This window comes from Coleofasciculus sp. D1-CHI-01 (genome assembly GCF_040218875.1).
GTDB lineage: Bacteria > Cyanobacteriota > Cyanobacteriia > Cyanobacteriales > Coleofasciculaceae > Coleofasciculus.
Genome location: NZ_JAVJQP010000146.1, coordinates 1 through 110,413, shown reverse-complemented (window position 1 = coordinate 110,413; position 110,413 = coordinate 1). Strand labels below are relative to the sequence as shown.

The following is a 110,413-nucleotide window of genomic DNA, read 5'->3' as shown; positions in this document are numbered from 1 at the left end:
TCTGAGTCGTCGAAACCTTTACCTGGAGTAGGTTTCGAGCATTTTTGACCGACACTGAATTTTGACAGAGTGTTGAAAGCCTTATTCTACGGTTAATCCAGGGTGTATGAGCCTTTGGGCAATTGTGGTGAGAAATCCGGGTTTTAGTATAAGCGATTGTAACGGCTAATTTATACTCAGTTTAAAAGTCAAGTATAATCAAAGTAAATTAGTTTTACAATCAAATTATTTAAAAGCCATGACTCTAAGATTTATTAGCCCCAAGACTGACTTTGCTTTCAAAAAAATATTTGGCTCAAAAGACAGCAAAGATATCCTAATTAGCTTTTTAAATGCCTTAATTTATGAAGCCAACCCCGTGATTCAGGATTTAGAAATCATTGACCCCTATAATCCTAGGGAGGTGGTGGATCTCAAAGACAGCTATCTGGATGTCAAAGCCTTACTGGATAATGGCTCAACCGTCCTAATTGGGATGCAAGTCCTCAACGTAGCCTTCTTCGAGAAGCGGGTTATTTATAACCTGACCAAAACTTATGGAAATCAGCTCAAATATGGTGAAGGATATTCGTACCTGAAACCCGTAATTTCCTTAACAATTACCGATTTTCCTATGTTTGATCAGACACAACGGTATTTGACCCGGTTTAGCTTAAAGGAAAACCAGGAGTTGTTTGATTATCCTGATCCAGAAATCGAGTTGATTTTTGTAGAATTGCCGAAATTTATGAAAACGCTGGATGAACTAGAAAGTTTAACGGATAAATGGATTTATTTTATTAAAGAGGCTCCCAGCTTGGAGGTAATCCCCCCCACATTTAGCCAACTGCCAGAACTCGATAAAGCGATGAATATCGCCAATCAAGCGAATTTGAGTCCAGAAGAAGTGGAAAAATTGCGTAAGCAAGAAATGTTTCTGGAAGACCAACGGGGTTCGATTGTTAAGGCAAAGCAGGAAGCCTTACAAGAAGGTCGTCAACAAGAGCAAATCCGATGGATATTCCGTTTTATGGAGCGACAGTTTGGGTTGATTCCGCCAGAAATAAGTCAGCGAATTCAAAACTTATCGGTTGACCAGTTGGAACATCTAAGCAATGATATTTTTGATTTCAACAATGTAGAAGAGTTATCAAGTTGGTTACAGAAAAATGGATAATTTGGGGCTTGGAGTAACCCCGCATCATATTGATCGATTCCCTTAAATTCATCAAGATCAATTCCCCTGTTAGTTTAATCCCCTGAGTCTGGAATATTAAACGGTCAAACTTTACATTTTGTAGCACTTTCGGATAGCGATCGCTCCGTTTGTAGTGGGCGCTTTAGCGCCGTTCCGTTCGTCGTGAGTCCGTATCCTTTGCTACTCACATCTCCTTCCCCTGCTTCAATCTGGCTTAGGTGAAATTGGTATAAAATAAAGGAATTCCAGAACAGAAGCACTCGCGGTGGGGTGCAGATAAACCGTAGAGAGGGAGAAGGGGATCATGTCTGAGTATATGCACAGCCAACCAAAAGGATCGTCTCAATCTAATTCGACGCCAGTCCCGAATCCGTTACAGCCTAATCGGTTTAACGTTCCGCCCCCAGCCTCACCCCAACCCCAGGAACCCGTAGATATCCAAGCCCAACGGGAAAAAGCGGATCACCTCAAGTCCAATCTGCTGGAAATCCCTGTTAGTACGTCAGACGCCCCACCACCACCAAATCAGTCGCAGACGGGATTGGGAAATACTACCCAACGGCGGCTCAAACCTCTGGTTAATCCCCTGAACCGGCTAAATTCTCAGCCAGGGAATCCCTCTACATCTGAACCAACAGCCGAGGAGTCTGTGGTTCAACGTCAACCGGAAGACGGGGGTCAATTTCCACCCGGATTTGACCCCCATGAAAAAGCCCAAGCCTTGCATGATGCATTTGATGGCTGGGGAACCGATGAACGGAAAGTTCTGGATATTCTCTGGGCGGGGAACCGCGAACTGACTCAGGCAATTGAAGCGGCTTATAATCAACGGTATCATCCGCCACTTGAACAAGCGCTGCATGATGAACTCTCCGGTGATGACTTGCAAAAAGCGTTGCAGCTTTTGGGTCATGGCAAACTGACACTACGGGATAAAATTCGAGAAGCGGTTAAAGGCTGGGGAACAGATGAGGATAAGATATTTAATGCCTTAGATCGCGCCAGTGAAGCGGAACTGAATGAACTGTGGAATGATCCAGAGTTGGTTACCTGGCTACGGAATGAGTTGAGTGGCGAAGATTTAAGTTTAGTCAATGCCTATTTAGAGGGGAATGGGGTACTCGCGGCAAAACTGCGACAAGCGATCGCGGGTTGGGGAACCGATGAAGCGGCGATCTGGCGGGCGATTGAGAGTGCTACTCCCCAAGAGAAGCAGTTTATTTTATCTCAACCCAAGTTACTCAATGACTTGAAAGCCGATTTATCTGAGTCTGACTGGATTCGTTGCGATCGCACGCTTCGGGGTACGCTAACGAATGTAGACCGGATTGAAATGGCGATCGCGGGTTGGGGAACCGATGAAGCGGGATTGAAAGCGGCGCTATCTGGACTCACCGCCCAAGAGTTTAGCCAGCTTCCCGAAACGATTGATCAATTCCTGGGTGTCGAACTATCGGGAAGCGATTTAGTCGAAGCACAGGAAATCCTGCATCAGCAACGACTGAAGTATGACCCAGAGTATCAACAGGCATATTTGAACCAACAAGGTGAAGCATTAGGCGAAGACGCGATCGCAGATGCAGGGAATTCGGTTTTAATTGCCGGTGATGGACAAAGCCAGTCCGCCGTGGGACGACTCAAAGCCGCTTGTGCGGGTTTAGGTACCGATGAAAAACAAATCTGGCAAGTCCTCAATTCCCTGAGTGAGTCGGAACGACAGTTTATTCGAGAACGCAATCCCCAAGGGGTGCTGGATGTACTGCGAAGTGATTTATCTGAAGCGGACTACACTCGCGCCATGGAATTGCTCAGTGGGGGTGCGGGTTCAACCGTCGCCGCGATTAAACAAGCGGTAGAAGGGTTAGGTACCGATGAGCGGTTACTCTATGATGCCATTGACCGCATCCTCAACGAAGGCGTCGCCGCTGACATTTTAGCCGATCAGAACTTATTGCAACAGATTCGCAAAGATATTTCCGCCAAACAATATGACATCTTCTACGACGCCCTGCGGATTGGTCACTTCACGCCCCTGATGCGCCTGCAATGGGCAACCGCGATGGCAGGTACGGACGAGGAATTAGTGTTTGAACTGTGCCGAGAATATGGACAAGAATGGTATAGCCAGGGTCAAATAAAACCTGCGATCGCGGCTATCCTACAACGCGAACTGGATACCCGCGACTATTGGCAAGCCCTAGACTTAATCCGAGGCGAACCCCAAACCGAAGCCGAACGATTAGCCCGGGCGAAGGAACTCCTGGAACGAGAACGAGGGGGAATCAGCACAGGCATAATGGATGCTCTCTCCTCCACTGGGGAAAATGCCGATGATGCGTGGCGAGAATATCAAGCCACCTATAATAATGCCCTAGCCGATGGGGAACTTACGGAAACAGAACAGCAGTTACTGCGCCGGGATGAAGAATTCTCCAAACGGATGACAGCAGAGTATCGAGATGCCAAAGCCACCGTCGCTCAATGGGCGAGTACCATTGCCGTTGCCATTGTCGGTATTGCTGCTACCATTCTCACCGCTGGTGCGGCGGGTCCCTTTGTCGCTGGATTAGCCGCCAGTTTAGGTGGGAATGTTGCCGTTGCGGCTCAAGCCATGGTGCTGGCGGCGGCGTTAAAAGTGGGTTTGAATAAAGCGATTCAGGGTGAGGGATACGACGTAACCAGCACTCAGGCTCTAGTGGATGCCGTTTCTGCCAGTGTTGAGGTAGGTTTAACCATGGTAGGTGGTCATTTGGCAACCCAGTTTATGCAAGGCATGGGCAAGACAGCCCTGGCTCAATCCGTCGCACCCTCCGTGCAAAAAGTTTTTGGTCCAGCCGGCACCCGTATCTTCAACGCCGGTTTAGAAGGTAGCATTGATGCCACGATTGGCGGTATTGGTGAAGGCATTATTCAAGGCATGGCTCAGGATGAAACCTGGGCGGGTGGTGTTGAAGGCTTCTTCAAGAACATGGGAACCTCCGTTGGCGTGAATGCCGTCATGAGTGGAGTTATGGGTGGCATGGCTGGCGCTGGGTTCAAGAGTATTGGTGAAGTCTTTGGTCCTCGGTTAGGGAATCGAGCACCGCAGACACCACCAGCGAACTCAGATGCTCCCCCCTCGAACCTGCCAGATAGTCCCGAACGCACAACACCGACTTCGACAGGCGATTCCGTAGATGGAGAGATTAAGCCACCCGATAGCCAACCTGAGATAGAAAGTCCCAGTAGTACTCACCATGTAGAAACACCAACCCGTTCCGGTGCACAAGCAGATGAGCCAGGAGTCGTCGCTCAACAAACAACGCCAGGTGGACATACCCTCAAAGCCTTAGACGATGGGAATGTTGTCCTTTGCTCGGACTGCGAACTGATTGAGGTTCGCTATCAGACGCTCTTTGACAATAAAGACAACTATGATGCTAAATTACAAGGCGATTTAGATCTATTGGAAGCTGATCTCACAGAAATTAGACAGCTTCAGACGCGCAAGCAGACCCATCTAGATCTTAGTGACACTGAGGTACAACAACTCGATTTAGAAATTAAGCAAAAGCTAGCACGGGTTAAGGACGATCTCAATGACTTAGAAACCCAGCGATACAACGAGCTGAATAAAATTGAGAAAGAGCAACTGACTACTCAAGAAGAGCAAGAGTTAGTCGCCATTCAACAGCAACGTATCCAATCGCTAGATACTGAAGCAAATCTTAATCTGACGCCGGAACAAATTAATCACTTGGCTGGAAAATCGCCTGGGCAACCTCTCACTAAGGAACAACTCCAAAAACTGATGAGTCATGCTCAGCTCGATTGGAAGCAGGTCAAAGCCAACTACCTCAAGTATCCCAACTTAATGAAGCAAGTTGTGGACTACCGCACCAGCGAGGTACAAACAATAATTAATAAAATCAAGCAAGATTTAATTGAGGTAGAAGCTGTATTTCAGGATAAGTCTCGCATCAGCCAAATTGCTGCAGGCAGTACAGATCTCACCTCTGACTATGATATCGTGTTCTATAGTCCGAATAAAATTAAGGCAATTGAAGCGGTAGAACGGTTCAATGAAGAATTTAGAGAAAAGTTTGGCAGAGAATCCGGCTTTGTCTTCGATACTAATGTCTACACTCCCGGATTCTTACCCGATGCCGCTTATACGAAAGAAGCCGCGATCGTCGGCAAATTAAATCAGTTACAGGATGCCTGGAACAAAAAAATCAACAAAGAGGCAAAACTAGAAGAAATCGAAAAATCGCTTAAGTCTTTAGACGAGTCAGAATTATCCGGGCGCGGCGCGGCGGATATGGAAACAAACCGAACAGAACGACAAACGAAAAAAGAGCAACTTGAAGATGAGATAGCAGAGTTAGTTGAGGAAATTACCACCCTGAAACAAGAAACAAGATCATTGTGTAGAGAAGCTGGTAAAAAGCCGGGTTCGCTCAACACACCAAAGCAAGTTAGTGATAAATTAGACCAAATGACCGCGAAGCTGGATCAACAATATACGTTTGAAGCCCAGCGAAATGCACCAGCGGATCTAGAAACTGAAGCCAAGCTTGTTGCCGATCAAGATGTCATGGCTTTGACGCAGCAACGGCGGAATATGACGGATGAAGAATGGAAAGGATTTCAAAAAGATACACTTAATGGTTTGGACAGTGATCCGGAGGTTCAAGCCCAAACAACCGCTCGTTTCAAAGCGGCTGAGCAGGTTTACACTCAAGCCAGAAATGATCTAGATGCTGAAATTATCTTTCAAAATAAGGCGAAAAAACCTAATCATTCAGATCCAGCCCAAAGAAAAGTTTATCCTGAAGAGAACGTTGAAGCCATTAAGCTCCAGAACCCAAATGCAGAAATGGAAGCGAGTAATATTCTCTATGTCAAACGACTAGCAGAAGTTAAACGTATTTTGGCAGAACTTGAACCACTGAGAGAAAAAAGGCTAACCAAACAATTGAATAAGACAGAGAAAGCACGGCTCAATGAATTAACGATTGCGTGGAATAAGAAGCAAAGTGAGGCACTAATTTTTGCTAACGAAATTTACTATACCAGTGGTGCGGCTCAGCATGTGGTGGGTAATCAGCAGATGTTTTTAGGTCAAAAACTGACCCCTGAGGAGTACTTAAATGCCTTCAACGAACAAATCAGTTATGCACTCCAACACATTACACCGGAAGAAGGCTTGGGTGATGCTTTATGGACAAGTGGGAAATATACTGACCGGGCTGCCCGTGCGATTGATCAGTTAACCAAACTTGAGGGACTTCTCAAGGGTTCTCCAATTCCTCTTGATCAAAAACTTCAAGATAAGGTTAAAAAACTGGGGGAAATGGCAGAAACAATGGTAGATCTTAAGAAAGACAGAGGAAAGTATAAAAATAAAAATTTGTCTCCTGAACAGAAAGCAAAAGAAGCTCTAGAAATTGCTGAAAAATATCAAGGTGAATATAGATTTCAACTGGATAGCATCAATGGATTGCGCCAAGAACTGATTACCTTAAGCTTTCAAGTCAATCAGCAAGTCCGCAAACAAGGCTTAAGTTACAAAGGACAAAACTCCTTTAATCCAGTAACTAGCGGGCAATCAAACGCTGTAACTTCTGCTCAAACCGCTAGTGGTAGTCAAGCAAATCTTCCACATTCTCCTAACCACTCCAACACTCATCCAGCGAATCAAACTGTTGAATCTCCCAAAGATGTAGTCCCTGAATCATCTGCAAAAGTTGCTTATGCTGATATCAAAGAAAGACCTATCCTTGATGATCCCTATGCTCGAATTCGAGAATCCTCTCATGATATAGATGTTATTGCCAACTTAACGGGCTTGCCTAAAGAAGATGTGGCTTTAGCTAAAGAACACTTCATGGTAGACACACACGTCCTAGTAGATGATACCACTGGAGAACTTTACCGAGGAAGGTTCACTCCCGATCAACTCGATGTAATAGTCTGGGGGAAAGTCGTTGATGGTCAAGACCTTTCGCAGCTTGAGGTCAAGCACCTGCGTGACCTAATCCTCCATGAGAATGCAGAGGGACGCTACTTAAGGGCGGCTAAAAAAGAACTGGAGAAAGCTTTTAATGAAGGAAAACTTGAGGATATGCTTCGGAGCTTTTTAGCGGAGGAGAAGGGGATGAGTCCAGCCAAAATAAACCTGTTCCTAGAGAATGAACCTCACCCTATGACTCCCTATCGCTATGCCCATTGGAGAGCGCATTTTGGCGGAGGTCCTAATCCAAAGGTTTCAACGGATCTCGTCGATCAATTAATTCAAGAGAAATTGATAAACTATGAAGACTTGCTGTAACTTAGTGAGAAAGTCGGAGAATAACATCACTGGCTAATCGTTTCCTAAGGGGTAAAGAAATCTAATTATGTCTCCTACGGCTATCAGGCAACTTTTAGAGCAAGAGCGGTTTGTTGAAGTTCTCTATTTTGGTGCGCTTCAACTTGTGTCCTGTCCTACAGCAGAACTGCATCTCGACCTGGGTTTAGCATGCTGCGCTGCGATCAAACCAATTGCTCAACTTGAACGAGATTTAGCATCCGAAGATGAGACTAATCAATCGTATTTAGGACGATTAACCGTTGGTCGTGGTACAAGGCTAGTCAATGAGGGACTGCACCATTTGCTTCAAGCCACTCGTCTAGACCCCCAAATCCGATTTCCGCCCTCATTGGAGGCAATTACAATCAAGGTTTTGCGGGATCTGGAAGATTATTTAGGGCAAGAATTCAAGGGGTTTTCCGCTTCTGAACTGGATTACTCTCTGCGTTCAGCCGGATTGGCAGCTTTAGTATTACTGACTCGCTTACAAGGACTCGCTCCCGAACCATCAGGGGTATCATCAGATTTTAGGATTCAAGCCGCCGATGAAATTTTAGCAAAGGTATCTTCATCCTCACTCAAACAAGCCAGTTTCTACAACCTAAGTATAGATAATGCTTAAAAGTCAGGTTAACTCAGCAGACTGAATCAGCCTGTCCATCAATTCTTAGTTAAGGATGAATCGTTATGGAAGAAATAACTAAATGTGAAATCATTTCTACTCTCAGGGGTCATTCCGATTTTTTATACTGTCTTGCTATCAGCCCGGATGGACAAACATTATTCAGTGCCAGTCGAGATAAAACTATCAAAGTTTGGCATCTACAGAGTGGTGAAGAATTACGTACTCTTAGGGGCCACGAAAGCTTGGTTTTTGATTTAGTTATCAGCTCAAATGGTCAAATGTTAGTGAGTGGTAGTAGTGATGAAACGATAAAAGTATGGGACGTGCATAGGGGTGAAGAAATTATCACGATTAGAGGACATAAAGGACGAGTTAATGCTCTGGCTCTCAGTCCCGATGGACAGACTTTAGTGAGTACCAGTATGGATAAGACCATTAAGATTTGGCATCTCAAAACGGGTCAAGAGATTCGCACCTTCAGCCATAACTCTAGCTATGTTCATGATCTTACCATCAGTCCCGATGGACAGACGTTAGTCAGTGGAGGCAAAGCCAAAACCATCAAAATTTGGAATTTGCTCACGGGTCAAGAAATTCGTACTCTCATCGGTCATACTAACGATATTGATTCTGTTGCGATTAGTCCCGATGGACAAACTCTAGCCAGTGGCGGTTGGGACGAAACCATTAAATTGTGGCATCTCGCCAGTGGTCAAGAAATTCGTACCATACCTTGTGGATTTTTAGGGACAGTTCACTGTGCTACGTTTAGCCCAGATGGACAAACAATCGCTAGTGGTCATAAAGATGGAACGATTCGATTTTGGCAGGTAAAGACAGGTACACAGTTATTTGAGTTAGGGGAGCATTCTGATGGTGTTAATTGCGTGGTGTTCAGTCCTGATGGCAAAAGGTTAGCAAGTTGTGCATTATGGGATAAGACGATCAAGATATGGAAATTGCAATAAACTTTAGATTAGCCAACTATACGTGAGTAACAAGAGGTATTATCCCATGGTCAATCCCAATCATTTGGCACATCTTAAACAAGGCGCTGTGGCTTGGAATCAGTGGCGACAAGAAAATCATCCAGACATCTTGGGGGATTTTTCTAGGGCTGATTTGAGCAACATGGATTTGAGTGGGGTAAATCTGAGTAAGGCGAAATTGAATGATGCCAATCTCAGTGGCGCTAACCTCCGTGGAGCTAACCTGAATCAGGCTAAATTGTGGAGAGTTAACCTGCGAGAGGCTAACCTCACAGGTGCTACGTTGAGTGAGGCTTACCTTAATGATGTTGACCTGAGTGGTTTAAATTTGAGTGGAATTGATTTCAGCGAGGCATGGCTAGAAAAGGTGAATCTCCGTGGTGCAGATTTGTCTAATGCAAATTTGACCAATGCAACCCTGAATGGCGCTAATCTAGAAAATGCTAATTTAGACGGCGCTAATTTGTTTGGCATAAATCTCTACCAAGCTAATCTGCCAGGTGTCAATTTAGGGGGGCTAAATTTAGAAGAAGCGGATCTGAGTGAAGCTAACCTACAAGGTGTAACCTTAGAAGGAGCTAACCTAGAATATACCGCTATTGTAGAAACAAACCTACAAGGCGCTAACCTGAAGGGAGCCAACCTGAAAACGGCGAACCTAACTGATACTAACCTGGAAGATGCTAATCTTGAAGGCGCTAATCTTGAAGATGCTGTTTTATTTGGGGCGTTGCTCACTAATGCGAATCTCAATAACGCTAATTTGGAAGGCGTTGATTGGACGGGAGAGAGTATTTGACATTTTTAGGTTCTGATACTAGACAAAATGGTAGAAAACTACTCATTCCAATGTTTGCACACGTTGCAACAATATGCGGGGCAATCGGTTGTAATCTGTCCTGACGAACAACATTTTATAAGTGGCGGCGAAGATTATACGATTAAAATTGGGAATTTATTGACTAAGCAGGATATTAGCTACCTGAGAGGACATCAAGCACGAGTCACTTGTCTGGCGCTGAGTCCAGATGCGAAAACTCTAATTAGTGCTGACGATAGTCCTGATTATGTTATTAAAGTCTGGGACTTACAACTGAAACAGGAACGAATCACCCTTGAGCGTTTTCACACCAATCGAATTTCTTCCTTGGTGATTAGTCCAGACGGGACAACTCTTTTTAGTAGTGGTTGCGATCGCGAGGTGGGAATGTGGGATTTAACCACGGGTGAGCTAGTCCATACCTTTTGGCAAGATGACCGTGGTGTTTATTCCCTGGCAATTAGCCCAGATGGGAAATGTTTGGTCTGTGGCAATGGCAAGGGATATATTGATGTCTGGGATTTGACGACAAAACAAAAAGTAAAGTCTTTTCAAGGACATACTGAAGATATTCAGGCGTTGGCAATGAGTCCAGATGGGCAGATGCTAATTAGTGGTAGTGGTGAGTTTGAAGGTCGAGACTTTACTATCAAAGCCTGGGCGATGAAAACTGGGCAAGAACTTTATACCTGTCAGGGACATAGCAATGTGATCAAATCCCTGGCAATTAGTGCTGATGGACGGTACTTTGTCAGTGGGAGTGATGATACAACGATTAAGGTGTGGGATGTGCCAACCGGAGAATTAATCCGTACCCTGAGAGGACATCGCCATTATGTTAACGCTGTGGCGATTAGTCGCGATCGCGAAACCTTAATCAGCGCCAGTAACGATAAAACCCTGAGACAGTGGAATTTAGCCACAGGAGAACTTCTCCATACCTACGGCGGACATTCCAGCTATGTGAATTGTCTGGCGATGCATCCTCACGGTAACGTCTTTGCCAGTGGGAGTCACGACAATAGCATCAGAGTTTGGGATCTGCCCACGGGGAATGAACGAGTGATCCTGGCGGGGCAATCGCACTCAGGACTAACCGCGATTATTACCTCAAACGACGAGATTGTTGACATTATTCCGGCAGAAAATCCCCGCAGAAAAACTACAGGACATTCGGATTGGATTGAATGCCTAACATTTAGTCCAGATGGGCAAATTCTGGTTAGTGGGAGTGCCGATCACAGAATTAATTTGTGGAATTGGCAAACAGGCGCACTCCTGCACACACTTAAAGGTCATTCCGATAGAGTGCTAGCGGTTGCCGTAAGTCCAGATGGACAAACATTGGTGAGTGGTGCTAATGACAAAACGCTGAAACTGTGGAATTTGTCAACCGGAAAACTGATGCAGACGATTCCAGCATCAGCCCCCGTTCATAGCGTTGTGATTACTCCGTTGATTTCAAGGTTAAACCGTTCACTCCTGATTGCTGGTGTTGGTCAAACTATTCATATTTGGGATTGGGAAGCCAAGAATCAGCTTCAGACGTTGGTGGGACATGGTTTTGATGTAATAGCTTTGGCACTCACCGCTGAGAATCAAAGGTTAATTAGTGGTGCTATAGACGGCATCAAACTATGGGATTTGTGCCAAGGGGAGCAAATTTATACGATTAAAAAAAATGCCCATCAACTTGAATCAATGGCTATTCCTCCTGGGGGACAACCTCTGGTTAGCAGTCATGATGAAGAAGAAAAGACGATCAAGTTATGGAATTTGAAAGCCAGACAACCCCTTCAGACTCTGACTGGACATTCAAGTTTGATTACAAGTTGGATTAGAGGTGTCGCGATTACTCCGGATGGGAAAACGATTATCAGTGGCAGTTGGGATAAAACCATTAAAATTTGGGGCATAATTCAGTAGTTTTTCAGTCACGTAACCCAAAAAGTTTTAAAGGATACTGAAATCTAACTTTAACTCCAATTTAGTAAAGTATACTCATTACCCTTCTACTCTTGTAACCTTTTGCCCCCTTTCCCCTATACAAGAACGATACTACTGAACTTGATATGAGCTTGGATTATAACCCCCTCTTCCAAGGTGCTGCCCGTCTTGGACTTCTACTGGGCGCGATCGATTTACCCTGGAACCGCGTCACCCCCTACGTGGAAGCCTTTGCCAGCGAACTCAATGCTTACCAGGAACTATCTCTAGACAGCACCGCTACGACAGTCGGCTTAATGACCCGTGGAAGTGGCAAAGATTTCGCCTTTCGCATCGCTCGTTATCTGGAAAACCACGGCATTGATGAGTCAAGACTGCGACGTTTCTTAGTTCGAGCTAAATTCTTAGAGTACCAAAATCTTTTCTTTAAAGTCGAGATAAATTCAGCAGAACTTTTCGAGTTTTCCTACTATTTTCGTCAGCGTATTTCATTAGAGGTTGTTGGCGCTTGGTTACGGGATACGGGTGTTGATACTGAAGGACTTGCCTACGTTTATGCTTGTGCGAAAGAACTGCAAAAGCAAACGGTTCATTTCTTAGCAACGGCTGAACGTCCTCAAGGTGAAAGTCTGGAGAAAGTTTATTTTAGTCAACCCCAAGATTTAGAGGTTTGGGATAGAGCTAAAAATGCCAGTTACCTGGCTGGTTTAACCGAAAACTGTTGGCAACCCCTTGTCCCTTTCCAGACTAGGCTGAGAAATCAACCTCTCTTTTTGTCGTTGGCATTTTCGGGTGGACAATTTTGTCCTGGAATTAAACTGGATATTCAAGGAGTGACTCCCGATATCGTCGAGACGTTGATGCAGCAGGCGGGATGTTCCCCGGAGGTATGTAAGGGAACGCAACTGTTGCTCAACCTGTTTGAGAAGCAACAGTTTGACTATTTAGGAGTTCATCTCAACCCAAATACTTCTTTTGACACCAAAGTTTACGTTTATCACAGTTGTGATTAGTGATTGAGGAAGAAATAATTTGCCTATTTGATCTCAAAATTATTGGGGTATGACACTTTGAGGGCGGAATGTGGACTCGAAATCCGTGAAATCAGTGTTATTTCGCCTCCATCCAATTTTTACCCTCACTCACATCCACGACTAACGGGACAGCTAACTCAACGGCTGACTCCATTGTCTCTGGTATTTTTGCTTGCAATTCCTCCCATTCATGCGGCGGAACTTCAAAGACTAATTCATCATGGACTTGCAACAATAATCGCGCCTGGTAATTCTGTAACACCTGATGCATTTTGACCATGGCAATTTTGATAATATCCGCACTAGAACCTTGAATCGGAGCATTAGCAGCCGCTCGGAGTAACCCCGCGTCATATTGACCGATTCCCTTAAATTCATCCAGATTAATCTCTTTCGGATTTTTACCTTTAGCATCGCGCAATCGGTTACTATTAAATTCAAAGTAACGGCGACGTCCTAAAATCGTCTCCACATAACCCTTGGCGATCGCGTCCCGTTTCTTCTGCTCCAAATACCCAAAAACCTGGGCATAGCGCTGCTTCAATCGGTCAATAAATTCCTTTCCTTCTGCCACAGATACCCCCGCTTCCCTAGCAAATCGCTGAGGTCCCATACCGTAGATCACGCCAAAGTTAATTGTTTTTCCCAATCGTCGTTCGTCTGGCGTTACGGTTTCTTTTTCAAACAATAATTTAGCCGTTACTGCGTGAATATCCTGATTATTCCGGTAGGTTTCCACCAGTACGGGTTCTTGACTCAGATGTGCTAAAATACGTAACTCAATTTGGGAATAGTCTGCGGATACTAATAACCAACCGGGTTCAGGTAAAAATGCTTTGCGAATTTGGCGACTAAACGCCGTCCGAATCGGAATATTCTGTAAATTAGGATTCGATGAGGATAGACGCCCCGTGCTGGTTATGGTTTGATTAAAATCAGTATGTATGCGTTGGGTATCTTTATGAACCAGTTTCGGCAAAGCATCAACATAAGTGGATTTTAACTTAGAGAGGGTGCGGTGTTCGAGAATGGTATCAATAACCGGATGATCCCCTTGTAGCTTTTCCAATGTGGCATGATCCGTTGAGTACCCTGTTTTCATTTTGCGCGACTTGCGGCGGTCGAGATTCAGTTTTTCAAACAGTAATTCACTTAACTGTTTTGGAGATCCTAAATTAAATTCTTCTCCAGCTTGCTTGTAAGCGTTCTGTTCAATGTCTGCGAGTTTCTTTTCTAGAGATTCCGATAGTTCTTTGAGATAAGCCGTATCAATACGAATTCCCTGATATTCCATCTGGGCTAACACAGGTTCTAGCGGTTGCTCAACCTCAAGCAACAGCTTCTCTAGCGCCGGAATTGCTTTCAGTTCTTCCCTGAGTTTAGAAACCAGCTTAAACGTGGCATAGACTTGCATCCCGCAGTATTCTGCCACTGTTTTGCTACTCAATTCAGCAATGGTTTTTCCTTTGGGAATCTTTAAGTCTTTGTAGCTTTTTAGCTGAATTTGGGGGAAGTAGCGCTCCGTTAAGCTATTGAGGTTATGACTATTATCTGGATTGAGGACATAACTGGCTAGCATCGTATCCATGACTACCCCAGCTAGTTTAATCCCCTGAGTCCGTAAAACCAGACGGTCAAACTTTACATTTTGTAGCACTTTGGGATAGCGATCGCGCTCTAAAATAGGACGGAGTGCTTCGAGAACGGTCTGTTGGTCTAAATTCTGACCCTGGTTATGTGCGATCGGGATATAAGCAACATCTGTTGCTTCAAGTCCCCAACAGCAACCAATACCCACCAGTTCGGCGTTCCGTGGCTTCAAATCAGTGGTTTCTGTATCCCAAGCCACTGGAGTTTCTATGTTCGTGCAGTTTTCCAGAATATCGACCAGTTGGTCTAAATTATCTTTTGTATCAATAATTCTAGGTTGAATTGGACAACTGGCTGCCGCTTGTTTCTGATAGTCTTCTGTTTCATCGGCTGTCCAGAAAGATAGATCAGGACTACTGTCTTCAACCGAGGGTTCTGATTCTGTTCCTGCATCTTCCACCACGTTTCCACCAAAACGCTGCTGAATTTCGTCAATTTTCTTTAAGAAAAACTCGAATTCCAGTTTTTGCAAGAAAGGCTTAAGCACAGAGGTATCAAACCCTTCTAACTTACCCGCCTTTAATTCCACATCCACAGGTGCATCAAATGCCAATTGCGCTAAGTACTTAGAATGTTCAGCGTCTTGCTTTCCGGTTTCCAGTTTCGTTTTTACCGCACCTTTAATCTGATCGAGAGATGCATAAATCCCTTCTAGGGAACCAAAATCATTCAGTAACTTAACCGCCGTTTTTTCGCCAATTCCCCTCACTCCGGGAATATTATCGGATTTATCGCCACAAAGGGCTTTGTAATCCACCACCTGTTCGGGTGTAATACCCAGTTTATTTTTTACCCCTTGGGTGCTATATTCTTCCAGTCCAGTGGAACTGCCGCTTTTTAATGCCTTATGGCTGAGATAGAGAACTGTAATTGACTTTTGCGGATCGATGAGTTGAAATAGGTCGCGATCGCCGGTTAAAATTTTTACCTGATACCCTTCATCCGTCGCCCGATGTGCCAAGGTTGCTAAAACATCATCAGCTTCGTACCGTGGAACCGCCAATACCGGTAAATTCAACGCCCTCAGCAATTCTTTGAGATTCTGCAAATCTGGGATAAAGTCTTGGGGGGTTTCCGGTCTATCGGCTTTATAGGTATCATCCGCTTCATGACGAAATGTGGGCAATTCTAGGTCAAACGCCACCGCCATCGCCTGAGGTTGCTGGGAACTGATCACCTCTAGTAAGGATTTGAGAAAGCCAAAACACACACTGGTGGGTATCCCAGTCTTTGTTCGCAGTCCCCCATCTCGTCCTTTGGCAAAGGCGTAATAGGAACGGAACGCCAGAGAATGACCGTCAACCAGAATAAATAGTGGTTTTTCTGCTGTTGTTGAATCGGTAGAGGGAGAGGAGTTAGGCACAGGCATTGATTGAGACATAGCCTTATTTTAGCGAGTTACGTCTGCCTGTCAGGATGTGGTGTTGTTGAGAAACCATCAAACAAAAAGCAGTTGGCATTTCCATCCAACTACTTTCACGAGCTCAATTATTGAGTTTTTGACTCAAACAGCTAGCAATTACCGCTTAACAGCTTTGCGGCGACGGCTGATGAAGCCTAGCGCACCTACACCCAACAACGCTCCCACGGTACCCGGTTCAGGTACTGACTCATGTGTAACCTTAACCACCCAGTCTTGGTAGTCATAGTAGTAGTTGGTAGAATCCTTCTTGAACATTCCATCTTCCATACCAAGGAAGTAAGCACCTTCTTCTGCTACAGTCAAGAATTTGTCAGGGTTATTGGCAACATAATCTGGAGTCAGAGGATTGGGATATGACTGATCTGTTGCTGTATTGAACGTGTAACTATCTTTCTGAGCAACCCCAAAGCCAGAGAAGTTACTGGCTCCACCACCAAAGCCACGGTCTAATAATCCTAGCTGATATGTCACACCTTCTTCAAAGGTATATTGAACAGTACATTCCTCACCGATACTGATACCACAGGTTCCTAACCAATCATTGTCGTTACCGGAGCCAGGGTTGTATCGACCTAAGTCTTCTGTAAACAGCGAAGTGAATACTTCCCCAGACATAAAACCGAAGTCTGAGTAAGTCGCACCTCTAGAACCTAGCCCTTGTGGAACCACAACGCTAAATTCGTAAGTTTTACCATTCCCCTCAAATGTTCCTGTAGCGTGGGGAATAGGCATTGGACCGATACCCTTCATAAACGGGCTATTATCAATGACATCAACACCTAGAGTAATAGCGGCTGCAGGAGCAGCAAAACTTGCTAGTGTGGTAGCTGTGGCGGCAACAATACTTAATGTAGAAATAATTGGTAGTTTCATAATGGTAAGTCCTTCCCTTTAGCGGGTTATATTTGACCAGAGAAAAATCAGGATTAAGTTAATTAGTTTTCACTTCTGAAAGCCGATTTGCTTTTTCTCTCATAACTCTATATTAGAACACAACAAACTTTTGTCTAGAGATATTCCCCTTAAATGGGCATTTTTTATCAACTCTTTATCAATTTACTCATTTATATAAAGTTTTTGTGAAGCCAGACATCAATAAGTATAAATTCACAACGAGTCATAACTGTCTATCGCTGTTGCCTGTCAAATTAGATACATTCCCAGAAAAAAGGATGATGGACGACATGTTCACCTTGAGCAGTTTGCTTTGGTAACAAGCTGATACAACTTCCTCAATCCAAGAGCAGAAACTTTTCCGAAGGGTTCTCCATCTTGGACTTCCACAGGATTCGTCATTTGGAGGTATAGGCAATTTGTCAAATAATTGTTACAATTTTTAATATAGCTTGGGAACGGTTGACCCGTTCACAGAACATAGCCTTCGCCAAATGCAGGCTTGTGTCATCTGAATGTCCATTTTTTCTAACATTCAAGGAGATAACCATGTCCCAACCCATGCAACTTTCCCTCGAACAACAATTTAATATCCGCTCGTTTGAAACCCAGGTGCAGCAAATGAGCCGTGAGCAAGCTCAAGACTTTCTGGTTAAGCTCTACGAGCAAATGCTCATGCGTGAAAATATGTACAAGGAGTTTCTCAAACATGAATGGGGTCTAGAACCCAGTTAAAAGTACGAGCAGTGGTCCCTATGTAGTGGGCGACCTCCGTCTCTTGCTCGGTTCCTACGGCGGAAAGGAGCTGGGGATGCTGGGGCGTCAACTCTTATACAGCTGCAGTGAAAACACAATAAGTCATACAAAGTCATACACTAGAGAGCCAGTCCTGTTAAGGAATTTGACGAATTAACAGTTAGGCGGGTTAAGGACTATCGAAGAGTGTCCTGCTTCCTGGGATTTCTACAGGTGTACTACCAACCTCGGATTATTGGATGGGTTGCTAGAATACTTCACTCTCTGAAACCCAAAACGCCACACGAGTCAGAGGGGAGTGCAGCGAAGAGGCTAAAACGACTAGCTCAACCAAGATTCAGTAAAATTAAGCAAGAATGCTCTTGTTCTGATCTAAGAGTCATCAGAAGATCCTCTGTTTCCGTGACGGGAGTCTCCAGTAGGATTGGATGGCAAACTGATGTAGAGTTTGGATAGTTCAGACAAAGGGGCGTCCAATAATAACGTCGTCGATTTTCCTGGTGTTTTCGCAGAAAAAAAGCACACATTTACTATGCGAGGAACTATACCACTCCCCTGTTGATCCTGCGTCCCCAACTGGTTTCGACTTATACCTGTGAAGAACTCGACCTGCGCTGTCAACATTTATTCCGTTATTTTCTGATTCCTTATAACGGCGGTAAGGCGTCAGAGGATCTGTTGCAAAAGGTGAAAGCTTATGCTCAAAAGCGCCCGGATCACTCACTCTCTGAGTGCTTGTTAATGTGGGTGATTGAAGAAGTGGGACGTAAACCTGTTTCCAAGGAACAACAAGTCCAAGTCGCACAGGAAAAGCTGAAGCAGATTAAAGCTGACTTAGAAGCGCTGGGTTTGCAAGTTAAGACAGAAGTCCGAGTCGGTAATCCTTATCTGGAAGTTTTAGATGCGGCGACAGTGTTTGACATCCGCGCGATCGCGGTTTCCTCTGAAACAATCGGCCGTATTATTGAATTGCCTATCCGTAGCTTTGCTGGGGAATTAATGCGGCGTAGTTGGCATCCCGTTCTCTTCTTTCCACCACCGAGTTAAATTTATTGGTCAGGGAACTTCTGCTATACTAACTTGGCAAAGCCCTGCCGTAGCTGTTGCTCTCGCTGCCTGAGTTCAGCAATCAACTCATTTTCTCCCAAGACAACACCACCTCTGGTAATTTGTTGCTTCGCTTGAAGTTTGTGCGCCAGTTGATGGCAGAGCTGACATTTGCCTAAAATACCCATAATTGATGGAGAAAATTTCGCAAAAACGAATTCATCTTCTGAAGTAAACCCCTTTTTGTCAATTCGCTGCGATAAGTCTCCGTGAGGGTTTAAATGAGGTTTGAGCTTGTTGATAAATTGGGCAACAGCAACAACCTCTTTTTGGCGATTCAACAGGGGCCACGCCAGGATGGTATAAGTGCGGTACCCTGTTTTTTGATCCGTTTTCTTCGCTTGTTCTGAACGGGGGTCGTCGTAGACATCAAAGGGAATATTGATCATGTTGGACGAGTGGGCAGCTAAACCAACAATTCCCTTGTTCATGGGGATATCAATGATTAAAGACCCCCCTTTTCCATCCTCAGCGATTAAAGAACCCACTTCCTTCTTGTGCTGATCGATCAAAAAGATGCTGGCGCGATCAGCACTCAGCAAGTCTCCAGCTTTACGAGTGATACGACCTAACATTTCACAAAGAGTGCGTACCAAATCCTGTAACGCTTTATCTACCGTATCTTTTTCGACGGAAAAATAGGAGTTAATTTGATTCTCACCCGAATTAAAGGCTACAGAAGATACAGAGGTGAGCGATGATTCTTGTCCCTCCAAGCCAGCCACTTCTCGCCAATCCAGTCCTAATAGCTGACAAATTTGCAGAAAGTTCAGCCGATTAACTGGCTGACCTTTGAGAAAAAGATTATTAATTACAATAGGTAGCGATCGACCTAGCTGTTCAGCTAGCTCTTGCTCTTGTCCGTTACTCTTATATCTCCAAGCTTGTTCGACAGCTTGGATATATTTAGGATGCACACTCAATGTTTTTGACATCGACATCATACAGGAGTAGCGGAATTCTACTTTAAGGATACAATAACTTTCCCGGAGCTAGCATCAGCCAATTAACGTAATCTGAATACGATATTTGTCTTAGTACACCTTTATCATTCGTCAGGGAACAGGGAACAGGGAACAGGGTAAGGTAGAGTTGTGAGTTAACTCACAACTAACTCCCCCAGCTTCCCCAGATTCCCCAGCTTCCCCAGCCCTACCTACTTTTCCTTTGCCTCGTCCGGGGACTTGGCATCAAAGTAAGCTTCCAACACCTGCTTAACCATCGGTGCAGCTACGGAACCGCCACCACCACCGGAATGTTCAGCAAAAGCGACCACGACAATCTCGGGTTTATCGAATGGCGCAAAGGCACCAAACCAGGCGTGAGGCTTTCCAGGTGGCGCTTCGGCTGTGCCACTCTTTCCAGCTACCGGCGGTAGATGAGGCACATTTAACACTTGTCCCGTACCACCATCAACCACCGCTCGTAATCCCTTACGTAGTGTGTCTATCGTTGAAGGCTTCATTTCCATTGACACCCGCCAATTGTTTAACGCCTCATTGTCCTTATGTAAATGTGGTTTAACTCGATAGCCACCATTAGCCGGAACAGCAAACATGACTGCCACTTGCAGGGGTGTTGCCTGAGTAAATCCCTGACCAATGGACATATTCACGGTATCTCCCACTGTCCATTCCCAGTTGAAGCGCTCCCGCTTCCAGGTATCATCCGCAATCAAACCGGCAGCTTCTTCAGACAACTCAATTCCCGTGGGTTGACCAAATCCATAGTTCCTTGCCCATTTAATCAGAGTCGGTCCACCTACCCCTTTGCCAATTTGACCATGAAACGTATTACTACTCCACGCCATAGCTTGCTGGTATCCCAACGGGCCAAAACCGGCACGGTTCCATTCGCCAAAGGATGTACCCCCAACATTCAGGGCGGCAAAGGTGGGCAACACGGTACCTGGTCCAAATTTCCCTGACTCCATACCCGCGGTTTGGGTCACCACCTTAAACGTACTTGCCGGGGGAAATCCGCGCATCGCCCGATTGACAAAGGGATTTCCTTTCCCTTGCAATTGCTTCCACATATCTGGAGTAATCCGGCTTGAGAAAATGTTGGGATCGAATGTAGGGCGGCTAACCATGGCTAAAACCGCTCCATTTCTGGGATCAAGGGCGACAATCGCACCCTTTTGATTCCCCAATGCGGCTTCGGCTGCCTTCTGGGTCTTTAAATCAAGGGTAATTTGCAGGTCTTTGCCTGATTTTGCCTCTTTCTCACCCAGAATGCTCAGAACTCGACCTGCACCATCGACCTCCACTTGCTGACCGCCCCATTCTCCTCGCAGGCTTGGTTCAAAGGCTTCTTCAACCCCCATCTTCCCAGCAACATCGCCCATGCGATACCCTTGGGCGCGACGTTGTCCTAGTTCTTGATCATTCAGTTCCCCGGTATATCCCAAAACGTGAGCACCTACATCCCCATTGGGATAGTCCCTTACCGCTTCGATATCCACCTCGATGCCATCCAGTTGATGGCTATACTCCTGTAAAGCGGTGATTTGGGCAGGTGAAAGCCCCCGTTCAATTCGGATCAGCGAGGGTGAATCAAAGCCAGCCCGTTCGACTCGTTTTTGAATCTCATCTTCGGGAAGATCTAACAGTTGGGATAGACGTTGGCGCGTTTGGGGCCATTCATCTTTTTTCAGCGCCACGGGCCATAAGAACACTGAATGAGACAAGCGAGAGCTGGCAAGCACTTTGCCCTTACGGTCGAAAATATTGCCCCGCACTGGTTGCTTCGGTACCAGCCGAATCCGGTTATTTTCAGCCAGTTGTCGGTTACGTTCTCCCTGAACCAACTGTAAGTACGCCAAACGAGAACCCATTGCCCCGACTAGGAACAAACTGACAATCAGCATGACAATGACCGATTGGTAATTGCGTCCAACGGTACGGGGTGTCGTTTGGCGACCTCCGGAATAGGGCTGAATCACGGTCATAGTAAACGGCTTCTCAACTCTCTTTAGTAGTTTGTACTCAGTCTAGTGTTGATTGTGACGCTTTTTTCACAGAAGTGGCTTATCTGTGCCAAACTAGGTCGTTAACCCAGTCGCATCAAGGTGAAATAATAGCGCATCCTTTCCTCGAATGCATTTTTAGCGGGTCAATTCTTTGAAGCCACCCCGCCAGGTTAGTAGACAGATAAAATAGACCCAAGTATAAAAAAAAGGATTAACGAATTCACATTGGATCGGGTTTCATTGGTTAAATCAGGGCGACTTTGCGCTAGTGAATGAATTATTATGTTTCAACCTTCCGTTAAAGACCAACGCGCTCCGGATGCTACGGCTGAGCTTGATGTTGAACTCCGCAAGGTTTTCAAGGTTTTCAATGGCGAGACCGCGGTTCGGGGAATTGACTTGAAGATCCGACGGGGAGAATTTTTTAGCATTCTCGGTCCATCGGGTTGCGGTAAAACGACTACCCTGCGCTTAGTGGCAGGATTTGAGTCTCCGTCTGCAGGTGAGGTTTTGATTCAAGGGCAACCCATGAATCACATACCTCCTCACCGCCGACCTGTCAATACAGTATTTCAAAGTTATGCTTTATTCAATCACCTGACGGTTGCGGAAAATGTCGCCTTCGGGTTGCGACTGAAAAAACTCAAGGGGACAGACGTTGAGGAGCGAGTCAAACAAGCCCTCAAACAGGTGCAAATGGAAACTTATAGCAATCGATTTCCCGCTCAACTGTCTGGAGGACAACAACAACGGGTAGCATTAGCACGAGCCTTGGTGAATCGTCCTACTGTTCTATTGTTGGATGAACCCTTGGGGGCGTTAGATTTTAAGCTTCGCAAAGAAATGCAGGTGGAACTCTCCAACTTGCATCAGGATTTGGGGTTAACGTTTATTATGGTGACCCACGACCAAGAAGAAGCGCTGAGCCTGTCTGATCGGATTGCCGTGATGGAGGCGGGGAAAATTGAACAAGTGGGCAACCCCACTGAAATCTACGAACGTCCCCGTACCCCCTTTGTGGCTGATTTTATCGGTGATACGAATCTGTTTAAGGGTCGCCTGCACGCTGCCGATTCTTCTACGCTACAAATTATCACGTCCAGCGGTTTGGAAATGGTTGTGCAATCCCCTGACGCCAAAGAATGGATGAGTAACTCTAAGGAAATGGTGGTTAGCGTGCGTCCGGAGAAAATTCGCTTGAGTCTTTCACCACCCAACTCAACCGTGAATTGCTTTGAAGGTCGTCTCAAACATGTTATGTATCTGGGAACTCACGTTCACTTGGTCGTGGAACTCCTAACTGGCGATCGCCTGACGGTTATGCTGCCGAATAATGCTATGAACAAGCTACCCGAACCCCATACCTCAGTGTACGCCCGTTGGGCAACGACCGATTGTATCGCGTTAGAGGAGTAATTACTATGGCACAATCAGGAGTCAGGTTGTTTTTAGCTGAATTGGAGTCGCACTGTAACTCGAGTGCGATCGCGACGTTCCTCAATAGTGATGGAGAGTCGTTTGCCATTGACCTTAATCGTCAGGGACATAAGGTAACGTATGGAACGGATTTGGATATTAAGGAATTCTTTGTCGCCAAACTTTTGGGGGGGTGTCAACCTCATGGCTCGTTGATCCTGCGTTCGTTTACGCCGGATATTGACGAATTTACCCAGTTACCCATCAAAGAATTACGGGGCTATGTTCTGCAAGGGACAGGGAATGATCTCGAATTTGAGAAACTTCCTCCCAAGATCATGTTTGCCTGTCACAACACCGATGCTGAAACTGGGGAACCTTTGCCCCTAGAACAATCTGTCCGCTATTGCTAAAGTTGTTGTTCGTCCTTTGTCATTCGTCCTTCGTTCTTCGTTAGGGAACAGGGAACAGGGAACAGGGAATTCTTAGTTGTCCTTGGTTGTTGACCAATGACTATTAATGACTGGTTGCTAATAGCGTTAAAGCCATGACCAATGACTAATGACCAATGACCAATAACCAATGACTAATGACTAATGACTAATGACTAATCAGCCAACATCCCGAAAACGACCAACCCGCCGTCAGTTTTTACAAGCGGCGGCTTTAACCCTACCTTGGCTAACGCTGTCAGGGTGTGGCTGGAGACTGGCGAATGTGCGTCCGGCGGCGGGGAGTCAAGATGATGCCAATCTGTTATACATTTATACGTGGGCTGGCTATACTGACCAAGATTTGTTAGACCGCTTTGAAGAAGAAACCGGGATTAGAGCGATCGCGGATGTCTATGATTCTAATGAAGCGATGTTGGCTCGATTGCAAGCGGGTGGTGGGGGCGCTTATAGCATCATTTATCCTTCGGAGTACATGGTGCAAAAGATGATCAATATGGGGATGTTGCTAGAACTCGACCAACCCCGCATCGAGGGGATGTATCGGTTGTTTCCCCGTTTTCAGCAAGCCGACTATGATCCGGGGAATCGCCACTCTGTTCCTGTCAGTTGGGGAACCACAGGCTTGATTTACAATACCCAGCAAGTCCAACCCCCGCCAGAGGATTGGGATTATCTGTGGGTGTATCAGCAGCAGTTGGCAAAACGGATGACGTTGGTCAATGATGTGCGAGAAGTTATGGGTGCGGCGTTGAAAAAGTTGGGGTATTCTTACAATTCCACCAACGTGGAACATATTCAAGCCGCCTATCAAGCCCTGATGGACTTAAAACCTGCGATCGCGTCTTTTACATCTGATGCTTGGCGTCCCCAGATTCTCAGCGGAGATTTAAAGATTGCCATGTGTTATTCGTCCGATGCCACGGAAATCATGCCAGAAAATGAAGATTTACGCTATGCGCTTCCAGAAAGTGGCTCCTCTCTCTGGATTGATACCCTAGCCATTCCTAAAACCGCTCCCAATGTCGAGGGCGCTTATGCTTGGATTAATTTTATGTTGCAGCCGGATGTCGCCGCACGCATCGTGGAACGCCTAAGTTTTGCGACGCCCAATAAAGCTGCTTATAATCTCTTACCGCCTGACCTGAAAAATGATACCAGTCTATTTCCTCCAGAAGAAGCCCTGGAACGGTGCGAAAATTTGGAACCGTTAGGAGATGTTGAAGCCGTCTATGACCGCTATTGGACTAAATTGACCAGCGCCTAATTATAGCTGTCGTCCTAACGGTTAGGACTTTCTTTAACGCCTAAAATGACCCCAACTTTTGCCCTCTGTCTCCTTCTATAAATGCTGACTAATTCATAATCAATACTTATACTGTGTCTACCGACAAAAAAGTTTCCCCCACCTCCTTACCCAATCCCGCAGCCAAAGATCATCAGGCTGAACCATTTATCGAAGAACCCACCCGTTCTAGACGCCAGTGGTTAGAACCCTTGGCGTTATTAGGACCGGCTGGACTGTGGCTGTTTTTATTGTTGGTTTTACCCACTCTGATCATCTTCGAGTTGAGCTTGGTTCCTGATATTAAACCGGGGGATATTGTTAACCCGTCGGGACTGGAGAACTATCTGCGCGTCTTTGAACCAATCAATTTGCAGGTGATGGGGCGATCCGTGTTTTTTGCAGTAGGTACGATGGCGATTTGTCTGGTGTTGGGGTTCCCAGTAGCCTACTGGATTGCTCAGATGGCACCGAAGCGCTGGCAGAATTTACTCCTGTTAGGGTTTATCCTACCCAATTTTACCTCCTCCCTGTTGCGCTCTTATGCCTGGATTACGATTCTGCGACCCACCGGGGTACTCAATAGCATCTTAACCTCGATTGGCTTACCCGCGTTGGAACTCTTAAATACCAGTTCGGCGGTATTAATTGGTATGGCGTATAGTTATTTACCGTATATGGTATTAATTCTCTATGCGTCCTTAGAGAAATTAGATCGGCGTTTATTGGAAGCGGCGGCGGATTTGGGTGCTAATCCGGTGCAAACGTTCTGGAAAGTAACCATACCCCAAACCTTTTCCGGTATTGCGGCGGGTTCGATTCTGGTGTTTATTACCGCTTTGGGGGATTTCGTTGATCCGGAGTTGTTAGGGGGGGCTTCCAGCATGACGGTATCTCGTCTCATTTACAACCAGTTTCTGGGCGCAACCCAAAACTGGGGATTTGGTTCAGCGCTGAGTATGGTGTTAATCTTTGCCGTGAGTATTGCGATCGCGCTTTTAATTAAGTACGGGGATATGGAACCGCAACGCTAGTTCGTTCTTCGCTGGCTAATATTCAGCCAGTACGTTTTCGCTTTTCTCCCCCAGAAAATTGCTATTTGTAACAACTCCTAAACTTTGGTAAATACTGTTTGGCAGCCAGGGAGAACCATGTTACTTTGAATATGGAGATCGTCCTCCAGAGACAATAACTGGAGAAAAACCAACGAAGAGTCAGAGGTGATGACGATCATCCCCAATCTTTGGCTCTGCCACAGAAGTAACCAACCTAGCGTAGCCTTAAGGGGTTAGATTCGGTGAAAACCGAAACCCAACTCAAGTCCAGAAAGACACATTTATGCGGGTCAATAAGCGGTGAATCTGTGGATTTTGTAATCTGTGGATTTTGTAAACAGTAGTAAGCTCAGATTAAAACCTGAAAAATTAACGGCTTGAAAAGTCCTAATAGAACGATCACTTGGGTCTAATCTCTTTGGTTAGACCCATTTGATTATGCCATTTGATTATGATTGATATCATGTCCGGTTGAAGTCTGTCAATTGTAGGGGCGGGTTTAGCCGTTTAATTTGGTTATCTACCGATAACCTCAAAAGCAAAACCCGCCCTGTGTCATAAACAGGAGATATACGTTTAGCGAACACTAATCGGTTCAGTCGGCTGATTCAAACCCCGTTCTGCCAGCATCGTATTTTCCAGAACTGTAAGCGCTTGCTTATATTGGGGATCTTCGATTGTGGCACGTAACATCGGTTGGGTAACCAAACGCCGCTGTTGGGCGCGAGTTAAATCAATTTTCACATCAGGGTTAATTCCTTTGTGATTAATATCAATACCACTGGGAGGATAGTAGCGGGAAATCGTAACCGCTAAACCTGAACCATCCGACAAGGAATGAACCGACTGTACCACCGCCTTGCCAAACGTCGTCGAACCGACAACCCTCGCCCGTTTATTATCCTTCAGCGCACCCGCTAGGATTTCACTGGCGCTAGCTGAATTGCCATCAACTAAAACAACCAGGGGAAGCTGAGTTAGTGCGCTTTGATTCGCCGAAAACTTCTGTTCTCCACCTTTGCGATCAATGGTGTGGACAATCTCACCCTCATCGAGCCACATCCGGGCAATTTCAATACTGGCGTACAATAATCCACCAGGATTACCACGCAAATCTAAAACATAACCATTCACATCTTGGCTATTCAGATTGCGAATTGCCCGTTGCATTTGTTCAGGTGCGTGGGAACTAAATTCATCAATGCTGATATAACCCACCCGCATTTGACCTTCCTGCTTGAGGGTATAGTGTACAGACGGTAGCTCAATCTGAGCGCGGGTTAAAGTAACATCAAAGTGATTTTGCCCTTGACGAGATATTTTCAGAGTGACGGATGAGCCAACTTCTCCGCGAATTAACGCCGAGGCTTCTTCCGCACTCATCCCTTGAGTGGATTTGCCATCAATAGCGATAATTTTGTCTCCAGATTTAAGTTCGGCTTTGAATGCCGGTGAATTTTCAATCGGCTCAATAATAACCAGCTTCTGGGTTTTCTCATCCACACCCATGCGAATCCCTACCCCAGACAGTTCACCTGCTGTTTGATCCGTTAAGGCTTTGAATTGTTCGGGTTCTAAAAAGCGAGTGTAGGGATCACCGATGGGTTCTAGGGCGTCGCGAATGGCTTTGTAGGCTTGTTCTGGGGACGTATAATTGCGGTTGAGTAGCTGTTGACGGGTCGCTTGCCAATCCACTTGATTGAACGAGGGATCAACGTATTCCTGATTAACAATTTGCCAAACTTCATCAACAACCGTCTTGGGACTATCCTCAAGCGCCGCAAAGACAGAGCGATTGCTGCCAATTGGGGCTAACCATGATAATGTGGCTGTTGTTGCGATCGCACCCGTTACGAGGATGCTTTTCAGCCAAGGGAAGGTTTTAGAATATTGATTCATGGGAAATACGTCGAACAGACTATGGGTTGGTTTAAAGCGGACAGTCAAAGCGTACCCAGTCGTTGGCTGCAATAATTAGCATTCCCTGAGTAGGGATAGCATGGTTCTGGCGGCATCAAATCCGTCTATTGCTACTATACTCAACTTATCTGGCTAATTTCCAGAAATTTTGTGCCAGTTGACCTATTGTCCTGGTGATGAAGACAATGTCTTCGCCTCGGGCAGTAAGAGTGAATCAAGTGGTAAGCCTCAGTGAGACGATTGATAACACGCCATTGGCTAGGGGTTGCGCGTTGGCTACTGTCTAAGCAACGACTACGCTGGTTAGGCTTAGGGCTATTGAGCCTAGTCGTTATTCTTAGTATAGGGTTACTTTCTAGTATCTTCAGATTGTCGGCAGGAGCCGCTGCACCTGTAGATACGTTCTTTGTTTTGGGGGGAAGTATTCGCCGGGAGGTTTATGTGACTCAGTTAGTGAAGCAACATCCCCAAACTCCGGTTTTGATTTCTCAAGGCTCTGATGAACCCTGTATTTTGCTCATATTCCAAAAGTATAACGCGCCCATGGGTCAGGTTTGGTTAGAAAAATGTGCGGATTCCACGTTTGGTAATTTCTACTTCGGTATTCCGATTTTACGGCAGTGGGGGGTGCGTCATGTTCAGTTAATTACTTCTCCCACCCATCTACCACGAGCGGGGTGGATGGCGCAAATTCTTTTGGGAGCAAATGGGATTTGGGTGGATGTGGATACGGTGCAGGAGAAGGGAATTCCGGGGAATCAAGAATCATGGTGGAAAACGGGACTTGATGTGACGCGCAGTCTGGTTTGGGCGCTATTGAGTCAAGGAATTCAGCCTCACTGTTCCGAGGTTACGCCACTAACTGAGGTTGATTTAGACGCTTGGCAAAAGTCAGGCTTTGATTGTGAGTATCAATGGTGGTTGAAGCTGGATTATTGATTGGCGAAGCGCTGATGTCTAAAAAATAGTTGGCTATCACCGTAGTAAGATGCCACAAATTCCGAGGTGGTTTCCAGATGTCCGATAAGTTGGGCATTTTGGCGATAACTTGGCTCGTCTATGATATCAGCGTTCTGATCGGCGTTTTCGTCTCCTACGTTTTGGGGAACAACAGCATAGAGAGAAAATAAACAGGTTCCAGCCGGAATCGTGGCTAGGTCATCTCTGAAATCATGGGGTGGCTGTTCAGGAAACTGAAGATTGGGATTGGGAACCAGAAAAAGGCGATAGGGATAAAAGGGATCAGGTTCTAGATGACCCGTTTGGTCGATTTGGGCAAAGCCTTGCAAATAGAGTTTGCGGGGAAATTTGCTGACGCGGCGGAAGATTGAATTAATCAATTTAGAACCTAAATCATTTTCTGCGGGAACGATATTAGATAATTCATTGGCAAAGAAATTATAGTTATTACCTTGACCAGTGAGGGAAACCAACGCCGAGACATTTTCCGAGGGTTGGCCATCCACCAAAAGCTTTAGGGCTAACCCTGGGGCAAATCCGCGATCGCTGGGATCACCGGTGAGGGATAATCGAAGCAGACCGTAGTCAGCACCTTTAAATAAACCAGTAAATGGACTATTCTGGGTTGGGATCAACTTAACCTTAGCAACACTGGCGTGGGCGTGAATGGCTTTGTTCCATTTGCGAGGTGCTTCATCGGATAAGCGATCCATTTTGATGCTCAAAAAGGTAAAAAATAAACCGATAACGTCAATTTTTTTCAGTGGCGGTAGGGTATCGTAGCGGGATGCTAAAATTCTTTGCTGCCAAATCAAGTCCTGCTTTTTTGCAGCCGTCCAGGATTCATAGTCGGCAGGGAGAGGTTCTATATTGTGGGCATTATGCCAAAATTTTTGTAGATTTTTCATGGAGGTGACTGGGTAAAAAAGTATGTCGATTTATTGTTATTTTTGCTTAACACTTCATCCTTCATCTCTCAAATTTATGGGTTAAATCCATTAGTTTTTTCTGGTATTCCTAGAAACCGGGTTTCTCGTGAGGATGACCAATATCAACCTTTCACCCAAAGAAACCCGGTTTCTTGACCGATGTCCTAGCCACCCATACTCCCCATGGAACAAAAAGCGAAGCAACATCTGGTCTCCCCCATGGAACAAAAGCGAAGCATCCGCTAGCTTCCCCCTTTTTAAGGGGGACGGGAGGGGGATCTATAAGGGGCGTTGCGACCCCTCCACACCTCCGCCGCAACGCTTCGCTAGTTACGATTACCTATTGCCCATTGCCTATTCCCTATTCCCTATTGCCCAATCTCAACAATTAATACCCCGAAACACCGACTTTACGCCAAGGAGCAAAGGCATTTTGTACACCAAATAAAGCGGGGCTGACGGTGGGATAATGGCGGCGCAAGACAGTTAACATACTGTTGTTGTCAATCCAATCTAAACCCCATTGAGTATAGACTTCGGCGGTGTAGTCTTTGGTGAAGAATCGATCGCTCTTGAGTCGTCGGGATGCCATTAGGATAAAGATACGGAAGGCTGTGTCACTGAAGCCAAATCCGGCGGGTGGGTTTTCGGCAAACATACCCACCATTAAATCAACGCTGTCGATGTTGTTGTTGTAAACCTCCCGGAGTTCCTTTGCCCATTGCGGGTTCTCGGTGATGTCCTCAAAGGTTTTGACTCGTTCACGACCAATGAGTTCACGGAATTGATTATAACGGGGAACGCCGCGTTCGCGATCGCGTAATATATCCACAGCAGCTAAATCGAAAACTTCGCCGTTATCCCGGACTAATTGCTGTAGTAAACGCGGGTAGTTATGTAAGGTAATCGCCCCAGGATGAGTAATGCCAAAGGAGTAGAATAAATCGGGCATCCCTACTTTATCGACTAAATTACGACTGCGATTTCCTGATACTTCAAATAGATTTTCGGTAAATCGCAATTCCCCATTGTCGAGAGAGTAAAATTCAAACTCATCTGGCATTAAGGGATGCATCCGATAGACGGAGACAAATTCTTCGGTGAGATAGTAGGGGGCAGTATGATGATCTGTCGTTGAGCCGACAATCCCACTCAGGAGTTCCCCCTCTCCAATGCGCCCAAATAAGCGTTTGACATGTGAACCTAATAATCCCCACCAGTTAGCGTTCATAGCAATTTCTAAAGCTGGATGTCCTAGGATTGCAGGCGTCCATTCAACGGTGTGGATTTTAGCGAGTAAGGCGGCGTTAATCAGTCGGGCGTGGTTGAACAGATCATCGTCTGTCCAGTCGGGATATTCATTTTTGAGATGATCACATACGGTGTTATGTTCTTTGACAAATAGAGTATGTAACATACTCAAACCCACCCACCAGTTTTCATCAAAACCAACGAGATCAACGCCATTTTCAGGGTTAATGGGTAATAAGTCATCCTCGCCAATAATTAGCTTCCCATCACTATGAGTCCGCAGCTTATCAATGGTTTCTTGATCACTGCCATAAATTTGCGACGCATCCCACCAATGAGTAACTCGGTTCAGAAAGGTAGGCGGATTTTTGGTATCTTCGTCGGGGCGGGTTGAGTCGGGTAACGTTGTTCCTACTTCTAAAGGTCGATAGTCTTGGGGCCAGGGATCATCGGCTTCTAGAGGAATCTCAACTTTCTGGTCGAATGTACCCCCATGGGCGAACCAGTCATGGGTTTGAAATTGAATCCAAGAGGCGGCATGTAGGTTTAATGTGCTAGCGGGTACAAATTCATCCCGCGTCAGTAATTTGCGGCTAATTGTGCGCGGATTGGGTTCGAGTAAATTCTTTTGGTCAGGGTGAGTGTATTGGAGGGGAACATTGCGTCCAAAACGGGAACCCGCCCGACCCATTTCTGGCTGTTCCAGGTCATTAAAACTCCCGTCGGCTGTGCGAATCTTGAGATGGTCACCCTCTGGACTGGGTGTAGGTTGTGTCCCCTCACCTTGGGTCGGTAATTTTGCGGTATCATGTAGATTTTCTTCCCGCAGCCGGTTCCGGAACTGGAATAACTTGACTAATGCCAAGGGAACGGGGAATTGATGCCAAGGTTTTTGCTGACCTCGACCTGATTGGGATGATTTAGCCATGATGTTAATTCCTTTTATTTGGATACAATATTTAACAATTCTGTCGGAGCGTAATCGGGACGAAAACCAATAGTCTTTATAGTAAATCTCTATCTTGTTTCCGACAAGCCCTTTGAGTAAATTTCCTGAATTAATCTCAACTCTCCCCAATTTATACCAATTCAAGGGCTGCGAGTTCTCAGCCGTTAACTTTTATTGTCCCTACCTCCTGATCTTATGGTGCTAACACCCCTCAGCCCATTCGCCACAAAACCTGAATACTTTTAACAAAACTTAAAATACCTCCCCATTTTTTTCAGGATTTGCCATAATCAAAAAATTAGAATATTCTGGATTTTTGTCGCCACCTGACAAAAAGGCATACCTACGAATCAAGTCCGGAAATGCCAACATACCTTAAACCCTGTGTATCCACTGCATCTTCTATAAACATCCGCTGCTGGCAATAACGAATGACATGACCAATGACAACGATATCATTTTTCAACCGCTAACATTCCGAAACCTCACCGTCAGTAATCGCATCTTTCGGTCGAATATTTCCGGCAGATTCGATAATTATGACGGTTCCGGAAACCAAGCCCGAATCAATTGGGAACAAAAGTTTGCCCAGGGAGGCGTCGGCGCGATTATTTCATCGTTTACGCCAGTACAAATTCGCGGACGAATCCTGCCAAATTATGCCACGATTGACAGAGATGACCGTATTCCATTCTGGCGTAAACTTGGTGAGGTGGTGCATGAGTACGACTGTAAATTTATCATGCAACTGAGCCATTCTGGGCGTCAGCAGGATGTGAGTGGCGTAGAAAACCTTAATTTAAAAGCCCTCAGTTCAACCAGTATCACAGAATCGTTTCATGGTTTTGAATGCCAAGCCATGACCAAGGCTGAGATTCAAGAAACAGTTCAGGCGTTTGCGGCGGGGGCGAGACGGGCGCGAGAGGCGGGATTGGATGGGGTAGAACTACATAGTGCTAATGGTTATTTAATTACCCAATTTCTCAGTTCTGGGATTAATGACCGCCATGATGAATATGGGGGATCATTAGAAAATCGCGCTCGCTTTTTGTTAGAGATTATTAAAGCCATTCGTCAGGAAGTGGGTGATGACTTTCACCTTCAAGCCAAGATTAGTGCGGTGGAGTATAATAATGCTGTGATTCCCTGGGAAAAACCAGGGAATACGCTAGAGGATTCGATTCAAGTCTGTCAGTGGATGGAAGCGGCTGGAGTGGATGCAATTCATGTTTCTACGGGGAGTATATTTCCTCATCCCTTGAACCCTCCTGGTGAATTTCCCCGCATCGAGGCGATGCGCTGGTATGATTTGATGTTATCCAGTGGGATTCATACCTTTCGCAACTATTTATTATTTCGGTTTCCCCTGTTGCATCCGATTTTCTTATTCTTATGGAATCGGGTTCAGAAACAGACCCAAGACCAACCGATTCAGGGATTAGAGGTAAAGGCGCAAGCTTTGAACGAGTCGTTCCAGAGGTTTGTGAGTTCTGAACAGATGCAGGAACTTCTACAAAAGTATCAGGGGGTTAGTATTCGTCACGCGGCTGAGATTAAAAAGCAGGTGAATATTCCAGTGATATGTACTGGAGGCTTTCAACAGGCGTCCTATATTCGTCAGGCTATTCAGGAGAACTTCTGTGATGCGGTTAGTATTGCCCGCCCTTTGGTGGCGAATAATGACCTAGTGCATCAGTTTAAGGCAGGAAAAGACTTGCCTGAACGCCCTTGTACTTACTGCAACAAATGTTTACTTAATGCCTTAGAAAATCCCCTGGGTTGTTATGAGTTAAGTCGCTATAATAATTCCGATGAAATGATTGCAGAAATTATGACTGTGTTTGACCCTGCACCTTTTTAGGAAACGGCGAGTAGAGACGTAGCATGCTACGTCTCTACAGCTTGCCAAATCACTAATCACAAATCACCAATGAAAAATTATGGACAACTCAACGCCATTAAAGTCAACAGGGAAGGCGTTTAAGAAACTATTGATTGTGATTGCGGGGGTTATCCTCGTCGCCATTATTGGTTTGGTTTCTCCCCTAGTCTTAAATAATCCTGTCGATTATGATGATATTAATAATCACTTTAAATATGGTTCAATTGGCAGTGAACCAGAAAATGGAGTACCTTACTGGATTTGGAAAGTTTTACCCGCCGTATTTCCTGACCAATTACCCAGTGAAGGCTATCAATCGTTGGGCTTTCTTTACGAACCCGGAAAAGACCGTCCCATTGGATTTTCTCAGCGTCGCGTCTTGATTGACCGTGTTGGCTTAAATTGTGCGATTTGCCATGTGGGTTCACTGCGGGATACGCCTGAAAGTGAACCTCAAATTATCCCCACGATGCCCTCAAATACGGTAAATCTACAAGGGTATATTCAGTTTCTGGGCAAAACGGCTTTGGATGAACGATTCACTCCTAACCGAATCTTAGCCGAAATTGATGCCCAAGGGGGAAAATTTAATCCGATTCAGAAGCTGATTTATCGTTATCTGGTTATTCCCCAAACGAGAGATGCGTTGATTACTCAAGCAAGTCAACTGGCTTTTTTAAATGAACAACCGGATTGGGGACCAGGACGAGTGGATACATTTAATCCTTATAAATCAATTCAATTTAGCTTCCCGATGGACGAGTTAGAAGAGGATGAAAAAATTGGCACGGCGGATTTACCCTCTATCTGGAATCAAAAACCCCGTGAAGGATTACAACTGCATTGGGATGGGGATAATAAATCGGTTCATGAACGTAATTTAAGTGCGGCGTTGGGTGCAGGGGTGACACCAGTTACAGCGGATTTGGAACGGATTAAACGGATTGAGGATTGGTTGTGGGAACTTCCTTCTCCGGCTTATCCGTACCCGATTAATCAGGAATTAGCAGCTAAGGGTCAGCCCATTTATCAAAATAATTGTGCCAGTTGTCACGCCTTTGGCGGGGCGAAGGTGGGTAAAGTGACGCCGATTGGGGAAATTAGTACTGACCCGCATCGGTTGGATTCTTATACCTACACGTTACTGTCTAATCAAAATACCCTGTTTGTAGGGACGCCGGAACGGTTCAAGAATTTCCGTAAGACCGATGGTTATGCCAATATGCCATTAGATGGAATCTGGTTGCGATCGCCTTATTTGCACAATGGGTCTGTACCGACGCTACGAGACTTGTTAGAGGCTCCAGACACCCGTCCTCAAGTATTCTATCGCGGTTATGATGTGTTTGATCAAGAAAATGTCGGTTTTGTCTCAACCATTGCCCAAGAGAAGGGGAAGCAGTATTTTAAATTTGACACGACTGTACCGGGCAATAGTAACAGGGGTCATCTGTATGGCATCGAACTTTCGTCGGAGGATAAAGCCGCATTGGTTGAGTATCTGAAAACGCTTTAAGTTTTTTAGAATCAGGAGCAAAAATCATGAATGCTTATGCAAAATGGTTTAGTCGCATGGTCTGGTTAGGTATTGTGGTGAATATGTTTTTTGTGATTCCCCTCTGCTTTTTCCCAGACGTTCTGCTTTCGCTATTAAAGATGCAAATACCCGTGCCAATTATCTGGGTACGGGCGGCTGGACTCTTACTACTGGAACTAAGTATTTTGTATATTCCGGGAGCAATTGATCCTTATCGCTACAAAGCAACCGCTTGGATGTCAGTGGTCGTCACACGCGGCGCAGGCGCTACCTTTTTTCTGAGTGCTGTTTTGTTCTTTGGGCAAGATTTAGGATTTCTCACAATTGCTTTAGTCGATGTATTCTTCATAATTGTCCAAGGAACTCTGTTATTCTTGGCGATGAAGACTCAACAACCTGCGATGTCAGAAACCGCCCAAGAGTTTTCCTAAATCGGTCATTTTTGCGGAAGAATTTGAATAGGTAGGGGCGACCCGCTGGCATTGCTTAATAATTGGAGTTCACTCAATTATAGCTATCGCCATAAAAGTTAGGACATTTAAGGCTGAAACCAACCTGTATCAATAATAAATTGTCTCCTATCTGCCTTAGCATCTTCTTCCTTTTACTCTAGATAGGGTCGCCTTCTACTCTCTCAATTTGCCTAACTGGGATGCTTCCCCCTACAGGTTTTTGATGAAACAGACTACGAATTAATTCAAGTCAAGAAATAAAGGAGCAATTTTATGGAAAGTACACCATCAAAAATTGGACGAACCATTACCGCGATCGCAATCATTCTAATATTACTAATTGGTAGTGTGGGATATCTGGCGTGGTATAATCTTTTTCGCGAAGTAGATACCTATTACGAATCAGTCGAGGATCATTTTAAATACGGATCAATTGGCAGCGAAAATGCCGAAGGTGTTCCCTATTGGATTTGGTTAGTATTACCTCGAATTTTTCCCGATAAACTCCCAAAACCCGGTGGTTATACCTCTCTCGGCATTACCTGGGAAGAAGGACAAGAATTACCCGTTGGCTTTTCCAAAAAAATTATTGGCTTTCCCCGCCAAGGGATAACCTGTGCGCTGTGTCATAGTGCCACCTATCGCCAAACTCCGAAAGATAAACCAACGATTGTTCCCGGAGGACCTTCTAATAAATTTAATCTGCAAGGGTATATTCGCTTTCTCGGTGACTGTGCCACGGATACCCGATTTAATGCCGACTATATTTTAGATGAAATTAGCTATAATTATGACCTGTCTTTGTTTGACAAATTACTCTATCGGTTTATTATTATTCCCCGCACCCGGAAAGAGTTATTAGAGTTTAAAGAAACCTTTGCCTGGATGGAAGAACGACCCGACCAAGGACCTGGACGTATTGCCCCCTTTAATCCGGTGAAGTTTCGAGTTTTGGGGTTACCTCTAGATGACACAATCGGCAATTCCGATATGATGTCGATTTGGAATCGAAATCAACATGAAGGATTTGCCTTACATTGGGATGGGTTAGAAACATCACTCACAGAAACTGTGAACACTGGGGCGATTGGTGATGGGGCGACGAAGGAGTCAATTAATATTCAGGGATTAAAGCGGGTGGAGGATTATATTCGTCAATTACCGCCGCCGAAATATCCGTACACAATTGACCAAGGTTTAGCGGCAAAAGGGAGTCAAATTTTTGAGAGTAACTGCGCCACTTGTCATGCATTTGGTGGCGAACGAACCGGAACCGTTATTCCTATTGATGAGATTGGCACAGACCGCTATCGTTTAGATATGTGGACGCAAGAAGCGGCTGATGCGTATAATGAGTTTGCCGAGGGGTATGATTGGGATTTTGATCAGCTTCGCAAAACGAATGGATATGTGGCTGTAGCCTTAGATGGGTTGTGGTTAAGAGCGCCCTATTTGCATAATGGTTCTGTCCCCTATTTAACGGATTTATTGGAGATGCCGGAGAAGCGGACAATGGTGTTTTACAGAGGATATGATGTGTATAATCCGGAAAAAGTGGGCTTTGTTGCTGAAGGCGTAGCGGCGGAGAAAGAGGGATTTAAATATGATACCAGGGTGACGGCAAATAGTAATCAAGGTCATGTTTATGGCACCGAGTTGGCGGCTGAGGATAAGTTGGCGTTGATTGAGTATTTGAAGACGCTTTAATGTTGTCCTATGTCTTTTGTCATTTGTTCTTTGTCAACACATCCCCTAAAAAATGGTAAGATTTTGGCATAAGGGTAAAGCCGACAAACCTGCACTCCTGTACCCTTTATTTGTTAAGGGGTGATTATAAATCCCATGACTGACTCCAATAAAACACAACTAACGTTGCAAAAAATCCTGGATAGCCTGGATCATTTAAGGATGGAGGAACTGCGAACGCTGCAAAAGGCGACAACTGAGCGAATTCAACGTCGTGTTGATGCTTTGGGTAAGCCGCTACTGAGTGACTTAGTGGCAGGGTTGGAATGGACTGAAGAGTATAAAGAGAATCCACCTATCTCAGATGCCCGACTCCAGGAAATCAAAGATGGGGCAAGACCAACTGATACTGAATTAGAGTATATTGCTGAAGCGTTGGAAATGGATACTGAGGAACTTTTGCAGATGCTGCGTTTTCGTCAAATTTGAAAACACTAAGCCGGGAACTAAAGTTCCGGCTAAAAGCTAAAACCCGTTAAAACGGGTTCATATTATGCCCGGTCAAACACCCCTAATAACAACGCCTGAAACCCTTGTTATTACGGCATTACAATTCAAGGAAAAAAGGTCAAACCTTTTCATATCCTTGCACCACTATCAGGGCAAATGTACCATTGCTACCCCTGCTCCCTCTGCTCCCTCTGCTCCCTCTGCTCCCTCTGCTCCCTCTGCTCCCTCTGCTCCCCCAGCTTCCCCATCTCCCCCTCACCACAGCACTTTTTCAGCAGCCCCTATTTTTTGATAGCGCTAACATTCCATGAATGGTGGACAAGGGAACCTGATAAAAATACTGACGCAAAAATTGTTCTTCTTCGATAGCCGATAAAAAGAGTTGAATGCTTTCCTGTGTGGTTGGATCGATCGCGTCTCCATCCAACTCCCCAATCAACCCACTAATTTGGATTGACCCGCCTTGGTGTTTCACCTGAAACCCTAACCCAGAAAGGGCGGTGAGTCCCCGATGTAAGGTGCGATCGCTTAATTCTAACTTGTCTTGCAATTGCCCTAGGGTAGCGGATTTCCCGGTGCGACTGAGGAATTTAGCTAGTCCAACTAATGTCTCCCACACCGGGCGAGATGAGAGTTGAGGTGGTGGCGGATACGCGATCGCTAATTTCCGTTCACTTTGCATCGCCCGTCTAAACCAGAGTTGCAATTCATCCCAACTGATGGGACATTCGCGAACGGTTAACGGATCACTGGGTTCAGGGGTGAGATTTTTTCCTGGTTCGCCCACTAAGGCGGGTGGCGTCAAAGGATTGGATATCGACAGCAGGTTCTCGCTATCCTCCTGCATCCCATCGCGCCAATCTAAAATCCAATCCAGTTGACTGGGAAGATTAAACGAGGAAATCCTATCCCCCGATTGAACCGCCACTAAGCGCACTTCGGGACGTTTTTTAAAGTTATTATAATCCAGTTCTACAATCGCATTACATCGACCCTTGGGAACTTCATCTCGATAATGTCCCCACCAGATACCGGGAAATCCCATACTTGTAGAATCATCCCAGATTTCTAGTTCGGTTTTAATATATTGTACCTTTTTTCCCTTTAAGTCCTGGGTATTACGATTCCAAACTGATTCAAACCAACAGTTTTCAATTAGCAATTTTGGAACCGGATTTCCCATGCCACAAGGTTCTAAGAGTTTAAGTTCCTGGAATAACGCTTTGCCTAAAGCCGCAACAGTTACGACAATATCAGCGGTAACAACTGGGGTTAACAAGGCGTCTTGGGCGGCGAGTTGTTGGCGTAACTTTTGATTAATCCCTTCGCTAAATAAGGGAATATTCTCCACAGGTAAACTTAACCCAGCGGCAAAGGGATGTCCGCCGAATCGGTGTAAGAGATGGGCTTGGGATTGGACTAATTCATACAGGTCAATTCCATTCACTGAACGGGCAGAACCTCTGGCGATCGGCGAAGTGTTGAGTGTTGACCCTTCGCCACCCTCGTAGGGAACCTGGTTTTGAGGGTGTAGGGGCGGGTTTAGGGAATTTCGTTGCCCTATTGGTGATAACCTTTGTTCAAAACCCGCCCTAACGGAGTGTGGAGTTAACTCTCCTTTCTCCTTTGTCTCCTCTACGTCTATGCGTCCCTGCGCCTCTGCACCTTCGTCTCCCCACTCGTAACCTGTACTTAATAAAACCGTCGGGCGTCCATATTCTTGGGCAATTTGACCCGCAACTAAGCCTAAAACTCCCGCTGACCATTGGGGATCATCTAGAACAATAACACAGGTGGTTGATAGGTCAAGTTGTGCTAGTTTTTGTTTAACCTGTTCCGTAATATCTTTCTGTAAGGATTTGCGGCGACTATTAGCTAATTCGGTTTCTAACGCTAAGGTTTGAGTATAGGCTTCATCGCGACGGGTTAATAATTCCACACAAAAAGACGCATCCCCCTGAATCCGACTGACTGCATTAATTCTCGGACCTAAGCCAAAGGAAATATCCGTGGGGCGATCGCCACTGCGCTGACAGAGTTCTAAAAGTTTAGCTACACCGGGACGGGTGCGGGTTTTCAATTGTTGCTGTAACTTTTCAATTCCCCGTTGGGCTAAATAGCGACAATCACCACTCAGTTGGACTAAATCCGCAATTAAACCAATTGCTACTAAATCTAATAAGTCTTCTAGAGGTTGTTGGGGACTATCGGGTAATGTTTGATACAGTGCCTCAACTAATTTATACGCTACCGCCACACCAGAGAGATGAAACAGGGGATGGGTTTCGGCAAAGTAGCGGGGGTTAATAATCGAAACGACGTTTGGGCGATCCTCTGGCAAGGTATGATGATCGGTAATAATGATGTCTATTCCTAACTTAGAAGCATACTCAATTTCGCTGAGATTGGTGCTGCCTGTATCGCAGGTGACAATCAGTTGGGTTCCCGCTTCTGCTAGTTGCTCAATTCCCGAACAATTCAAGCCGTGAGATTCGGTGAGACGATTGGGAATGTAATAGGTAAGGTGTTGGTTCTGCAGTAAAAACTGCCCCAATCCGTCCCATAAAACGCTGGTTGCGGTAATCCCATCTGCGTCAAAGTCTCCCCAAATTGCTACTTTTTCTCCCTTATCCCGCGCTTGCTGCAATCGTTGCACCGCCCGTTTCATTTCCTGACCAAATTCAAAGGGACTCGCGGGTTGATATAAATCGGGATTAATAAATCCAGCTAATTGATTTAACTCCCGAATTCCGCGTTGCCATAATAATTGGGCGGCGTAATATCCTTCTGATGCCGGGGCGTAGGATTTAACCGCATCGAGGAACCATTGGGGAACATCTGGAGAGGGTTGAATGTGCCATTGGGGTTGAGGCATAAGTCGGAGGGGAGGAGAGTTAGGCAAGACGGTTGACGGTTCGACGGCGTGAGTTGAAACAACGCCCGTATGAAAATCTTAGCTTGTTTTATGCTGGAAATAAGCGGTCACGCCTTAAAATTGGGTAAGAAGGAATTGCTCATAGTAAATATCCTTTACTCAAGAAAAAGGAAAAACTTAATGAGAGCATACGAAGGATGGGCGAGGTCTTCTCGCCGAGTAGGATAAAGGTTTAAGGGTAACGAAACTTGCTCTGATTGAGACGCTTAAATTCAGGATGGGATCTATGGGATGGTTGGGAAGACGTGCGAGGAAACGACTACTATTTTTAGGATTAGCCTGGTTAACCGTTGTGGGGATAATCGCATCTCCTGTCGCCCTGGGAAATGCCTCGACTCTCCCCCAGCCAAACCAACCACAGGATTCTTATTTGGCTCAATCCCTTGATCCAGTAAGCCGATTAAGCCAAGGTAAAATTGACTATGATCGGGGACGCTTTGCTGATGCAGTGCTGGCGTGGCAAGCGGCGGAACAGGTTTACCAACAAGCAGGCGATCGCATTAACCAGGCAATCAGCTTAAATTATCTGTCCCTCGCCTATCAACATCTGGGACAATGGGAACAGGCAAAAGAATCGATTGAGGAAAGTCTGACTATCCTCCCTACTCCCACCGATCCTGCACTCTTAGCACAAGTATTAAATACCAAAGGCAGTCTGCAATTGGCAATCGGACAATCGGAAGCCGCGTTACAAACCTGGAAAGCCGCCGAGACAGCCTATTCCCAAGCCGATGATGCTATCGGTGTCTTAGGGTGTCAAATCAATCAGGCGCAAGCCTTGCAAAGCTTGGGAATGTTTAGGCGATCGCAACAAGTCTTAGAACGGGTACAACAAGCCCTCACCCTACAGCCAGATTCGCTAATTAAAGCCACCGGATTACGCAGCCTAGGGATGGTTTGGCAAGCGATTGGGGAATTAGACGAGGCTGAAAACGTCCTCAAGCAAAGTTTAGCGATCGCCCAAACTCTCAATTCCCCCGCCAATATCAGCGCCGCTTTCTTGAATCTGGGTAATACGGCACGAGTGTTAGGCGATAGGGATGCGGCTATCAATTATTACCATAAAGCGGCAAAAACGGCAACCAATCCCTTAAACCAACTCGAAGCCCAACTCAACCAATTTAAGTTACTGATTCGTCAACAGCAGTTTAATCAAGCACAAGCCTTATTTACGCCAATTCAGCACAATCTCTCCCAATTATCTTCCAGTCGATATGCTATCTATGCTCAGGTGAATTGGGCAGAAAGTTTAATCGAACTCCTAGACAATTCAGCGGGATATTCTCCAGAATCTATCACATCAGAAGACATCGCTCAACTCCTCGCCAAAACCATTACCCAAGCCAAAGCCTTAAACGATATCCGCGCTGAATCCTTAGCCCTAGGAACCCTAGGAAAACTCTATAAAATCAACCAGCAATGGTTAGAATCTGAACGCTTAATCCAAAAAGCTCTGCTTTTTTCCCAAACCATTAACGCCAGAGATATTTCCTATCAATGGCAATGGCAACTGACCCAACTTTATCAGCAAACTGGAGATCTAAACGCCGCGATTACTGCCAATCAAGACGCCTTTGAACTGCTACAATCGATTCGGGGAGATTTAGTGGCGATGAACCCCGATGTGCAGTTTTCGTTTCAAGAACAAATTGAACCCATCTACCGGAATTTAGTCCGTTTATTGTTAGAACGTCCCTCACCGGATAACCTAAACCGGGCGCGTAATGTGATTGAATCTCTCCAGTTAGCCGAACTAGAGAACTACTTTCGCACCTCCTGCTTAGATGCTAAATCCGAGCAAATTGATACAGTTATTGAGGATAGCGATACCCAAACGGCGGTGATTTATCCGATTATTTTACCAGACCGAATCGCGGTGATTCTTTCCTTACCTGGACAGCCTTTAGAAACCTATAGCACAGCGTTACCTCAAGCTGAGATTGAAGAGACGGTGAATCAACTGCGACAGTCAATGAATATTGCCTACTCGAACCGCAAACGCCTGACGATTTCTCAAACCATTTATAATTGGTTAATTCGACCTGTAGAGACTCAGTTTAACCAACAGAATATCAAAACCTTAGTCTTTGTTCTAGATGGTGTGTTGCGGAATGTGCCAATGGCTGCACTCCATGATGGTCAACAGTATTTAATCGAGAAGTATAGCATTGCCTTAACGCCAGGGTTACAATTACTAGAGCCGCGATCGCTAACTCAACTGCAACTGCGTTCCCTGACTGGCGGATTAAGTGAACCACGTCTAGGGTTTTCGGCGTTACCGGCTGTCGAAGATGAAATTGAACAAGTTAGTACAAATATTCCATCCAATGTTCTATTAAATCAAGCCTTTACCAGCACCGCCTTAGAGAACAAAATTAACACAGTTCCGGTGAGTGTGGTTCACCTGGCTACCCATGGTCAATTTAGTTCAAATCTGGAAGATACCTTTATCCTCACCTGGGATAAACGGTTTAATGCCAATACCCTTTCTCAACTCCTCAAAGGTAAAAACCAAGACAATTCTCCCCCGATTGAACTCCTGGTTCTCAGTGCGTGTCAAACCGCAAATGGTGATCAACGAGCGGCGTTAGGATTAGCGGGATTAGCGGTGCGATCTGGAACCCGCAGTACCATTGGCACGTTATGGTCAGTCAAAGATAAATCAACGGCTCAGGCGATGATTCAACTGTACAATAATTTAACTCAGCCTGATACTAATCGCGCTGAAGCCTTGCGTCAAGCTCAGTTATTTCTACTCCAGCAAAATCAATACCAGCATCCCTACTACTGGGCACCCTTTATTTTAGTTGGCAATTGGTTATAAGTTATTTTTCATTTTTCATTTTTCATTTTTCATTCGTCATTTGTGATAATTGAACGGTCAGGTCGGGGCGGGTTTAGTGATATCAGGGTGAAAACGAAACGTTAGTGGTAAAACCCGCCCCTACACAATCTCCCTCATCTCCCCCATCTTCCCCATCTTCCTCATCTTCCCCATCTTCCTCATCTTCCCCAGCTCCGCCAGTCCCTCTATCTTCTGCCTTTTGGTGGATGCTATTTTTGCTAAATGTTATAATACAATTTTTAGACAACTCCACAAATAGGGTAACAGCAATTTCGGAAGATCTTGCTGAAACAAACAATTAAATCTTCAGGTGGATAGACCGTCACTTAAACGAGTCTATCTCTAGAGTAACTGTATTAATTTTAGACCCCTGTATCAATTTTAGATCCATGAAACCCTTTCATTTTTTCAGTGTAAAGTGGCTTAGTTGGCGTTTCCCTTTAATTCTATTGTCCATCACACTACCTTTAGAATTGGCGATTGTTCCTAGTCTGGTCGCCCAAACTCAAGCTGTGACAGATCCGAATAATAATGAACCTTTTACACCTCCTGGAGATGACAGTCCAGATGATGATACAAAAGGAGCAGGAACTCGTGATGGTGGTTATTGTACCCAAGATGAGGTGGCTGAAGGTACACCAGGATTTTCGGTTTTGATGCCAGTTGAGAGTGAAACGATCGCCCAACGTCCTACATTCTCACTTTATATCCCAGAAACAGTAGCGCGGAAAGTGTTTTTTAGTTTAAAGGATGCTGAGGAAGAGTACGATTACCAGACAATCATCACATTACCAAAAACCGGGAGTGAGTTTAGCTTTCTATTACCAGAAGATGCGCCTGATCTAAAGACAAACACGCCATATCAATGGTCTATTAGTTTAATTTGTCAACAGTCGCTTGATCCCAATGACCCAACTGTAACGGGTGTAATTGAGCGCGTTGAATCTCAAGAAATTACAGGGAACAGGGAACAGGGAACAGGGAACAGGGAACAGGGAACAGGGAACAGGTAAGGTAGAATTTTGAGTTAACTTCCCCATCTCCCCCATCTCCCTCATCTCCCCCATCTCCCCCATCTCCCCCATCTCCCTCATCTCTCTATTCCCTGTTCGGGAGACATTCTTCAATCAAGGCGTGATTGCTTTCGCGTTCTGACTTTTTCAGATATTCTAGAGCAATCCGTACCGCCGCCGGAGATGTGGAGTAGTCTTGGGTGAGTAACTCTAGAATGCGACGGAGTTGGAGTTTTTCGATTTGCTTGCTGGTAAACCAAGACAGTGCGATCGCGGATAGAATTAATCCTAGGATTGGCGGAATCACTGGTATCCACCACCCCTGTAAGAAGGCGTTATAGGCAATGGCGACTAATACTAAACCTGCGATCGCAATTCCCAACGCCACCCGCTGAGGAGACTGCAACCGCCAACTTAATACTGTACCGATTAAAGACCACAGCAAAACCCACAACCCCTCTTGGAATTCACTCCATGTCCGGATTAGGGGACGATTATCTAGGGCTGCACTTAAAATCTGGCTGGTTAAATTAGCATGAACCACCACACCCGCCATCCCTTGTGGTGTGCGAGACAAACTCCCACTGTAGGGGGTATAGAAAAAGTCCTTCAGGCTGGTTGCGATCGCGCCAATTAATATAACCCGTCCGGTAAACCCATGATCACGCTTTAATTCTACAGGAATCTGATTCTCTAGTAAATCAGTAAGCGAGATGGTGTAAAAATCCTCTAAAGAGCCACGATAGTTTAATAGGATCTGATAGCCGCCAGTATCAACCCGCACATAGCCGCCATCATTTTTATCCAAGGGTAAAAATATCGCCTGACCCAATTGCCAACGATGCTGTTCTTGAGTTTGAGGTGTAATTCCTTGGGCTTCTAGATACTGCAATGCTAGTTTTAAGCTGAAACTCAGATGAAGTTGATCCGCCAATTGAACAGATATTAACCCTCGACGGACTTTGCCATCTGCATCCAATACCATATCCACAAAACCGACTTGTCCCAACTGATTTAAACTTGGAGGAGGATTCACGGAATTACCAACAACTTTCTCTGCACCAATCAGATTAGGAGTAGACTCAAATAGCTCAACTAATTCTTGATGTCCGGGTTCGACAGGCAAATCTCGATACACATCTAAACCAATGACACGCGGATTATCCGCATTTAATCGAGTAATTGCTTCTGCCAACACTGCATCCGGGAGGGGCCACTGTCCAACTTGAGTGATATCATTTTCATCAATGGTGACAATCACAATCCGTGGATCAGGGGGTTCTAAGGGGCGAACTCGAAAAAAATTGTCCCAAACATCCCATTCTAAACCTTGCAACAATCCTGTTAAACGTAACAGAATTACCAGAATAGTTGTGCTAAGGCTGATCACGCCAATCCATCCGCGCCACAGTCGATGTCTGATTGGTTCTGTTTTAGCTTTCTTGGTCGCCGATGACAGCAGAGAGTTGGCTTTTTCAATCGCTTTGAGGGCGTTCTGAATGTCTCGTCGATTTAATTCTTGACTCGCCGCTAAAAACTGATAATCTAGATCACTCAAACTCTTCCCTTGAGACCAGGTTAATGCCTCTCTTAATGCCTTTCCTTGCAGCAGGTGGGATTGATTCTGTTTTTTTGAGGTAATCCAGGCGTTGAATGCGTCAGCATAAGGACGCAGGGAAACTAATTTTTTGGTTACCCAGGTTTGATTAAATACTTCTGCATAAATTCTATTCTTTACCTGTAATATTCCCTGATTTTTAACCAACAAACCCGATAACAAAAGTTCGCTTATTTCTCGCGAGTCATCTACCTCAATCTCCACACCTTGTAACACCTGCTGATAAATACCCAGCATTCTACCCGTCCGTTGACCATTCCCTTGAATCCGATTCTGAATCGTTCTCAAATGTTCGGGATCATCCTGAGACGCCCAGTTATTAATGATGCGCGATCGCACCAGGTTTTCTACCCACTTGTATTCCTGACCTGGCGGGACAACTAGCCTCTCCGATTCTGTATTTTCTGCCGTTTTCCAGACTAAATTACACAACTTCTGGGTAAGAAATGGCTGACCCGATGTCCACGCCAAAATTGCTTGGACAATCGTCTCAGGCGTATTGACGTTTCTGTCTAAGCCTTGGATCAGGGGTTGTACTTCTGTGAGTTTAAACCCTTGTAGTTCTATGGCTTGACCAATATTAAAAGAAGTCCGGCTGCGATCGCGAATTAAGTCCGATGGTGCAGCGACGCCAAAGAAGACAAAGACAATCCGATTATAGTCAGGATTAATAGCGCGTTGATTATAGCAAAATCGAATTAAAGCCCAAAAATCATCAATGGGGAAATCAATGCTGAGGATTCGATCAATTTCATCCATTAAGATGACCAATCGTTCACTGGAGAATTGATCGAGCAAAGCTTCTTCAATAAAGTGACAGCATCGTTGCAAAAAAGAGATATCTTCTCGCTCTTTCCACCAAGATTTTAAATGAATCTTTCCCCGCAGATTGAACGCCAACCATAACTGCGTGACAACGCCCTTATACCACTGTACAGGCGTCGTATATTCACCACCGATTGTGGTCATATCCAGAACACCACAGCGGAATCCTTCGGCTTCCAGACGATACTTAGTTCTGACAAGGAGAGAAGATTTGCCCATTTGTCGAGGGCTAAGAACATGACAAAATTCACCCGCTTTTACCGCCTCATAGAGTTGGGCGTCTGCTTGTCGCACCACATAGGTAGGATCATCATGTCTGAGACTACCGCCAACTTGGTAATTTGTCATTGGTCATTGGTCATTGGTCATTTGTCATTGGTCATTGATAATTTGTCCTTTATCATTAAATAGTTATATTGTAGGGGCGATGTAGGGGCGGGTTTAGGGACTAAAGTCAGCTATTGCTGAAATAACGGAACAACAAAACCCGCCCTCCTCACCACCAACGGAACAACAAAACCCGCCCTCCTCACCACCAACGGAACAACAAAACCCGCCCTTCAACCTAGCTTGTCACCAACAACTGAGCCACCCAACCCGCCTTTATTCATAATTCAGCATAACCCGTTGAATATAAAAATTAAAATAGATAAAAAGTCATAAAATTTGAGGAATTTTGCGAAGTTAATTTTAAAAGCATCAATGAGACATTTTGTCAATTCATAAAAATTAGTCAGTTGACTAGAACCTGAGATGCATCACCATTTCGGCATAAATACCATTTTCTTGTCAGGTGGGTAGAATGCCAACTCCGCACGAGTAGATTCACAGATGTATGGATGCTGCCAACTCTGTCCGCTTGCCTCACAATAGGAATAGGATAGCAGCAATCACAACAGGGACTCTACTATGACTAGGGGTGCATGGATAAAGCAACGATGGAAGCAATTGCGCTCACATCGGCTACCTCAAAAACCTCGACTTTCTTATCTAGGCGCATTTATTTTAACACTATTCAGTTGCCTAGTCGTCTACACGGTATCTGGTTCAGCTCAATCTCCAGTTGCGCCAGTTTCATCCTCACTGGTAGAAATAACTCAGGGATGGCAATATCATTGGGGTGATTTTTATCACCAACAACCCAGGCTTTCAGAAGCGACGCAGAATCCGATATCTCGTGAACAATGGCAGTCATTTCAGTTTCCCGGAAAACTCCAAAAACCAAGCCATAAAAATGTTCAAGTTCTGTGGTTGCGTGTTCCTTTACCCGCTAAAAAATGGCACTCACCGACTCTCTATTTTGGCGCTGTACCTTATATATTAGATGTATATTTAGGAGAGCAACATCTCTATAATCAATGGTCACTCAATGCGGCTGGACAAGCCATACTAACAGACTATCAATTGCCACTCGTTCAACTTGAGCCAGGATTTCAGCATCAAACCCTCTTATTTCGGGTGTATGTCGGAGAAAATGCTTCAATTTATATCGGATTATTTGATCGCGTTGTCTTGGGTAATCACAATACTGTAATTAAACGTTTCTTTCAACAACAAAGCCATGCATTACTCGGTATTCTATTTTTTGCGTTAGGATTAATCATTCTGGGATTGTCTTTAAGCCGCCCCGAAAAAAAATCATACTTTTACTTTGGTGTTTTAACAACGATGATCGGTATATATACCCTATCGCGGTCTTTTTTTATCCCTGTATTTATTAATCATCTAGAAGCATTACGCTTCTGGGAATATACATCATTCTATCTGATACCTGTAAGTGGTTGTCTTTTCTTTCAAGAAATGTTTAAGATGAGATGCCAGTCTATTATTCGCCATCTCTGGAAAATTCATCTGGCTTATGCCGTAGCCGCGTTAACCTTAGTCACCACTCACACCTTTTCTTGGAGTCAAACCGTCACTTTGGCTCAATTCTTGTTTTTAGCCAGTGCGATAATGATTTTAACCAAGGCAGTGCAAATTTCTCGGACGGGTAACGTTGAAGCTAAACTCTTTACATTAGGATTTAGTCTGCTCACCCTATCCGCCATTAATGATATTTTGATTTATCGCCTAGAGTGGGTGAACTGGTATCAAAAACTTTATCCTTGGGGAACATTACTTTTTATTCTCATCTTGGGCATTCTGTTAGAGCGTCGATTTACCCAAGCTCATCACCTCCTGCAAGATTATGCCATAGAATTAGAAACAAAAAATACTGTCTTACAACGACTCGATCAGCTTAAGGATGAATTTTTAGCGAACACATCTCATGAACTTAAAACTCCCTTGAATGGAATTATTGGCATTGCCGAATCGTTGATTGATGGAGTAACAGGAAACCTATCGGATGCGACTCGGTTTAACTTGTCGCTCATTGTTTCCAGTGGCAGACGATTGCACCAGCTTGTTAATGATTTACTGGATTTCTCGCAACTCAAACACCATAACCTACAACTGAATATTAAACCTATCGGAATTCGAGAAGTAACTCATGTAGTGTTAACCATTTCTCAACCGCTGGTGGGTAAGAAACCGATCGAGTTAATCAATAGTATCAATCCAGAGACTCCCCCGGTTGATGCCGATGAAAACCGTGTTCAACAGATTTTATATAATTTAGTCAGTAATGGGATTAAGTTTACGGAACAGGGAACCATTGAAGTTTCCGCGACGCCAGTTAATGATATGCTGGAAATTCATGTAATAGACACCGGAATTGGCATTCCACTGGACAAAATTGATCGCATTTTTGAATCGTTTGAACAAGCCGATGGTTCCATTGCTCGCCACTATGGAGGAACGGGATTAGGTTTAGCTATTACCAAACAACTGGTTGAACTTCACGGCGGGATAATTAAGGTTGAGTCTACGGTGGGAGTGGGGTCACGCTTTACATTTACGCTGCCTTTATCTCAGGAAAAGGTTGATTATCAATCCTCCGTCGAAGTCTCCCAGGTGCAAGATTATACACCGCGAACTGTTAGCCCGGATCGCATTCTCATCGCTCAAGAGATGGCGGTTACTCCAGAGGGAACCTTCCACATTTTAATTGTGGATGATGAACCCACGAATCTCCAGGTAATTGTCAATCATCTATCGTTGCAAAATTATGCAATTACCCAAGCCTCTAGTGCCTTGGAAGCGTTAGAGTTGATTCGCTTAGGGTTCAAACCTGATCTAATTTTGCTGGATATAATGATGCCGCAAATGACGGGGTATGAACTGTGTAAAAAACTGCGGGAACAATTTCTCCCCAATGAACTACCGATTGTCTTGTTAACAGCGAAAAACCAGATTTCTGATTTAGTGGAGGGGTTTGCGGTTGGCGCGAATGATTATTTAACCAAGCCTGTGTTAAAGAATGAACTATTAGCCCGAATTAAAACCCATCTCCGCTTAGCTAAAATCAATGCCGCTTACGGAAGGTTTGTCCCTTATGAATTTCTGCAATTTTTGGAACGAGAAAGTATTGTGGATGTGCAATTAGGGGATCAGGTGCAAAAAGAAATGTCTATTTTATTTGCCGATATTCGTTCGTTTACCAGTTTGTCGGAACAATTGTCACCGAAAGCAAATTTTGATTTTCTGAATTCATATTTAGGTCGTGTGAGTCCCGTAATTCGCAATTATCGTGGATTTATTGATAAATATATTGGCGATGCGGTAATGGCATTATTTCCCCAGATGGCTGATGATGCAGTACAAGCGGCAATTGAGATGCAAAAGCAAGTCAGTTTGTATAATGATCACCGTCAAACCTGTGGGTATGAACCGATTGCAATTGGGATTGGTTTGCATACAGGGAGTTTAATGTTGGGAACGGTGGGAGAGTCTCAGCGAATGGATACAACAGTGATTTCGGATGCGGTGAATTTAGCCTCGCGTTTGGAGGGATTAACTAAGGTTTTTGGGGTGGAGATTTTAATTAGCGAAGAAACGTTAAATGGGTTGACAAATGCTCACCATTATAGTTATCGTTTCTTAGGTCGAGTGACGGTGAAAGGAAAACTCCAACCGATCGCGATATTTGAGGTGTTTGATGGTAACCCGCCGCCACTGATTGAATTGAAGCGACAAACTCGGACGGAGTTTGAACGGGGGGTGCATCTGTATGTGGAGAAAGAGTATACCAAAGCGCAGCAGATTTTCACTCAACTGTGGCAATGGGACGATCGCGATCGCGTGGTTCAATTTTACCAGCAGCGTTGTCAGCAAGCCGAGCGATCGGGTGTCTCGGAGGTGGATATTATTATTCCCTAAGTCGCGTCATGGCTAAACTACCTCATACTTCCGAAACCCGCGATGCGTTGACCACCACAGACGGAAGGGATTGTGATCTGCTCACCCTTAACCATTTCCGAGGAGCTGCGGTTTTCACTTCCCAACTCTTGACAATATAATTATAGTATATATAACTACATTTTTAGGGCGGGAAAAGTGCTTTAGCCACAAATCAGCCAGGGGTAAATCTATGAAGCGTTTGAACGTTATACAAGCTACAATCAATGTCTGTTCCACCATACACTGTCCCTTTTTTGATAGTCAATGTTCTGCGTCTGGGAGTTGTCCCAAGTATTATGAATCCTATCACTGTCATCTAGCCAGTGTGTTTGCCTTTCATTCGGATGGACATTGGTTGTTTGCCGCCAATGAACATGAACTGCGCCATATCCAACAAGTTAACGATAGCTGGATTACTCACTATAGTTATATTCCAGGGCAACACGGAGATGGAGATAGGCAAGACAATACACCTACAAGAAACCATGGATTTTCTCCCCAGTGCGACTATCCGCATATCGAGAATGATGTATTCTCAAATTCGCCGGAAATAGCTCAGAAAGTCTCACCAATCAGTATTAGCCTGCTCGATTCTATTGAATTTGAGGACTATTAACCTCAACTAACCTAGATTCGTTGTTGGTAAACCTTGTGCCAGAAGCATTGAAGTCCCGACTACCAGCTAGTTGTAGACATTCAGCTAAACCGCCAGGAGCCTCGCGCCGTTTAAGATTAACTTATTTATTCAGCACCCCTAATAGAGAAAACAGCACCAAAAAAGCCCCCCACAAGTGCAAGGGACTTTTGACTATCCAATTTCCCAGTAACTGATTACAGTTTCGTCCCACAAACCGGACAGAAATGATTTGTGGTTGGATTCTGAGTCCCACAGTTACTGCAATCGACCACCTCAGCCACCTGTTCTTGCTGGCGGCGTTCTGGCAATCCGATCATTTGGGCATTACTCTTACCCGGTGCAACCATCGGATAACAATTCTCATTCTTGGTGACGCGGACATCCAACAACACCGGACCATCATACGCTAACATTTCGGCGATCGCGTCCTTGAGTTCGTCGCGATGCTTCACCACCATGCCCTTGACCCCATAAGCTTGGCACAGAATAACAAAATCCGGCATTCCTATTTCCATATTCGAGGACGAATACCGCTGTCCAAAAAACGCCTCTTGCCACTGGCGCACCATTCCTTGCCAGCCATTGTTAATAATCACAGTCTTGACACTAATGCCATACTGTGCTATGGTTCCTAGCTCCTGAATATTCATTTGTACCGAAGCATCACCCGCCACACAAACCACTTGCTGATCCGGTAGGGCAACCTTCACACCCATAGCCGCAGGAACTCCGTATCCCATTGTGCCTAAACCAGCACTGGAAATCCAACGGCGCGGTCCCGTCTTCAGAAATTGCGCTGCCCACATCTGATGCTGACCCACATCCGTGGTGTAGTATGCATCTGGGGCTTGCCGATCCAACTCCACAATCACCTCTTGCGGCGAAATCGTATCGGGATACTGGGGCGCTTCTAAGGGATACTCTTGACGCCAACGCTGAATTCGCTTCAGCCATGCCTGAGTTTGGTTCGGATCAGCCGGAATTTCCTGTTCCTCGTAGCGCCGTAATAACTTAGCCAGCACCTGCTGCACATCGCCGACAATTGGCACTTGGGGGGCGCGGTTTTTACCCACTTCCGCCGGGTCAATATCGATATGAATCACCTTAGCATGGCAAGCAAACTGATCCAGCTTCCCAGTAACGCGATCATCAAACCGCGCACCGACGGCAATCAGTAAATCACATTCACTCACGGCAAAATTAGCATAAGCCGTGCCATGCATTCCCAACATTCCCACCGACAACGGATGAGATTCATCAAACGCCCCTTTCCCCATCAGCGTTGTCGTGACTGGAATTTGGAACGTTTCTGCCAATTGCTTGACTTGCTCATGGGCATTCGCTGTAATCGCACCGCCGCCGACATACAGTAACGGTTGCTGCGACTCTCGGATCAGATGCAACGCCTGATTAATTTGCCGGGGATTTCCCTTAACCGTAGGACGATACCCCGTCAGCTTAACCATACCCGGATCAACAGGGGTGTAGTCAAATTCTTCTAGCCCCACATCCTTGGGAACATCAATTAACACTGGACCCGGACGACCGGTACTAGCAATATGGAACGCTTCAGCCACAATCCACGCCATATCACGAGGATCACGCACCACATAAGAATGTTTGACAATCGGCAGCGTAATGCCGAAGATATCCGTTTCTTGGAACGCATCCGAACCAATCGCCGCCCGTGTCACCTGTCCGGTAATCACCACCAAGGGAATCGAATCCATGTGGGCGGTAGCAATCCCTGTAACTAAGTTTGTCGCCCCAGGACCCGATGTCGCAAAACAGACACCCACTTTTCCTGTCGCCCGGGCATATCCATCCGCCGCATGAGCCGCACCCTGTTCATGGCGAACCAAGAAATGTTGCATTTCCCCGCGCTCTTCCCACTGATACAGTTCATCATAGATCGGCAGGATTGCACCACCGGGATAGCCAAAAATATGCTCAACCCCATGACGCTTCAGACTATCCATCAGGGCGTAAGCACCCGTGCGACGGGTAACGGTTTTTTGTTGGACTTCTTTTTTAGAGATACTTTGGTAACGCACCAGATACCCTCACTAAATGATTAACGGTTTTTCTTAGAGTTTTGTATAACCTGACAATAGGTTCACCAAACCTATGGTAGATCTTTGAAATTGAGCAAGTAGCCTTTTAGTCTAAAACAAATATAGGATCACTGTCTAGTTGTCATTGGTCATTGGTCATTGGTCATTTATAATCCCTCTGCTCCCCCTGCTCCCCCTGCTTCCCCTGCTCCCTCTGCTCCCTCTGCTTCCCCTGCTCCCTCTGCTCCCCATCTCCCTCTGCTCCCCATCTCCCCCATCTCCCTGCTAATGGCTCGATTCAATCCCCCGCTGCTGTAACTGCTGCATGAAAAATTCCTCTAACGAGGAACGTGCTAGGGTAATCTCGATTAATTGCGCTCCCATCAGGCGCAGACTGGCAATAAATTCTTGGGGTTCGCCTTTGAGTTCACCGTACCAGCGATCTTCCTCGAATGCCAGTTCCTTAACCCAGCGCTGGAGAATGTCGAGGTTACCGCCTTTCCCACGAACTTGGTAATGAGTCGCTACACCCAAAAGTTCATCCAGTGTGCCAACACAAATTAACTCTCCCTGTGCCAGAATCGCAATGCGATCGCATATCTTCTCCACATCGGATAAAACGTGGCTATTGAAGAAAATGGTTTTACCTTGCTCCTTGAGTGAGAGAATAATTTCCCGGATCTGATAGCGTCCCATGGGATCGAGTCCCGACATCGGCTCATCCAGAAACACTAAATCAGGGTCATTGATCAGGGCTTGTGCCATACCGATGCGCTGAAGCATTCCCTTAGAATACTGTCGCAACTGCTTTTTTTTCGCCGCCGACTTCGATAACCCAACTAACTCCAGCAATTGGGGAATGCGTTGACGTTGACGACTTTTGGGGATTTGAAACAACCCGGCGGTCAGTTGCAAGAATTCCCAACCTGTCAGATAGTCATAGAAATAGGGATTTTCTGGCAAATACCCGATTCGCTGCTTTACTCCGCGATCGCCAATGGGTTTTCCCATCAGCCAAGCCCGTCCAGAGGTAGGACGGACAATCCCCAGTAAAATTTTCAATAGCGTCGTTTTACCTGCCCCATTCGGACCAAGCAAGCCAAACGTCTCTCCCGGTTCAACACAGAGAGAACAGTTTTTCAGTGATTCAATTTTTTGATTCAGCCAAAAGCCAGTGCGATAGACTTTGCTTAGCTCAGAAGTCGCGACAACTGGACTCTGGTCAAGGGTAGTCAATGCCCCTGGCAAATTAGCAGTCGAATCCATTCCCTATTAATTGAATTACAGAATTAACAGTTCTATCGTTATAACTGTATCAGTATTTGGCTGCTTCTGGTACACAAAGTAAGCATTGAATGTTTTCTTCCCCTGCTCCCAGACGTGCCATGGCACGTCTCTACACTGCTCCCTCAACGACGCATTGCCGTGGACTGACTCTGAGAATGTTGGGCAACTTGCTGGGCAACATTGGGATCATACAACCGTAAATAATTCCAATAGTTCCCAAACACCTGCTTCACATAATCTCTGGTTTCATCAAAAGGAATGGATTCAACAAACTCATCTGGATCACCAGCACTTTTTTGTTGCAGCCATTTTGACAAATTCCCTTGACCCGCGTTGTAACTGGCGATCGCGAGTAAGGAGTTGTCGTTATAAGACTGGTGAACTTCTCGCAGAAACCAGGTTCCCAGTTTGATGTTATCGTCTGGATTTTCTAGAGAATAATTCTCCATATCAATATTTTCTGCTGCCCACTCCCCTGTACTGGGCATCATTTGCATTAAACCGACAGCACCAGCACCCGACCGAATATCGGGTTCAAAGCGAGATTCTTGGCGAATTAGGGCAGTTACCAATAGAGGATTGAGTTGCCGCTTTTGGGAGTAGGTTGAGATCTTATCTGAGAAAGGAAAGGGATAGAGGGCTTGCCAGTAGGTGAATTTTTCCTGTAAGTCTTGGTACTGCGCTTGTTCTTTGGGGGTATCCCGATCTTCTAAGCTGGCAAGGGTAGAAATGCCGCTCAAGTAATCTCCGATTGCCAACTGCACCAAGCCATCAGTAAACTGTTCAGCGACAGTGGGTTCGAGGCGATTTTGGAATTCGGCTTTCCAAAGTATCCAAGCATCTTCGTCTTCACCCAGTAAATAGAGTTCTTTGAGGGCGGCTGAACCCACCGGTAACAGGGGTCGAGTTTTCGGCAGAACCAGTTTCGGATCAAGTTGACGGACAGTTTTAAAGTCGCCCACATCCCAACCAAGCTTCACGGCAGAGCGCCACGCATAGTAAGACTGGGGGTGGTGGGTAATCACCTGCTCGAATGCGGCTTGGGCATCCTGTCGGCGTCCCAATTCCCTTGCCCATTTGCCTACCCAAAATCCAGCCTGACGTGCCAGGAAACCATGGGGATTTTCCGTGGTAATCGGTTCTGCCCATTCCCATGCTGCCTCGACATTGCCGGATTCAGCGTGCGATCGCGCTACTTGCCAACGGTAGGCGGCGGCGGCGTCAGACTCGCCATACTCATCAATCAATTGTTTTCGGGCTTCCTCGGCGGCTTGATAACTTCCTAGGCGTTCCAGGGTTTCGGCTTTGACCAAAAGGGCTTCCCCAGCGCGTTCGGGGAAGCGTTCAACCACTTCGTCTAGATAGGGAACTGCCTCAATATCCGGTTGCAGTTGCGCCAGTTCAATCAGGGCAGCGGGTGTTTCCTCGGCGTCGGGAAAATCACTCACCATCTGTTTGTATGCCCGTTTAGCGTCCGCGTACTGCTGGGCAAATTTCAGGGCTCTTGCCACTAAATAGGCATTATTGGATGTTTCGGGAGCTTTGGCATAAGCGGCGCTGGCTTGACCATATTTCCGATCGCGCCAGTAGCCCACCGCGATCATTTGCCAATCCTCTGGTTTAATTAGAGGTTGATCATCGGAGTCAACTGCCCTACCGTAGTTTCCCACCAATTGGTCTAAGATCGGTGTCACATCTGGAGTGACCTCTGGGGTATCAAAGGCATATCGAGCCAACAGCAGCATCAACTCAGGCTGATCGGGATTCTCTTGCAGGCGCTGTCCGGCTAACTCCAGAATCAGCGGATGAGAGGGGTAGTTGGCGACGGCTTTCTCCCAGTATTTGGGATCGTCAATAGGCGGTTCATACATCTGCTGGATTTTCTCTTGCCAACTCGGATTGGCGGACAATGATTTGATCTCGTCTTCCTGATACTCAGACTTCTTAGAGAAAAGAGCATGAAGCGCATAAGCCGCAACGGGCTGATCAGCGTAACGTTGCAGCAGGTTTTGCCATTCCGTTAGGGCTTTGGTTTTCTCTCCAATTTGTTCGTAAGCTTGGGCGCGTTTAACCGCGATATAGCCACCGAGTACAGGATAGTCCAACTCCAATCCCTCTAACCAACGCAGCGCCTCCTTGCCCTTGTCTTGTGCCATTAAATCCGCTGCCAAAAGATAACGCGCCCGAGACTTATCAATGGAATTTTTTCCTTGCGCGATCGTCTCAAGTTTGGCTTTTCGCTGGTTCGCTGGTAAAGACGCGAGTCGCAAAACCGCCGTGTCGCTCTGTTTTTCTGGGTTAAAGGAATTATGCTGCACAAATGGTAGCCGGATGGTCAATTGACCCAGCCCCCTGGTATACTTACCACCTATCAGCGTTCCTCCCCAAATTAGACCGGCGAGTCCGACTCCAGCGACTAGAGCGATTTGTCGTCTTCGTTGTCTACGCCTTGAACGGCTGTGGGGGGCGAAAATCTCGCGTCTTTTATTCATAGAACCTCCTGGTGACGCACATCTATCTTAGATCCGGTTAAATTCATCCCTCGCCAAATCAGGGTGATTTCCGATTCAGGGTTCATGGCACAATTACAATTAACGATGACTCTGAACTCGGCGGTAAGTGGTTTTCCCTCCCTCTAAAAGAAGGTGGGCTTCCCGCCACTTTTGGTAAAGATCGGCAGAACACGATGGCATTGCCCAGTTTGATTGTACGTTTATCTCTTGGTAAGGTGGGAAAGTTTCCCGAACCGTTTCTGGATAGGGGTTAGCGTTTCGGTCGTTTTTTCAGACCCAATCGTCGAACGATATACTGACGCTGCACCCGATCAAATTTGGTTTTCCTTGTGATCTTCCATTCTTCAATATAAGCGCCCACCAGACAAGCCCCAATTAGATCGGTACTATCTAAATTGGTGTTTTTTAGCGTCGCCCCCTTTAGGTTAGCCGACTGCAAATTGGCGTGGCTGAGATCGCTATTGATGAAACTCGCCCCAACTAAATTAGCCCCCCGCAGATTCGTTTCCGGTAAGCGAAGATTGTCAAAGTTTTCCTCTTGTCCTTCACCCGTAACCACTAATCGCCGAATTTTGGGCTGATCCAAATAGGTTGTTCCCACACGGGAGAGTTCGAGTTTTTTGGCTTGAAACCAGCAAGTGCGCGTAACCTTGGCTTGTCTAAAATTGGTGCTTTTGAGCAGGGCTTGGGTGAAATCCGCGTCCGTTAAATCGGCACCCTGAAAATTTGTTCCCCCAATCGCAGCAAAGGCAACCGCAACCCGACGAATGAAGGCGTAGTTTTTATCCCCGATTAAGGCTCGCCAGCTTACATAAGCAGAAAGTCCAGCCACACCCACCGCCACAATCACTGCCACTGTTGCGGCGCTGGTTGCTGCTGCCACGGATGCCCCAGCCGTAACTACAACCACAGAACCGGCAGCGGCGACGACACCAGCTCCGGCGGCGACAATGGCGACAGCACTAGCAGCAGCGATAGCTCCGGCGGCGGCTCCGGCTGCCACGACTGCCATGGCAATAGCAGCAGCGACGGCGAAAGCACTGGCAGCTACTAAAGTTACCGCTACCGCTGTGGCTCCTGTCAGAACCGCTACCATTGCCGCAACCACAATTGCCACCACCCAAACCCCTAACGCCATAATCAGCCCTTGGCGGATCGTCAGGCTGACAAAAACGCCCAAAGCGATTAAAATAAACGCACCCGCTAAGATTTCGATCAGGTTCTGACTAATCAGCGCCGCTCCGGTGATCACACCCGCCAAGGCGGAAACAAAACCCGATAGCGTGGATAGAAATAAAGCAACCAGCAATAGAATCATTGCCCAGTGTTGCTGCAATCCAGCTTGGCAATAGCTAAAATTTGCCCCCGTTAGGATAGCATTGCTAAAATCTGCGCCTCGGATGTCGGCGTGGCTAAAATTAGCACCTGCCAAGTTAGTTCTGCCTCGAAACGAGCGACCTTGCAGATTTTGACCGGAGTAGTCCTGAGCCATCATAACCTCCGAATTGATGGGGCAACCATAAGACAACGGGCGTTGGTGGAATAGAAATTTGCATTCAGCAAGGTTTCGACTTGACCAACTCTTATGCTGTAGAATAAAACATTTAGTGGAACAATTGAACGAGAATAGCGACAGCTTATGCTTTTAGATTAGCCGTAAGATGGTATAACTCACAATGTTTCCTATTTTCTATTTCCTGTTTTGAGTTCCCCGTTTTTCCTAATCAGCCATTTCTAATCACCAGTCACCATTTATCAATGAATCGTTCAAAAATTGTGGCAATTATTACTGGAGCCATTTCCATACTTCTGGCACTGGCATACCTTCTGTTGGTTCAGCTTTTAGACTTTCGCGGAGAAATGATTCCCGCCCCGGTAAGTCAGTTACCGCAGGGCGTTCAAGTGATGAATTATGACTTGTAAATTATGAATTTTCTGTTCCCCATTTCCTGTCCTGTGACATAAGACAAATGACAAATGACAAACTTAATGTTCCCAGTCGTCTTGTTTAGAATCTCTTAAATCCTTCACCTCGGAAGCATCTCTCAGGGGCATAACCACTCGTGCGATCGCGTCCTGAATAAATACTTTCATAAATTCATCCTTACGGTTTAGCTGAAATTGCTGCTGCACCACTTCTGTCATTCCCCCATCGCCCCAGTCTTGATCATGACGGAAGTATTCAATAAAACTCTTCCCAGCAATTCGGATTAAATACGCCGCCGTTACCCCTTGAATCGCTTTGCCAACTAAATAGGTAGCGATGTGAAATTGTAGCGCCCTTGATAGAAGTTGCATCGCCCCTTGAACAATGCCCAAACTGGCTAAGGTTTTCCCCAGAGACAGCGCTAATTCTCTCCCCCGTTCCATATTCAGATCACAGCCATAAATTCGACCAATTTCCACCACCATCTGGGCGTTAACCGCCGCCGTTGCTAATAAATCGACGACAGGTAACGGCGTAACCGCAATCACCCCAGCGCCAATCCACTGAAACCGTTCCACCACTTTCTCCGCCTGTCGCCGCCGTTGGTGATCAATCAGACGACGGGCGTCTTCGCCTAAACGCTGAGACTGGAGTAAGATATTATCCGCAATCAAATCTTGCCCTTCAGCGCGTAGCACCGCCGCCAGACGGCGGATTAAGGGTATGATGTCAGGGTCAGGTTGGACGTCTTCCCCATTGTCTAATCGTACAGATTGGGGATTGGCGGTAATTGCTACTACATCCGATGCAGCAATAAAGCCGCGTACCTGATGGCGTAACCGGGCTAGAATCGTTTCTTTGTCGGTTTCTGTATAGAGATCGGTTTTATTGAGAACCAACAGCGATCGCTTACCAATATCCGCGAGACGACGTAACGGTTCATATTCCGACTGTCGCAAGTCATTATCCACCACAAACAATAATAAATCGGCTTCCGTGGCAAGCTGTCGCGCCAGTTGTTCCCGTTCGGTACCCACCACACCCGCTTCTAAAATCCCTGGTGTATCGGTAATCAAAATCTGCCGTTCTATTCCCTTCAACGTTAGCGTATACGTTTGTCCCTGATCTGTGGTTCCCATCGGTGCGCCCACTTGACCCACCATCTGCCCAATGAGAGCATTAATCAGGGAAGTTTTCCCCGATGAACCCGTACCAAAGATGACAACCAAGAGTTCCCCACGGGCTAACGTCGCCTCAATCTCACGCGATCGACTCAACAGGGCTTGCTGGGCTACCTCATCTTGAATGTTCTGTACCTGCTGTCGCACGGCTTTGAGGGTTTCAGAAGCCGCTTCCGTTTTTTCCTGTGGCACTTTTGGCGTCGGGCGACGCTTGCGGGATGAGGATTTGGGGCGGCTGAATGTCCAAACGTAATAAACAAACGTGGCAATTAACAGGATAAGTAGGACAATTAGCAATAAAACCAGCAAATTTGCCAGTAGAGGCGAATTTAACGACCAATAGAGTCGATTAATCGAGTCAATCAGCCACAGGATTAGCCCCAGAATGATACTGAGACCGATAATGAGCGTCAGTAGGCGGGGTAGGGGCATAATGGTTTCAGAAGGCTCCAGGGCAGAGGGTAGAAGGAATAGGAGTGATAACTATAGTTTAGCGATCGGCGGAGAGTATCAATAGGAGCTGGCAGCACGGGTAATAGATCCCACGTTACCGTGTGGTGAGCCAAGAGCAACGAACTATACTTAATGGATAATGCTTATCATTAGAGACACTCTTTACAGCCTAAAAAACAATGAGTTTATTCAACCAAATTCTCGGTGCGATGAATAACCCCTCTCAGGAAGCCAGTTCTGGTCAATTAGCTGGCATTCTCAGTACGGTGCAAAACCTCAGCCAAAGTGCCGAGGCTGACCCCTCCACAATTCAATCCGTTTTATCTATCGTTGGCAAATATGCCCGTCCCGCGTTGCAACAAAAGCGAGAAGCGGAAGGAGAACAGGAAACACAATCCTTTATTAACCAATTCAGTGGTACAGGTGCTAACAATCAAGCGGTCAACTTACTCTTTAATACACCGCAAATCCAACAGTTAGTAGAGGAAGCCGAACAACGGACAGGACTCAATGCTGCTACCATTCAATCCCTGTTACCCATGTTGGTTCCCTTGGTGCTGAACTTACTTAAAACGGGAACAAATAACCAAAATCCTGAAGGATCGAATCCGGTGTTGAATTCATTCCTGGATACAGATGGTGACGGCGATGTGGATATTGCTGATGCGATGCAAATGGCGTCTCGTTATTTGAATCCTTAGCTTGTATGTAAGTAGGTGGACACAATTAAAGTTAGCGGTGAAGATTAGGGAACAGGGAACAGGGAACAGGGAACAGTAAGGATTTGAGGTTACATTGGTTTTCATCTTAAGTTGACAGCAATGGCAAGCCTTGCACCCCTACATTTGGGTGTACTTGAAAGAAACTGCCGTGCATCTGGCGCTATTTTGGGCGAGTCTAGTCTGCACGTTAGACTTAGGATTTGTTCTCGGCTTGTTTCTGGCATTAACCCTTAGAGATTAAGCTTTAAAGCCAACTGCAAAAAGTAGAGACGTTGCATGCAACATCTCTACTCTAGTTTTAATTCAGTTGGAATGCCATCAGCCGTTAACGAGTTGCCAATCCAACTTCTGTCGCTGAACGGTACAACATCGAAAGCTGACGGTTTTTGAGGACTCGTTGCTGCTTGCTCATCCGAGAACGAGCTTTATCTTGACTGGACACTAAAGTGGGTGCTTTTTCTGACGCAACACCATTATTAGCAACAGTCCCTGGTGTTTGATAACGCACGCCGCGATATTTTAGGTTGACTCGTGGTTGTAACACTGGCGGATTTTTCAAATTGCGGAATCGCCAGTCCCAACCCCGGTACTTACCACCAGCTTTTGATTCGACAGTTTCTACCGTAGGGGCATTGTATTCGTATTTGCTACCGCGATAAGTAAGTTTCATGGTATTCGCCTCGTAATGTAACTGTAGTGAGATGAGGCGCGTTCCTTCGGGAGTTGTCCCTACTTCCGTCTCCCTAATCATCCTTCACGGTTAATTGCTAACTGACTGATGTCTAGAGAGATGAACGATTCATTTGTTCTGTATCTATTGTTACGGTTTTTCCAGGAATTGTCAACATTTTAACAAAACTTTACCTTTTGAGGGTTTCCTGGGGCGATTGTCTAACACCACAATTTCCAGTATCAGACGCTAAGGTGATTAGTATGAGTGATCAAAGTAAAGGGTTCAAGGTTGTTGCCGATAATCGGCAAGCACGCTTCCGCTATGAGATTTTAGAGACTTACGAAGCGGGCATCGAATTAAAAGGGACAGAAGTTAAGTCCATTCGCGAGGGTCGGGTCAATTTGCGAGATGGGTACGCCCTAGTTCGCAATGGTGAGGCTTGGCTGTTGAACGTACATGTCTCGCCGTACCAAAGTAGCAGCCTCTACTTCAATCACGATCCAGTTCGCACCCGTAAACTGTTGCTGCACAAGCAGGAAATCAGCAAACTCGTTGGCAAGGTAGAACAACAGGGGTTAACGCTGATACCGTTGAAAATGTATTTGAAGCGAGGTTTGGTGAAAGTGAGCCTGGGTCTGGGTAAGGGTAAGAAATTATACGACAAGCGCGAGACCATTAAGCGGCGTGACGATGAGCGTAGAATGGCACGAGTCGTTAAGAGTTATTAAATACCCACCGGTCAAAATTATCTCTCTGCTTCCCAACAAGGGCGGGTTTAGTTAAGTTATCGGACATCGACAGAACGTTATCGGTAAAACCCGCCCCTACAAAAAGGAAAATATTTCATAGCCTGATAATTTGGTAGGATTACCACGTCACTCGCCCATCTAACTGCTGGAGTAGATGAGGTCCGACACCTGAAACCTGGTCAAGGTCAGCTAATGACGTGAATGGCTTTTGCGATCGCGCGGTAATAATTCGCTCAGCCAGTTTGGGTCCAATTCCGGGTAAAGTTTCCAGTTCCTCCTGGGTGGCGGTGTTGAGGTTGACTATTCCCCTAAAACTTGGGGCGTTCGGATCATCTGCCTGAGTAATCTGGGGACAAGATTGCTGCTGGTTCTGAATACTGCGCTGCACCGCCACCGGAACCCCCAGTATGGCATTCGTGTAGAGGCGTTCAAATTCACGTTCAAAATGAGCGGCGACTAGAGGACTATTAATTACCAACACTGTCTCGTCGTTTTGAGTATTGGCTGATGCTGACCAATTATGAGACCCTGTAATTACCATTTTTCCATCTATCACCCCAAACTTATGATGTAACAGATCGCCGGATGGGAGTTTGGGAACACCGACTGTGGCGATCGGATTTTGCCAAGGGCGATTACGGGCTTCATAGCGACATTGATTACTCAGCGCCACACCTAATAAATCCAGTCCTTCGCTATAGTAACGATAGGCAAAACTGGGGTCGATTAACGCCTGAACTTGGACACCCTGTTCATGGGCAGTTTGTAACTGATCTGCCAGTCGCTGTTCGGAAAAGACAAATAACGCCAAGTCAATGGTTTGGGTAGCACTTTGCAGGATTTGATCAATGAAACCATTACTGCTTTGACTCCAGGGTTGAGTCGGTGACGTAGGCGAAAACCTTACCACCACAGTGGTATCTGCGAGTGTCACCTGTTGGGCAGGGCGTTGTGGCTTTTTGAGACCAAACCGACTGTCGGGTGCGCCACCGGGTCCATCTCCCCACATCTGGTTAAATTCTTCCGTAAAGGAATTCGCTAATTCCACACTCTCAATTTTAAGGAGATTATTGGCATTACCCCGACTATCCGGTGCTTGAAAGTCGCCATGAATATCACTGGTCGTAAAGTTAGCGGATGTCACCATAACCGTATATCCATCCACAACGACAAACTTATGGTGCATTAAGCCGCTACCTTGAGAGCCATCGGCTGTATCGTCTAGGATAGGAACGCCAGCATTTCGTAAAATAACTAGAGCATCTCGCTGATTAATTTCAGTGGGAGTCAGCTTGCCATCGTTATTACGGTCAATTAACCGTAAATTCTCTTGGGCGCGATCGCGTTCCCGAGGCGGAAGATTAGCGATATCTTGAGCTGAGACTTCACTCCAAGGGCGGTTGTAGGTATTTTCTACGATAACCCTGACTCTAACCCCTGCTTGATGTCGTTTGACCAAGGCTTGAGCAATTTGCGGCAAGCGTAACTCTTGGACAGCAACATCGACCGTGGATTGAGCCGTCGCGATCGCTTGGGCAATAATCTGCTCTAAATTATCGCCCGGTCGAGTCACTAAGCGATAGGGTTCCTTGTAGGTTGTCGAGGGGGAATGGTTAAAGTAGACCTGAACAAAGGGATCTTGCGGTAAGGGAGGCGGACGGTGAACTTCAACTGGAGGCGGTTGACAAGCGGATAGAGTTAGTACAATGAGCCAGATGATACCTTGATGCCAGTATGATTGTGTCATTGAATCTCGATTAGATTCATTTATTGCTTTGATTATTTTTTATCATCTACGGGGACACAAACCTAGTAGGCTGTCAATGAAAATTGATCGATTGAGACAAGCCGGAGAAGCTAGGAAAGTATAAGGTACAGGGGATTCTGAGCCATTTGGCTAAAACAGCTGATCGGTATTTTTCTGATTCAGTTGGAAATAAGGCTCAAGGATTTGTCCCTATTGCACTAACATAAAAATACAATGGACAACTTAAATCACGTTTTCCACAACCTGAATGGGGGAAATCACTATCAGGAAGACAACATGGTCACGTCTAGGGTTTGAACCCATACCACCGTTCTATGTCGAGACGAAAAAAGACATTTCCGTGCGGTCATAAGGGGTATGGTCAAACCTGCCACCGATGTGAGCAAGAAAACAAGGCACGGGAAGCTAAAAAGCAACAAAAGCAAGAATGGGAGTCTACTTTTGACAACGATCCCATTGATTTAAAGGATTTGCCCACCCATGTCGTGGTCAAAGCCCGTGCGATTATTGCCGGATTGGAAGAACAAAAGAACTACCGAGAGTTTGGCGGTAAGCGACTACGCCACAATCGCTGGATTGTCAGTATCCCGGTTACCCGTAACTACCGGATGATTTGTCATGACTACGGGAGTTTGTTGGTTCCCTACGCTGTCTTGTCCCACGAGGACTACAATGTGGATAAACCCGGTGAGTAGAGGGATCTGGGGGATATGAGGGAGATGAGAGAGATGAGGGAGAGGAGGAAGTTAACTCCAAACTCTACCTTACCTGTTCCCTGACAAATGACGAAAGACAAATGACACTATAACTATGCAAATCTATCTCGATTACAGCGCCACGACACCCCCCCGCCCAGAAGCGATCGCGGCGATGCAAGGGGTATTGACTCAGCAGTGGGGTAATCCCTCTAGCTTACATGAGTGGGGACAACGGTCTGCCACTGTCGTGGAACAGTCGAGAATGCAAGTGGCTGGTTTAGTTAATGCGCCAGCCGATGGGTTGATTTTTACCTCAGGTGGTACAGAGGCAGATAATTTAGCCATTATGGGGATTGCTCAAAACTACAAGACACCCCAGCATATTGTAATTTCTAGCGTGGAACATTCCGCGATCGCTCAACCTGTTCGCTGGTTGGAAACCTGGGGATGGCAAGTGACACGATTGCCTGTGGATAGGGAGGGACGAGTAAATCCCCATGACTTGGAAGACGCCCTGCAACCGAATACGGTATTAGTATCTGTCATCTATGGTCAAAGTGAAGTGGGAACGTTACAACCCATTGAAGCACTGGGGCAAATTGCTCAGGATCATGGGGTACTATTCCATACCGATGCGGTACAAGTAGCTGGACGATTGCCCATTGATGTACGGCAGTTACCTGTGGATTTGCTGTCAATGTCAAGTCACAAGATTTATGGACCTCAAGGAGTGGGGGCGCTGTATGTCCGTCCTGGGGTTGAATTAGTGCCACTGTTGTGGGGTGGGGGACAGGAAATGCAACAGCGTTCAGGGACACAGGCTGTTCCCGCGATCGAGGGATTTGGTATCGCCGCCGAATTAGCAACAGCAGAACTAGGAAAGGAAACACCTCGGTTAATTCAGTTGCGCGATCGCTTGTTTAATCAACTTAGCGACATCCCTTACTTAAAACCCACTGGTTCGCTCCGACACCGCTTACCTCATCATGTTAGTTTTTGCCTAACCAATATCCCAGCATCTCAATTGGAGGGAGTAACAGGCAAAACGATGGTGCGTCAGCTTAACCTGGCAGGGATTGGCATTAGTGCGGGTTCTGCCTGTGATAGTGGCAAACTAAATCCCAGTCCGATTTTATTAGCAATGGGCTACTCTGAATCAGAGGCATTGAGGGGCATTCGCCTGACGTTGGGGCGACAAACCACCGAAGCCGATATGGATTGGACAGTGATGGTACTCAAGCAGGTTCTAGCCCGGTTATTACCAAAACCCGTACTATTAAACGTTTGACACCCGGTTGTGATACCAAATCTGGGGGGCACTACCCCCGTTATAACCCAGTCCGCGCAGGCGAACGAAAGTTTGTGTAGAAGCGATTTCAATCGCTCCTCTTGCAGGGGGTAATAAAGGCTGGGGAGTGTCAACCTTCCCCACTGCTGATATAATTTGTTATGCTAAACGAAGTTGCTGGTGTAGCTCAGTGGTAGAGCAGCTGATTTGTAATCAGCCGGTCGCAAGTTCAAATCTTGTCACCAGCTTAGTGCTATTTTTAGATGCAGATATAGATGTAGATAGGTTGCACGAAGGTGGCTCAGTGGGTTCATCATGCTTTCCCGGCTTACCCTGCTGGTACATGAAAAGCTAATTCAACCTGACCAGAAATTTCGTGGTAAGATGGGTATCTGTACTGAACAGACCAAAATACTGATCGGTCAAAAGTATTCAGTAGAGTTTCAGATACTGTTTTTCAGATAAAAGTAAGTAAACTATAGATGGATATCAAACTGATTTTAGTGGTCTTAACCATTCTTTTTACCGTGTCCTCTCTCATTTTTGGCACTAAGAACGGGTTCTACGATTCAGATAACTATCACGGCAACGGTTCAGCCCACTAATCTGGTATAAGCTAGCCCAGATATTTATGACATGATATTGAGCAGTAGTATGCTGCTTGTATACCCTCTGCTTGTATACCGTCAATACACTGGTTGATAGAATCGGGTTTTCTAGACAGTTAACGGAAAAGATTAGGCTAAAAATTCTGAGGAATAAGGTTTAGAAGCATTGTCGATGTATTTAGGGTTCTTCAAGTGAGTTGGTTGTCAAGCAACTGGCAAAGCGCAGAACCATCTTCTCAAAGTTCATGAGCAATCAACGCCCAGTGACATCCTCAGCAGAGGATGATCAATTAGCCTGTTTTGCCTATGGTGTTGGTCATGGTGCAGAGGGAGTGTGTTTGCTGGTGCAAATGGGACCCTACCGCATCCTAATCGATTGTGGGTTAGAAGACATTTCGCCGCTAAAAGCTCAAGCTAATTTTCCGGCTGATGTTGTTTTATGTAGCCACGCCCATAGCGATCATGCCCAGGGGTTGCTAGCACTACACCAAGCATTTCCGCAATTACCAATTTACGCCAGTGAAGTCACAACTCAACTATTACCCCTAAACTGGACGCATTTAACTCCAAAGGAGATTCCCGGATTCTGTCAAGCGCTTCCTTGGCGATCGCCGATTGAATTCCGAGAAGGATTAAGCGTGCAATTGTTTCCCGCAGGACATCTACCGGGAGCCGCCGCATTTTTATTAACCTATACCAGTCCAAATCGCACCTATCGACTCCTGTATACAGGAGACTTCTTTATCTCAAATTCGCGGTTGGTCGAAGGGTTGTCCATTGAAGCCTTACGAGGTACAAACCTAGATGTTTTGATTATCGAAGGGAGTTATGGTACAGCGCGACACCCCCATCGACGCCAACAAGAGAATCAACTTGTCGAACGAATTGATCAAACATTGGCGGCAAATCGCTCTATTTTGCTACCAGTACCTACCTTGGGTTTGGGTCAAGAAATCTTGATGCTGCTACGGAGTCATCACCAGTTTACTGGACGCAATCTGGATATTTGGGTGGATGGTACGGTTGCCAAGGGATGCGATGCCTACTTAGAACTCCTACCTCATCTCCCCCCATCGGTACAAAACTTTGCTCGCCATCAACCCTTGTTTTGGGATGAACGGGTGAAACCGCGTGTACGTCGCTTAGATCAGCCGCAACGAGGTGCGATCGCTCAAAACACCAGCATTGTTCTAACGGACGAAACGGCTGACTTGAGGGTTTACTGTCATGCTAACCCCACATCTTGGACAGTGCTGCAACCCGAACGCCTGAGATATCCGCCTCCAACCCATGACTTAGGTAGTACGGATATAGAAACTTATCTGTTAACCGAGCATAGCGATTGTTTAGGAACCACTCAGTTAATCCATAATCTTCGTCCTCAACATATTATTTTTGTTCATGGCTCTCCCACGTATCTGGCTGACTTAACTGGATTGGAAGAGTTGCAAAATCGCTACCATCTCCATACCCCATCAACAGGAACTCTAATTGAACTGCCAATTGGAGAGACATTTATACAGCCAGCACCACCACCAGAAACCAATTACGAAGGAGAGCTAACCGAGTTGGGTACGGTGGTGACCATTACCTTACCAGAGGCAATTGCGGCTGATCCGCGCTGGCAAGATTTTGCGGATACAGGTTTAGTAGAAGCTCGTTGGCAAGGAGAGGAACTGGTATTACGCGGCTTGTCCCAACGTGAACTGCTTAATCAGAGCAATTCGGTGAAAATGCCTGCTAATATTGAGTGTTGTGCCAACTGCCGTCATCAACGGGGTCAGCGCTGCTGGAATTCTGCCTCTCCCCTTTACTCCTTTAAAGTTACACCAGAGGGATATTGTCCAGTGTTTGAGCCTACCGCACCTCCCACAGAAACTTAGCGACAACTTTGTAGGGGCGGGTTTATTCATATCTGGGTGCAACCCTGAATGATAGTAGTAAAACCCCCCCCTACATTAAACCCGCCCTTCTAAAAGAGCAGAGGAGTGGGGGGTAAACAAAAGACAAATGACTAATGACACCTAATTTATTACTCTTGATTTGACTCAGGAAAGCGCGGGTGGATTTGTTCCGCTTCTGGACAATCGTCAGACACGAGCGGGTCAAAATTTCCTCGTGTCACAGAAGCCAGTTTTTGAGTAACTGAACCGATGCTTTCTAAGCGAACCATTTCCTCCCAGGAGCAAATTTCGTCTTCTTCGTCAGTTTCGTAGCGAATGGTGACTAAATCCCCTTCAATATCAACAATATGAGCGCGTTCAATCCAACGTTGCTGATCCCGCAAGAAAATACAGACCTCACGACCATCGCAACACAGTTGATAAATCTTGCGGTGTAGCATAGTTGGCTTCTCCTAAGCAGATAACTCTTTCAATACGTCTGGGAGCAAGTCCCCCCGGTCTTTAGGATAATTCAGGGATAGTTTTTATCCAAGCTTAACTTCGGATAAGGTGACTCAGTTTTCCCTCGTCAACGACGATATCCCTACTATTGTTATACTTCTCGGTCAATGCTTAAAAGTTTAGCTGGCATTTCACCGGAATTTGGATCATCAATTCAGGATATTTTTCACTAGACAGAAAAAACCTTGAGATCTTTAACCGAATCGGGACAACATTTGCTATGATTTGGCTCAAGGTAAAAGTGGAGAGCAATTTCACCTGTGAACAAATAACCGATATTTGAGGGATTGGCATTGGTAAAGAGCCACACAAAGGGAAAAAAATCGTGTAAAAAAATCGTGTATTTCGCCATTGAGACTAGCGCACTGTAATCCAGGTTATACATCCTGGTTGATAGGTACTATGAAGGAATTAACCCTTTGGTAGGATTTTAGCACATTAAACTGGTGATTTATAGGGGAATTGAGCCTCACTCCGTTAACTGAGTCAATGGAAAAAATACGGCGTGAGATGAATCGCCGGACAAGTAAGCTAACCCTATTCAGTTTCGCGGTGCTTAAATCCAGATTTTTGCTAACCGACGAGTACCTTTATTGGCTTCGAGCCCAGCCGATTTTAAATTTTTCCCTGAAACGTGAGACCAAACCTGCTGTAGATCCTTGGTTACTGATCACTCTATGCTGATCCGGGTTGAAGCTGGGGGATTTACACGCCTGTTACAGCGCTTTGCCTGTGCAGATCAGGAAATGATAGAAAACGGTTATTATGAGCCTCCCGCTCTATTTGACCCGACTTCACCGCCTTATAAAGAACGGTCAAAGCTTCAAGGTCTGATGTTTGATACCCTTTTATTTCCAGAATTTGGCGAATTAGCCCCTCAGAAGCAACGCTGAGGCAGCCGGTTTTAAGAGCCGATTGGACAAGAGTGCGAAGAATCATGGTAACCAAGCATTTGTAATCATAGGGGGTACTCCTAACACTATCGGCGATCTTCCTGTTAAAGACCTTGATAAGTGTCAGTTGCTTGGTGTGATTTTCAACGCAATTTAGAGTGATGTGTGTCACTCTATAACCAACTTACTGCCTGTAGGCACCCCTGAACCCTCAAATTACAAGAATTGCTTATGTACTATCCTAAAGGCTTTTTGTTAAGAATTTGTAAAATTAGCACCGTTTTTTTGAGAAGAGTTTGTTAAAGTTAGTCGTGCCGCTAACTCCAGCCGCTCAATTATTAAGGAAATCAACAGACAGATGTTTGCGATCGCCCTGAAACAGGAGCAATACTCAACCTATATCCTCACTGCCCAAGACTCTCAGTCTCGGTTAGAAGTCGTTCCCGAACGCGGCGGTCTGATTTCTCACTGGAGTGTTCAAGGTCAGGACATCCTCTACTTTGATGCCGAACGGTTTCGAGACCCGACGCTGAGTGTACGGGGGGGTATCCCGATTCTCTTTCCCATCTGTGGCAACTTACCGGACAATACCTACACCTATAAAGGTAAACACTATCAGCTCAAACAACATGGTTTCGCCCGCGATTTGCCCTGGCAGGTCACAGAACGAGTAACCGATGACTTAGTTAGCCTCACCCTAGTCCTTAATAGTAACGATCAAACTCGCGCTGTTTATCCCTTCGACTGGCAACTCACCTTCACGTACCAACTTCAGGGCAATACCTTGACACTAATCCAGCGCTATACGAATCAGTCGGCTGAGGTGATGCCCTTCTCAACAGGACTGCATCCGTATTTCTTCACTTCAGATAAAACCCAACTCCAATTTGAGATTCCGGCTTCAGAGTATCAGGATCAGCTAACCGGACAAGTTTCCCCCTTCACGGGTGGCTTTGATTGGAGTGAGGATGAAATTGATATCGCTTTTCGCCAAATCACAGCTCAATCGGCAACGGTGACAGACCAGCAACGGCAACTAAAACTCACCCTGACCTACGATGACCTCTACTCAACTCTCGTCTTCTGGACGGTTAAAGGCAAAGACTATTACTGTTTGGAACCTTGGAGCGCTCCTCGCAACGCATTGAACACAGGAGACTATCTCACCAAGTTGGCTCCTGGAAAGAGTTTGGAGACTTCCGTACAACTCAACGTCACTTTTTTTTGAAAAACCCTCTACATTTTTGGTGATTTCTGCTATTGTAGGAAACGGCGCTTGAAAACGCGCATGACTTTGGGTCGCTAGCTCAGCGGTAGAGCACTCGGCTTTTAACCGATTGGTCTTGGGTTCGAATCCCAGGCGACCCATTATGTCATATTTATTTATTTTTCTTTATAGTCAGGCACTATCGAGTTGATAAAGAAGACTAATTTTAGAATCTTGACAAGATAATTTCCTATAAACTGAAAAATATCTTAAGATTATTCTAAGAATTAAGTTTCTAGAAACGACTAGCTGACAAAACACCTAAAGTTAGGAGGACTTTTTTATGGCGCTCGTACCCATGCGGCTGCTTTTAGATCATGCGGCAGAGAATGGCTATGGCATTCCAGCCTATAACGTTAACAACATGGAGCAGATCCTGGCAATTATGCAGGCTGCTGATGAAGCTGACAGCCCCGTGATTCTACAAGCATCTCGCGGCGCTCGCAAATATGCAGGTGAGAACTTCCTGCGCCACTTGATCACGGCAGCAGTGGAAACTTACCCCCATATCCCCATTGCTATGCACCAAGACCATGGGAATGGTCCAGCCACTTGCTACTCGGCTATCCGCAATGGTTTCACCAGTGTGATGATGGACGGTTCACTGGAGGAAGATGCCAAAACTCCAGCTAGCTTCGAGTACAACGTGAATGTCACGGCTGAAGTGGTAAAAGTTGCTCACTCTGTCGGTGTCAGCGTTGAAGGGGAACTGGGTTGTCTCGGTTCTTTGGAAACGGGTATGGGTGACAAGGAAGATGGTCACGGTGCAGAAGGTAAGCTGTCCCGCGAACAATTGTTGACTGACCCGGATCAAGCGGTTGAGTTTGTTGAGCGCACCCAAGTTGATGCTTTAGCTGTAGCCATTGGCACGAGCCACGGGGCTTACAAGTTTACTCGTAAGCCCACGGGTGAAATCCTTGCCATCAGCCGGATTGAGGAAATTCATAACCGTCTACCTAATACCCATTTGGTGATGCACGGTTCCTCCTCTGTACCCCAAGAGTGGCTGGATATGATCAACCAATATGGTGGTGCAATTCCAGAAACTTACGGTGTGCCTGTAGAAGAGATTCAAAAGGGCATTAAGAGCGGTGTTCGTAAAGTGAACATTGATACCGACAATCGTTTGGCTATCACTGCTGCAATCCGTGAAGCGGCTGCCAAAGATCCCAAAAACTTTGACCCGCGCCATTTCATGAAGCCTTCTATTAAGTACATGAAGCAGGTTTGCTCGGATCGTTATCAGCAATTCGGTACGGCGGGTAATGCTAGCAAGATTAAGCAAATGACATTAGATGAGTTTGCGGCTAAGTATGCTAAGGGCGAGCTAGCGGCTGTTACGAAGCAGACCGTAACTGCTTAATCGTTAACCGCGTAATACCCATTTGAGCTAATCCCCCGTTAACCCAACGGGGGATTTTTGGGTGAGGGAACACCTCAACTTGGCTCGGTGTGCCACAGGGAACAGTAAGAATATCCTAATTCACAAATACCCATGCTCGGCAAGGAATTCAGGTGAAATATCATTCATGGGTAAAGAATTCGCACTTGGGACTTGATACCCGAGTAATCTCTCAACATACTTGCCTAAAATATCGCTTTCTAAGTTCACCCAGCTTCCTGGCTGCAAATAACTCAAATTAGTTTGGGCATAACTGTGGGGAATAACTGCCACCTTAAACCAACTCCCTTGGGGATCACACTCAGCAATGGTTAAACTGACGCCATTGACTGCAATACTTCCCTTTGGCACCAAAAACCGAGCAATGTGACGCTGCCATGACTTTTGTAAGGATGCTGGTGCAGTAAAACACATAATCCAGGAATTTGAGGTTTTTACAGAATTCTGAAGTGAACCAATGCCATCAATGTGACCCGTGACAAAATGTCCCCCTAGTTTACTGCCTACTCGTATCGATGTTTCCAAATTCACATAAGTGGCGGCTTGATGTCGTTCCCCCAGAGTAGTACGGCTCAAGGTTTCATCTGAAGCTGTTGCCACAAAACCTTGGGACAAAATTTCTTCAACAGTCAAGCATATTCCATCGACGGCTACACTATCACCAATGGCAAGATTGTGTAGAATTAAGGCTGCCTTGTCAGGAAGACAAGACAACTGAAAACGATCGCCGCCTAGCGGTTGCAGGGTGCCTAGTGCTTGAATTAATCCTGTGAACACGATGTTATCAAAGTAGCTGGTCGTGGATCGCCGATTATAGAGGCTTCGTGATAAAATGATTTTGTAGGTAGTGAAGAGTAAGTCTAACTAAGAAACTCTTCTGAACTAACCAGTGTTTAACGATTGGTACTACCCAAGTACCGCGATATACATCAAGCCAGAGTGACAATTTAAGCACTTGAAGCACTTACTTCATAGCTGATCAAAACGAGTCTATCTTAACGTTAGGAGATAAAGCAAGGAGGTGGCAGTTCACCAAAGCGAGGGAGATTAACCACTAGAGAGCTATTGGGGACAAGGATAAACGGTTATGTGTTTTTTTCATAAAGTCCCGAAACAAACGTCCTGAGACTGGGGCATACTTGGAGAAGATAATCTTTTTGATCTGTGTCCAATTCAATGATAGAGGACTGATTTTGGGGTTAATCGGTGAAGTAAAGGAAAAGTAGTATACTTGTTCTAGTTTTAATCCATCCAATGTGGCTTGACTGCTTCGCTTTGATGCCCTCGACGCCGACTGTATTCTAGAGGCTAAGCTAATGATTGAAATGAAAGTTGCTGGAATTGCATTAGATGCTGTCACCCGTAGCCCAATCGTGCTGCTGAAAGACTCACTAGAGCGACGCGCTCTGCCGATTTACATTGGACAAGATCAGGCAAAAGCAATTATCAGCGCTTTGGAACGCCAAAAAGCTCCCCGCCCTCTGACACATGATCTGTTTGTGGGTCTCATGGAAACATGGGAGATGAAGTTGGAGCGGATTATTATCCACTCCCTCCAAGATAATACCTTCTATGCGATCCTCTGCGTTCGTCAGGGTGAAGCCAAAAAAGAAATTGATGCTAGACCGAGTGATGCGATCTCGATCGCGCTTCGCACAGATAGTCCAATCTGGGTGATGGAAGAAGTTATCGCTGATGCATCAATACCCGTTGATCGAGATGCGGATGAAGAGGAACGACAGGCTTTCCGAGAGTTTGTATCGAGCATCCGACCGGAAGACTTTTCCCAGCATAAAGGATTTAAAACGGGCGGTGAAGCTTAAATGATACAAAGATGAGAAATGCATTATCGACGGTTTGGGAAAACCAATCTGTGGCTATCCGTGTTTTCCCTGGGAACCATGCGCTGCTTGGCGGGTGAGTCCGATGCTGATAAAACCATACAGCACGCGATCGCGAATGGGATTAATCATCTAGAAACCGCCCGTAGTTATGGTAAGAGTGAGCCATATTTGGGGAATATCCTCAAAAAATTACCCGTACCCCGAGAACAACTCACGATTACCACCAAGCTACCGCCAACGCCTGATTCTCAGGTCATGGATCAGTGGATTGATGAATCCTTAGAGCGTCTACAGCTCGACTATCTGGATTGCTTAGCCATTCATGGGATCAACACCTGGGAACATCTGACCTGGGTCGATTCCCCTAGAGGGTGTATGCAGGCGATACAAGACGCCTTAGCAGAGGGTCGGATAAGACACCTTGGCTTTTCCACTCATGCTCCCCTAGAGGTCATATTAGCGGCAATCCAGACCAATTTATTTGAATTTATCAACCTACATTATTACTACGTCTTTCAGCGCCATGCTCCAGCCGTAGAATTAGCGCACCAGAAGGATATGGGGGTGTTTATCATATCTCCGGCGGATAAGGGTGGACGATTGTACAATCCCCCAGCGAAACTGGTTGAACTCTGCTATCCCTTCTCGCCACTGGAGTTGAACTATCGTTTTTTATTGAGCGATCGCCGAATTACCACCTTGAGTGTAGGACCTGCTAATCCACAGGAATTGGACGCACCGTTAGCCGTTGCAGATCAAGATGGCTCCCTGACTCCCCAGGAAATCGAGGTATTTTCTCGATTAGAAACCCAAGCTCACACGGCTTTGGGAACGGATCGCTGTAGCCAATGTTACCAATGTTTACCCTGTCCGGAAATGATTAATATTCCAGAGGTATTAAGGCTGCGGAATTTAGCTGTAGCTTATGATATGACAGATTACGGGACATACCGCTATGGCATGTTTGAAAATGCGGGTCACTGGTTTGCTGGGGTGAAAGGGAATCGGTGTACAAGCTGTGGTGACTGCTTACCCCGTTGTCCGGAACAACTGGATATTCCTGGTTTGCTAGCTGATACTCATCAACGTCTCAATGGATCTCCTCGGCGTCGGCTGTGGGGATAAATTGGAAGCATCCCAATTTAGCAGGTTAGCTGTTTGAGCCGCGATAAGTGTATCCAAGCCAATATCAAATCAGCTTTTAAAGTCAAATTCGGGTAAACTGGGTATCCAATTCCCTGATTTTAATTGCATCTCTATGGTTCCTATGCCCAGTTACCGCCCCAAACAACTCTCCCTTGGTCCATTAGAGGCAGAAATCTTAGAGATTATTTGGCAACTCGGTTCCGCTACCACCAAAGATGTCCACGAACGAATCTTAGCTGATCCAGACCGAGAGTTAGCCTATGCTTCCGTAACCACGGTATTGCGCCGCCTCACCCAAAAAGGCTGGCTAACGTGCGATCGCCAAGATCGGGCATTTCGTTGGCAACCCTTGCTCTCGCAGGAGCAGGCGCGGATGCTGCAAGCCCATGATCAGTTGAAGCGATTCCTGGCGGTGGGAAATCCGGATATCATCGCCGCCTTTGCCGACAGTCTCGACCAAGCTAGTCTAGAACAACTCGACGCGATCGCCCAGCGTTTGCAAGCCATCCGCGAAGCGAGGGAGGAACAATGATTCATCTAATCCTAATTCTGAGTGCTTTAGCCGTGGCTTGGTTAACCCGAATCAGTTGGTCAGGAAACGAGAGTAATTATCAGCAGCGCTGGCAAAATGCTTTAACCAAGTTCTTATTTCCGCCACTGCTACTGATGATGACAGCAATCTCTATCGTCTGCATGGGACCCCAAGGGCAAATGGTTTGGCGATGGGAGGGCTGGTTCAGTTATGGGTTAGCTGGCACTTTCTTAGGATTTGTGGGAGTGTCAGGGTTGAAACTGGCGTTTGCCGGATGGCATTCTCGGCAACAGGTTCGCACCTATCCTCAGCAAACCCTTCATGGTAGAGCAATCCGCCTTCTCGACACACCCTTAGTTTTTAGCGCTCAAGTCGGATTTTGGCAACCGGAACTGGTGGTGAGTCAAGGCTTATTAGAGACACTGGATACTGATCATTTGCAAGCGGTTCTCACCCATGAAGACGGACATTTTCATTATCGGGATACATTTTGGTTCTTTTGGTTGGGCTGGATGCGGCGATTCTCTTATGGATTAACTAATACAGAAGCGCTATGGCAAGAACTATTACTGTTACGAGAAATCAGAGCCGATCAATGGGCAGCACAACGGGTTGATTTTTTACTGTTAGCGGAATCCCTGTTGACGGTTGTAAGCACACCGCTGATGCATTCTGAAAGTGTTTGTGCGGCTTTTAGCTGTACTGCACCTAAAAATCGTCTTGAGGAACGGATAGAAGCGCTCTTAGCTGACATACATTTACCTAACCCAACTCATCTATACTTACTTATCTGGTGTTTATTATCATGTTTGCCGCTATTTTTAATACCGTTTCACCGATAATTTTCAGTTTTTTAGAACAAATGACCAATGACTAATGACCAATGACCAATGACAACTTAGTGAGAATCGTGATTGGGTTGGTTTGGCGTGGGAAGAGAATGATTGTCGGGATGAAAGAGGGATTCTTCAGCGCCGATAGGAATACGAATATTCCCCATACCCATTGAACCAATACTCACTAAGCCCATCGTTTGAAAACCAACAGCTACCGTTCCCATAGAAACTAACCCAGCAGAGAAGACTCCCATGGCTACAGAACCTAGGGAGAACACTCCCATGGGAACAAAGCCAATTGAAATTACTCCCATGGGGACTACACCAATAGATACGATTCCCAGTGGAGCAATTCCGATGGCAAAAACTTGAGGCTTGTGGTGGTGAGAAGAGATTTTGGACATGGGACACTGAAGCTGATAATATTTGGCTCTTGATTCTGGCAAAGCGGCAAACCATTGTCAAAAGACAGGCTGTCAAACTGGGTGTAGGGTGTGGGGTGTGGCGAATAGGTCAGCCGTGCTACAATTGTCCCTGTGCATCAAGTCTTTGTTTGACAAAGAATTAAGACTGCCATCGACCCAAACGCGATCGCCTATACAACTGCCCAGCTAACCATTAAGTTGACACCAAAGACGCCTCGTGCGCCATGTACTGACTTATCGGGTTAAGTTATAGACAAAACTAATCATATCCAGTAGAAATTCTAATCATTAAAGCGAAGCGTTAGGTCTAAACTCCTTTAAACTTAAGCGTAAGGAGACGAATGCATAACCGGGGAAACCGCATCTACAACTCTTTATCTGAAAGAACATAACAATAAAGATAAGAGTTCCCATAATAAAGCCCCAGCTATAAAATGCTAAATTTTTTACCGCCAACCTCAAGCACCGGGAGTCAGGCTTCCGATCCTTTTTTCACGCTCTCTTTGGATATGCTGTGCGTGTTGGGGGAAGATGGTCATTTCCAGCAGCTTAATCCGCGATGGGAGGAAACACTCGGCTTTACTCACCAGGAACTTTTAGCGCAACCTTGGCTGAACTTGATCCATCCGCACGACCACCCGGTAACAATCGCGAAGCTAGAAACCCTAACCCGTAATCCGACTGCATCGATCCGCTTTAGAAATCGCTGTCGTTGTGCTGATGGGTCTTACAAATCGCTGTTATGGAATGTCTCAATCCATCCCGAAAACAAATTGGTCTACGCTGTGGTGCGTGATCAAACGGAATGCAAGCAATCTAAGGAAGCCCTACGCGATAGTGAAGAACGCTTCCGTTGTCTGGTGGAAAATGTCAAAGACTATGCCATTTATATGCTCGACCCAGAGGGACGGGTCATCAGTTGGAATCAGGGTGCTGAACGGATTAACGGGTATCAAGAAGAAGAGATTCTCGGTGAATCCGTGTCTCGATTTTATTTACCCGAAGATGTTCAAGCAGGTAAACTACAGCAAGCCCTGAAAATCGCGGCAGAAAACGGTCGGTTTGAGGATGAAAGTTACCGAGTTCGCCAGGATGGATCAAGGTTTTGGGCAAATGCAGTGATTACAGCGCTGTACGACAAGAAAGGGCGATTGCGCGGGTTTACCAAGGTAGTCCGCGATATCACTGAACGCAAACTGGCACAACAAGCACTACAAAATGCTCATGATGATTTAGAAAGACGAGTTACCGAACGCACGGCTGAACTGGTACAGGTCAATCAGCGACTCAGACGGGAAATTAAGGAACGTAAGCAAGTCGAACATCAACTGCGGCGATCGCAAGCCCAGTTGGAACAACAGACTCAGCAACTGCAAGACGCCCTGCAAAAGCTCAAACATACTCAAGCTCAACTCGTCCACTCCGAAAAAATGTCGAGTTTAGGGCAATTAGTTGCTGGCGTCGCTCATGAAATTAACAACCCGGTCAACTTTATCTATGGGAACCTGAATTACGCCGAGCAATACTTTCAGGATATATTAGAGTTACTCGAACTTTATCAAGAATCCAGTCCCCAACCCTCAGCTAACGTTCAAGAGCATATCGAGCTGATTGACCTCAATTTTATTACTACCGATCTGCCGAAATTACTGCATTCGATGAAAGTGGGGGCAGATCGGATCTATCAAATCGTGCGATCGCTGCGGAACTTCTCCCATCTGGATCGTGCTGAGAAAACCTCGGTGGATATTCATGAAGGCATTAATAATACCCTGTTGATTCTGCAAAGCCGCATCAAAGGAAAAGCAAGGCAAAGCACCATTACCGTTGTCAAAAACTATGGTGACTTACCCTTGATCGAGTGCTATGCAGGACAATTGAACCAAGTGTTCATGAATATTCTGTGTAACGCACTTGATGCCTTAGAAGAAGAGTTAGAGAAAGGCGCATTGGGCGAGAGTACTTCATCCAAAAACCCCATGATTGAGGTTGGTACGCAGGTGATCAACGAAAACTGGATTGCTATTCGGATTGCCGATAATGGCGTGGGTATTCCCGATTCCGTTAAGCAGCGACTATTTGACCCCTTCTTTACGACCAAACCTGTTGGTAAGGGTACGGGATTAGGCTTATCTATTAGTTATCAGATCGTGGTGGAAAAGCATGGTGGACATCTCAAGTGCTTTTCGTCACCAGGTCAGGGAACAGAGTTTGTGATTGAAATCCCCATTGAACCTAATCTACAGCAGTACTGTTGTTCAAAGGTCTATCAAAAGCAGGTAGATTCAAATGTTCGATCATCTCAATCGTCAATTTCTAATTCCTTAAATCGCATGGCATTAAATTAAGGGCATTATGAATTGTCAGGGAACAGTGAGCAATGACATAAGACAAATAACGATTTACTTAAATGATCTTAAATTCTTTGAGTGCAGGCAAAAAGTTTCGGTTTTCATGACTAGGGCGACTAAGTTTAATTAGGGCAAAGCGCTGGGTGGGAGTTAGAGCTTCCCACTGTTCAGGCATGAGGGAAACGCCAAATTCTTGGGCTTTCGTTTGAACATCCTCAGGAATTATCGTCGCGTCCATCCAGGCTGGATTAGGATCGATAGGCAGTTCTGAGGCAGGTTTCCCGGTATAATTCGTCACTAATTTTTGTAAATACTGCTGATAGGCTTGGCTTTCTTGGGCTGTGGTTGTGGGCATTTCCACTAACGTCTGACGTTCTTGCTGGGTGAATTGATGCCAGTGGGCTAATTTAAGTTTGACGCCACAGGTGTCTAATTTCATTCGTACCTGCATAGGGATGCAGCGTAAGGAATCGACGAAATCTTGCTCAAATTGGAAGAAGTGAGTCATAGTTTAAATCACAATTATGTAAGGAGATGGTCACTGTTTAAGCTGAAATAATATGACATAAGACAAATTCAATGAGTTTTTTTTGCTGTAGTGCGGCGGATAATCCAGTAACTGATGGAGAGAGAGAGAATCGCCAGGGCTAAACCAATAATTTCAAGTCCTCCGGTTTTGTCAAGGTTGAGAATGATAATTTTACGGGCAACGGCAATTAGGGAGGTGACGATAACCAGTTCAACTTGAACAACATGCTTCCGCAGATAAGCAGTAATATTTTCCAGAATTTCCAGGGCAATCAGAACATTTAAAAATAGCCCAAAAATTTCAAACAAGCTTTCATTAAAGAAACCGAAAGGTTCAACCAATAATTGTTGAGAGAGAACGATAATCAGATCGAACATTGCCACCAAGATGACAGCAATCATCACTACAGACAAAATCTTGGAGACAATGCCCTCAACCTGTTCAATCGCACCCAGAAATGCACTGTCCCCACAAGAATTTTTGAATAGAAGGAGTAATTTTTTCAATCGTTGCATCTTTCTATAGGAGTCACCCTGCCACAACGATACTATCATTGATTGGATAGTACAAGCATGATTTTACTTATCTCCTCAGAAACTGGAGATGGGGACAGCAGTGATGGAGATGGGGGAAGTCCAGTTGCCAGATGAGGCTTAGAGGTTAAACTCACCCGGCGGGATTACATCGGCAATTCTTTAGCCTAACTCGGTTTATCAGTGGTTTGTTTAGTCTTGATGATTCCTAAGGAAACAATGTTTTAAAACCCAGAGACTGGGGAACTCTAAATGAGCAATCATTTTGTGGCTAAACTTCTTTCAACTTGGATTCTAAATCAAAAGGCTGTCCATAATCCCAAATTTTCATGTCTAAACGATGATTGTATACCGTGATTTCCAAGTCAACGGGAGTCGATTGAGATAAGCCTTTGTGGGCATGACGAACAACATTTGTAAACGCCTCAACTAGAGCGATTTGACCTAATTGCCAAACCTGTTGGGGAATGGGTAAATGCTGAAGCTGTCCATACCATTCTAAAATTTGCTCTACAGAATTTAGGTCGCTATTGACGGTAAGCCTCAGGTTTCGATAACGCGACTTCGTCCGGTTTCTGCGATAGTAATTGACCAACATCAAAATCAGACGTTGACAGAAACAAACTAACCGAGCAAATAAATTCTTTTGGTGGCATTTCGGTAGTCTTTTAACAGGTTCTTGGTCATAGGCTTTGCTGATGAACAAACAATTTTTATGGTCTCGGGTACGAATGTATCTGATCTCATCGGCTATCTGGGAAATAATTTTAATGCCCATTCCGCCTTCAGGGAGTTGCTCTAGGGTATTTGGCATTTGCATTTGCATAAGAAAAGTCCCCTCATGGAAAGAAACTAATTTTTAGTATCCACGATTTTAAGGTCGTGCATTGTGATAGGTAGATTGACCGTAACGTGATAATTTCTGTTGGTCTGGGTAACTGATTGCACTCCCTAAATGTAACTTGAATCACACTAATACGGTTAATGCAATCAAATTCGTTACTTTATCTCTATGAAAAATTTTCAGTCGCATCGATGACTGAAACGATTATCCAGACTAGGTTTTGGACTCAGGACTGGAGGGTAGAAGTAACAGACCCACTAAAATTTCCCTTGACTGCCTTGCTTGTTTGGTTTAGAGGTGTTTGCAGGCGGTCGGTATGATGCAGCAGTAGCTTCTAGGGGAAAGGTAGCGTAATCACCTTTATACATTCTAAATGATCAATGCGATCGCGCCTAGTAATTGGTCTAATTGTTAATTGAACGGTTGAGACAAGCCGATAGTCCCTTTACTCTGGAGTGCTGATCCCCTCACACGACGGGGGGTCTGGGTTGGTCGCGCCATCAGCATCGCTGGGTTTCATCGTCGGGTTCGTCTGGATATAGTCCTCCAGCCACTTGCAACCGTATGTCAGTAGAGTGATCCGCGCTGGCTGAGACTAGGCGATTTTCAGATAAAAAACTCACATCATAAACACCATTGCTATGTCCTGTTAGGGTTGTTTGCAATTTCCCATTATTAACGTTCCAAACCTTGATCGTGTTATCCTGACTCGCTGTGGCAATATTGTTTAAGACACTTACATCCCATACAAGACTTTTATGCCCTTCTAAGCGATTGTGTTCTTCTATCCAGTAAATTGACTGTTTTAGTGCGGCGACAATTTGAGCATGAATCTCTTTATAAATGTCTTGATTGGAGAGTAATGTGCTTTTTTGCCTCAATTGGCTTCCCGCATTAATCGCTTCGATCAAAGACTCAAATTTTTGACCTGATGCAAACAAGGCTTCTGACGTCTTAATTCTGGCTAAGAGTTGGTTTTTTTCTGCTGCTTGTCTCTGGGATTCTGCTGCTTGCCTCTGGGATTCTGCTGCTTGCCTCTGGTGTTGTGATAAAACCGTCGCTATGACTAAAATAAAACATACAGCAACCGCCGCAAAATTTTTCTGTTTTTGGACGTCAATCAATTGTTTTTGGCTGAATTGACTTTTAATTTCGTCTAATAAGTTTTTACTTCTTGGGTTGCGAATAAAATAGGTTAAATAATCGTGAACAATTTGATAGCGTATTCCATAGCTATCAGTAATCTTAAAAACTAAACCAGATTTAACTAGAATGTCTAAAACCAAACTTAATTGTTGAGAAGTTCCTGCCTTTAATTGGTCAGGTTTGATCGCCAGATCCGCTGCCAAGGCTTTGAGCTGTGCCTCCAAATCGGCACGACTTTTGATAGGACGAGGTTTTTTCCCATGGGTGAGTAAATATAAGACCAATTCAGCCGTGCGTTGGTTTTCAGCACCACAATCTTTAATCACTTCTCCTAAATAGCGCTGCACCAGTTTATCCTTCGGACCGCGTTCTTGATACTCAACCAGGGTGGTAATTCCTTCCGTTTGCAGTTGGGCGCAAACCACTTGCAGCTCAATTGGACGCACTTCTTTAGAACGGCTAGCTAAATCCTTCACAACTTCATGAATCAAAGCGGGTTCTAAGGGAAACTGAGAGCCGTCCGTTAAACGTCGAATAAGATTCTTGGCATCTTTCCGGGAAAAATTGCCTAAAGGGTAGAGAATATTTTTACTGAGAATATCATTCTGGATAGCGTCTAGATGGGGTAAATGATTGCCAATTAGTAAATCATGGAGATAATCCTTCCGCATAGAAAGGACAACCTTGACACCAGGGATATTGAGGCATTTACCGAAAAACTCAAAAATTTGTTCTTTTTGCTCAGATTCGCTGCAAATAAAGAAAAATTCCTCGAACTGGTCAAAAATTAGAACAGTTAGCAGATTGTGATGTTCATTTTGAGTCAGTTGTTCGATTAGAGTAGCGGCTGAATCCGGTATAGCGGATAAAGTAATTCCTTGTTTCTCCAGCGCTTTAAACAGTGACTTGCCCAAATCATTCACCCAATCCGTGTAAACCCGCAGTGGAACGGCTAAAATATCGCGAGTATCTGTACCAATATTCTGATACCTTAGAGTTGGGAGTAAACCGGCATTGACTAAGGAACTTTTACCAACGCCTGATTGACCATAAATAACCGTTAGTTTATGCTGAGTGCTGCCAATTCTGGCAATTAAACGTTTGATATCATGTTCTCGACCGGAAGCCAAAATCTCTCTAGCCAGAGTCTCCCGGTGCTCGGACTGGGTTAAGGAAAAAGTTGCCTGTCGTCGGGATTGCAAACGTCCCGCACCAATAAAAGCTCGGAAATTAAACTGCTGTTCGATGGAGCGCCGACATTGTTTAACGTCAAAGGCTTCCAGATAGCGGTGTTGTTGGTAGTATAGGTCTCGTAACTCATTCAAAATCTGAATATAAAGCAGCGGATTATTTTCCGGTTCAGCCTTTTTCGCGGTTTCTAGAGTTTTGATCGCCTCCTGAATCTGTCCTAACTGCTGTTGCGATCGCGCTAATAATAACAGATGCCAACTGTGATGCTGTTTCTGTGTCGTCGCGTCTGAGAGTTGCAACGCTTTTTTGACAAACGCCTTTGCCTTATTCCCCTGGTTCTGGAACAAAGCAACTTCGGCGAAAAAGCCATAATTTTGAGCTAGTGACGCCGGATTGCCATGGTTTTTATGTAATCGCTGGGCTTTTTGAGCCAGTTTATACAACTCATCCCAATTTTCTAAGCGTCGCCACACCTCACCCAGTTGACCAATAAATTTAGCCACTAAATCAAGACGCCCCACCTGCTCAAAACGATCAATGCATTGCTGAAAATAAAACAAGGCTTTGTGCCAATGATGACAACTTTGGGCTTTATCTAACTCGGCTTTGCGGCAATAACATAACCCGATGTGAAATAGTAGCACTCCCTCTTTTTCTCTCAATGTTGGCTTTTGGGGTGGCGATTCTCCGGCGACAGGGGTTTCGGACGTGATGTAATACACCAAAAGCAGAGTCCAAAAAAGCTTTTTTGTGGCAACTAAACTACACCTGATGAGAAAATGCTTGACCTGCTGCCAAAAGGCAATACTGTGCTGATAGTGTGCTAATGCCAGATCAATTTTCTCCTGACCATAAGCCTCTCGACCCCAAACAAAGTCCAGACTCGCTTGTAAGGTTTCTGGTATATCTCTCCCTTGGTTTTTCACCTCCTGCAAAGCGGCTTGAATTTCCCCACTTACACCCCTACCTAAGATGGCATCATTGGCTAAAAATGGACTAATGCCCAAGTCTAAAACTTTCGTAAATAAAGCATTAGTGTTCTGGTGTAGCTCATGGATCAGGGTTTCCGGTGGGTAAGTCAACACCGTTCGCTTTGCCCAACTCTCAATATCTGGAACCAACCGAATCAGCTTTCGCACGATTTCATCGTTAACCCAAATCACTAAAGGAAAGGGACAGTTTTTGCGAAACTCTTCCCGCACTTGGTTCATTGAAGTGAGCAGGTAATCGAGGTTGTCAACGGATTCCAATCCTAATACCATCAACGCCGATGGTATTTGTGTCGCTACCTCCTGTTGAATCGTGGAGTAAAGTCGCTGGTTAGACGAATGCAGGACAAGTTCTCGGATCGGTACAGCGCAAATTTCTTGGAGTTGTTGCACCGATCGCGATCGCAGACTAAGGTAGTTACAGTGAGCCAAAATCAGGGAAAACTGTCCCTCAGACATGGCGATCGCCCAGGCAAGTTCTCGTAATGATTTCTGGTTATTGCTCCCGGAAGATCCGCTCATGATTGGAATTCCTCTGCTTCTGCCAAAACTGGATTGATCATAAACCAAGAGCCTTGGCGATCCTGATACTCATAGACGAACATACTGCGAATCAGCTTTTCGTATCCATCATCGCCAGTAACTTTTTTATCCTTAGCTACTCGATGGAGTAACGCCCATTCATGGTCATCAACAGCTAGCTTCAGCGCATTTTTATAGTTTAGAATTACCTTTGGTAATACAGTCGGATTTTTAAACCGCTGAGTCAACGGACCAAACTCATTAGAGAACCTCAACGCCAAGGGCATAGTATAAATTAGATGACAGTTTAAACTGCGTAATTGCTCACCACGGTCTACGAATAAGTATTCTTGCTGATTACGTCCCCAGGGTTTAACAGAACTGTCAATTCGGTCAAGGTTATCAACGATCACGACTAGCCCTTTTTTCCCATCGTCTTTGAGTCTCTTAATTCCGGGTTCGATGAGTTCTGAGTTAATTGCCTCTAATATCCCATTCGTGCGCGGTTCTAAATATCCCCTTAATTTATTCCGAAACTCTGGACTGGCTTTAGCCTTTGCCGTAATTTTGCCAATTAAAGGAGCAACAAATGATAGCCATTCCTCCTGGCTCACCTTCACTTTACCGACTCCTGGAATGCCGACATCAACTGAAAAATCTCCTTCTGTACTAGCGGCTACATCACCCAACCCTGGAACCGAAGCCTCCGCCGTCAGTTCAATTTCGGTTTGCAACAGTTTAGCTACTTGTTTAAGAATAGCTTTAGGATTCTGGGAACAGTCCCGTTCCATCCTATCCAAGCTTTGACTCACCCGCGCCGCGATCGCGAGTAAAATATCACTGACATCTACGTCTGCCATTTCCAAATTTTTAGAGGATTCAAAATAGACAATATGAAATCCTTCTCGCTCTAACTGGGCTTTGAGTTGCAACAATTCGGTAGACTTGCCACAGCCAACGTGTCCGGTAAACAGTTGGCAAGTCGGTGTATCCGGTGACCAAAATGCAATTTGATTGCTTAATTCTTTGATTACATGTCCACCTCGTACTGGCGAGAAATCAATATAATAGTTTTGATCCTTGGCGGTATTGTTCACGAACAAAGTTTTATCAGGATTGGTGGCTTGGAAAAATTCTCGTAAATCTAATGTCATACAATGCCTATTCCAATAATGACCTGGTTAGCCATCCTCAAACAGAATTGGCTAACCTACTGCGAATGACAGATACCGTAAATGCAACCTTAAATAATAATCTATGATGGTTATACTTTCTGATTCTATTTCAATCAGGAAAATTTGACTTTGGTGAGATGAATATCTCTACAATTCTTCACAAATAAAGGAGAGTGTTTTTGGTGTCTAGTCAGCTAGTTTGAGGAAATTCCAACCGAAAAAAGGCTTGGTTTACTCAAGGCATTGAGACCGTTCACTGATTTAAATTTTTGTAACGATATCCTCAATCCAGCTTCTGCCGTTGAATTTTTATCATCGCTAAGGGGTAGCCCTTGTCAAAGTTCCTGGTATAGGATAACGGAGAATGCGCTAAGAAAATAGAGAATTATGGATAATCCTGCCTCCCTTCATGTGGCGGTCACTGATGAAGCATTGGCAACCTCCGAACCCAAACCCCCTGCTAGTTCCAGCATATTTATACCAAAACTCGACCGGAAAAAGCCCCTGAGTGCGGCTTGGATTCCCTTTATCTTCTTAAGCATGGCGCTGTTCATTGTTAGCCTAGCCAGTCCCGTTTTAGCATTGCGGAAAGGAAATAGTGGGGCTGAGGTGAGGAATCTTCAGAAAACGCTGCAAGCTGAGGGGTACTTTAATGGACCGATTACCGGGTACTATGGACCGATTACCGAAGCCGCCGTCATCCAATTTCAAAAAGCCAACGGACTTAGCCCAGATGGTATCGTTGGGACGAATACCACCACCCGATTAGAGTCTGACTCCGCCACAGCAACGGATGCGAGTCTTGATACACCTCTAGAGTTTGAGTCACCCATACCAGAACCGGAGAAACCCTTAGTATCTGCCCGACCCAATTTTATTCTCCAACGAGGCGATCGCAATTCTCAAGTCACCTCTCTCCAGCGAAATTTACAAGTGGCTGGCTATTTTAATGGACCGATTACCGGGTACTATGGTTCAACGACCCAAGACGCCGTGATTCAACTGCAACAAGCCAAGGGATTAAGCGTAGATGGGATTGCTGGACCTAAAACCCGTGCGGCATTAGAATCGACTCCAGTGTCATCCGCCTCACAAACTGCCCCCTCAACGGAAGCGACAGAGGATCGCATGGGATTCGCGAATCCGGGTTTAGTTCTCAAGCGGGGAAGTCGCAATTCTGATGTGACGGCGCTACAGAGAACTTTACAAGCACAGGGGTATTATGATGGACCCATTACCGGGTATTACGGTAATTTAACCGAAACCGCCGTGATTCAATATCAAAAAGCCAAGGGATTAACCCTTGATGGGATGGTGGGGGCTAACACCAAAGCCGCATTAGAGTTACCCTCTCCTACCGCAACACCTTCACCGACTGAGGAATTGAATCAAGACTCGTTCTCGACATCAGCCGAAAATCCTGACAATAGTAATTTTAATCAAGACTCATTGATCAAACCGGAGGAAAATTACGACCCGATTCCCTTTGATCAAGATGCGTTCTCGACACCGACAGAAAATTCTGACAATAGTCCCTTTAATCCGGACAGCTTTATTAACGAAGACAGCGAAAAAAAAAAGAACGATGAGCAACGTCAGTCCAGCCAGATGACGCTAAAACAAACCATTTCTGGCAAAATTTCCCCCAAATCTATTGTGCATTCAGGTCGGGGTTTATTTTTTGCCCAGAATATGATGTACAGTCATACGATTACGGTGTATGACCGCCAGTATAATTTGGTCAAAACGATTGCCGATGCCGTGAATTTGGAGAAATACGGGCATTCCAAGGGGAGTGGAACCTATAAAGGATCTCCTGTAGAAGCCGCTTTTTCCGATAATGGAAAATATGCCTGGGTCTCTAATTACCAGATGTATGGTTCAGGATTTAATAATCCAGGGAGTGACAAATGTAGCCCCTCACAAAAAACAGACAATAGTTTTTTGTATCGCATCAGTACCGATAGTTTAGCGATTGACCAAGTGATTGAAGTTGGGTCTGTGCCTAAATTTGTCGCCACTAGCCCGGATAATCGGTTTGCCCTAGTCAGTAATTGGTGTAGTTGGGATTTAAGCGTTGTCGATATTCAGCAAAATCAGGAAATTCGGCGGATTAAATTGGGTCGCTATCCCCGTGGAATTGCGGTTGATGCGGCGTCCCAAAAAGCGTATGTGGCGGTGATGGGGTCTTATGATATTGCGGTTGTCGATTTAAATGATTTTTCCCTCGACTGGATCAAAAATATTGGGAATTCACCGCGTCATTTAAGTATTGATCCAGGTGGTCAGTATCTCTACGCCACGTTAAATGGGGAAGGAACGGTGGCTAAAATTGATTTATTTACAGGTCGGGTTTTACGCAAAGTTGTCACTGGAAATGCCCCCCGCAGCATGGATATATCTGATGATGGTGAATTTCTGTATGTGGTGAATTATCACTCAAATACTATGAGTAAAGTGCGTACCCGTGATATGTCAATTCAGCAAACGGTGAATACCAAGAGCAATCCGATTGGAATTACGTATGATCCAGAAACGAATCAGGTTTGGGTGGCGTGTTATTCGGGGACAATTATGGTGTTTCAAGACTAAAGATGTTAGATAGTGTAAGTGAATCTGGGGGAACAATGTAGAGACATACCAGGGTGTCTCTGGAAGCTGGGGGAGATGAGGGCGGGTTTTGAACAAACGTTATCAATAGCGAAAAGAAAGTCCCTAAACCCGCCCCTACAGATTCACGCGCCATGCCCTCGAGAATCGCGAAGGGTCAAAACTCTACCTTCCCCTAACCAGTGAGTAATTATCAACATGGAAATTTATCAACGCCACTCGTGGACTTTGACGGTTGAGGAAGCGACGGCTATCCAAAACCAACTCAGTGGTGAAATTATTACCTCGGATCAATTGGGTGAGGTTAACTATGTCGCGGGTGTGGATGTTGGTTTTGAAGACAATTATGCGATTTCCCGCGCCGCTGTTGCGGTACTGAGTTTTCCGGAACTGCAATTGATCGAACAGGCGATCGCACGTCGCCCGACAACGTTTCCCTATATTCCAGGGTTTCTCTCGTTTCGGGAAGTTCCTGTTGTACTGGATGCTTTATCTCAGATTAAAATAACTCCTGATTTAATCTTGTGTGATGGTCAAGGAATTGCCCATCCCCGGCGATTTGGTTTGGCTTGTCATTTAGGATTATTAATTACAGTTCCCACGATTGGGGTAGCGAAGTCGCGATTAATTGGTCAGCATGAGGAATTACCCTTAGAGAAGGGAAATTGGCAACCCTTACGACATCGGGGAGAGGTAATTGGCGCAGTTGTGCGATCGCGAACTGGGGTGAAGCCTCTGTATGTCTCTCCGGGTCATCGAATCAGCTTACCCACTGCGATCGATTATGTCCTACGCTGCACTCCGAAATATCGATTACCTGAAACAACTCGTTGGGCTGATAAACTAGCATCAAACCGGATGGGTTGATTCTATCAAATCCTTTAGCAGCTATTCGATTCCTGGGAAATCACCGTGATTTCAGTCCGGTGAGGATGTCAATTCTTCAAGAACATCCAGGCGTAAGCGCACCTGTTTCTCATAAGGATTCTCTGCCCAAATTTTTTGAATGGGTGTAGTGGGATCGGCGTTAATTTTTAGCGGCTTTCCTGGAGTACAATTATAGGTTTTCATACAATCACCACAGCGAATCGGCTTTTCTCCTCGCTGAATATAAATAATCAGTCGCGTTGCTGGTGAATCAAGCTGAATTGATTGTCGTGATCCCCCTGCTAAAACGTTTAGAAAGTACGACTTTAACGGCGACTGGATTGGTTGTTGAGTTTCAACGCTACTTTGATCAGGTGCTGGCAAATTTTCCGCTTGAGCCGGAAGGACGCAACAAATCACGAATAAGAGCGTTATAATTAAAAGTTTACGTTTCATAATTTCAGTATGGAAAGTTGAACCCGGGGCAAGTGCAAACATCTTTAATTATGTAGAAAATTGGTCAATAAATCGGGTTTATTTGGTGAAATGCCGAACAATAGAAGAAGATGTATCGGATCGATAAATGCCATTTGTTATTTGCACCAATAGATACGATCCCCCTTAGACGCGCCATGGCGCGTGGCGCGTCTGGTACAGTTCAAACTATTATCCAGTATCAGTCACTCTCAATCAGCTTTTCATCGGCTTCAATTAAGGCTTCCTGGAGTAAGGGGGAGAGGTTCTCAGTTAAACGTCCAGCGCGGATAAATTCAGCGTAGGTATCTGCCTCGATATCAACCATTCGTTCTTGCAGTTGTTCCATATCCAAGTTTTGTAACTGAGGATGGTGATGGAGTAATTTGTCAAGCTCGGTGTGAATACTTTCGAGTTGACCATCAACCAGTTTTATCTGATACTGACAAAATTCTGAATTCATTTCGTTGTTAGTCGTGGCTGACTTTAAGTAGTCTTTGACTCGATTGAGTGCCACACGACGAGCGATTGCCTCAGAATATTTCTGACGCAGAGGTTGATCCCCAATTAAATCCAGTTTTTCCAGGAGGAATTGAGTAGTTAACCCCTCAACTAACAGCGTAAACAGTACCACGCCAAAAACCGTAACAATAATATCTTGTCGTCCCTCCAAACTCACCGGAACACTTAAGGCTAGGGCAATGGAAACCGAACCCCGTAATCCGCCCCACCACAACACCGTTTGCTGTCGCCAACCTATATCAGACTTGGCAAGTCCATTGCTAATTGCCGCTAAGCCGTAAATTGAAATAGCGCGGGTGAAGAGAACGGCTCCAATGGCAACCCCAATTAAGCCGAGGTTTTGTCCCAAACGGGGAAAATCAATTTGGTCACCAATGAGGAGAAAGACAATTGAGTTGACAAAAAATGCCAGAAAATCCCAAAATTCGGAGACAATTAAGCGGGTGCGGGGGTTCATGCCAATTCGGGAACCAAAGTTGCCCAGCACTAACCCCACCGTAACCACACCAATTACTCCAGAACCGCCGAGTTCTTCGGTAATCAGGTAGGTGCCATAAGCAGAAACTAATGTCAGAGATTGTTCGACTAGGGGTAAATCGAAGCGTTGGGTGAGAAAGGAAATGCCAAACCCGATTAAGCAACCGACACCGATACCAATTCCGGCAAAGGTAAAGAATTGGGCAACTGTGGTGGATAGGGAAAATTCCTGCGTACCTAAGGGAATACCCACCAATAAGAGAAAGGCGACGACGGCGACACCATCATTAAATAAGCTTTCCCCTTCCATCAGGGTTTTCAGACGTTTATCCGCCCCCAGTTCCCGAAACAGGGCGATTACCGATACAGGATCAGTTGCAGCCAGACTCGCGCCGACTAATAATGCGATCGTCAGGGGTAATTCGGTAAATTGGGTAATGGTAAAGGCAATTCCCAGCACCGAAATCACCACCCCCACCACCGCAAAAAGAATCACGGGGATTAAATCCCGCCGCAAATCCCGCCAACGGATATTCCAGGCGGCTTCAAAGAGGAGGGGAGGGAGAAAAATCTCTAGAATCAGTTCCGGGGATAGGTTGACGAGGCGCACATCGACAAAGGCTAAACCTAAGCCGACAATAACCAGAAGTAAGGTATAAGGGATTTTGCGGAACAACGGAAAAATCCGGGAAACGGTGGCGACGCTGAGAGACACCGACAGTACCAAGAGAAATTGTTCCAGATTCTGCTCAATGGCAGCTTCGCTGATAGCGGATTCTACGGACATGAATAGAACTCCAAGGATACTGGCAATTTTGATATAACAGTACAACCTAGCGCAAGCAACACTATCTAGCGTAGGACTCTTTCCTTTCACCTATGCAATTGTAAGCAAAATTGAGGGAAAGTCACCCAGCCGACCATTAGCCTGATTGCTCTATTCCAATCACAGCAGAAGCATTATGTCAAGATAAAGATAGACTTTCCGTAAGTTCACTCAGACTCCCAAGGATTAATAATTGTAATCCCGCACCCGTGACGATTCACAGTTGGTCTACCTGTCTACCTTGTCTTACCTGAACCCCAATCTTAAAAAACCTACCCTTGTGAGGAGAGGGGCTGAGGGTGAGGGGTTGAGCTTAAGTTGACACGGATGGACACTGCCGTGTCCCTACAGATATAGCAGGTCGCGCTGGTGTATTTACAACTCCCTTCTCTGAAGCTGAGTCCAGATGGGATGTTCGTACAAACAAAGTGTAACTAGACCAGTGCGAAGCGCTATAGCTGTAAAACCCGTCCCTACCCACCCAATTATTGACAGACGAGTTTTGCCGCATCTCTACTGTCGGATGTGTCAAAATGAAACTTAATTGGGATTAAATCCTTGCTGCTTTTAACTAGGCTTGTATGAAATCGCCTGAGTTGCTGAAAAACTTACCGACTTCTGTACAGAAGGTGTGGCGACCTATGCTGCTGATTTCTGTGGTGTTGCACGGTATTGTGCTAATTTTACCTGTTCCTTCTACCTGGGAAACGTCGGAACCTGAAGAACAAGTTAAGGTGACACAGTTACCTTCTCTTTCTACATCACCTAAGTCTTCAGTAAATTCCGCTGAGGAACCCACAGGGGAAACGAGTCCAACGCCAAATCAACCGACTCCTTTCGTCTCAGCCTTTTCTAGTCAACCTAGGATTAACCCATTTCCTGACCCTATCCAACCGACTCCTGATATCAATCCTACGATTGAATTTTCTCCAGGAATTTTGGAAAATCATAAATCGTCACCCTCTCCATCACCATCTAGTTCTAAGGATGAAACTCAGACGATTGAAGAAAAAAATACAAAAAATACTGATCAGACTATAGATTCTGGAATTGATACCAATGATGTCAATGTGGAAGATCCGCTGAAAAAATTCCTCACAAATTTTCCGTTTCCGGAAGAGGCGGCGATGGGTTCGTTAGGTATACTTACTGGAGATGCAGATACATCAGCTCGTCATGTCCAGCAACCTTTAGGTCAGGTTATTAAATACTATGACAAGGAACTACCCGATCGCAATTATACTCTAGCTAATCCGAGTATAAATGACCCTGAATTCAAGGTTTATCAAGTTTCTCAAGATGATATATCTCAATATCTGCACTTATTTTTAAAGGAAGGAAATACGATAATTTTCCTCTCGAAAACACAACTTGATCGGGCAGATTTGCCTGGGTTAGAAGCGGAAAAAGCAGAAGAACGAGAATTGCGAAATATTCTGGAACAGATTATAGTAGCTGGTGAGTATACAAAAGAGCTGAATAGAGAAACTCAACAAGTATTGGCTGAGGGGGTTGATGGAAAATATAATTATTTGGGAACTGTTTATGAAAGAGATAGGGAACAGTTAAGTTCTCAGTTTGTCAGTCAACTTAAAGAGAAAGAGTTTACTGTTATGCCTTTGACTAATGATGGACTATATTACAGTGTTGAAAAGAATGATTTTAAGGGTTTTATTCAACTTATACCAACCCAGTCAGGACTAGCAATTATTAGCTTAGAGTTTTAGATTATTTTTGGTTTGAGTAGTTGTTTTTTAAGCGCCACTCTCAATCGCTAAAGAAACGCGATCGCCTCCCACATCCCGCAGTTTTGCCAGTAGCTGAATCACTTGCTCGTAGGGCAATTGACTATCGGCTTGCAAAAAGACAGCCCCTTGAGGATTTTGGGATAAATAGGTTTGTATTTGCTCAAACAATTGCTCTTGGCTAATCAGTTGATTATCGATGACCAGTTGTCCTTGTGAATTCAATTGTACAATTAAAGGAGTGGGCTTTTCCGGCGGCTGAGTTTGAGTATTTTCAGTATTAGGAAGTTGAACATTGACGCCTTCTTGAGTGGTTAACAGCATGGAAGTCATTACAAAAAATGCTAGAACTCCCATGATCACATTGAGCATAGGGATTAATTGAATGGACGGTATTGATGATTGGGTTTGCTGGGTTCTAAAACGCATGATTTAACAATTTAAATAAACATAATTGAAGGCTTTGAATTCTTCCCCTTCCGTTCATGGCTATCCTGTTGATTACTTTCCTCAAAGGGTATGTAGAAAACATCCTCCGAGGACGGCATTTCTGGTGTCTCTGGCTCAGTTGCTGGGTGGGTAGTAGGATTGACAGGAAACTCAGCCCCACTGGAAAACTGCTGCTTTTCTAAACAGGCTAAAATGGTTTGTGTGTTTTCTGGTCGATGCTCTGACAAGGGGGTCATTAAGCCATCGATAAAATTAGCTAAATTCTGGGAAATTAGGGGGGCATAATCCCGCCACGAAATGAGCTGATTTTCCGGTAAAGTTTCAAATTCTATGGGATGTCTACCTGTGAGTAAATGAACCAGGGTTCGCCCTAAAGCAAAAAAATCGGACTGGGGAGTGGCTGAACCTTCGATTTGTTCGGGTGCGGAATAGCCTTCAGAAATGACGCGAGTCATATCCTGGGATTCCAGAGTGTCGGGTTGAGTTGGTGTGACTTCTTTAACAGTGCCAAAGTCAATTAATACCAGTTGCCCATTGGGGCGGAGCATAATGTTGGAGGGTTTAATATCTCGATGAAAAAGCCCGTTTTGATGAACTTTGTCTATAATTTCTACAAGTTGGTGCAGCCATTCGATAGCGGTGGCTTCGGAAATGCGTCCATTTTCGGTTAACCATTGTTGTAAGTTTTGTCCTGGAATATGTTCCATGACGAGGCAATGCAAGGACATAAAACTGGATTTAGGCGCAAGGCTAAAGTAGCCATCTGGCTCAACTTTGGGAATTCCAGGATGTCTGAGCCACATCAAAATGCGGGCTTCTCGTTTGAAGAGACGAATCCAGTCGGGATGGTTGTATTGGAGGATTTTGATAACTTTTCGGGTACCCCAATTTTCGGGAGAGATAATCACGACATGAATGTAAAGGTTGGGGTTAATGTTTCACTTTAGACGTTTATATCCTAAATGGGTTGCTTGTGACCGTTGCAATTTAGCAACGGTTGCAAGTGCAACGGGTTGACGAATGACAACTTCCCAAGACCTGTTGAGTGGAGCAGTTAAGACAGTGGTTGACGAGCAGAATCCAGGCGTTTGGGATGACAGCATTTACATGAATTGGCTAGCTACATTGCGAGAACTCTCTGCACCCACCACAGACGAGAAGTATCCCGAAGCCATGCGTACCCGCGCTTGGGCGATGAAGACACTCAACACTCAACTGGCATCGTGGACACAATTGCGTCACGATACTATTTTATATGCCAAACAATCATACTCCATCAGCGTCTCCTGTTACTACCCAGCAGGTTTTGTCGAACCCAGACCGACGTTTTGGTCTCGCTTTGAAACCATGGCGCGACGAGCGGCTAATTTGATTGAAGAAATCCCTTTTCCAAAGGATGGGCAATATCTACAGCAAAGACAATCATCATTCTTAACAAATTTCGCCCAGAAGTTAGGAATACTGAAGCAGATTTCCGAGAAAGAATTGGCACAGGAGGAACTAACGGAAACGGAAACTCAATTCCTGAAAGATATTGTGGAAATTCATCGTGGTTATGCAGGAATTAAACGTTTGGTATTTAGGGCTTGCTGCACAAGCATGAAACCCTTACAAATAAAGGGTTAGGGCATGATTAAATGTGCATCAGGTGCAAGGCGAAAGAAACCCATAAGCTGGAAATCCTGGCAAGAATCTGAAGTCGCGATCGCATTGATAAAGGGTGCGTTACGCTCCGCTAACGCACCCTACTGGCTTGATTGAACATTTGTAGCCGCGACCATTTCTGCAATGCACTGTAACGCCTCTTGCAGTGCGATCGCGAAGTCTGACGCAAGCATGTCAGGTTGGCAAAAAATATCCCAGTTAACCCGCTCTGGTTGGGTTACTCTACCCTTCGGGTTCTCCTAGAGCGCCAGTCCCGTAATCCCAGCTATAAAGCAGTTTGCTCTGCTATGCGGTACATTGTCGATCCCCCTAAATCCCCCTTAAAAAGGGGGACTTTGATCTACTGTACTTTATTACAGCGCAAAGCGCTATAAAGCAACCAGGGTCATTCTGGCGCCCATCCTCAACCGAAAAGGCTCTTGACTATTAGTGAACCGACGCTCTAAGGTTCTTCGGTTATTGCAGGCATTGGCTGGAATGAATTGGGCAATGGGTTGGATGAGATATTAAGTTGGGTCAGATACTGGTCAACCGCATCAATTTTCTCCAAATTACCTTCTTCAATAAACAAGTTCCTGGCTTCTAACAGGAAAGAAACCGCCTCTTGTCCCCGTCCAACTTGCTGGAGGGCTATTCCCAGATTGTAAAATGCGAGTGATAGTTTGGGATTGAGTAGAATGGCTTGTTGATATTCGGAAATCGCGTCCTCATACTGCTGATTTCGATGCAGTGCTACGGCTAAATTGTAGTGTGCCAGCGAATCGTAAGGATCGAGTGATATGGCGCGTTCCAGTGCCGCGATCGCGTCCTCGTATTCGCCATTTTTAATCAGTGCGGCTCCCAATTGGCGATAAGCATCCACATTGTCAGGATCGAGCTGCGTTACCCAATCAAATCTGCGAATAGCTTCTTCTGCATCCCCTTGTTGCAGAAAAATTAGCCCCAGTCGATAGTGAGCCGATGCAAATCGGGAATTGATTTGGGTTGCTCTGAGAAAAGAATTTTTGGCTTCGGTAATCTGGTTTTGTTGAGCCAGTAGCAATCCGAGTTGGTAATGGGCTTGTACGAATTGGGAATCGTTGCGAAGGGCTTGCCGTAGTGCCGCGATCGCGGAATCGACTTGGTTTTGTTTGGCGAGTAGTAATGCCAAATTGTACTTAGCCACCGCTGAGTTAGGATTGAGGCGAACGGCTTGTGTGTATTCACTCAGCGCTGCTTCAGTATCACCGACTGCTTCTAATGCTAAGCCCAAATTATAGCGAGCGGCGGCTAAACTGGGATTAAGATCGATCGCCTGTTGATAGGCACTAATCGCTTCCTCGATATTGCCTTGCTGGTATAACATTAAACCTAGATTGTAATGTGCCTCTGGCATATTCGGATCGAGACCAATCGCCATCTGGTATTGTTCAGCGGCTGAGTCAATTTGACCTTGCTGAAACAGGGCATTCCCCAGTAAATACCGTGCCATCGGGATAAACGGATCTTCCTGTAGGGCTTTGCGAAAGGCTAACTCGGCGGCTTTGAAGTCGCTGCGATTATAGCGCATGACTCCTTGTTGAAAAAATGTCGCCGCTTCTAGGTCATTCGTGTATAGTCCCTCAACTAACTGCTTACTGTGCTGGCGCTTGGGTAGACTATTGGACAAGGCGGGACTAACCGACAGGAAACTGAGTGCGAATAGGGCGGCGGCAAGTCCAAAGCGGAAGTGGTAGTGTTTAGACATGGTAGAAGACGATTGGGAAATTGAATAAGGAATGTGGGCGGGGGAAAGGGTGTATAGCGTCCTATCTTACTTAATAGTGCCAATTTCACTCCCCGATTGGTTGCCTTTTAATGGTTAACCGCTTCTGGCAAAATCAGCATGGCATCACCAAAGGAATAAAATCGATAATTATACGCGATCGCTTCAGCATACAACTTCAACAGTCGTTCTCTGCCAATCAATGCACTCACTAGCATCAACAAGGTAGAACGGGGCAAGTGAAAATTGGTAATCAACCCATCGACCACCCGCCACTGATAGCCGGGATAAATAAATAATTCAGTTTTGCCACAATAGGGCTGCAACTCCCCACTCGTCGCCACCCCCTCCAACGCCCTAACCACAGTTGTACCAACGGCAATCACCCGCCCCCCGGCGGCTTTGGTTTGCTGAATTTTTGCCACCGTTGCGGCGGATACCTCCAACCATTCGCCATGCATTTGATGATTCGTTACATCTTCGATTTCCACCGGGCGAAATGTACCAACACCAACGTGCAAGGTAATCGACGCCTGCTCAATTCCGCTGCTGTGACACCGTTCCAAAAGTTCAGGGGTGAAATGTAATCCGGCTGTCGGTGCGGCTACTGCACCAGGGATTTGGGCGTATACGGTTTGATACTGATCGGGTGTGGCTTGAGAGTGGGTGATGTAAGGCGGAAAAGGCACTTGACCGTAGTCGGGTAACAGGGTGACTAGGGACTGCCCCTTGGGTAGGTCAAACTGCAATAGACGCCCACTGGTTGCATCATCTCTGGCGATAATTTTTGCCTTCAGGGGAGATCTATTCTTTATATTGTCCTGTCTTGGTGTTTCTGTATCGTCTGAAGATAGGGGAGTCTTCCCATGACTTGCCGGAACAATAGGTTGATCAGGTTCAAAGACTATCGTTGAACCCACTTTTAGCCGTCGTCCTGGTTTCACCAATGCCAACCAACAGTTCTGTCCCCGTTCCTCCAGCAATAACACTTCCACCGGCGTACCCGTTACCTTCCGACCATAAAGTCGAGCTGGGATTACACGGGTATTATTCAAAACCAACAAGTCGCCGGAACGCAATAACTGAGGTAAATCTCGGAAAATGCAGTGTTGGTGCTGAGTTGGAGACTCAACCACGAGCAAACGAGAACTATCTCTAGGGGAAATCGGTGTTTGAGCAATCTGACCCTCTGGCAGATCATAGTTATAGCTGGAAAGCAATAGGTCATTCGTCATTGGTGGTTCTTCGGATCAAGTACAGCTTATGAGCAATTTTTGATAAATTGGGTAGGTAATAAACGGGTTAGGGTTTTAGCTCTACTCTATACCGCGACTTGTCTTGTGCCATCGGGTACTAATCCCCAAAGACACAAGACCAAGAACTAAAATAACGGAATTGGGTATGATCCCCCAGTTGAGAGCGGGGGCTTTTCCCCTACCAATTCCTGATCCCCGTTGTCAGAATGAAGGTATAGCACTTCCTTGGACTCCACCCCTAGCTGCCCTATGGATTACCTTTATTTTTTAGCCAATGCGAGTTTAACGTTACGAGTGGTTGAGTACCTCCACTCCATGATCCAGCTTCCCGTTCAATATACAACAGTGATTCATCAAATTGATGGTTGGGTCATTAAAGTTAAAATGAACCATCCCCTCACGCCTCAGCAACATGGAGATTTCCAAGCCTTCATGCGCGAATTGGGAATTCCGTTCCAACCCGACATGCGATTGCAAATGGCGTTTTGGAGCCTCGATACCGGGCAATCTCCAATCGATGTCATGCGTCGCTACCAAGTCGCTGTGGTATCTCATGGTAACCCTGACAAGACTGATATTGAAGCGTTTCGCCAACAGTTTACCATGGGACTAGGATACTGCCCAGAAACTTTAGCCTAAGGAGTTACCCATTCATCAGCCTTCACTATCAAGGCAAGCCCAAACCATCATGCCTTTGTCGGGGCAAGTTTAGCCATTTCAGGGGTGATTAGCTGTAATTAAAAAGCTGGACACCTTTAACCTTGAGTAAGTCTTATGTAACGGAGTCTGATCCAGGCGCATATTATATCTTAACTATCACCAATAAAGCCGGAAGCCTACGCTCCTCTAATATTTGAGCGTAGGTTGTTTATGTTGAATAGGTAGAGAAAATTAAAGTTAACGGGGGGATCATCATTTCCCCATCTCCCCCTCTGCACCTCCACACCTCCGCTCCCCTACTCCCCCTTGTGACGTTTATCACTCATGAGCGTTGCCTTGCGTCAGCTGTCTTCGATTTTCCGGTCACGCTTAACACAGATTTCAGTATAGCTTTAACTGCGATCAAGTTCACCTTTTATTAAGATTTAGTTCAATTACTTTTTCCCCGAAGTAACGGAAAATTGCAACGTTAATTTATCGGGGATATAACAGTATGCAGCTTGCTTATTTCTGTATGGGCAAAGAACCCATAGAGCCTTGTATCCATCATATCCAAAGCCGTCGATTTAGCCCATATAAATCGATAAAAATGACAGCAGAGGAATTGCTACAACGGTATGCAGCCGGACAACGGGATTTTCAAGGTGTCAATTTAAGTGACGAAGTTCTCAGTTGGGCAGATTTGACGGGAGCGAATTTGAGTGGAGCAAATTTGAGTGGAGTAATTCTGAATTGGGCTAACCTCAGTCAAGTTAAGTTGAGATGTGCAAACTTGAGCAACTCTGATTTAAATTGGGCGAACCTGGAACGGGCAGATTTACAGGGAGCAAATTTGAGTGGTGCAGAGGTGAGTGCCGCTAATCTGAATGGAGCCGATTGGAGTGGAGCCATTATGCCTGATGGTACAATCTGGTCTGAACAAAATGGTAGTCAAGATTCCCGGTTTCTATCCTGGTTGGTTAGATTCTTTAGGCAAGAAAACAATCGCGATTTCTGATTAGAACTTGTCCTACATCCAGGTTAAGCAAAGGGCGGGTTTAGTCATGTTATCAGTTTGAACCAAAACGTTATCAGTTAAACCCGCCCCTACGCTATTTACATAACTTAATATAGTTGATTTTATTTCCACCAACCTACTTAGTCGATCACAAACTTTGCTCCCTTGCTCCTCAGCTCCCCTGCTCCTCGGCTCCCCTGCGATCGCAACCGAAAACGTTTCGGTTTATTGAACTTAGTTTCACTTCCCCCGTTCCCCATTTTTACCAAACCATGTATCTTGCCATGCACTACCCACGCCTTGAATAACTCCCCGTATAATTAAACCAATTCCTCGTCCTAAGACTTGCGTTAAAACATAAACTACGCCTTTACCAACCCAGCCGACTGTCCCCCGTAAACGTGGCGCGATCGCATCCCGAATTTCATAGGCAATGGTGACGGCTAGCTGAGTACCCTGTAGTTGTTCTAATTCTTGACGTCGAGGGGAATAAATGGCGATTTTTTTGATACCAATTTCGCTCAAAACAAATAAATCATAGCGGCTTTCAAAAATGGATTGGGGTTCATCGATATATTTGTTTCGCCGATATTTCCAGGATAAATCATTTCTAAATCTGGTAATTTCTCGTGAGGACATTAACCGTTTATCATAAAAATCATGCTTAACAATTTCAATATCAGAAAATTCGTTTAACAGGGGTTGGATTATCCCATTAGCCACTTGAATAATTAGATTTTGCAACAATAATTCTGCTCGCGCCATTGCTTCTGGCGTATGGGCAGGATAGGATACATTATCAATCATCAAAGGTGCTTCAAAGAGGCGATTCCCTAATAACTCTATCACCAAAGGAATTTTATCCAAAATAGCCGTTTGCACGACATCCCGATCTTGCCGCAAAATGTCAACCATTTCGATGGTTTGATTGCCGATAACTAAGGTTGAGTATTGACCAAAAAAGTCAGAGAGAGAAACCTGCCATAAATCATGTAATAAGCGCGATCGCTTCGGGGTCAATTGCTCCATTGTTACCTGGGAAAAGCGCAAAGCATCCAGCATCTCCTCGAACTTGTATAAAACAGTACGCAGTAATTCCTGGCGTCTCTCCACTTGCAAAATATCGATTTCCAAGGGAGTATTCGTCAGATTTGCCAAACTCGAATCTAGTTTGGTCAATGTCATCGCTTGGGGTGTAGACGGTTGAAACTGCAATGCCTCAGAGGAGGTTTTGGATAAGGCACTCGTGGGGGATGGGCGCAGACGATTTTGGGGGGCAGGAGGACGAGATGATGAAGGATTTAAACGTGGCTGAGGTTCGGCAGGGCTATTACTATTATTAGAGTGAACAAGTCCGGAATCGGTTGGTAATAGTTGATTCACCAGCCAACGGGCTGTCAATAACTCTCGACGGCGTCCCGTCCAAAATAGCCAATCCAGGCGGGATAAATTGCCTTGTTGGAGTTGTGCTGTTACCTGTTTTAACGCGGCTTCAATTTGTTGTAATCCTGACTGGCGTAATTGGGTATGCCAGCGTGGGGGAGGTAATGAATTGGCGGGGGTGGGTAACATTTGCCAGTAGGATTCACCCGCTTTGACTTGTCGAATGGCTTCCACAATTAAGTTGATGGCATATCCTTTAGCACAGTACCCTTCCACTCCTAAACCTTTGGCGGCGGTGAGTTGATTGGGTTCAGATGGAGCGGTTAGCAATAAGATGGGTAGGTTGGGATAATCTGTCTTAAGTTGTTGGCACAAGGATAGTCCGGTTAGGGGACTGCTGAGCGATCGCCCTAGTGCCAAGTCTAAGATAATTAAATTAACTCCTTCTTGGGGGAGTAAGCTGGTTAAACGTTCCAAGGCTGCCGTTGCTGTATCCACCTCAGCCACGATATCTAAATCAGCAAAGGCTTCCAGGGCTGTGACTAAACCTAATCGGAAAATTGGGTCATCGTCAATAAGTAGGATTTGAGTGGATTGATTTGTCATTGGTCATTCGTTATTCGTTATTCGTTATTTGTCTTATGTCATTCGTTATTTGTCTTATGTCATTCGTCTTATGTTGATTGTTCATGGTTCATTGTTGATTGCAAATCTTCTCCCCCATCTCCCCCAGCTCCCCCAGCTCCCCCATCTCCCCCATCTCCCCCAGCTCCCCCAGCTCCCCCAGCTTCCCCAGCTCCCCCAGCTCCCCCAGCTCCCCCAGCTCCCTCTGCTCCCTCTGCTCCCTCTGCTCCCTCTGCTCCCTCTTCTACCCTCCATTCTGTTGGGATTTCCAAAGAGCGATCGCGGCTTGGGCTTGTTGGTAAAGTGCCCGTTCTGGGGGAATCTGGGCGGCGGTGGCGATCGCGGCGTCAAATCGTCCTTGGGCGGCTAGGGCGGCGGCGGCTTCGAGGATGGGACGATCTTGGGCGGTTTGGATTTGGGCAACCCATTGGGCGATCGCGCTTTGAGCTTCAGCATACAGCATTCGACCGGGACGAATCTGATTGGCGGTGGAAATGGCGGCGATTAAATCTCGGCGTTGGGCGAAGGCGCGGGCTAAGTCGAGGATGGGTTGATCCTCTAGGGTTTCGATTTGGCGATTCCATTGGGCGATCGCGCTTTGGGCTTCGGGGCGTAAAGGTTGACCTGGCTCAATTTTACGGGCTTGGGTGACGGCGGCGTTTAATTGATCAATGGTGCCACCTGTGGCAAGCTGTTGGGCGGTTCTGAGGGTATTGCGATCGTCGATATGTTGAATCTGTTTGCGCCACTGGGCAATGTGTGTCTGTGCTTCGATACGCTGGGGGCGATCAGGTGTGATCAGCGCAGCTTGTTCAATCGCCATCTGTAGCAGGGGGCGTTGCTCAAAGCTGGCAGTTATTTTGGCAAGGCGTAACTGGAGGCGATCTTGGAGTTGAGCCTCCCACTGAATCGCTTGGGCGGCGGCTGACGTTTGCACCGGACTTTTGTCATCCAGTTGGCGAACAGCGGTTAAGGCGTCAATGAAGGCGAGGATAGTGTTTTGTTGCACCAGTTTTCCGGCCTGCCCTAAACGTAACCAATCTTGAGCCTCTTGATACAGGGAGGTATTAATCGGAATCCCTTGAGCAACCTCAATCACCCCCTGATACTCTTGATTTTGGAAGCGAGTGGCAGCAATTTGGAGTAATGTGCGACTCCAATTCGACAGATCACTCTGGGCTTGGGCTTTAATATAGCTATTAGGATCGACCTTGGCTGCTAACGCGATCGCTTGTTCGATCTTTGGCAGTTGATTCGATTTGGCTAAATCCCGCGCCTCTTGCAGTTGTGTCCACGCCTGTTTTTCTGCCGCCAACTGTTGGGTCAGGGTATCATAGCGGGATACACTCCAGTATTGGTCATTCAGGCGTGACAGTTGGCTGATTAGTTTAGCCGCCTGCTGCCAGTTTTGTACTTTCAGGGCATCTTGAACCTGACTGACAATTGCCTGAGCCTGGATTCGTTCCTGTTTCCAGGTGGCGATTTGGACTTGAGCTTCAGGATACAGGGGACTACTTACAGGGATTTGCATCGCCATTTTCAGGGCATCGGTATAGTTTCCCTGATTCAGGGTTTCCCGGGCAAATTGCAGTACCATTTGAGACCATTCCCGCAGCAGTTGCTGTGCCTGGGGATACAGGGAATGGTTGGGCGACCAATATTGCACGATCGCGATCGCCTCTAGAAGTTGCTCAAATTCTCCGGATTGGGCAGCCAGTTGAGCGCAGTATAATCGTTCGCTATCCGGGGATAAAGGAGAAATGCGTTGGCAATTTGCCGGAGGTGGCAGTTTGGTGAGTAATAATGTACCACCAATGACCATACTGCCGACAACGGACACGATCATCAACCACAGCAATGACCACCGCAAAAACACACCTTGGCGGCGTTTGTAGGCTGGGTTTGAGCGCCTGTCTCTGACAACTTTAGCGTTTAAGTGTTCCGTTTCTGCTAAACTCGATGCCTTAGAGCCTCTTGCCAGTCGGATGACTAACTTATGTCCCCGAGGTTGGCGAGTAGGCAGGGAAGTATGGAGATGAAATCGGGGCAAGTCTCGTTTGGACACAGATAGAAAACAACTGATAATTCATTGTTCACCGTTTATTGTCCATCATTGTATTCCCAATCAACCGTAAAATTGGGTGATTCGCAATCCGTTCAATAGAGTCCACAATAAGATGAGGAATCGTTTTGGAGTAGTTAGGGTGGCATGAGGCTGAGCATTCGCCATTGGCTAGCAGAACGCCACATTGAACTTGCCCAACTGGGACAGGATAACGCCCAGTTGGCGGGCATTGCGTTTCGCATTGCCCAAGACATGGAGGTTAAGAGTCTGAATCCCTTTGCGATTAGTGTCTTGACCGAAGTGTTGGAGTTACCATTAACCGTCGCTTGGCAAGTCGCGCCGATTTTGTCTCAGTTAACGGTGGGGTTGCTGCGGATTTTGAGTCGCAAGAAGCCCTTACGCCGGAGTGAAGGCACCTGGCTGAGTTTTCAGGTGGCGTATCTGAACGCATTACAAGGAATTTTAGAGCAAGAAGCTCAACTGCGAAGACCCTGGGTGAACCGCGCCCAAGTCCCGGCGTCACCGAATATTGATGAACCTCTGGTTGATCCCCAATTAATTGCTCTGCTGAAAACCCTGCGCCCCGGACGTCTCAGTGATTCCCAAGCCGAACAAGCCCTATCATCTGTGGCAAATTCCTTTCTGGTGCAGCAGATGAATAATTTAGCGATCGCCTGGTTTGTGGCGAATGGGGCAGAGGAAACCGAAGCGAAGTTATTAACCCAACGGTTGAGTAATGGACTCGCGGGTCATTTACTCAAGGTGATTGCCGAAAATGCGCTACCCTTGGCGCAACTGCAAAAGTTTGTCCGGTTAGGTCATTTAAGTAACACCCTCAACACCCCTCCAGAAGAGGATGAGGAGGAAGAGTTTTCCACGCCCCAATTGACCCTGGATTTAGATCGAGAATATTATCGGGCGGAACTTTCCCGGTCCTTAAGCGAACCCTTATTTGCTGAACCCTTTTCCCTCAAGGAAATCTACGTGTCCCTGAACGGCAGACGCCTCCCTACCACCCTGGGACAAGAAAACCGGGAACGACGTCGCAAAAAAGATCTTGACCCTGCCTATCTCGCTGCTGCTTCCTCGCCACCAACGGATTTAATGGCATGGGTGATGTCTCAACTGAATGATAAAAACAGTATTGCGGTGATTGAAGCCGATGGTGGCTGTGGTAAGACCAGTTTCTGTCAAATGTTAGCTGCACGGGTAGCGCAAGAGCTTTATCCCCAGTGGATGCCTGTGATTATTCGCCTGCGGGATGTTACGTTAGGTCAAACCTTGGAGCAAACCTTGGAGACAGCCTTCCCGGTGGGACGGTTCACAGATACAGACGGGTGGTTCTCTCGCAGTTCCCCCCCTTGTTTGCTGATTTTAGATGGCTTGAATGAATTGCCCCGTTCTCCCCAGACGGAGCGTCACTTGTGGACATTTATGGATCAGGTGATGCGATTCCATACTCAGAAGAGCGGATCAAATTCGCCTCGCCACAAGATTATCCTTACCAGTCGCCCGGTGACCTTGGATGGCGTGTTGGCGCGTAGGTATCGCCATAGTAGTCTACCGCCGCTGCAAAGCCGACTCCAGCGCATCGCCATTGAACCGATGGCGAAGGAGGAATTCCGCAAGTGGTTTCTCCAGTGGGCAAAACTGCAATCTAAATCAATTGCCCAGTCGTACTTTAACTTCTTAAAACATGGTGGCGTATTTCAGCCGCAATCTCCGAATCCTGATTTAGTGGCGCTGCTGACTCGTCCCCTGATGCTGTATTTGGTGGGAATTTTACATCGAGATGCCTTAATTGACGATCGCATCTTTAAAATGAGTCCGGCTGAGGTTAAGTTTGAAATCTATGACCGGATATGTCGCTGGTTGCTGGGGGAAGCGACGAGTGGGAGTGGACCGCCCTTGGAGTTAATTCGCGAAGGCTTTTCCCATGCAGGGCGTTCCCTAGAAGCGATCGCCAATCTCTTGGAAGGACGTTCCCCGCAACAGTTACGCCGTCAAATGCAGGGGACAGCCCTGACGATTTTGCAGACGGGTCAGAATCAAGTGACACAAACGGTAATCCAGAATCGGTTCCAGAATCAAGAAACGACGCCTGAGTCTTTTAACCAACCCCTACCCACGTTCTTTTTCCGCACCCAGCCCAGAGACAAAGCCGGAGACTGGGTGAAGTCCTTACCGCGCCAATCATTTTCGTCCCAGAAAGCGGCATCAGCCCCCCTCTCCATTGAGTTTTCTCACCCTAGTTTAGGCGACTATTTAGCTGCCGAAGAAATTGCCCTGCAACTGAAGGCATTAACGCAAAAGCTGCCGAACCAGTACGGGGAAGTCGCCTTTGGGATTGACTCCTCTTCCCATGTGGCTGAACATCTTTATCAGTTGTTGGGGTATGGTTTGTTGTCTCCTCAAATTGAGGAATTGGTGATTGAGAGACTACGACGAGAGCAACAGCGCAATGCGGACGCCTTTTCCTTCCCGGTATTATTTCAACGACTCTATCGCTTTTATCGCGCCTACTGTCGCGGACGATGGTTTGATGAAGGGGTGGCTCATCGGGTTCACGAACAGTTGCGGGATTTGAACAATCCCTTGAATACGTTACAAATTGATGCCACCGTGGGATTAAATGTCTTTTTAGTCCTCTGTTCAGCCACCAGAGAAGCCAATCTCCCCTTCTGGCCCTGTGGCAATCCAGAGATTCCCCAGGACTTTGATGCTGATCAATTGTTAAGTTTTATGGGTCGTACCGTTGCCCTATCTCCTACCACATTTTGGCAACGGGCGAGACGCAGTTTGGCTCAGATTCATTTACCCCAAGCTTGTTTAAATCGGGTAATGCTGGCAGAGGCGAATCTTGTCCATGCCGATTTATCGACGGCTGAGTTAAGTGGGATTAATTTAGCAGCAGCTAATTTACAACAGGCAAATTTAGCCTGGGCAAGTTTAGTCGGGGCAAATTTAGCGGATGCGGATCTCAAAGGGGCGCAATTAGAAGGGGCGAATTTATTGGGGGCAGATCTGCGGGGTGCTAATTTAACGTCAGCGAATTTAACCAATGCTTGTTTAGTCGATGCCCAGTTAGATGAACCGAATAAACAGTTTGCGGTTAAAAGTGGAGCGTTCTTTTCCTGGGACGAGTTTCAATCCTATTACCAATCTTTGGTTGTCTCTCCCTTCGTCAAAACCATCGAAGAGGAGCATTTGTTTGAAGATGATCCGATGATTTTCATTGAGAGTGCCGAAGGGGAACTCATGTTACCAACAATTTACTCGCAAGGGAGCGATCGCTATGATGGGGAAACTGAACAGTTTGACCGTGAGCGGTTAAATGACCAAGCTACAGTGTCGGAAACGGATCAGTATGCTGGGGAGACAGCCCAAGTGGATGAGTGGGTAACTGAAGCCCCGGTGTCGGATACAGAGCAGTATAGTGGCGATACGCAGCAATTGGACGAAATGGGACACCACCCGTCTGATACAGAGCAGTATAGTGGCGATACACAGCAATTAGACGAAATGGGACAACGCTCCTCTGTGTCGAATACAGAGCAGTATGCTGGGGAGACAGAACAGATCGACGATTGGCAATTCTCCGAGTCGGAAACTGAAGAGGAACAGTTAGAAGCGGGTGCGGAACAAGAGACTGGCGTGTTTCATGAAGATACGATTATGTTGGATGAGGAGGATGATTATTAGTCATTTGTCTTATGTCATTTGTCTTATGTCAAGGTTTGAGGAACATTTACAGAACCTAACATCGTTTTGTTTATTTTCACCAACCTACTTAGGGCTTGCTGCACAACCTAGAAACCCTTATCCATCAATACTTTGAGGCTTATGGGCAGTGGATAAAGTGCAAGGAAATGGGGTAGCATCCTTCATAAGTATGGCATCACCTTACTCAGGGAAAATGTACCCTTGCTCCC

At 45.8% G+C, this 110,413-nt stretch carries 78 protein-coding genes, 2 tRNA genes and 1 riboswitch; of the genes, 46 read left to right on the top strand and 34 right to left on the bottom strand.

What is annotated here, in order from left to right; genetic code table 11:
* Nucleotides 1-238: 238 nt before the first annotated feature.
* The 7 genes from RIB93_RS25935 (at nucleotide 239) to RIB93_RS25905 (ending at nucleotide 12,905) form a co-directional block, all read left to right on the top strand.
* A complete protein-coding gene (locus RIB93_RS25935) occupies nucleotides 239-1,156 on the top strand; it encodes an Rpn family recombination-promoting nuclease/putative transposase (protein WP_446377074.1) in 918 nt (305 codons plus the stop codon).
* Between the two features lie 337 nt (nucleotides 1,157-1,493).
* A complete protein-coding gene (locus RIB93_RS25930; RefSeq protein WP_446377072.1) occupies nucleotides 1,494-7,490 on the top strand; it encodes a hypothetical protein in 5,997 nt (1,998 codons plus the stop codon).
* 67 nt (nucleotides 7,491-7,557) lie between these two features.
* Nucleotides 7,558-8,133 carry a hypothetical protein gene (locus tag RIB93_RS25925; protein ID WP_446377070.1) on the top strand — a complete coding sequence of 192 codons (576 nt, stop codon included), beginning with the start codon at nucleotides 7,558-7,560 and terminating at the stop codon, nucleotides 8,131-8,133.
* 65 nt (nucleotides 8,134-8,198) lie between these two features.
* Nucleotides 8,199-9,104, top strand: coding sequence for a WD40 repeat domain-containing protein (locus RIB93_RS25920; protein ID WP_446377068.1), 906 nt, complete (start codon nucleotides 8,199-8,201; stop codon nucleotides 9,102-9,104).
* 46 nt (nucleotides 9,105-9,150) lie between these two features.
* Nucleotides 9,151-9,924 (top strand): pentapeptide repeat-containing protein, encoded by a 774-nt coding sequence (locus RIB93_RS25915; protein ID WP_446377066.1) that lies wholly within the window; start codon nucleotides 9,151-9,153, stop codon nucleotides 9,922-9,924.
* Nucleotides 9,925-9,951: 27 nt separating this feature from the next.
* Complete coding sequence (locus RIB93_RS25910; RefSeq protein ID WP_446377064.1) at nucleotides 9,952-11,871, top strand: WD40 repeat domain-containing protein; 1,920 nt, start codon at nucleotides 9,952-9,954, stop codon at nucleotides 11,869-11,871.
* 146 nt (nucleotides 11,872-12,017) lie between these two features.
* On the top strand, nucleotides 12,018-12,905 hold the full coding sequence (locus RIB93_RS25905) for a hypothetical protein (RefSeq protein ID WP_446377062.1): 888 nt from the start codon (nucleotides 12,018-12,020) through the stop codon (nucleotides 12,903-12,905).
* A 97-nt stretch (nucleotides 12,906-13,002) separates the two neighbouring features.
* Here the strand turns inward: RIB93_RS25905 and polA are convergent, their stop codons facing one another.
* Nucleotides 13,003-15,957 carry a DNA polymerase I gene (gene polA / locus RIB93_RS25900; RefSeq protein ID WP_446377060.1) on the bottom strand — a complete coding sequence of 985 codons (2,955 nt, stop codon included), beginning with the start codon at nucleotides 15,955-15,957 and terminating at the stop codon, nucleotides 13,003-13,005.
* A gap of 138 nt (nucleotides 15,958-16,095) precedes the next feature.
* A complete protein-coding gene (locus RIB93_RS25895; RefSeq protein ID WP_446377058.1) occupies nucleotides 16,096-16,872 on the bottom strand; it encodes a PEP-CTERM sorting domain-containing protein in 777 nt (258 codons plus the stop codon).
* Between the two features lie 570 nt (nucleotides 16,873-17,442).
* Between RIB93_RS25895 and RIB93_RS25890 the strand changes: the two genes are divergently transcribed.
* Together RIB93_RS25890 and RIB93_RS25885 are read left to right on the top strand one after the other, a co-directional pair.
* Nucleotides 17,443-17,628, top strand: coding sequence for an NblA/ycf18 family protein (locus tag RIB93_RS25890; protein ID WP_446377056.1), 186 nt, complete (start codon nucleotides 17,443-17,445; stop codon nucleotides 17,626-17,628).
* A 579-nt stretch (nucleotides 17,629-18,207) separates the two neighbouring features.
* Nucleotides 18,208-18,696 carry a universal stress protein gene (locus RIB93_RS25885; protein ID WP_446377054.1) on the top strand — a complete coding sequence of 163 codons (489 nt, stop codon included), beginning with the start codon at nucleotides 18,208-18,210 and terminating at the stop codon, nucleotides 18,694-18,696.
* Nucleotides 18,697-18,719: 23 nt separating this feature from the next.
* Here the strand turns inward: RIB93_RS25885 and RIB93_RS25880 are convergent, their stop codons facing one another.
* Both RIB93_RS25880 and mrdA read right to left on the bottom strand, forming a co-directional pair.
* Nucleotides 18,720-19,691, bottom strand: a complete 972-nt coding sequence (locus RIB93_RS25880; RefSeq protein ID WP_446377052.1) for a GAF domain-containing protein — start codon at nucleotides 19,689-19,691, stop codon at nucleotides 18,720-18,722.
* A gap of 221 nt (nucleotides 19,692-19,912) precedes the next feature.
* The gene (gene mrdA / locus RIB93_RS25875) at nucleotides 19,913-21,706 is read right to left on the bottom strand and encodes a penicillin-binding protein 2 (protein WP_446377050.1); all 1,794 of its coding nucleotides are present in this window, start codon (nucleotides 21,704-21,706) and stop codon (nucleotides 19,913-19,915) included.
* A gap of 303 nt (nucleotides 21,707-22,009) precedes the next feature.
* Between mrdA and RIB93_RS25870 the strand changes: the two genes are divergently transcribed.
* From RIB93_RS25870 to RIB93_RS25855, 4 genes are all read left to right on the top strand, one after another.
* Nucleotides 22,010-23,143: an ABC transporter ATP-binding protein gene (locus RIB93_RS25870; protein WP_446377048.1), complete on the top strand. Its 1,134-nt coding sequence runs from the start codon at nucleotides 22,010-22,012 to the stop codon at nucleotides 23,141-23,143.
* Nucleotides 23,144-23,148: 5 nt separating this feature from the next.
* A complete protein-coding gene (locus RIB93_RS25865) occupies nucleotides 23,149-23,556 on the top strand; it encodes a hypothetical protein (RefSeq protein ID WP_446366789.1) in 408 nt (135 codons plus the stop codon).
* 190 nt (nucleotides 23,557-23,746) lie between these two features.
* Complete coding sequence (locus RIB93_RS25860; protein WP_446377046.1) at nucleotides 23,747-24,862, top strand: ABC transporter substrate-binding protein; 1,116 nt, start codon at nucleotides 23,747-23,749, stop codon at nucleotides 24,860-24,862.
* Between the two features lie 188 nt (nucleotides 24,863-25,050).
* Nucleotides 25,051-25,914, top strand: coding sequence for an ABC transporter permease (locus tag RIB93_RS25855; protein ID WP_446377076.1), 864 nt, complete (start codon nucleotides 25,051-25,053; stop codon nucleotides 25,912-25,914).
* 597 nt (nucleotides 25,915-26,511) lie between these two features.
* On the opposite strand, the gene ctpB is transcribed toward RIB93_RS25855, so the two are convergent.
* On the bottom strand, nucleotides 26,512-27,834 hold the full coding sequence (ctpB, locus tag RIB93_RS25850) for a carboxyl-terminal processing protease CtpB (protein WP_446377044.1): 1,323 nt from the start codon (nucleotides 27,832-27,834) through the stop codon (nucleotides 26,512-26,514).
* A 252-nt stretch (nucleotides 27,835-28,086) separates the two neighbouring features.
* Here ctpB and RIB93_RS25845 point away from each other — a divergent pair, with 252 nt between their 5' ends.
* Nucleotides 28,087-28,794 (top strand): YdcF family protein, encoded by a 708-nt coding sequence (locus RIB93_RS25845; RefSeq protein ID WP_446377042.1) that lies wholly within the window; start codon nucleotides 28,087-28,089, stop codon nucleotides 28,792-28,794.
* Here RIB93_RS25845 and RIB93_RS25840 read toward each other — a convergent pair.
* Both RIB93_RS25840 and RIB93_RS25835 read right to left on the bottom strand, forming a co-directional pair.
* Nucleotides 28,788-29,723, bottom strand: a complete 936-nt coding sequence (locus RIB93_RS25840) for a hypothetical protein (protein ID WP_446377040.1) — start codon at nucleotides 29,721-29,723, stop codon at nucleotides 28,788-28,790. The two genes, RIB93_RS25845 and RIB93_RS25840, sit on opposite strands and share 7 nt — an antisense overlap.
* Before the next feature lie 409 nt (nucleotides 29,724-30,132).
* Entirely contained in the window at nucleotides 30,133-31,923 is a 1,791-nt protein-coding gene (locus RIB93_RS25835) for a peroxidase family protein (protein ID WP_446377038.1), read from the bottom strand.
* 457 nt (nucleotides 31,924-32,380) lie between these two features.
* Here RIB93_RS25835 and RIB93_RS25830 point away from each other — a divergent pair, with 457 nt between their 5' ends.
* From RIB93_RS25830 to RIB93_RS25810, 5 genes are all read left to right on the top strand, one after another.
* Entirely contained in the window at nucleotides 32,381-33,805 is a 1,425-nt protein-coding gene (locus RIB93_RS25830; RefSeq protein ID WP_446377036.1) for an NADH:flavin oxidoreductase, read from the top strand.
* A 79-nt stretch (nucleotides 33,806-33,884) separates the two neighbouring features.
* Nucleotides 33,885-35,342 carry a c-type cytochrome gene (locus RIB93_RS25825; RefSeq protein ID WP_446377034.1) on the top strand — a complete coding sequence of 486 codons (1,458 nt, stop codon included), beginning with the start codon at nucleotides 33,885-33,887 and terminating at the stop codon, nucleotides 35,340-35,342.
* 26 nt (nucleotides 35,343-35,368) lie between these two features.
* Nucleotides 35,369-35,794 (top strand): hypothetical protein, encoded by a 426-nt coding sequence (locus tag RIB93_RS25820; RefSeq protein ID WP_446377032.1) that lies wholly within the window; start codon nucleotides 35,369-35,371, stop codon nucleotides 35,792-35,794.
* A gap of 294 nt (nucleotides 35,795-36,088) precedes the next feature.
* On the top strand, nucleotides 36,089-37,522 hold the full coding sequence (locus RIB93_RS25815; RefSeq protein ID WP_446377030.1) for a c-type cytochrome: 1,434 nt from the start codon (nucleotides 36,089-36,091) through the stop codon (nucleotides 37,520-37,522).
* Nucleotides 37,523-37,657: 135 nt separating this feature from the next.
* Nucleotides 37,658-37,990: a hypothetical protein gene (locus RIB93_RS25810; RefSeq protein WP_446377028.1), complete on the top strand. Its 333-nt coding sequence runs from the start codon at nucleotides 37,658-37,660 to the stop codon at nucleotides 37,988-37,990.
* Nucleotides 37,991-38,282: 292 nt separating this feature from the next.
* On the opposite strand, the gene RIB93_RS25805 is transcribed toward RIB93_RS25810, so the two are convergent.
* Nucleotides 38,283-40,886 (bottom strand): single-stranded-DNA-specific exonuclease RecJ, encoded by a 2,604-nt coding sequence (locus tag RIB93_RS25805; RefSeq protein WP_446377026.1) that lies wholly within the window; start codon nucleotides 40,884-40,886, stop codon nucleotides 38,283-38,285.
* Nucleotides 40,887-41,172: 286 nt separating this feature from the next.
* On the opposite strand from RIB93_RS25805, the gene RIB93_RS25800 reads away from it, so the two are divergent.
* On the top strand, nucleotides 41,173-43,770 hold the full coding sequence (locus tag RIB93_RS25800) for a CHAT domain-containing protein (RefSeq protein WP_446377024.1): 2,598 nt from the start codon (nucleotides 41,173-41,175) through the stop codon (nucleotides 43,768-43,770).
* Nucleotides 43,771-43,852: 82 nt separating this feature from the next.
* Here RIB93_RS25800 and RIB93_RS25795 read toward each other — a convergent pair whose 3' ends face one another.
* Nucleotides 43,853-44,089 (bottom strand): hypothetical protein, encoded by a 237-nt coding sequence (locus RIB93_RS25795; RefSeq protein ID WP_446377022.1) that lies wholly within the window; start codon nucleotides 44,087-44,089, stop codon nucleotides 43,853-43,855.
* Between the two features lie 151 nt (nucleotides 44,090-44,240).
* On the opposite strand from RIB93_RS25795, the gene RIB93_RS25790 reads away from it, so the two are divergent.
* On the top strand, nucleotides 44,241-44,804 hold the full coding sequence (locus tag RIB93_RS25790; RefSeq protein ID WP_446377020.1) for a DUF928 domain-containing protein: 564 nt from the start codon (nucleotides 44,241-44,243) through the stop codon (nucleotides 44,802-44,804).
* An 85-nt stretch (nucleotides 44,805-44,889) separates the two neighbouring features.
* Here the strand turns inward: RIB93_RS25790 and RIB93_RS25785 are convergent, their stop codons facing one another.
* Complete coding sequence (locus tag RIB93_RS25785; protein ID WP_446377018.1) at nucleotides 44,890-47,595, bottom strand: CHASE2 domain-containing protein; 2,706 nt, start codon at nucleotides 47,593-47,595, stop codon at nucleotides 44,890-44,892.
* Nucleotides 47,596-48,156: 561 nt separating this feature from the next.
* Here RIB93_RS25785 and RIB93_RS25780 point away from each other — a divergent pair.
* A complete protein-coding gene (locus RIB93_RS25780; protein ID WP_446377016.1) occupies nucleotides 48,157-51,507 on the top strand; it encodes an ATP-binding protein in 3,351 nt (1,116 codons plus the stop codon).
* Nucleotides 51,508-51,718: 211 nt separating this feature from the next.
* Nucleotides 51,719-52,144 (top strand): hypothetical protein, encoded by a 426-nt coding sequence (locus tag RIB93_RS25775; protein ID WP_446377014.1) that lies wholly within the window; start codon nucleotides 51,719-51,721, stop codon nucleotides 52,142-52,144.
* A gap of 215 nt (nucleotides 52,145-52,359) precedes the next feature.
* Here RIB93_RS25775 and ilvB read toward each other — a convergent pair whose 3' ends face one another.
* From ilvB to RIB93_RS25755, 4 genes are all read right to left on the bottom strand, one after another.
* Nucleotides 52,360-54,219, bottom strand: a complete 1,860-nt coding sequence (gene ilvB / locus RIB93_RS25770) for a biosynthetic-type acetolactate synthase large subunit (protein WP_446377012.1) — start codon at nucleotides 54,217-54,219, stop codon at nucleotides 52,360-52,362.
* 285 nt (nucleotides 54,220-54,504) lie between these two features.
* Complete coding sequence (locus RIB93_RS25765) at nucleotides 54,505-55,485, bottom strand: ABC transporter ATP-binding protein (protein ID WP_446377010.1); 981 nt, start codon at nucleotides 55,483-55,485, stop codon at nucleotides 54,505-54,507.
* Between the two features lie 143 nt (nucleotides 55,486-55,628).
* Nucleotides 55,629-57,998, bottom strand: a complete 2,370-nt coding sequence (locus RIB93_RS25760; RefSeq protein ID WP_446377008.1) for a transglycosylase SLT domain-containing protein — start codon at nucleotides 57,996-57,998, stop codon at nucleotides 55,629-55,631.
* Nucleotides 57,999-58,269: 271 nt separating this feature from the next.
* Nucleotides 58,270-59,511, bottom strand: a complete 1,242-nt coding sequence (locus tag RIB93_RS25755; protein ID WP_446377006.1) for a pentapeptide repeat-containing protein — start codon at nucleotides 59,509-59,511, stop codon at nucleotides 58,270-58,272.
* Nucleotides 59,512-59,777: 266 nt separating this feature from the next.
* Between RIB93_RS25755 and RIB93_RS25750 the strand changes: the two genes are divergently transcribed.
* Nucleotides 59,778-59,942, top strand: coding sequence for a hypothetical protein (locus tag RIB93_RS25750; RefSeq protein WP_446377004.1), 165 nt, complete (start codon nucleotides 59,778-59,780; stop codon nucleotides 59,940-59,942).
* A 63-nt stretch (nucleotides 59,943-60,005) separates the two neighbouring features.
* Here RIB93_RS25750 and RIB93_RS25745 read toward each other — a convergent pair whose 3' ends face one another.
* The gene (locus RIB93_RS25745; protein ID WP_446377002.1) at nucleotides 60,006-61,559 is read right to left on the bottom strand and encodes a YcjF family protein; all 1,554 of its coding nucleotides are present in this window, start codon (nucleotides 61,557-61,559) and stop codon (nucleotides 60,006-60,008) included.
* Nucleotides 61,560-61,759: 200 nt separating this feature from the next.
* Between RIB93_RS25745 and RIB93_RS25740 the strand changes: the two genes are divergently transcribed.
* A complete protein-coding gene (locus tag RIB93_RS25740; RefSeq protein ID WP_446377000.1) occupies nucleotides 61,760-62,281 on the top strand; it encodes a DUF937 domain-containing protein in 522 nt (173 codons plus the stop codon).
* Between the two features lie 346 nt (nucleotides 62,282-62,627).
* On the opposite strand, the gene RIB93_RS25735 is transcribed toward RIB93_RS25740, so the two are convergent.
* Entirely contained in the window at nucleotides 62,628-62,972 is a 345-nt protein-coding gene (locus RIB93_RS25735) for a DUF4278 domain-containing protein (protein WP_446376998.1), read from the bottom strand.
* 35 nt (nucleotides 62,973-63,007) lie between these two features.
* Nucleotides 63,008-63,101, bottom strand: a riboswitch (Glutamine riboswitch).
* A 134-nt stretch (nucleotides 63,102-63,235) separates the two neighbouring features.
* Between RIB93_RS25735 and smpB the strand changes: the two genes are divergently transcribed.
* Nucleotides 63,236-63,703, top strand: coding sequence for an SsrA-binding protein SmpB (gene smpB / locus RIB93_RS25730; protein WP_446376996.1), 468 nt, complete (start codon nucleotides 63,236-63,238; stop codon nucleotides 63,701-63,703).
* 139 nt (nucleotides 63,704-63,842) lie between these two features.
* Here smpB and RIB93_RS25725 read toward each other — a convergent pair whose 3' ends face one another.
* Nucleotides 63,843-65,471, bottom strand: a complete 1,629-nt coding sequence (locus RIB93_RS25725; protein WP_446376994.1) for a phospholipase D-like domain-containing protein — start codon at nucleotides 65,469-65,471, stop codon at nucleotides 63,843-63,845.
* A gap of 335 nt (nucleotides 65,472-65,806) precedes the next feature.
* Between RIB93_RS25725 and RIB93_RS25720 the strand changes: the two genes are divergently transcribed.
* From RIB93_RS25720 to RIB93_RS25705, 4 genes are all read left to right on the top strand, one after another.
* Nucleotides 65,807-66,187 (top strand): DUF7682 family zinc-binding protein, encoded by a 381-nt coding sequence (locus tag RIB93_RS25720; RefSeq protein WP_006101069.1) that lies wholly within the window; start codon nucleotides 65,807-65,809, stop codon nucleotides 66,185-66,187.
* Nucleotides 66,188-66,302: 115 nt separating this feature from the next.
* Nucleotides 66,303-67,478, top strand: coding sequence for a cysteine desulfurase family protein (locus RIB93_RS25715; RefSeq protein WP_446376992.1), 1,176 nt, complete (start codon nucleotides 66,303-66,305; stop codon nucleotides 67,476-67,478).
* A 176-nt stretch (nucleotides 67,479-67,654) separates the two neighbouring features.
* Nucleotides 67,655-67,726: transfer RNA gene (locus RIB93_RS25710), tRNA-Thr, on the top strand.
* A 605-nt stretch (nucleotides 67,727-68,331) separates the two neighbouring features.
* The gene (locus RIB93_RS25705; protein ID WP_446376990.1) at nucleotides 68,332-69,969 is read left to right on the top strand and encodes an MBL fold metallo-hydrolase; all 1,638 of its coding nucleotides are present in this window, start codon (nucleotides 68,332-68,334) and stop codon (nucleotides 69,967-69,969) included.
* A 149-nt stretch (nucleotides 69,970-70,118) separates the two neighbouring features.
* Here the strand turns inward: RIB93_RS25705 and RIB93_RS25700 are convergent, their stop codons facing one another.
* Nucleotides 70,119-70,430 (bottom strand): DUF6679 family protein, encoded by a 312-nt coding sequence (locus RIB93_RS25700; RefSeq protein WP_006103541.1) that lies wholly within the window; start codon nucleotides 70,428-70,430, stop codon nucleotides 70,119-70,121.
* Nucleotides 70,431-71,168: 738 nt separating this feature from the next.
* On the opposite strand from RIB93_RS25700, the gene RIB93_RS25695 reads away from it, so the two are divergent.
* From RIB93_RS25695 to fba, 4 genes are all read left to right on the top strand, one after another.
* Nucleotides 71,169-71,384: a hypothetical protein gene (locus RIB93_RS25695; protein ID WP_446376988.1), complete on the top strand. Its 216-nt coding sequence runs from the start codon at nucleotides 71,169-71,171 to the stop codon at nucleotides 71,382-71,384.
* Nucleotides 71,385-71,742: 358 nt separating this feature from the next.
* A complete protein-coding gene (locus RIB93_RS25690; RefSeq protein ID WP_446376986.1) occupies nucleotides 71,743-72,612 on the top strand; it encodes an aldose epimerase family protein in 870 nt (289 codons plus the stop codon).
* 68 nt (nucleotides 72,613-72,680) lie between these two features.
* Nucleotides 72,681-72,752, top strand: a tRNA-Lys gene (locus RIB93_RS25685).
* A 182-nt stretch (nucleotides 72,753-72,934) separates the two neighbouring features.
* A complete protein-coding gene (gene fba, locus RIB93_RS25680; protein WP_006103606.1) occupies nucleotides 72,935-74,014 on the top strand; it encodes a class II fructose-bisphosphate aldolase in 1,080 nt (359 codons plus the stop codon).
* A gap of 120 nt (nucleotides 74,015-74,134) precedes the next feature.
* Here the strand turns inward: fba and RIB93_RS25675 are convergent, their stop codons facing one another.
* Nucleotides 74,135-74,830 carry a riboflavin synthase gene (locus RIB93_RS25675; RefSeq protein ID WP_446376984.1) on the bottom strand — a complete coding sequence of 232 codons (696 nt, stop codon included), beginning with the start codon at nucleotides 74,828-74,830 and terminating at the stop codon, nucleotides 74,135-74,137.
* A gap of 539 nt (nucleotides 74,831-75,369) precedes the next feature.
* Here RIB93_RS25675 and RIB93_RS25670 point away from each other — a divergent pair.
* The 4 genes from RIB93_RS25670 to RIB93_RS25655 all read left to right on the top strand — a co-directional run bounded on the left by RIB93_RS25670 (nucleotide 75,370) and on the right by RIB93_RS25655 (nucleotide 78,417).
* Nucleotides 75,370-75,876 carry a bifunctional nuclease family protein gene (locus tag RIB93_RS25670; RefSeq protein ID WP_006103665.1) on the top strand — a complete coding sequence of 169 codons (507 nt, stop codon included), beginning with the start codon at nucleotides 75,370-75,372 and terminating at the stop codon, nucleotides 75,874-75,876.
* Nucleotides 75,877-75,894: 18 nt separating this feature from the next.
* Nucleotides 75,895-77,022 carry an aldo/keto reductase gene (locus RIB93_RS25665; RefSeq protein WP_446376982.1) on the top strand — a complete coding sequence of 376 codons (1,128 nt, stop codon included), beginning with the start codon at nucleotides 75,895-75,897 and terminating at the stop codon, nucleotides 77,020-77,022.
* A gap of 133 nt (nucleotides 77,023-77,155) precedes the next feature.
* Entirely contained in the window at nucleotides 77,156-77,575 is a 420-nt protein-coding gene (locus RIB93_RS25660; protein ID WP_446376980.1) for a BlaI/MecI/CopY family transcriptional regulator, read from the top strand.
* Nucleotides 77,572-78,417: a M56 family metallopeptidase gene (locus tag RIB93_RS25655; RefSeq protein WP_446376978.1), complete on the top strand. Its 846-nt coding sequence runs from the start codon at nucleotides 77,572-77,574 to the stop codon at nucleotides 78,415-78,417. The genes RIB93_RS25660 and RIB93_RS25655 overlap by 4 nt, the downstream gene beginning before the upstream one ends.
* A gap of 56 nt (nucleotides 78,418-78,473) precedes the next feature.
* On the opposite strand, the gene RIB93_RS25650 is transcribed toward RIB93_RS25655, so the two are convergent.
* Complete coding sequence (locus tag RIB93_RS25650) at nucleotides 78,474-78,815, bottom strand: hypothetical protein (RefSeq protein WP_446376976.1); 342 nt, start codon at nucleotides 78,813-78,815, stop codon at nucleotides 78,474-78,476.
* A 455-nt stretch (nucleotides 78,816-79,270) separates the two neighbouring features.
* Here RIB93_RS25650 and RIB93_RS25645 point away from each other — a divergent pair, with 455 nt between their 5' ends.
* Nucleotides 79,271-81,184 (top strand): PAS domain-containing sensor histidine kinase, encoded by a 1,914-nt coding sequence (locus RIB93_RS25645; protein WP_446376974.1) that lies wholly within the window; start codon nucleotides 79,271-79,273, stop codon nucleotides 81,182-81,184.
* Nucleotides 81,185-81,242: 58 nt separating this feature from the next.
* On the opposite strand, the gene RIB93_RS25640 is transcribed toward RIB93_RS25645, so the two are convergent.
* From RIB93_RS25640 to RIB93_RS25620, 5 genes are all read right to left on the bottom strand, one after another.
* The gene (locus RIB93_RS25640; RefSeq protein WP_446376972.1) at nucleotides 81,243-81,695 is read right to left on the bottom strand and encodes a nitrate reductase associated protein; all 453 of its coding nucleotides are present in this window, start codon (nucleotides 81,693-81,695) and stop codon (nucleotides 81,243-81,245) included.
* Between the two features lie 68 nt (nucleotides 81,696-81,763).
* Nucleotides 81,764-82,231, bottom strand: coding sequence for a phosphate-starvation-inducible PsiE family protein (locus RIB93_RS25635; RefSeq protein ID WP_446376970.1), 468 nt, complete (start codon nucleotides 82,229-82,231; stop codon nucleotides 81,764-81,766).
* 289 nt (nucleotides 82,232-82,520) lie between these two features.
* Nucleotides 82,521-83,063: an ATP-binding protein gene (locus RIB93_RS25630; protein ID WP_446376968.1), complete on the bottom strand. Its 543-nt coding sequence runs from the start codon at nucleotides 83,061-83,063 to the stop codon at nucleotides 82,521-82,523.
* A gap of 530 nt (nucleotides 83,064-83,593) precedes the next feature.
* Complete coding sequence (locus tag RIB93_RS25625) at nucleotides 83,594-86,941, bottom strand: nSTAND1 domain-containing NTPase (RefSeq protein ID WP_446376966.1); 3,348 nt, start codon at nucleotides 86,939-86,941, stop codon at nucleotides 83,594-83,596.
* Entirely contained in the window at nucleotides 86,938-88,095 is a 1,158-nt protein-coding gene (locus tag RIB93_RS25620; RefSeq protein WP_446376964.1) for an ATP-binding protein, read from the bottom strand. Before RIB93_RS25620 ends, RIB93_RS25625 begins: the two co-directional genes overlap by 4 nt.
* Nucleotides 88,096-88,503: 408 nt before the next feature.
* On the opposite strand from RIB93_RS25620, the gene RIB93_RS25615 reads away from it, so the two are divergent.
* Complete coding sequence (locus RIB93_RS25615; RefSeq protein ID WP_446376962.1) at nucleotides 88,504-90,708, top strand: peptidoglycan-binding protein; 2,205 nt, start codon at nucleotides 88,504-88,506, stop codon at nucleotides 90,706-90,708.
* 216 nt (nucleotides 90,709-90,924) lie between these two features.
* The gene (gene nfi / locus RIB93_RS25610) at nucleotides 90,925-91,593 is read left to right on the top strand and encodes a deoxyribonuclease V (RefSeq protein WP_446376959.1); all 669 of its coding nucleotides are present in this window, start codon (nucleotides 90,925-90,927) and stop codon (nucleotides 91,591-91,593) included.
* Between the two features lie 51 nt (nucleotides 91,594-91,644).
* Here the strand turns inward: nfi and RIB93_RS25605 are convergent, their stop codons facing one another.
* On the bottom strand, nucleotides 91,645-92,049 hold the full coding sequence (locus RIB93_RS25605; protein ID WP_446376957.1) for a hypothetical protein: 405 nt from the start codon (nucleotides 92,047-92,049) through the stop codon (nucleotides 91,645-91,647).
* Nucleotides 92,050-92,269: 220 nt separating this feature from the next.
* Nucleotides 92,270-93,853, bottom strand: a complete 1,584-nt coding sequence (locus RIB93_RS25600; RefSeq protein ID WP_446376955.1) for a cation:proton antiporter — start codon at nucleotides 93,851-93,853, stop codon at nucleotides 92,270-92,272.
* A gap of 620 nt (nucleotides 93,854-94,473) precedes the next feature.
* Here RIB93_RS25600 and RIB93_RS25595 point away from each other — a divergent pair.
* Nucleotides 94,474-95,619: a hypothetical protein gene (locus RIB93_RS25595; protein ID WP_446376953.1), complete on the top strand. Its 1,146-nt coding sequence runs from the start codon at nucleotides 94,474-94,476 to the stop codon at nucleotides 95,617-95,619.
* Between the two features lie 27 nt (nucleotides 95,620-95,646).
* Here RIB93_RS25595 and RIB93_RS25590 read toward each other — a convergent pair whose 3' ends face one another.
* Both RIB93_RS25590 and RIB93_RS25585 read right to left on the bottom strand, forming a co-directional pair.
* Nucleotides 95,647-96,066, bottom strand: a complete 420-nt coding sequence (locus RIB93_RS25590; protein ID WP_446376951.1) for an ExbD/TolR family protein — start codon at nucleotides 96,064-96,066, stop codon at nucleotides 95,647-95,649.
* Nucleotides 96,067-96,077: 11 nt separating this feature from the next.
* Nucleotides 96,078-96,995 (bottom strand): serine/threonine protein kinase, encoded by a 918-nt coding sequence (locus RIB93_RS25585; protein ID WP_446376949.1) that lies wholly within the window; start codon nucleotides 96,993-96,995, stop codon nucleotides 96,078-96,080.
* A 112-nt stretch (nucleotides 96,996-97,107) separates the two neighbouring features.
* On the opposite strand from RIB93_RS25585, the gene RIB93_RS25580 reads away from it, so the two are divergent.
* The gene (locus RIB93_RS25580; protein WP_446376947.1) at nucleotides 97,108-97,713 is read left to right on the top strand and encodes a DUF3160 domain-containing protein; all 606 of its coding nucleotides are present in this window, start codon (nucleotides 97,108-97,110) and stop codon (nucleotides 97,711-97,713) included.
* A gap of 481 nt (nucleotides 97,714-98,194) precedes the next feature.
* Here RIB93_RS25580 and RIB93_RS25575 read toward each other — a convergent pair whose 3' ends face one another.
* Both RIB93_RS25575 and queA read right to left on the bottom strand, forming a co-directional pair.
* Complete coding sequence (locus tag RIB93_RS25575; protein ID WP_446376945.1) at nucleotides 98,195-99,478, bottom strand: tetratricopeptide repeat protein; 1,284 nt, start codon at nucleotides 99,476-99,478, stop codon at nucleotides 98,195-98,197.
* Between the two features lie 107 nt (nucleotides 99,479-99,585).
* Nucleotides 99,586-100,731 (bottom strand): tRNA preQ1(34) S-adenosylmethionine ribosyltransferase-isomerase QueA, encoded by a 1,146-nt coding sequence (gene queA / locus RIB93_RS25570; RefSeq protein WP_446376943.1) that lies wholly within the window; start codon nucleotides 100,729-100,731, stop codon nucleotides 99,586-99,588.
* A 270-nt stretch (nucleotides 100,732-101,001) separates the two neighbouring features.
* Here queA and RIB93_RS25565 point away from each other — a divergent pair, with 270 nt between their 5' ends.
* Together RIB93_RS25565 and RIB93_RS25560 are read left to right on the top strand one after the other, a co-directional pair.
* Nucleotides 101,002-101,391 carry a hypothetical protein gene (locus tag RIB93_RS25565; RefSeq protein ID WP_446349499.1) on the top strand — a complete coding sequence of 130 codons (390 nt, stop codon included), beginning with the start codon at nucleotides 101,002-101,004 and terminating at the stop codon, nucleotides 101,389-101,391.
* Between the two features lie 514 nt (nucleotides 101,392-101,905).
* Nucleotides 101,906-102,409, top strand: coding sequence for a pentapeptide repeat-containing protein (locus RIB93_RS25560; RefSeq protein ID WP_446376941.1), 504 nt, complete (start codon nucleotides 101,906-101,908; stop codon nucleotides 102,407-102,409).
* 240 nt (nucleotides 102,410-102,649) lie between these two features.
* On the opposite strand, the gene RIB93_RS25555 is transcribed toward RIB93_RS25560, so the two are convergent.
* From RIB93_RS25555 to RIB93_RS25545, 3 genes are all read right to left on the bottom strand, one after another.
* Nucleotides 102,650-104,398: a DUF3685 domain-containing protein gene (locus tag RIB93_RS25555; protein WP_446376940.1), complete on the bottom strand. Its 1,749-nt coding sequence runs from the start codon at nucleotides 104,396-104,398 to the stop codon at nucleotides 102,650-102,652.
* Between the two features lie 68 nt (nucleotides 104,399-104,466).
* Nucleotides 104,467-104,688 (bottom strand): hypothetical protein, encoded by a 222-nt coding sequence (locus RIB93_RS25550; RefSeq protein WP_446376938.1) that lies wholly within the window; start codon nucleotides 104,686-104,688, stop codon nucleotides 104,467-104,469.
* A complete protein-coding gene (locus RIB93_RS25545) occupies nucleotides 104,661-106,481 on the bottom strand; it encodes a hypothetical protein (RefSeq protein ID WP_446376936.1) in 1,821 nt (606 codons plus the stop codon). Before RIB93_RS25545 ends, RIB93_RS25550 begins: the two co-directional genes overlap by 28 nt.
* Nucleotides 106,482-106,625: 144 nt before the next feature.
* On the opposite strand from RIB93_RS25545, the gene RIB93_RS25540 reads away from it, so the two are divergent.
* On the top strand, nucleotides 106,626-110,183 hold the full coding sequence (locus RIB93_RS25540) for a pentapeptide repeat-containing protein (protein WP_446376934.1): 3,558 nt from the start codon (nucleotides 106,626-106,628) through the stop codon (nucleotides 110,181-110,183).
* Nucleotides 110,184-110,413: the final 230 nt, after the last annotated feature.

Bases quoted from the DNA above. Each gene is read 5' to 3' on its own strand.
- RIB93_RS25935 (WP_446377074.1), top strand. From the start codon at position 239: ATGACTCTAAGATTTATTAGCCCCAAGACTGACTTTGCTTTCAAAAAA.
- RIB93_RS25930 (WP_446377072.1), top strand. From the start codon at position 1,494: ATGCACAGCCAACCAAAAGGATCGTCTCAATCTAATTCGACGCCAGTC.
- RIB93_RS25925 (WP_446377070.1), top strand. From the start codon at position 7,558: ATGTCTCCTACGGCTATCAGGCAACTTTTAGAGCAAGAGCGGTTTGTT.
- RIB93_RS25920 (WP_446377068.1), top strand. From the start codon at position 8,199: ATGGAAGAAATAACTAAATGTGAAATCATTTCTACTCTCAGGGGTCAT.
- RIB93_RS25915 (WP_446377066.1), top strand. From the start codon at position 9,151: ATGGTCAATCCCAATCATTTGGCACATCTTAAACAAGGCGCTGTGGCT.
- RIB93_RS25910 (WP_446377064.1), top strand. From the start codon at position 9,952: ATGGTAGAAAACTACTCATTCCAATGTTTGCACACGTTGCAACAATAT.
- RIB93_RS25905 (WP_446377062.1), top strand. From the start codon at position 12,018: ATGAGCTTGGATTATAACCCCCTCTTCCAAGGTGCTGCCCGTCTTGGA.
- polA (WP_446377060.1), bottom strand. From the start codon at position 15,957: ATGTCTCAATCAATGCCTGTGCCTAACTCCTCTCCCTCTACCGATTCA.
- RIB93_RS25895 (WP_446377058.1), bottom strand. From the start codon at position 16,872: ATGAAACTACCAATTATTTCTACATTAAGTATTGTTGCCGCCACAGCT.
- RIB93_RS25890 (WP_446377056.1), top strand. From the start codon at position 17,443: ATGTCCCAACCCATGCAACTTTCCCTCGAACAACAATTTAATATCCGC.
- RIB93_RS25880 (WP_446377052.1), bottom strand. From the start codon at position 19,691: ATGTCAAAAACATTGAGTGTGCATCCTAAATATATCCAAGCTGTCGAA.
- mrdA (WP_446377050.1), bottom strand. From the start codon at position 21,706: ATGACCGTGATTCAGCCCTATTCCGGAGGTCGCCAAACGACACCCCGT.
- RIB93_RS25870 (WP_446377048.1), top strand. From the start codon at position 22,010: ATGTTTCAACCTTCCGTTAAAGACCAACGCGCTCCGGATGCTACGGCT.
- RIB93_RS25865 (WP_446366789.1), top strand. From the start codon at position 23,149: ATGGCACAATCAGGAGTCAGGTTGTTTTTAGCTGAATTGGAGTCGCAC.
- RIB93_RS25860 (WP_446377046.1), top strand. From the start codon at position 23,747: ATGACTAATCAGCCAACATCCCGAAAACGACCAACCCGCCGTCAGTTT.
- ctpB (WP_446377044.1), bottom strand. From the start codon at position 27,834: ATGAATCAATATTCTAAAACCTTCCCTTGGCTGAAAAGCATCCTCGTA.
- RIB93_RS25840 (WP_446377040.1), bottom strand. From the start codon at position 29,723: ATGAAAAATCTACAAAAATTTTGGCATAATGCCCACAATATAGAACCT.
- RIB93_RS25835 (WP_446377038.1), bottom strand. From the start codon at position 31,923: ATGGCTAAATCATCCCAATCAGGTCGAGGTCAGCAAAAACCTTGGCAT.
- RIB93_RS25830 (WP_446377036.1), top strand. From the start codon at position 32,381: ATGACCAATGACAACGATATCATTTTTCAACCGCTAACATTCCGAAAC.
- RIB93_RS25825 (WP_446377034.1), top strand. From the start codon at position 33,885: ATGGACAACTCAACGCCATTAAAGTCAACAGGGAAGGCGTTTAAGAAA.
- RIB93_RS25820 (WP_446377032.1), top strand. From the start codon at position 35,369: ATGAATGCTTATGCAAAATGGTTTAGTCGCATGGTCTGGTTAGGTATT.
- RIB93_RS25815 (WP_446377030.1), top strand. From the start codon at position 36,089: ATGGAAAGTACACCATCAAAAATTGGACGAACCATTACCGCGATCGCA.
- RIB93_RS25810 (WP_446377028.1), top strand. From the start codon at position 37,658: ATGACTGACTCCAATAAAACACAACTAACGTTGCAAAAAATCCTGGAT.
- RIB93_RS25805 (WP_446377026.1), bottom strand. From the start codon at position 40,886: ATGCCTCAACCCCAATGGCACATTCAACCCTCTCCAGATGTTCCCCAA.
- RIB93_RS25800 (WP_446377024.1), top strand. From the start codon at position 41,173: ATGGGATGGTTGGGAAGACGTGCGAGGAAACGACTACTATTTTTAGGA.
- RIB93_RS25785 (WP_446377018.1), bottom strand. From the start codon at position 47,595: ATGACAAATTACCAAGTTGGCGGTAGTCTCAGACATGATGATCCTACC.
- RIB93_RS25780 (WP_446377016.1), top strand. From the start codon at position 48,157: ATGACTAGGGGTGCATGGATAAAGCAACGATGGAAGCAATTGCGCTCA.
- RIB93_RS25775 (WP_446377014.1), top strand. From the start codon at position 51,719: ATGAAGCGTTTGAACGTTATACAAGCTACAATCAATGTCTGTTCCACC.
- RIB93_RS25765 (WP_446377010.1), bottom strand. From the start codon at position 55,485: ATGGATTCGACTGCTAATTTGCCAGGGGCATTGACTACCCTTGACCAG.
- RIB93_RS25760 (WP_446377008.1), bottom strand. From the start codon at position 57,998: ATGAATAAAAGACGCGAGATTTTCGCCCCCCACAGCCGTTCAAGGCGT.
- RIB93_RS25755 (WP_446377006.1), bottom strand. From the start codon at position 59,511: ATGGCTCAGGACTACTCCGGTCAAAATCTGCAAGGTCGCTCGTTTCGA.
- RIB93_RS25750 (WP_446377004.1), top strand. From the start codon at position 59,778: ATGAATCGTTCAAAAATTGTGGCAATTATTACTGGAGCCATTTCCATA.
- RIB93_RS25745 (WP_446377002.1), bottom strand. From the start codon at position 61,559: ATGCCCCTACCCCGCCTACTGACGCTCATTATCGGTCTCAGTATCATT.
- RIB93_RS25740 (WP_446377000.1), top strand. From the start codon at position 61,760: ATGAGTTTATTCAACCAAATTCTCGGTGCGATGAATAACCCCTCTCAG.
- RIB93_RS25735 (WP_446376998.1), bottom strand. From the start codon at position 62,972: ATGAAACTTACTTATCGCGGTAGCAAATACGAATACAATGCCCCTACG.
- smpB (WP_446376996.1), top strand. From the start codon at position 63,236: ATGAGTGATCAAAGTAAAGGGTTCAAGGTTGTTGCCGATAATCGGCAA.
- RIB93_RS25725 (WP_446376994.1), bottom strand. From the start codon at position 65,471: ATGACACAATCATACTGGCATCAAGGTATCATCTGGCTCATTGTACTA.
- RIB93_RS25720 (WP_006101069.1), top strand. From the start codon at position 65,807: ATGTCGAGACGAAAAAAGACATTTCCGTGCGGTCATAAGGGGTATGGT.
- RIB93_RS25715 (WP_446376992.1), top strand. From the start codon at position 66,303: ATGCAAATCTATCTCGATTACAGCGCCACGACACCCCCCCGCCCAGAA.
- RIB93_RS25705 (WP_446376990.1), top strand. From the start codon at position 68,332: ATGAGCAATCAACGCCCAGTGACATCCTCAGCAGAGGATGATCAATTA.
- RIB93_RS25700 (WP_006103541.1), bottom strand. From the start codon at position 70,430: ATGCTACACCGCAAGATTTATCAACTGTGTTGCGATGGTCGTGAGGTC.
- RIB93_RS25695 (WP_446376988.1), top strand. From the start codon at position 71,169: ATGCTGATCCGGGTTGAAGCTGGGGGATTTACACGCCTGTTACAGCGC.
- RIB93_RS25690 (WP_446376986.1), top strand. From the start codon at position 71,743: ATGTTTGCGATCGCCCTGAAACAGGAGCAATACTCAACCTATATCCTC.
- fba (WP_006103606.1), top strand. From the start codon at position 72,935: ATGGCGCTCGTACCCATGCGGCTGCTTTTAGATCATGCGGCAGAGAAT.
- RIB93_RS25670 (WP_006103665.1), top strand. From the start codon at position 75,370: ATGATTGAAATGAAAGTTGCTGGAATTGCATTAGATGCTGTCACCCGT.
- RIB93_RS25665 (WP_446376982.1), top strand. From the start codon at position 75,895: ATGCATTATCGACGGTTTGGGAAAACCAATCTGTGGCTATCCGTGTTT.
- RIB93_RS25660 (WP_446376980.1), top strand. From the start codon at position 77,156: ATGGTTCCTATGCCCAGTTACCGCCCCAAACAACTCTCCCTTGGTCCA.
- RIB93_RS25655 (WP_446376978.1), top strand. From the start codon at position 77,572: ATGATTCATCTAATCCTAATTCTGAGTGCTTTAGCCGTGGCTTGGTTA.
- RIB93_RS25650 (WP_446376976.1), bottom strand. From the start codon at position 78,815: ATGTCCAAAATCTCTTCTCACCACCACAAGCCTCAAGTTTTTGCCATC.
- RIB93_RS25645 (WP_446376974.1), top strand. From the start codon at position 79,271: ATGCTAAATTTTTTACCGCCAACCTCAAGCACCGGGAGTCAGGCTTCC.
- RIB93_RS25640 (WP_446376972.1), bottom strand. From the start codon at position 81,695: ATGACTCACTTCTTCCAATTTGAGCAAGATTTCGTCGATTCCTTACGC.
- RIB93_RS25635 (WP_446376970.1), bottom strand. From the start codon at position 82,231: ATGCAACGATTGAAAAAATTACTCCTTCTATTCAAAAATTCTTGTGGG.
- RIB93_RS25630 (WP_446376968.1), bottom strand. From the start codon at position 83,063: ATGCCAAATACCCTAGAGCAACTCCCTGAAGGCGGAATGGGCATTAAA.
- RIB93_RS25625 (WP_446376966.1), bottom strand. From the start codon at position 86,941: ATGAGCGGATCTTCCGGGAGCAATAACCAGAAATCATTACGAGAACTT.
- RIB93_RS25620 (WP_446376964.1), bottom strand. From the start codon at position 88,095: ATGACATTAGATTTACGAGAATTTTTCCAAGCCACCAATCCTGATAAA.
- RIB93_RS25615 (WP_446376962.1), top strand. From the start codon at position 88,504: ATGGATAATCCTGCCTCCCTTCATGTGGCGGTCACTGATGAAGCATTG.
- nfi (WP_446376959.1), top strand. From the start codon at position 90,925: ATGGAAATTTATCAACGCCACTCGTGGACTTTGACGGTTGAGGAAGCG.
- RIB93_RS25605 (WP_446376957.1), bottom strand. From the start codon at position 92,049: ATGAAACGTAAACTTTTAATTATAACGCTCTTATTCGTGATTTGTTGC.
- RIB93_RS25600 (WP_446376955.1), bottom strand. From the start codon at position 93,853: ATGTCCGTAGAATCCGCTATCAGCGAAGCTGCCATTGAGCAGAATCTG.
- RIB93_RS25595 (WP_446376953.1), top strand. From the start codon at position 94,474: ATGAAATCGCCTGAGTTGCTGAAAAACTTACCGACTTCTGTACAGAAG.
- RIB93_RS25590 (WP_446376951.1), bottom strand. From the start codon at position 96,066: ATGCGTTTTAGAACCCAGCAAACCCAATCATCAATACCGTCCATTCAA.
- RIB93_RS25580 (WP_446376947.1), top strand. From the start codon at position 97,108: ATGACAACTTCCCAAGACCTGTTGAGTGGAGCAGTTAAGACAGTGGTT.
- RIB93_RS25575 (WP_446376945.1), bottom strand. From the start codon at position 99,478: ATGTCTAAACACTACCACTTCCGCTTTGGACTTGCCGCCGCCCTATTC.
- queA (WP_446376943.1), bottom strand. From the start codon at position 100,731: ATGACGAATGACCTATTGCTTTCCAGCTATAACTATGATCTGCCAGAG.
- RIB93_RS25565 (WP_446349499.1), top strand. From the start codon at position 101,002: ATGGATTACCTTTATTTTTTAGCCAATGCGAGTTTAACGTTACGAGTG.
- RIB93_RS25560 (WP_446376941.1), top strand. From the start codon at position 101,906: ATGCAGCTTGCTTATTTCTGTATGGGCAAAGAACCCATAGAGCCTTGT.
- RIB93_RS25555 (WP_446376940.1), bottom strand. From the start codon at position 104,398: ATGACAAATCAATCCACTCAAATCCTACTTATTGACGATGACCCAATT.
- RIB93_RS25540 (WP_446376934.1), top strand. From the start codon at position 106,626: ATGAGGCTGAGCATTCGCCATTGGCTAGCAGAACGCCACATTGAACTT.